General features: G+C 45.2%; 56 protein-coding genes and 7 pseudogenes. 51 read left to right on the top strand and 12 right to left on the bottom strand.

What is annotated here, in order from left to right:
* Window positions 1–722: 722 nt before the first annotated feature.
* Window positions 723–1,523 carry a helix-turn-helix domain-containing protein gene (locus tag G519_RS0115150; RefSeq protein ID WP_029195430.1) on the bottom strand — a complete coding sequence of 267 codons (801 nt, stop codon included), beginning with the start codon at window positions 1,521–1,523 and terminating at the stop codon, window positions 723–725.
* A 432-nt stretch (window positions 1,524–1,955) separates the two neighbouring features.
* On the opposite strand from G519_RS0115150, the gene G519_RS0115145 reads away from it, so the two are divergent.
* The 7 genes from G519_RS0115145 (at window position 1,956) to G519_RS0115115 (ending at window position 13,512) form a co-directional block, all read left to right on the top strand.
* Window positions 1,956–2,885, top strand: a complete 930-nt coding sequence (locus G519_RS0115145) for an ABC transporter permease (protein WP_029195429.1) — start codon at window positions 1,956–1,958, stop codon at window positions 2,883–2,885.
* Window positions 2,886–2,900: 15 nt separating this feature from the next.
* Window positions 2,901–3,773 (top strand): carbohydrate ABC transporter permease, encoded by an 873-nt coding sequence (locus G519_RS0115140; protein WP_029195428.1) that lies wholly within the window; start codon window positions 2,901–2,903, stop codon window positions 3,771–3,773.
* Between the two features lie 107 nt (window positions 3,774–3,880).
* Window positions 3,881–5,539, top strand: a complete 1,659-nt coding sequence (locus G519_RS0115135; protein ID WP_029195427.1) for an ABC transporter substrate-binding protein — start codon at window positions 3,881–3,883, stop codon at window positions 5,537–5,539.
* A 195-nt stretch (window positions 5,540–5,734) separates the two neighbouring features.
* Complete coding sequence (locus tag G519_RS0115130) at window positions 5,735–9,175, top strand: glycoside hydrolase family 2 TIM barrel-domain containing protein (protein WP_029195426.1); 3,441 nt, start codon at window positions 5,735–5,737, stop codon at window positions 9,173–9,175.
* Between the two features lie 28 nt (window positions 9,176–9,203).
* Window positions 9,204–11,264, top strand: a complete 2,061-nt coding sequence (locus G519_RS0115125; protein WP_029195425.1) for an alpha-glucuronidase family glycosyl hydrolase — start codon at window positions 9,204–9,206, stop codon at window positions 11,262–11,264.
* A gap of 98 nt (window positions 11,265–11,362) precedes the next feature.
* Entirely contained in the window at window positions 11,363–12,157 is a 795-nt protein-coding gene (locus G519_RS0115120; RefSeq protein ID WP_029195424.1) for a Nif3-like dinuclear metal center hexameric protein, read from the top strand.
* A 203-nt stretch (window positions 12,158–12,360) separates the two neighbouring features.
* Complete coding sequence (locus tag G519_RS0115115) at window positions 12,361–13,512, top strand: Gfo/Idh/MocA family protein (protein ID WP_029195423.1); 1,152 nt, start codon at window positions 12,361–12,363, stop codon at window positions 13,510–13,512.
* Between the two features lie 183 nt (window positions 13,513–13,695).
* Here G519_RS0115115 and G519_RS43115 read toward each other — a convergent pair whose 3' ends face one another.
* The 5 genes and pseudogenes from G519_RS43115 to G519_RS50200 all read right to left on the bottom strand — a co-directional run.
* Entirely contained in the window at window positions 13,696–14,526 is an 831-nt protein-coding gene (locus G519_RS43115; RefSeq protein ID WP_051253413.1) for an AraC family transcriptional regulator, read from the bottom strand.
* A 90-nt stretch (window positions 14,527–14,616) separates the two neighbouring features.
* On the bottom strand, window positions 14,617–15,471 hold the full coding sequence (locus G519_RS0115105; RefSeq protein ID WP_029195422.1) for an SDR family oxidoreductase: 855 nt from the start codon (window positions 15,469–15,471) through the stop codon (window positions 14,617–14,619).
* Window positions 15,468–16,556, bottom strand: coding sequence for a mannonate dehydratase (uxuA, locus tag G519_RS0115100; protein WP_029195421.1), 1,089 nt, complete (start codon window positions 16,554–16,556; stop codon window positions 15,468–15,470). Before uxuA ends, G519_RS0115105 begins: the two co-directional genes overlap by 4 nt.
* 18 nt (window positions 16,557–16,574) lie before the next feature.
* A complete protein-coding gene (locus tag G519_RS0115095) occupies window positions 16,575–17,252 on the bottom strand; it encodes a GntR family transcriptional regulator (protein WP_029195420.1) in 678 nt (225 codons plus the stop codon).
* A 262-nt stretch (window positions 17,253–17,514) separates the two neighbouring features.
* Window positions 17,515–17,790, bottom strand: a pseudogene (locus tag G519_RS50200) (DDE-type integrase/transposase/recombinase); the annotation flags it as partial.
* 215 nt (window positions 17,791–18,005) lie between these two features.
* Here G519_RS50200 and G519_RS0115085 point away from each other — a divergent pair.
* The 3 genes from G519_RS0115085 (at window position 18,006) to bshB2 (ending at window position 20,910) form a co-directional block, all read left to right on the top strand.
* Window positions 18,006–19,400, top strand: coding sequence for a PASTA domain-containing protein (locus tag G519_RS0115085; RefSeq protein WP_029195419.1), 1,395 nt, complete (start codon window positions 18,006–18,008; stop codon window positions 19,398–19,400).
* Between the two features lie 485 nt (window positions 19,401–19,885).
* A complete protein-coding gene (locus G519_RS0115080) occupies window positions 19,886–20,230 on the top strand; it encodes a YojF family protein (RefSeq protein ID WP_029195418.1) in 345 nt (114 codons plus the stop codon).
* Between the two features lie 23 nt (window positions 20,231–20,253).
* The gene (gene bshB2 / locus G519_RS0115075; RefSeq protein ID WP_029195417.1) at window positions 20,254–20,910 is read left to right on the top strand and encodes a bacillithiol biosynthesis deacetylase BshB2; all 657 of its coding nucleotides are present in this window, start codon (window positions 20,254–20,256) and stop codon (window positions 20,908–20,910) included.
* 342 nt (window positions 20,911–21,252) lie between these two features.
* On the opposite strand, the gene G519_RS0115070 is transcribed toward bshB2, so the two are convergent.
* Window positions 21,253–21,969, bottom strand: coding sequence for a VIT1/CCC1 transporter family protein (locus tag G519_RS0115070; protein ID WP_244280118.1), 717 nt, complete (start codon window positions 21,967–21,969; stop codon window positions 21,253–21,255).
* Between the two features lie 340 nt (window positions 21,970–22,309).
* Here G519_RS0115070 and G519_RS43105 point away from each other — a divergent pair, with 340 nt between their 5' ends.
* The 3 genes from G519_RS43105 to G519_RS0115055 all read left to right on the top strand — a co-directional run bounded on the left by G519_RS43105 (window position 22,310) and on the right by G519_RS0115055 (window position 24,397).
* A complete protein-coding gene (locus G519_RS43105; protein WP_064743463.1) occupies window positions 22,310–23,221 on the top strand; it encodes a DUF4822 domain-containing protein in 912 nt (303 codons plus the stop codon).
* 341 nt (window positions 23,222–23,562) lie between these two features.
* The gene (locus G519_RS0115060) at window positions 23,563–24,018 is read left to right on the top strand and encodes a GNAT family N-acetyltransferase (protein WP_029195415.1); all 456 of its coding nucleotides are present in this window, start codon (window positions 23,563–23,565) and stop codon (window positions 24,016–24,018) included.
* 196 nt (window positions 24,019–24,214) lie between these two features.
* The gene (locus G519_RS0115055) at window positions 24,215–24,397 is read left to right on the top strand and encodes a hypothetical protein (RefSeq protein ID WP_029195414.1); all 183 of its coding nucleotides are present in this window, start codon (window positions 24,215–24,217) and stop codon (window positions 24,395–24,397) included.
* 170 nt (window positions 24,398–24,567) lie between these two features.
* On the opposite strand, the gene G519_RS0115050 is transcribed toward G519_RS0115055, so the two are convergent.
* Entirely contained in the window at window positions 24,568–24,765 is a 198-nt protein-coding gene (locus tag G519_RS0115050; protein ID WP_029195413.1) for a hypothetical protein, read from the bottom strand.
* Window positions 24,766–25,081: 316 nt separating this feature from the next.
* On the opposite strand from G519_RS0115050, the gene G519_RS0115045 reads away from it, so the two are divergent.
* Entirely contained in the window at window positions 25,082–25,777 is a 696-nt protein-coding gene (locus G519_RS0115045; RefSeq protein WP_127527872.1) for an IS6 family transposase, read from the top strand.
* A gap of 176 nt (window positions 25,778–25,953) precedes the next feature.
* On the opposite strand, the gene G519_RS0115040 is transcribed toward G519_RS0115045, so the two are convergent.
* Complete coding sequence (locus G519_RS0115040) at window positions 25,954–28,215, bottom strand: AraC family transcriptional regulator (RefSeq protein ID WP_029195411.1); 2,262 nt, start codon at window positions 28,213–28,215, stop codon at window positions 25,954–25,956.
* A gap of 324 nt (window positions 28,216–28,539) precedes the next feature.
* Between G519_RS0115040 and G519_RS43100 the strand changes: the two are divergent.
* From G519_RS43100 to arfA, 9 genes and pseudogenes are all read left to right on the top strand, one after another.
* Window positions 28,540–29,249 (top strand): annotated as a pseudogene (locus G519_RS43100) (IS6 family transposase).
* 314 nt (window positions 29,250–29,563) lie between these two features.
* Window positions 29,564–32,722 (top strand): alpha-mannosidase, encoded by a 3,159-nt coding sequence (locus G519_RS0115030; protein WP_029195410.1) that lies wholly within the window; start codon window positions 29,564–29,566, stop codon window positions 32,720–32,722.
* Between the two features lie 187 nt (window positions 32,723–32,909).
* On the top strand, window positions 32,910–33,803 hold the full coding sequence (locus G519_RS0115025; protein ID WP_029195409.1) for a carbohydrate ABC transporter permease: 894 nt from the start codon (window positions 32,910–32,912) through the stop codon (window positions 33,801–33,803).
* 16 nt (window positions 33,804–33,819) lie between these two features.
* Window positions 33,820–34,683, top strand: coding sequence for a carbohydrate ABC transporter permease (locus tag G519_RS0115020; protein WP_051253411.1), 864 nt, complete (start codon window positions 33,820–33,822; stop codon window positions 34,681–34,683).
* Window positions 34,684–34,834: 151 nt separating this feature from the next.
* Window positions 34,835–36,238 carry an ABC transporter substrate-binding protein gene (locus G519_RS0115015; protein WP_029195407.1) on the top strand — a complete coding sequence of 468 codons (1,404 nt, stop codon included), beginning with the start codon at window positions 34,835–34,837 and terminating at the stop codon, window positions 36,236–36,238.
* 93 nt (window positions 36,239–36,331) lie between these two features.
* Complete coding sequence (locus tag G519_RS0115010; protein ID WP_029195406.1) at window positions 36,332–38,083, top strand: sensor histidine kinase; 1,752 nt, start codon at window positions 36,332–36,334, stop codon at window positions 38,081–38,083.
* 7 nt (window positions 38,084–38,090) lie between these two features.
* The gene (locus tag G519_RS0115005) at window positions 38,091–39,701 is read left to right on the top strand and encodes a response regulator (protein WP_029195405.1); all 1,611 of its coding nucleotides are present in this window, start codon (window positions 38,091–38,093) and stop codon (window positions 39,699–39,701) included.
* Between the two features lie 34 nt (window positions 39,702–39,735).
* Entirely contained in the window at window positions 39,736–42,837 is a 3,102-nt protein-coding gene (locus G519_RS0115000) for a glycoside hydrolase family 2 TIM barrel-domain containing protein (RefSeq protein WP_029195404.1), read from the top strand.
* A 23-nt stretch (window positions 42,838–42,860) separates the two neighbouring features.
* Entirely contained in the window at window positions 42,861–44,375 is a 1,515-nt protein-coding gene (arfA, locus tag G519_RS0114995) for an arabinosylfuranosidase ArfA (RefSeq protein WP_029195403.1), read from the top strand.
* Window positions 44,376–44,513: 138 nt separating this feature from the next.
* Here arfA and G519_RS0114990 read toward each other — a convergent pair whose 3' ends face one another.
* Complete coding sequence (locus tag G519_RS0114990; protein WP_029195402.1) at window positions 44,514–47,027, bottom strand: heparinase II/III domain-containing protein; 2,514 nt, start codon at window positions 47,025–47,027, stop codon at window positions 44,514–44,516.
* A 232-nt stretch (window positions 47,028–47,259) separates the two neighbouring features.
* On the opposite strand from G519_RS0114990, the gene sigK (G519_RS43095) reads away from it, so the two are divergent.
* Window positions 47,260–47,844, top strand: a complete 585-nt coding sequence (gene sigK / locus G519_RS43095) for an RNA polymerase sporulation sigma factor SigK (protein WP_084160172.1) — start codon at window positions 47,260–47,262, stop codon at window positions 47,842–47,844.
* Between the two features lie 114 nt (window positions 47,845–47,958).
* The gene (locus G519_RS0114980; RefSeq protein WP_127527868.1) at window positions 47,959–48,660 is read left to right on the top strand and encodes an ABC transporter ATP-binding protein; all 702 of its coding nucleotides are present in this window, start codon (window positions 47,959–47,961) and stop codon (window positions 48,658–48,660) included.
* Window positions 48,661–49,146: 486 nt separating this feature from the next.
* Here the strand turns inward: G519_RS0114980 and G519_RS43090 are convergent.
* A pseudogene (locus G519_RS43090) lies at window positions 49,147–49,853 on the bottom strand (IS6 family transposase).
* A gap of 368 nt (window positions 49,854–50,221) precedes the next feature.
* On the opposite strand from G519_RS43090, the gene G519_RS43085 reads away from it, so the two are divergent.
* From G519_RS43085 to G519_RS53525, 22 genes and pseudogenes are all read left to right on the top strand, one after another.
* The gene (locus G519_RS43085) at window positions 50,222–52,081 is read left to right on the top strand and encodes a GH32 C-terminal domain-containing protein (protein ID WP_051253410.1); all 1,860 of its coding nucleotides are present in this window, start codon (window positions 50,222–50,224) and stop codon (window positions 52,079–52,081) included.
* 117 nt (window positions 52,082–52,198) lie between these two features.
* Complete coding sequence (locus G519_RS0114955) at window positions 52,199–55,054, top strand: extracellular solute-binding protein (protein ID WP_029195400.1); 2,856 nt, start codon at window positions 52,199–52,201, stop codon at window positions 55,052–55,054.
* Entirely contained in the window at window positions 55,051–55,950 is a 900-nt protein-coding gene (locus G519_RS43080) for a carbohydrate ABC transporter permease (protein WP_051253409.1), read from the top strand. Before G519_RS0114955 ends, G519_RS43080 begins: the two co-directional genes overlap by 4 nt.
* A gap of 30 nt (window positions 55,951–55,980) precedes the next feature.
* A complete protein-coding gene (locus G519_RS0114945) occupies window positions 55,981–56,847 on the top strand; it encodes a carbohydrate ABC transporter permease (protein WP_244280120.1) in 867 nt (288 codons plus the stop codon).
* Window positions 56,848–56,858: 11 nt separating this feature from the next.
* Window positions 56,859–58,328 (top strand): hypothetical protein, encoded by a 1,470-nt coding sequence (locus G519_RS0114940; protein WP_029195398.1) that lies wholly within the window; start codon window positions 56,859–56,861, stop codon window positions 58,326–58,328.
* On the top strand, window positions 58,325–58,990 hold the full coding sequence (locus tag G519_RS0114935) for a Yip1 family protein (RefSeq protein ID WP_029195397.1): 666 nt from the start codon (window positions 58,325–58,327) through the stop codon (window positions 58,988–58,990). The genes G519_RS0114940 and G519_RS0114935 overlap by 4 nt, the downstream gene beginning before the upstream one ends.
* A 48-nt stretch (window positions 58,991–59,038) precedes the next feature.
* Complete coding sequence (locus G519_RS0114930) at window positions 59,039–61,306, top strand: DUF5696 domain-containing protein (RefSeq protein ID WP_029195396.1); 2,268 nt, start codon at window positions 59,039–59,041, stop codon at window positions 61,304–61,306.
* Between the two features lie 11 nt (window positions 61,307–61,317).
* A complete protein-coding gene (locus G519_RS0114925) occupies window positions 61,318–62,220 on the top strand; it encodes a carbohydrate ABC transporter permease (RefSeq protein ID WP_051253408.1) in 903 nt (300 codons plus the stop codon).
* Between the two features lie 20 nt (window positions 62,221–62,240).
* Window positions 62,241–63,200 (top strand): carbohydrate ABC transporter permease, encoded by a 960-nt coding sequence (locus G519_RS0114920; protein WP_029195394.1) that lies wholly within the window; start codon window positions 62,241–62,243, stop codon window positions 63,198–63,200.
* Window positions 63,201–63,326: 126 nt separating this feature from the next.
* Window positions 63,327–64,676, top strand: a complete 1,350-nt coding sequence (locus tag G519_RS0114915) for an ABC transporter substrate-binding protein (RefSeq protein WP_029195393.1) — start codon at window positions 63,327–63,329, stop codon at window positions 64,674–64,676.
* A 123-nt stretch (window positions 64,677–64,799) separates the two neighbouring features.
* A complete protein-coding gene (locus tag G519_RS0114910; RefSeq protein WP_029195392.1) occupies window positions 64,800–66,272 on the top strand; it encodes a glycoside hydrolase family 32 protein in 1,473 nt (490 codons plus the stop codon).
* Between the two features lie 20 nt (window positions 66,273–66,292).
* Window positions 66,293–66,514, top strand: a complete 222-nt coding sequence (locus G519_RS0114905; protein WP_029195391.1) for a hypothetical protein — start codon at window positions 66,293–66,295, stop codon at window positions 66,512–66,514.
* Window positions 66,511–66,600: a hypothetical protein gene (locus G519_RS53545; RefSeq protein ID WP_127527866.1), complete on the top strand. Its 90-nt coding sequence runs from the start codon at window positions 66,511–66,513 to the stop codon at window positions 66,598–66,600. Before G519_RS0114905 ends, G519_RS53545 begins: the two co-directional genes overlap by 4 nt.
* 39 nt (window positions 66,601–66,639) lie before the next feature.
* Complete coding sequence (locus tag G519_RS0114900; protein ID WP_029195390.1) at window positions 66,640–66,978, top strand: GH32 C-terminal domain-containing protein; 339 nt, start codon at window positions 66,640–66,642, stop codon at window positions 66,976–66,978.
* A complete protein-coding gene (locus tag G519_RS0114895; RefSeq protein WP_161632923.1) occupies window positions 66,948–67,286 on the top strand; it encodes an Ig-like domain-containing protein in 339 nt (112 codons plus the stop codon). Before G519_RS0114900 ends, G519_RS0114895 begins: the two co-directional genes overlap by 31 nt.
* Window positions 67,287–67,552: 266 nt before the next feature.
* Window positions 67,553–68,050, top strand: coding sequence for a hypothetical protein (locus G519_RS0114885; RefSeq protein WP_029195388.1), 498 nt, complete (start codon window positions 67,553–67,555; stop codon window positions 68,048–68,050).
* A 33-nt stretch (window positions 68,051–68,083) separates the two neighbouring features.
* Window positions 68,084–68,377, top strand: coding sequence for a hypothetical protein (locus tag G519_RS47485; protein ID WP_051253406.1), 294 nt, complete (start codon window positions 68,084–68,086; stop codon window positions 68,375–68,377).
* 581 nt (window positions 68,378–68,958) lie between these two features.
* A pseudogene (locus G519_RS53900) lies at window positions 68,959–70,332 on the top strand (glycoside hydrolase family 32 protein); the annotation flags it as partial.
* A gap of 227 nt (window positions 70,333–70,559) precedes the next feature.
* On the top strand, window positions 70,560–77,021 hold the full coding sequence (locus G519_RS48450; RefSeq protein WP_064743461.1) for a family 16 glycoside hydrolase: 6,462 nt from the start codon (window positions 70,560–70,562) through the stop codon (window positions 77,019–77,021).
* A gap of 131 nt (window positions 77,022–77,152) precedes the next feature.
* A pseudogene (locus G519_RS50190) lies at window positions 77,153–77,307 on the top strand (sigma factor); the annotation flags it as partial.
* Window positions 77,295–77,726 (top strand): annotated as a pseudogene (locus G519_RS53530) (IS66 family transposase); the annotation flags it as partial. The pseudogenes G519_RS50190 and G519_RS53530, both read left to right, overlap by 13 nt.
* A gap of 115 nt (window positions 77,727–77,841) precedes the next feature.
* Complete coding sequence (locus G519_RS53525; protein ID WP_084160174.1) at window positions 77,842–78,072, top strand: RICIN domain-containing protein; 231 nt, start codon at window positions 77,842–77,844, stop codon at window positions 78,070–78,072.
* A 359-nt stretch (window positions 78,073–78,431) separates the two neighbouring features.
* On the opposite strand, the pseudogene G519_RS43065 reads toward G519_RS53525, so the two are convergent.
* Window positions 78,432–78,713 (bottom strand): annotated as a pseudogene (locus G519_RS43065) (DDE-type integrase/transposase/recombinase); the annotation flags it as partial.
* Between the two features lie 253 nt (window positions 78,714–78,966).
* Between G519_RS43065 and sigK (G519_RS43060) the strand changes: the two are divergent.
* The 4 genes from sigK (G519_RS43060) to G519_RS43050 form a co-directional block, all read left to right on the top strand.
* On the top strand, window positions 78,967–79,491 hold the full coding sequence (gene sigK / locus G519_RS43060; RefSeq protein WP_127527862.1) for an RNA polymerase sporulation sigma factor SigK: 525 nt from the start codon (window positions 78,967–78,969) through the stop codon (window positions 79,489–79,491).
* 59 nt (window positions 79,492–79,550) lie between these two features.
* On the top strand, window positions 79,551–80,225 hold the full coding sequence (locus G519_RS0114855) for an ABC transporter ATP-binding protein (protein ID WP_036633000.1): 675 nt from the start codon (window positions 79,551–79,553) through the stop codon (window positions 80,223–80,225).
* A 671-nt stretch (window positions 80,226–80,896) separates the two neighbouring features.
* A complete protein-coding gene (locus G519_RS43055; RefSeq protein ID WP_244280117.1) occupies window positions 80,897–81,631 on the top strand; it encodes a prephenate dehydratase in 735 nt (244 codons plus the stop codon).
* A 522-nt stretch (window positions 81,632–82,153) separates the two neighbouring features.
* Window positions 82,154–82,383 (top strand): hypothetical protein (locus G519_RS43050; protein WP_036632998.1); only part of this gene is annotated, 230 nt, incomplete at its 3' end.

The following is an 82,383-nucleotide window of genomic DNA, read 5'->3' as shown; positions in this document are numbered from 1 at the left end:
AAAGTCTTCTTTGGCCATATACTTGCGGACGGTTTTCACATCCATCTTTAATTCCTTGGCGATCTGATAGGGCCCCTGTTGCTGCATTTGTAACACTTTGACTCGGTGGATCTGCTCCATGCTCTTCATCATCCTTTCTCCTCCTTGCATCTCTGCAAGAAGAATTGTACGTCAATTGGATGACCGAAAGGGGCTGAAATATCTCAAATACCACAGAAGAATTTCCAGCTCAGACCAGGGATTTTTCGATGATCATACCAGGGAATTCCTGATGATCACACCAGGGATTTTCTAATGATAAAACCATCCCTTTTCATTTGATCATAAACATAAATACAATTCAAATAACACGAAATTCAACAGCGGTCGGAACCCCATACCCAATTTCCTCCCCCACGCTCAAACGAATCACTCAGCACAGAAAAGGACCTAGCGGCGAACTTCCGCTAGGTTTTTCTTACGTACACTATTGGATCGTTTTGACTTCTCTTTATTTATGGACCAGTCAGGTGTGATGAAACGCAGCGGTACACCATCCAGGTTGATCTGTTTTCTTTATGTCGTTGGCATGGTTTCGGGCTGTTCTTCCGCCGTTCAAATGGCAGAATTGGCAAAAAGAGATGCCTTAGTGAGAGCTATGTTTCAGCCTTGGAAGCTCGCTCAGTACACAATGTGCCATAAAGCGACTGCTTCTGTTTATTATACTTTTCCACAACTCCGGTTCATTCTGAGATTCTTTTTTGCATGCTTGCCTTTGACGGAGGATAGCCTTTAATGGATCTGAATACATTGCTGAAATAGCTGATGTCTTTGTACCCGCAGCGTTCCGCCACTTCTGAGACGGAAAACCCGCCGCCGGACAGCATCATTTCCGCGTTGTTGACCCGAATGATGTTGGTGAAATGCTTGACGCTGAAGCTCGTGTTTGTTTTGAAGAGCTTGCCGAGATACACAGGGTGCAGATTGACCACCTTGGCGACGGTCGCCAAATCCAGCTCATTCGAGTAGTGGTCGATGATGAACTCCTTGACCTTGTCGATCCGGATATCGGAATGGGATGTCGGGGAATGGTGAAAGGAAATCGCCAGCAACCGGTGGAGAATCAAATGAAAGATGCCCCTCGCAAACATCCGATATCCGGGCTGCATGCCACTCCAAACGCGATTAAATTCAAGGATGTAGTTTAAGATTTCGCTTGAGATTCGATTTTTGGTTACGGTTTCGAACGGAAATCGGATTTTACCAGAGGGCTGCAACAGAGTAAAGTTGAAGGCATAGGAATGCATGGGATCATCTTTGAAGGTATGCGCCTCGCGGATGCTTCCATGGGGAATGTAAAGCATATCCCCCGCTTCCACCGTGATTTTCTCACCGTTAACAAAATAATTCGATTTTCCTCCGATGATGAACGTCAGGTCGTGAAAATCGATTTCCTGTCGGATGATTTCCCAATCGGGGAAACAACGGCGGTCGACGAATAAGAAAACCTCGGGGACAAATGATTCGAACTGCTCGAAGTCCATGGCAAAGATCAGCTCCAGGATTATTCAGGATCGCTTCCTTTCTCGGGAAAAGGAGGCACTATGTCCATCATAACATGCCCATATGGCTCTTAAAAGATCTTTAATAATTACAAGTATTCTTGTATTCTTCTATGGTAAAAAAAAGGCCCATTTTGTAAAATAATATTAAATAAATGGTGCTTATGCTACAATTGAAGCCGCGCCAGTTTGCGATGAGATTATTTAATAATTACAGGTTTTTATGATTCGAATAACGCGGGGAACGGCAATTGAGGACAACTTTAGGCAACGTAACCATTTTTTTAAAGCGTTTTGTATGCGGTTTCTGAAAACGCATACGAATCAAGGGGGATAGTGATGACGCACGATTTCGAAGATTTATTGGTGTGTGATTAGGGGACAATTTTCCGATAGAAAGTGGTGGGTGATTGTATGTCAGTTGCGAATAAGGCGGTTTTACAGACCCCTCTTCTGAGACACGTCAGGAAGGAGTGGAAGTTATATTCCTTTCTAATTATTCCCGTTATTTACTTTATCATTTTCAAGTACGTTCCTATGCTTGGTAATGTAATCGCTTTCCGAAAGTATAGAGGCGGAACCAACTTGTTCGGGACGGAATGGGTAGGATTATCTTACTTTACCATGTTCATGAAGGATCCCTCCTTTTGGAGAGCCTTCCGCAACGATTTGTATTTAAGTGTCTTGTATTTAGTCATTCGTTTCCCGCTCACTTTGATTTTTGCGCTGTTGCTGAATGAACTGCTGCGGATTCGCGTCAAGAAATTCGTCCAGACCGTATCGTATCTGCCTCACTTTATCTCCATGGTCATCGTCGCGGGCATGACCAAGGAATTGCTATCCATGTCCGGGCCGATTAACACACTGCTCGTCAATCTGGGGTTCGAGAAAATTGCATTCATTTCCTTACCGCAATGGTTCCCGACGATTTATGTGACGTCCGGCATTTGGCAAGGGCTCGGTTGGGGCACCATTCTCTACTTGGCGGCGATGACCGGTATCAATACCGATTTGTACGAAGCGGCCAAAGTGGATGGGGCTAATCGGTTACGGCTAGCATGGCACATTACGATTCCAGGTATTTTGCCGACGATCATGACGTTGCTCATTCTCGATATTGGCAGCATATTGGGAGCGAATTTCGAGAAAATCCTGCTCTTGTACAATCCATTAACCTATGAATCGGCAGATGTTATCTCCACTTACGTCTACCGGATGGGGATCACCGGCGGGAACTTCAGTTATGCCACTGCAGTTGGTCTGTTCGAAGGCATCATCGGTCTTATTCTGGTCACGTCGGCGAACTACATTTCCAAGAAAACAACGAATTCGGGCTTATGGTAGAAAGGAGTAGTTCAGGTGAAGGAGTCAGCATCCTACCGTGTGTTTCAGGTTTTTAACGGATTCATCATGGCCCTTGTCGTCGTCATGACTTTGTATCCGTTCCTATATCTAGTCGCCCAGTCGTTCAGCTCGGAGGCTGCCGTATATGCAGGGAAGGTCACCATATTCCCCGTTGACTTTACGGACCAAACGTACCGAGCCGTGCTAAGCAGGCCGGAATTCTTCCAATATTACGGCAATACGATCCTGTATGCCATTGTAGGAACGGTGATATCGGTAGCGGCGACGGCCGTTATGTCTTACCCGTTGTCGAAGGATAAGTTGCGCCTTAACAAATTTTTTATCCCTTTCGTCTTGTTCACGATGTATTTTGGCGGCGGGCTGATCCCGAACTATATCTTGGTCGCCAAAACGCTGCACATGAGGGATACCATCTGGGCCATTATCATACCCGGTGCCATCAGCGCTTTCAATGTCATCCTAGTGAAGACCTTCTTTGCAAGCTTGCCGAACGAATTGGAAGAATCGGCTAAGGTCGACGGCCTAGGCGTCTACCGCATCTTCCTAAGGATTACGCTTCCGCTCTCCAAACCGATCCTGGCCACGATGGTGTTGTTCAGCATGGTCTCCATCTGGAACAACTGGTTCGGCCCGTCTCTCTATCTGGAGTCGAAGGATAAATGGCCGATCGCCCTCTATTTGAGGCAGATCATCGACAGCGCGATTAATCCGACCGAAGCGGGACTCAGCAGCGATGCGACCGCTCAGATCGCGGCAACCATTAAATCCACTGCGATGGTGTTGACCTCTTTGCCGATTATTTGTCTCTATCCTTTCGTTCAAAAGTATTTTGTGCAAGGCATGATGATTGGTTCCGTAAAAGGGTAATCGCGTTATGTTTTGGAAAGGCTGCAATCGCGGGCTGTTATTAATAGGCTTCTACATGGCAGCGTTTCTGTTATATAAAATAAACACATTTGAAAGGGTGGCACTGAATGAAAAGATCTGCAAAAGTAGTAGGGGTCGCATTGGCGGTCATGATGGCCGTCGGCATGACAGCATGTACGAATAGCGACACGAAAGAATCGTCCAGCAGCGCTTCCCCAGGCACGAGCTCCGCAGCACCACAGAATTACACCTTTGGCGAAGGCCAAACATTCCGTTCGAATGAGCCTGTAAACTACTCGATCATGTTCAGCGATCAACCGACCTATCCGTATAAGAAGGAATGGCGGCTCTGGAGCGCGATCAAAGAGAAAACGAACGTATCGTTTGACGTAAACGTAGTAGCGGCTACCGAATACGAGAACAAGAAGTCGCTCTTAGTCAACAGCGGCGACGCTCCCTTCATTATTCCCAAAACTTATGACGAATCCGCTTACGTAGCCGGAGGCCAAATCGTACCTATCAGCGATTGGGTGCAGTACATGCCGAACTATCAGAAGGCTGTAAAAGCTTGGGGAATGGAAAGAGACCTGCAGCAGAAGCTGAAATCGGACGGGAAATATTACGTGCTGCCAGGGCTGTGGGAATCGCCGGGTGCAGGATACTCCTACATGATTCGGAAAGACATTTTCGAAAAAGCGGGAGTCGACGTAAAAGGTCAGGAAGGCAAATGGACTTATGAAGACTTCTACCAAGCCCTCAAGAAAGTGAAAGAGTTTACCGGCGGGAAATATGTAATGTCCGATGAATTCACCGGAAAATCGACACTGAATATTACGGCAGCTCAATACGGCGTAACCGCCGGTTGGGGAGTTGCCAACGGCACGCGTTTTAACGAACAGACGAAACAGTTCGAATTCGCCAATTCGACCAATGAGTTCAAGGATTATGTGACGTTCTTAAATAAGCTAGTCAAAGAGGGGCTGCTCGATCCGGAGTCCTTCACTCAAGACGATAAAACCGCGCAAGCCAAGTTCTATAAAGGCGATACTTATGTCATGAACGCCAACTACCAGATACTGGCCGATTCCAAGACCAAGATGCAGGTGCCGAACTCCGATCTGTATATGATCGTTCAACCGGGCGGTCCGAAAGGGATGCTTCAAATCGAAACGTCTCGTCTCGAGAACGGAGTTATGATCAGCCAGAATGCGCTCAAGAAGCTCGGCAAGGACAATTTTATCAAAATGCTTCGCTTTGTTGACTGGCTTTGGTATTCGGACGAAGGCCAAACGCTCAGTTTGTGGGGCGTCGAAGGCGAGACCTATACGAAGGATACGAGCGGCAACATCACGCTCAAACCGGATATCTCCTTTAACGGCATGAACCCGACAGCGACGAAGAAATTAAACGTCGACTTCGGCTTCGGCGGCGGCAACTTCGCGTATGGCGGTTCCACTAAACTGCGGATGTCCAAAATGACCGAAGGCGAGAAAGACTACCTCAGCCGCATTCAGACTCATCGTAAACCGAGAACAATTGCTCCGCCAATCATGGGTACCCCGGACGAAAGCGAACAAATGAACCTGATCTCGAAGCCTCTGATGGATTATGTAGATACGATGACCCTGAAGTTCGTCACCGGCCAAGCTAACATTGCAAACGATTGGAATGCCTATGTGGCTCAGGTCGAAGCACTCGGTGCTTCCCGTTATATCAAAATGGCAAATGATATTTTTAACAAGACGAAGAGCAAACTTGGATACTAATCATAACAATAGTGCCCTTATAGGATCTGCGACAGTGGACATTGTCGCAGATCCTGAATTTTAAAATATGACAATTACTCGTGGCGTTAGCCCGTGTCATCTATACATGAATCAGCGAAAGGATCAAAGCACTCTTAATGTATGGCAAGTCATTTTTTACATATTTCAGGATATCTTGGAGCGCGGGAGTAAACGATGAATAAAAAGACACTGTTTAATAGTGGATGGGAATTTGCCAAGAGCAGCCTGGATGTGACGGATGGCGCCGGTTTGACATTTGAGCCGGTAGATCTCCCTCATGATTGGCTGATCATCAATACATTAAATCTCTATGAAAATAGTATCGGCTGGTACCGGAAAAGATTTACATGGACTCAAGAAGCGGAACGGCAAATTTTATTATGCTTCGATGGGGTTTATATGGACTCATCCGTATATGTGAATCAGCGGTTAATTGGAGAATGGAAGTACGGATATTCTTCCTTCGAACACGAGATCACGGATGCAATTGTGGACGGGGAAAATGAAATCGTGGTGAAGGTCGTCCACCAAAGTCCGAATAGCCGGTGGTATTCGGGGGCCGGCATCTACCGCAATGTGTGGCTAAAGACGAGAACTCTCAATCACATTGTAACGGATGGAATTTATGCTGCTGCGAAAAGGGTCAACGATAGCTGGGAGGTAGAAGTCGAGACGGAATTAAACCTCCATGAGGACGAGGACGTCCGAATCTCGCATACGATCCTGTACAAGGGCGAACTTGCTGCGACTGCGACAGACAAGATTGTTGCAGGCGGTTTTCTTCATCGACAGACGCTATCGATAAATCGCCCGCATTTATGGAGCACGGCAGAGCCGCACCTGTATCAGCTTGTCACCCAATTGCAGCGTGCTGCAGAGGGCGAGGAAGTCATAGTTGTAGAGAGCATCACTCAAAATATCGGGCTTCGTGAGATCAAGCTGGACCCTCAGCGGGGCTTTTATTTGAACGGCACAAGAATGAAATTGAACGGGGTTTGCGAGCACCACGACTTAGGAGCCCTTGGAGCTGCCTTCTATAAAGAAGCACTGAGAAGAAGGCTTCGAATATTGAAAGAAATGGGCGTTAACGCCATTCGAACCGCTCACAATATGCCGGCAGTAGAACTTTTGGATCTAGCGGATGAGATGGGGCTCTTGGTCGTCTCGGAAGCGTTCGATATGTGGGAAAGAACCAAAACCCCTTACGATTATGCGAGATTTTTTAAGGATTGGGCTAAGGCCGATGTGAAAAGCTGGGTCAAGCGGGATCGGAATCATCCGAGCCTGATGATGTGGAGCATAGGAAATGAGATTTACGACACTCATGCAGATGCAAGAGGGCAAGAAATCACTCGAATGCTTAGGGATGAAGTGCTGAAATACGATCCGAAGCAGAACGGCCGAGTGACTATCGGTTCCAATTATATGCCTTGGGAGAATGCACAAAAGTGTGCGGATATCGTGAAGGTTGCCGGCTACAACTACGCGGAAAAGTATTACCATAAGCACCGTGAGGATCATCCCGATTGGATCATTTACGGCAGCGAGACGGCCTCTCTCGTTTCAAGCAGAGGCATTTATCGTTTCCCGTTCGAGAAGTCCATTCTTGCTGATGATGACGAGCAGTGCTCAGCTCTGGGAAATAGTGCGACGAGCTGGGGAGCCAAGTCAGTTGAGGCCTGTATTATCGCCGAAAGAGAAGCGCCTTTCTCTCTAGGGCAATTCATATGGACCGGCTTCGACTATATTGGGGAACCGACGCCATATCATACCAAGAACTCTTATCTCGGACAGATTGATACAGCTACTTTCAAGAAAGATTCGTATTACATCTACCAATCGGCATGGACTGATTACAGGACGAATCCGATGGTCCATATTTTTCCCTATTGGGACTTTAATCCGGGCCAATTGATCGATGTTCGAGTGTGCTCGAATGCGCCGAAAATCGAACTGCAATTGGGTGGTGCTATCGTGGGAACTTTTGATATCAATCATGAGCATGGAACCCAGCTGGTCGGCTGGTGGAAGCTTCCTTATGAAGCAGGAGAATTGAAAGCAATAGCCTATGATGAAATGGGCCGTGTAATTGCGACAGATATTAGAAGATCCTTTGGGGATACGAAGAAGATTTGTCTCCTGCCGGATAAAGATAGCCTGATGGCCGATGGTACGGACTTGATCTTCCTGGAAATCTACATGGAAGATTCAGATGGCAATCCGGTGGAGAATGCAAGCAATCGGGTTCGTGTCGAGGTGACTGGGGAAGGCCGTTTGCTTGGTTTGGATAATGGCGACAGCACGGACTATGATCCGTATAAAGGGGTCAGCAGAAGACTATTCAGTGGCAAACTTATGGCGATCATCGGGGCTACCCTGGAGCCCGGCAAGATTCGGGTTGAGGTTTCTTCAATCGGTTTGGAGAGTCAAACGGTGGAATTTGATGCTCTTCCAGTAAGGGGTGAAACATCCTTAGCTGGGGTTTCCACCCACACCAAGAATCAAGAGCTGCCGCTGGTCATGGGAACCGTAGACGAAATCCCTTTGCGCAAGCTTGAAATCGTAAGCCCGTCCGGTCAAATGTTCGACGGATCGAGAAAAGAGATGACGGTGCAAGCCTACCTGTATCCCGCTGATACTTCCTATCAAGAAGTCGAGTGGAGTGTAGTGAATGATTCGGGAATTGCCTCCAACCTTGCGAAGGTGGAAGCATTCGGTCATGAAGCGAGAATCACGGCGTGGGGCGATGGAGATTTCCGGCTTCGCTGTATGAGTAAGAACGGTACGAACAAGACGAAGCTCATCTCCCAGCTGGAATTTAAAGCATCGGGACTCGGCACAGCTTACAAGGATCCTTATGGATTTATCTCTGCCGGCCTTTTTGATTACAGTAAAGGGGAGGTTGGAAACGGGAACGAGAGAGGCGTAGCTACAAGCCGGGACGGTGAAACTGAAGTTGGGTTTCGTGATATTGATTTCGGAACGCACGGGTCCGATCTGCTTACGATTCCGATTTTCGCCTTGTCCAGTGAAAAGTATTCCCTGCAAATTTGGGAAGGCATGCCGGATGAAGAGTGCAGTGTACTCCTAGCGGATGTCATTTATCAGAAACCGTCCAAGTGGAATGTGTATCAAGAAGAAACCTATCGGTTATCCAAGCGTCTTTGCGGGATCACTTCCATTTGCTTCGTCCTACAGAAGAAGGTGCACATCAAGGGTTTTTCGTTCCAAAAGCAGAACAGAACCTTCGAGAAAAATTACGCTACGGAATGCGACCGCATTTATGGCGATACGTTTACGATTTCGGAAGCCAGCGTTGAAGGGATAGGAAATAATGTTTCTTTGGAATTCGACCAAATGGATTTTACAAGCCTAGGGGCAACGCAGCTTGTCGTCTATGGTCGATCACTTCTTGATAAAAATACCATTCATATTCGTTTCGCTAATCCGGAAGGTGAGGGAAATCAACTCATCGAGTTTACAAAGTCCGATGGTTACGAAGAGCGGGTATTTGAATTGGAAAAAATAACAGGCCTCCAAAAAGTAATCTTTCTATTTTTGCCGGGAAGCCATTTCGATTTCGGTTGGTTTCGATTTGAGAGGTCGTTTACCTGAATGAACATAAACTAGCGGAGGTATCACGATGAGTCACATCACGAACGCATATGCCTGCTGGTTGAGCAATGCGCCGATAAACGATGATAAGAGGGTAGAGGAATATCGGGAGTGGGCGCGGGAGCTCGCCGTTCCCAGTCCTGTATCAGAGGTGCTTCAGACTGCGGTCGCGGAGTTGATGGATGGTCTCGATGCCATGCTTGGAGTGAGGCCTCTCCGTTCAACGGCTTCCAATGGGAGCGCCTGCATTCTGATCGGCGTTCGCGGGCAGTTACAGGATCTTGATGCAAAGTTAAGTTGGCAGGATGGATCCGAGGACAGTTACGTGATCAGAAACGTATCGAAAGATGGACAATCAAGGATTGTGGTTGCCGGTCAATCGGCCAAAGGAGCCTTGTACGCGGTTTTCCATCTTCTGCGGCTAATGAAATGCGGCGAGAGTTTGGCAGATCTTGCGATAACGGAAACGCCTGCGAACGGATTAAGGATGCTAAACCAATGGGATAATATGGACGGTTCGATTGAACGAGGCTATGCGGGAAAATCCATATTCTACCAAAATAATGAGATTGTTCGAGACATGTCCCGAATCCGTGATTATGCCCGCTTGCTGGCATCGGTGGGGATCAATGCCGTTTCGATCAATAACGTGAACGTACACTCCGTAGAATCCTTGCTGATTACGGATAAGCTGCTGCCGGATGTCGCCCGGGTCGCCGGCGTATTCCGGCGCTATGGAATCTCAACATTCCTAAGCGTCAACTACGCCAGTCCGATGCAGCTTGGATGCCTGACCAGCGCTGACCCACTTGACGAAAGCGTCAGGCAGTGGTGGAAGGAGAAAGCTGAGGAGATTTACCGAGATATCCCGGACTTTGGCGGCTTCCTGGTAAAGGCAGATTCCGAAGGGCGACCTGGGCCGTTCACTTATGGGCGTGACCATGCAGATGGTTCGAATATGCTGGCGGAAGTGCTTCAGCCCTTCGGTGGGATCGTCATTTGGCGCTGCTTCGTATACAATTGTCAACAGGATTGGCGCGATAGCAAGACCGACCGGGCGAGAGCGGCATTCGATCATTTTACACCACTTGATGGAAAATTTCGCGATAACGTCATTCTGCAGATTAAGAACGGACCCATGGATTTCCAGGTTCGCGAGCCGTTTTCTCCGCTTCTCGGAGCGATGTCCGCTACGAATCAGTTGCTGGAGCTGCAGATTACGCAAGAGTACACGGGCCAGCAGAGACATCTGTGCTACCTGATCCCCCAGTGGAAAGAGGTTCTCGATTTCGATACGTTTGCCCATGGGAGCGGAAGTACGGTTGCGAAAGTAGCAAGCGGCCAGTTATTCGGGAGACGGCTTGGGGGCATTGCGGCGGTATCGAATATCGGAGACAACCCGAATTGGACCGGACACACGCTTGCACAAGCCAATTTATATGGGTTTGGAAGGCTTGCTTGGAATCCGCAGCTATCAGCTGAGCAAATCACGCTAGAATGGATCAACATGACATTCGGTTCTGACCCCGATGTAGTACGCAGTGTGTCGAAGATGCTTCTCGATTCGTGGAGAATCTATGAAAATTACACAGCTCCTCTTGGCGTAGGATGGATGGTCAATCCGGGTCACCATTATGGTCCGAACGTAGACGGTTACGAATATTCGAGATGGGGGACGTACCATTTTGCCGACCGCCACGGCATTGGCGTAGATCGAACCATCAAATCGGGAACAGGGTACACATCCCAATACTTTGCACCGCGTTCGGAATGGTACGAGTCGAGGGAGTTATGTCCAGATGAACTGCTTCTCTTTTTCCATCATGTGCCATATACGCACAAACTGAAGACGGGTAAGACGGTCATTCAGCACATCTACGATACTCACTTCGACGGCGTTCTTCAGGCGGAGGAATTGGCCCAGATCTGGAGTTTAATAGAGGGGAAAATAGATGCAGAGCGCTTCGAAGATGTGAGGAGCCGACTGCGAGAGCAAGCGGCACATTCGAAGGAGTGGCGCGACCAGATCAATTCCTACTTCTTCCGCAAATCGGGCATTCCTGACGAGTACGGCCGCATCATAAATTAAAAAATGGAAGACGGGACAAACGAGATGACTTGGTCACCGGAGTCTGTCTACAGTTCCGTCTTTATTTTGTTGATCAATTCATATAAGGGATGGTTTGGATGGCGATTACAATTGGACAGGTTATTGATCGATTGTTAGAGCAGGCTCCAGTAAACGAGCCCACTGTGGATTCATTGAGAGTCGGATCGGTGCAAACGGAAGTAACGGGAATTGTCGTTGTTTTTTTGGCCACGCAGGCTGTAATCGAGCAGGCTGCGGCTTTAGGAGCCAACTTGATCATTTCACATGAAGGGACGTTTTACCGCCACCAGGAGGATATGAAGGGGGAGCAGGATGATTCGGTTATCAACGAAAAGCGCGAATTGCTTGAGCGTACCGGAATTGCCATTTATCGTTATCACGATCATATTCACCGTTACAAAACGGACGGAATTATGATGGGGTTAATAAACGCACTGGGCTGGGCGCCCTACGTTGAAGAGCATTTGCCCGCCGCAACGGTTGTGCAAATTCCTTGTATGACCCTTGAACGAACGGTGCAATACTTGAAAGAAAAGCTTCAAATACCATTCGTGCGCGTTGTGGGGGAAATAGAGATGCCTTGCACGCGCATTGGACTATTGGCAGGCTACAGAGGGGGAGCAGCCTTGGTACTCCCATTGCTGAAAGATTATAATCTCGACCTAGTTATCGCCGGAGAAGGGCCGGAATGGGAAACGCCGGAATATATTCGCGACGCTGTTCATCAAGGCAAGAACAAGGCATTCATCGCATTGGGTCATGCGGAAAGCGAAGAGCCCGGCATGAAGGAATTGGCGGGACGATTGCGGGAACAGTTCCCCGGCCTTCCCGTTCATTTTATAAGGGAAAAACCTTTATTTCTTATTTTGTAGTTCAATTAGGAAGAATGAAGCGACTTCTCCACTTATTATAGTGGAGAAGTCGTTTGACATTGAGCTATAGATGGATTCTCCTAGAATAGTGATGTCGTTTTTACACACCCACAAAGTAGTGGTATTTTTGAACAAAGTAACGGCACATATGAAAGCGTGTTCTTGATATACTTAAATCAACTAAGAGTTGGAGAGTGAAGAGAATGTTGAAGGTAGCGATTATTGGAGCAGGCGCGATTTCAAGAGCGCACATTGAAGGGTACTTACAATTTCCGGAACGATGCCAGATTGTTGCGATTAGTGATATTTATGTGGAGAAAGCGAAGGAGCGCATTGACCAATTTCAGTTAGCTGCCAGGGCGGTTAAGGATTATAAAGAACTGCTACAGGAGGATATAGATCTCGTTTCCATCTGCACACCCCCATATACGCATTCAACCCTTGCAACTGAGTTTCTTGAGGCGGGCTCTCATGTTATGGTTGAGAAACCGATGGCCTCTTCACTCGAAGAGTGCGACCTGATGAACGACGTTGCCAAGCGGACAGGCAAGATTTTATCGGTAGTGGCGCAGAATCGTTTCAAAACGCCGATGATGAAAATGAAATCCGTTCTGGAAAGCGGACTAATGGGGAAAATTGGTCACGTACAAGTTGACTCCTTCTGGTGGCGTGGGCATTGCTATTATGATCTCTGGTGGCGCGGTACATGGGAGAAAGAAGGCGGCGGTCCAACACTGAATCACGCTGTTCATCATATCGATGCGCTGCTTTGGATGATGGGTAGTCCAACGGAAGTCCAAGCTTTCATGAGCAACGTTTCCCATGATAATGCGGAGGTCGAAGATCTGTCCATCGGCATGTTGCGCTTTGCGAACGGTTCTTTGGGGCAAGTAACTAGTTCAGTAGTTCATCATGGAGAGGAGCAGCAACTGATATTTCAGGGAGCGAGAGCGCGAGTTTCCACTCCATGGAAGGTGACGGCATCAAATTCAACAGCCAATGGCTTCCCTGAGCCGAATCATGAGCTAGAGGCTCAATTGCAAGCTTTCTATGATGAACTTCAGGAAGTTGTGCATGAAGGACATACTGGGCAAATCGATGATGTATTAACCGCTATTGAAACAGGAGTTCCTGTACTTATTGACGGCATCAGCGGACGTCAAACACTAGAGCTTATTACTGCTATATATAAATCAGCAAGTACTGGGGAACTCGTGAAACTCCCACTGACGAATGAAGATGCATTTTATACAAGAGAAGGCGTGCAAGCGAATGCGACCCAGTTCTATGAAAAGAAGACATCTATCGAAAATTTCGTTTCACAGACGATTACGACTGGCAGCAACTATAAATAGTAGATAAGGAGCCGTTTGACGATGCAGAAGAGTGATGGTATGAATTACACACCTAAATGAAATTTCAATAGAGTATGTCAGCCAGGAGAATTTATAAATCGATAACGATCACTGCTTCGGAGAAAAAGTGATGTCAAACTGACGCTGCCATTGTTTGCGGTATTGGTGCGGCGTGACCCCAATTTATGTTTTAAAAGTCTTACAAAAGTGTGAGCAATTGGGTATACCAATGGTTTCACCGATATGAGCTACAGATTGCTCTGTCGAGATTAATAACTTAACACCCTCCTGCATGCGTCTTGCAATCACGTAATCAGAAATGCTGGAGCCGGTGCACTCTTTAAATAAATGGGATAAATGGTGTGGAGAAAGGTGAAGCTCATTCGCAATTTTCTCCAAACGTAAAGATTCGGTGTAATGCCCCTCCAGCCATGCGAGAATTCGCTCTGCTTGGTGGGGCTTTCTTGCTGTACTTGTACTAATTTGGCCTGAACTTAGTTCCCAAATGTTCTTAAATTCGTGGAAAAAAGCAATTAAAAACAAAGAGTACTCTTCGAAGGCATCTATCTTACTTAAAGTGGATTGTTTATGATCCAACATTTGGAAAATAAGGTGAAATTGTTCTTTCTCACAAAGGTTATATAAGCAAGGGTAGGGTAGCTTGTTTGAATGAATATGTCTAAAAAAAGCCAATAAACTTGGCCATTTTTCGAAATAAGCTTCGTAAAGAGAAGGCTCGAACTGAACGATAGAACGAACGAAGGGGACTTCTGGACTTAGTTCCATCTGGATATGGTGCAGTTGGTAAGGCTGGAAAACACACAACATACCGGACTTAACTTCGTAACTTTTCTGATCAACTATAAGGGTTCCATTCCCTTCATGGACGATCAGAATTTCAATGCCTTGATGGGCATGGAAAGTTCCTTGAAATTGTTCTTTTCCTGTACTTTTTCGTTGATATGCAAAATACAGCATTATTTCGTTTAAACCAATAGGTTGAATATAAGACATCAGGCTCACATCCTTTAAATCATATTAGTTTACAGGAAGTAAGAAGAGAGGACCCCCAATTCCTATAAGGAGATGGAGGTCCATTTTTCATTAAACGCCTGAATATGCCATAAATCCGCCATCTACGGGAATTGTTGTGCCTGTTACGAAGCCAGACATATTTACATCGGTTAGCCAAAGTAGAGTACCAAGGAGATCTTCCGGTTTGCCGAAACGCCGCATGGGCGTGTGAGTAATAATTTTAAGCGATCGATCTGTAAGAGACCCATCTTCTTTAAGTAAAAGCTTCTCATTTTGCTGTGTCAGGAAAAATCCTGGAGCAATTGCGTTGACACGTATTCCGCTCTCAGCTAAATGTACAGCCAGCCATTGAGTGAAGTTGTTAATGGCTGCTTTGGCAGCACTGTAAGCAGGCACCTTGGTCATAGGTGAAGGTGCGCTCATAGATGAAATATTGATAACGCTTGTGCCTTGCTTGCCAAGCATCTGCTTTACAAATATTTGAGTTGGAATCAAGCTACCAACGAAGTTCAGATCAAGCACATTACGAAAGCCAGTAACGCTTAAATCGAAAAATGTTGTTAAGTTCGGATTGCTTAGATCTTCCGCATTAAAAATCTCATTTGTTGTATTTGCACTTGGATGGTTACCGCCGGCTCCGTTGATTAAGATATCGCAGGATCCGAGTTGCTGAAGGACGACTCCGGCTGCCTGCTGCATGCTGTCTACGTCTGTGACATCACAAGCAATAGTAATGGCATTACCGCCAATTGAATGGATTTCAGCCACAACCTCTTGACCCTTTTCAAGTGTACGATTCAAAATGGCTACTCGAGAGCCTTGACGAGCAAGTTCTAATGCCATGGAACGACATAACACACCTGCCCCGCCAGTAATGACGATTACTTTATCTTTCAGTGATGGATGATTAGTTAATGTACTCATTCGTTTTCTACCGCCTTTTGGGTTAGTGAATTTTTGGAATACGCATCCCAAAGTCCCCAGAGATACATAATGCCAAGAGCGCGATCGTATAGGCCATAGCCTGGACGACATTGTTCATTCCATATATGTCTGCCGTGATCTGGTCTGCAAAAACCATCAAAATTATTTTGATGCAGTGCTTGAACGATTCCAGACATATCAACAGTTCCGTCTTGCGTGCGGTGTGAGGTTTCGATGAAATCCCCATTATCGTAAACACGGACATTACGCAAATGTGCAAATGGAATGCGATCAGCAAATTCATGCACCATCGCAACTATATTATTGGAAAGGTTAGCTCCAAGAGATCCGCTGCAAAGTGTGAGTCCGTTATACGGACTAGCGTGTAGGTTTAAGAAACGTCGAATGTTTGTCTGGTTCGTCATTATTCGCGGGAGTCCGAATATCGGCCATGGCGGGTCATCCGGATGAATGGCCATTTGAATATCGTGTTCGGCAGCAACTGGAATAATAGCGTCCAAAAAATATTTGGCGTTATTGAACAAATCTTCTTCGGTCACATCGCGATAGGCATCAAACAACTCGGTTAAGCGACCCAGGCGTTCTGGCTCCCAACCAGGCATTGTAAAATTCGGGTTTGCATTTATTCGTTGAACTTGCTCGTCTAAATTTAGATTGGCTATTTTACTTTGTTCATAAAATAAGGCTGTAGACCCGTCTTCAAGGACTTTATGTAAATCTGTTCGTACCCAATCAAATATAGGCATGAAGTTATAGCAAATCACTTTGACGCCAACAGCTGCAAGTTTAACGATTGTTTTCTTATAATTTTCGATATATGTATCTCGAGTAGGAAGTCCTAGTTTAATATCCTCATGAATGTTTATACTTTCCACGACTCTCAAATGGAGACCTACATGATCGGCTTTTTCTTTTAACACCATGATTTTATCCATCGGCCATTCTTCGCCCACCGGGATGTCATGCAGTGCCCAGACGATGCCCTCTACGCCGGGAATTTGCTTAATTTGGTCAAGACTGACCGTGTCATTGCCTTCGCCAAACCATCGGAATACCATTTTCATACCCGTTGTCTCCTCCCGTTATTTGAAGTATGTAGGGAATTTTTGCTTGAGCAACGCTTGATCTAAAATGGTCAAATGCATATGCTCACTCATTATTTTTTCTGCCTTAACTTCGTTGCTTTCTTGAATGGCTTCCACCATTTGTTGATGCTGAGTAAAAAGATCATCCCAATGATGGTCAGCCGCAAGCCTTAGCATTCGGGTCCTGTTTAGGTGTACATTGATTTGTTGAATAACCGCCCATGTATTGAGTTTTCTACAGCCTTTAAAGAGAGTTCTATGGAAGGCTTCATCATATTCAAACATTTTTTTATAATCCTGATCGGCGACACATTTTCTCTGCAAAATAAGGTTGGTTTGAAGAGCATCTAATTCTTCAGAAGGAAAGCTGAGGCAAGCCAATCGAATGACAGCGCATTCTAGCTGTTCGCGCATGAATCGTGCTTCTTCCACAAGCTCTAAGTCGATGAGAGAGACAACCGTTCCGCGTTGCGGGTAGATATCCAACAATCCTTCCTGAGATAGTCGAACAAAACTTTCTCTTACTGGCGTTCGGCTAACACCAAACTGAATCGACATTTCTTTTTCTGAAATACTTGTACCAGGAAGTAGCTCGTTACTTAAAATTTGCCCCTTAAGTGTGTGGTAAACAGCTTCACGTGCGGAATGAATCGGTGGTGTGGTTGTATAGTTCATTGAGCAACTCCTTAGTATCATTACTACCATACTACCACACTTGTATGGTAGTATGGTAGTGAAATCTAATTGGTATTCAGTCTGTCAAAAGCAACTGAGTCGTTCAAAGGTTCTAGTAGATAAGCTATCTCTTCTTCCGATGACGGTTCTGGCGCAAGGATTTAAAAAGTTCGCAGTTACCCTACAAACTTTACTTTGTCTATGCCACTAAACCAAATATCTTATTTAGCCATTCAACAGCAGTGAGGACAGTCGAATTATCATCGGCCTGTCCTTTCCTTATCATATGTAAAGCCTCAATTCCCTTTAACGTCTGATCCGCTGTAAGAAACGATTTGAAACCAAGCATTGGTTTTGTGATTTTCTTTATGAACCGATGATCTTGCTCCACAATGTTGTTTAGATACTTTGTCTGTCTAATCAAGGTTTCTTTTGGTAGGGATTTCTCATTTATTAATTCTTGTATTGCTGGTGGATATGCTGGATTTTTATCCAAGGTGATTACACGTGGGATTTGAGTATGTGGAGAGGACAAAGCCCAACGAATGTCTATCGTTAAATTTATTCTAAAATACAAGGCGTTATAGTTCCAATATATAAAACATATTATGATTATAGGAAATTCCTATATGTGGTTCTGTGTTATCTCAAAGGTTACTCAACTAACGGATACGATAGCGGTTTGAGCGATACAGATAAAAAGACAGTGGAATTTAAAACAACAGATGGCGGAGAAACGTTGGGGGAACGTCCATGGATAACATCGGAAACCGCTATATGCTCGATCAACCGCTTAAGCGGATGACGAACGGGCTGTTGTTAAGAGGGATGGATCTGACCTGCAAACGTGATGTTCTTCTATATACATTTCAAGAGACCGACGAATCAGCGCATCAGGAAGCTTTGCGTTGGCTGAGAAAAGCGTCCCAGATGTCCGACGAGCATTTCATGCACATTCTGGACGCCGGTTCGGAAGACGGAACATTGTTCGCCGTTCTTCAGGCGGTAACTGGAAGTCCTATGTCCGATCGGCTGAGAGATTTGGAAATAACGGGGCACAAGGCACTCACGTATGTGCACGAACTGGCCAAGGGCATTCGAGAAACTCGCCGCAAACGGCTGTTGGAATGTTCCGTTGACGCGGAAAATCTGTGGATTGAAGATAACGGCCGGTTGCGGATCATGAACTTTTGGTCGGAAGGGAAGAACGGACGACGCGGTGTACCAGGGCTGGCTCTGCTTCTGTACCAGTTGGGTGCCAAAACGGATATTCCCACATCCTCTATTAGTGCCTACTCATTCGAGCTGAACCGGTTGTTTGCGGATTTGTCGGATGTTACTCGGGAACGTGCCATAGCTTTGGCCTGCAAGGCGTATGAAGGGATATGCACGCTTGCCGATTTTCAGCAGGAGCTGGAAGTACTGCTCGATTTCGGCGGCGATAGGAAGGAGCCACTTCTTACATCGGCTTTACCAGAAGTCTACGATATAATGGCGTCCAGAGGACGGGAGCGGAAAGCCGTCATACGTGAGTCTCATGCGTTTGTAGAACCTAAAACCGGGGAGAGAAAGGCCGAGGACCGAACGGCAGATGGGCGTAAGCCCGGGAAGCCTCAGGCGCGCATCAGTGCGGCTTCTGACCGCAAAATGGCTGAACTAAGCGAGCTGTTCCGCAAATCGTTCCAGCTGCGCAAATGGCATCTGTTTGCTTCCGTCGGCTTCTGTGTGCTCGTTCTGCTGCTCTGGCTATCACTTCGTCCGCACTCGGACCATGTGAATGGTTCTAAACCGCAGATAATTCCGACGCCCGAATCCACAGCGGTATCGGTGTATCGTACCGAACCGCCTTCCGCGTCGGCATCCGCGATGCCAGCTCGAACGGAAGCACCGACGGCTAAACCTCTAGACGCCGAAGTTCAGCCGGCAGACGATGGCGCGGTACAAGCCAAGGCGGGCGTTGTCCCGGATTTGGTCGCTCATACAAGGGAGGATGCCGAGAAGATGGCAATTGCCTCCGGGCTTCGATACCAGTTTTTACTGGAATCGAATGTCGCCGATAAAGGGGTCGTATTCAAGCAAGACCTCACTCCCGGAACTGCCGCCAAAAATGGCGACCGCATCACGTTCTGGGTGAGCAAAGGGAAGTAAATCGGCGACAAGAAACTGATCGGGTACCATTTGATGATATCTTATCAGTAGAATTGGTGGGATAGTTCTTTTGCTAGAACAATACTAAAGAAAGGCATGCTGGCAACTCAGCATGCCTCTTTCCTCTGAGAAGTGATTGCGAGGGAAGGGCAGTAGAGCGTGGTGGAACGACTATTCTTCATCGCTCCCTTTGTGATAAGGGTCACAGTAGTTATACCTAAACACAAAGTACATCTTGACCGGTTGTAATTCAAATGAAGATAAAGCTTCGACTACCATATTCACGCTTCGGGCCATATGGCCCTTGGTCCGGCAGAGGCATAGGCAAAGTCAGCCGGACTCCCTCTCAGCAGCCACGTAACGTTTATATTTGGTGGCTGCAGCACGTAAGAACGTGGATTCGATGTCCAGGTATGCTAAAATGATGTCATATCGGACAAGCCTATCTGAAGACCGATAGAATTAACGCGATTGGAGGAAAGAAAATGCAGCTCATCGACAAAACAAAAGTCCAGCAATCTATCGATATCCTTATCGATCGGGATTTATATATCCATCTCGAGATGACGACAGGAGCTTACGCCGCGCATCTGGATCGTACGAAACATCCGGCCGCGACCTTTATTTCGAACGCCGTTATTCGTTATTCCCACGGCGCGATTTCAGGGGACGGGCCTTATCGCGTAGGCTTGAAAACGGAGAAAGGCTGGGTTTATTCCGAGGGACTTACCCACTATGAAGAGACGGATTCCGAAAGGCTCATCCTTGCGGGTCACGATACGGCGGGAAAACTCGTCGTGGCGTTGCAATTGAGCCGGGAACCATTCTAAGGTAAAGGGGGATTCGAACAAATATGGAACGACACATCTTAGTTGTGCTACCGCATCCGGACGACGAAGCGTTCAGCGCGTCAGGGACGCTTGCCATGCATCTCGGCCAAGGATCGGAAGTTACTTACGCTTGTTTGACTTTAGGAGAAATGGGCCGCAACATGGGCATACCGCCTTTCGCCAACCGGGTCACTTTACCCGCCATACGCAAGCAGGAACTGGAAGCTTCTTGCCGTGCCATCGGCATCCAGGATATCAGAATGCTCGGATTTCACGATAAAATGATCGAATTCGAGGATAAAGCGCAGTTGGACGGAAGCATCGAAGCGCTCATGAAAGAGCTGAATCCTTCGTTGGTCATCACTTTCCACCCGACGCTAAGCGTTCATCCCGATCACAACGCATGCGGGGCGGCGGTAATCCGAACGATGGGCAGAATGCCTGCCGACCGAAGGCCGACCGTGCATTGCATGGCATTCGCTAACAATCACGAACAAGAGATCGGCAAGCCCGATATCATTAATGACGTTAAGGGTTTCCTGAAACAGAAGATGGCGTCTATTCAAGCCCATAAGTCCCAGTTCCAAGCCGCCGAATTGTTAGGCAACAAGAAATTATCGGATCCGGAAATCCAGGCGCGCTTCGGAACGGAACGATTTTGGACGTATCGATTCGCATAAAACATTATCATAATTCATGAAAGGCCATCCTCAATGCGGGATGGCTTTTTTTAGCATTCAGATTATTTACATGCATGAAAAACGAACGAAACATCTAATGCTCAATCTGATACATCTCCTTGTATACTTAGGTCATTATTAAAAGACGAGCTGGAGCAAAGGAGAGGGTTGGATGGATTCTTTATGGAAATAAAAGTGGGGAATGTCATTCATAATATAAGAAGCGTGCGTAAAATTTTACATTAAGAGCACAAGATTCGAGTCACAGGATTATGCACCGACAGGTCTAGAAATGGTTCAAAGCATCCCTCAGATACTTCCGTGATTGCTCCTTTATTAAAACTAAGAAATTAGTTTAGCTATTAGAAAAGCAAAGCCTGCCGCTACCCCCCCTACGAATGTTGTTTGCCAGGCACTTTTGATTGGTTTAGATCCGGTGAATTTTCCCTTAATAAAGCCAAATATAAAAAGAGCAATTAATGTGACAAAAACTGAAACGATCAGCGCAGATTGCGGCTTTTGAATGAATATATAAGGGGATAAAGGAATGATGCCGCCTACAATGTAAGACAATCCGATCGTTAATGAACTATTTCGAGCTCTTTTAGGTTCGGGTTCCTCCAGTCCCAGTTCGTGTTTCATCATGAAATTAACCCATACTTCCGAATCTTCGCTAATCGCTTTTACTACAGCGGTAACTGTTGGCTCAGGAAGGTTCCATTCGCGCAAGATGTCTGCTACCTCTTCCCGTTCCCGTTCGGGTAATTCAACAATTTCTCTTCGTTCACGTTCCAATTCGGATAAATAATGTTCCCGATCCGTACGCGCAGCAAGATACCCACCTAGTCCCATAGCAATAGATCCTGCCGAAATTTCTGCCACTCCCGCAATGACAACTAGACTTGTGTTAGAAATGGTTCCGGATAATCCGGCAGCAAGGGCAAATGGGACGGTCAATCCATCCGCCATTCCGATCACAATATCCCGAATAAGGTCTGAAGCCAAAAAGTGTTTTTCTTCATGCCTCTCTTTTTGCATAACATTTTCTTTTTGTTGCATGAAGTTTCTCCCTTCGTTTAGTTCGAGGCATTTGCAAGCTCGCTTTGTTATTATGTAAATAAAGGGATAATTTTATTTTTAAAGCTGATTACTGTCGTTCGAAAGGTGGATGAGGAGGTTTTCATTGGACAGATTTTGTTGTGCTAACGAAGAACGATAGCTCAATAATTAAATTAAAAAGGGCTTCCGGCGTGGATCGGTATCAGCGTTGTGCTAACTGACAGAATAGTTTAACCAACCAAAAAAAACATAGCGTAAAAATAATTAATGTATATTCGGAAGGAATTGGAGAAAGATATTCTTGGTTTTTCCAAAAAGTAAAATATATGGAGGAGTAAGCATGAGGAAACTAATGTTATTATTATGTATTGCAAGTGTGGCTCTAACTTTCGCTTTCCCATTAATATCAAATGCTATTGAACCAGAGTTAAAATTAACCGTAGGGCAGGAAATGACAAAGATTCTTGGCAGCACCAATTGGCAAGGTACTAAAGTTTATGATAAGAATAAAAATGACTTAACAAAGGAAAATGCAAATTTTATCGGTCTTGCGAAATATGATAATAAAACAGCCAGATACGAATTCTTCGATAAAGAAACAAAACTAAGCCGTGGAGACTATGGAACTTTTTTCATCACAAATGATGGGAAGCTAAGAGGATTAATCTCCGAATCGAAGGGGTCCCGGGTTATTGTTGAAATAACCAAACTGACAAAAGATATGTTCACCTATAAAAGAATGGGTAAGGATGCTAATGGCAATGACATCGAAGTGTTCGTGGATCACATACCATATACTATAACCGAACTTGCCTTTACTACTCCGGATAAGACATTGCAAACCTACACAGGTAAAGTAGTGACAGACGTTGATGGGGATCAAATTTTATCTAATACCTTATGGCAAGGTACAGTAGCATTAGATGAAAAAGGAAATAATGTCTCGAGCTATAATGGGAATTTCTTAGGACTAGCTAAATATGACTTTAAAACAAATAAGTATGAATTTTTCGATGCGAAAACAGGACAAAGCCGTGGAGACTATGGATATTACAATGTAGTTCATGGAAATAAGCTAAGAGCTCATATATCGGAAGGAATGAAGTACGGTGCAGTTCTTGAGCTTACAGAGTTGAATAATAATAAATTCACTTATAAAAGAAAAGGTAAAGATAAGGATGGAAATGAAATTTTCATCACCGTTGAGCATGTACCTTATAAAGGTCCTTTCAAGCTAAAATTCAGTCACTAAATTAATATTATGGAACTGACAGTGGAATTGGCGTACAAACTGACAAACAGTTTGATGCGCCTTTTTTATTCTTATAACAATATTTTTTCGTAGTCCTAACGGGAAACTAAACTTTCACGTCAAATTGGAAGGGCAAAGACGTGTTGCTGAAGCCGAGTTTATAGAAATTATCGGTTTATCACAAACCCTAGAACTGAGTAGAGGTAGATTAAATATTCCGCTAACGGAGAACGATAGTTGAAAAAACGTAAAAAGGATACCGCGTGCAGCCTATTGTGCTAATGGGCAGTCTTGCGAATGTGGAATGTCTTATTTCATAATATTTTTAGAGAGGGATAAAAATGATTACATTAGATTTAATGAATTCGACAGAATTCCAGGAGTACCTGAAGTCTGCAATTAATAGCTATGCAAAAAGCATCGTCCAATCTGGTAATTGGAACGAACAGGAATCTATTAGTAAGGCAACAGAACAATATGCACACCTTTTGCCTGATGGCGAGAATACCACTGATAACAAACTATTTACAATTCGTTCTGATGGACAAAAGGTTGGAACGATTTGGCTTGCAGTGAAACCAAACAACAAAGGGTTTATATACGATATAAAAATTAGTGAAGATTACCGAGGGCAAGGATTTGGTAAGCAAGCGATGGAAGATATAGAAAAGGTGGGAAGAGAATTTGGCATCAAGAATATAGGACTTCATGTCTTTGTTCATAACCAAATTGCTCGTGGTTTATATGAAAAGTTAGGCTATAAAGAAACGAGCATCGTAATGGCAAAAGAATTATAAACTCTATGTCTTGTTCAACTAACGAAAAACGATAGTCGAGGGGCTTGCTTTTCAGCAGCTCCTCTTTTATTTATTAAAGTAACGAGAGTTTAACTGAACAAACAGAAACCATTTCTACTTTCTCATATGTTTAAGACATAAAGGATTTGATCATGAGAGTCAGCTTTTAATCACTATAAGAAGGAGATGAAATAGGTTGGAACAAGTTCAAGAGGTGAATTTTCTTCAAAAGAAACTACAAAAATACATTGAGCGATATATGTACGATGCAGAATTATCAAGTCCAGAAGCATTAAAGGGAATCATTGAACTAGTTCGCTCGCATCCAGAGGATAAACCGAAACAAACAAAAACTCCCGATGAGCCATCGGAAGCATAAAGCGATTTTCAAATTAGTAAGAAAAAAGAAATCATAGCAGTTATTGTGCTAACGGATAACTATAATTGAATAATAAAAGGTCAGTTTGCTTCAGCAGACTGACCTTTTATTATTACGTTTATTCTTCTTAATGATAACTATATTCTATGACTATGAGTATGGTATTGGAATTATCTTTTACTAAGAAATTGACAATTTGCCTTAACGAACCTTTCTCCAATGGTGCTTAATACAATTTCTTCATCATGAGATTCAATTATTACATTCTCACCTATAAGTTCACCTTGTAAAAAGATCGAGATTGGCTGCTGAAATACACGCATTCGTTCAAAGTCTGAAGGTTCTTTTAGTTGACGTTGTTTTGGCATTGTTATGTCCCTTTATGAAATAATTATCTATTAAATAATTTCATAAATATGAAATTATTTAATTTGACAGTTGGCTGCTAGGAACTCGAGCGAATTATCCGACGAACGTTCAGCAGGTGATGAGCAACCATTTGGGCAATCATGACATTACGACTTCTAACAGCGCCGTTTCTTTGACACAGCAATTAATCAGTATTCGTAACCAATATCCCGCATTAAGGACGGGGTCATTTATGAGGTTGTGGTGCAAAGTTCTAATTTATGATAACGTAATTGAAAATATCATGGGATGGAGCAACTTTTTTTGGAAACGAAAATGGATTTATTTAAATGGAAGCAATATGAATCGGCGATCATTTTACTAACGGTGAGATGGTATTTGAAATATAGTTTAAGCTATCGAGATATAGTCGAAATGATGAGCGAGCGAGGATTAAAGATTTCCCATACGACGATCATGAGATGGGTCCATGAATTTGGACCCGAAATCGACAAACGAATCCGTCCCTTTTTGAAACCTACAAACGATTCTTGGCGGACCGACGAAACCTACGTCAAAGTCAAAGGTCAGTGGAAGTATCTATATCGGGCAGTAGATTCTATGGGGAAAACCATAGATTTCATGTTATCTGAAAATCGGGATATGCAGGCAGCTAAGCGTTTCTTTACAAAGGCTTTGTCCTCTCCACATAATCAAACCCCACGTGTAATCACCTTGGATAAAAATCCAGCATATCCACCAGCCATTCAAGAATTAATAATGGGGAAATCCCTACCAAAAGAAATCTTGATTAGACAGACAAAATATCTAAACAACATTGTGGAGCAAGATCACCGATTCATTAAGAAAATCACAAAACCAATGCTTGGTTTCAAATCGTTTCTTACAGCGGATCAGACGTTAAAGGGAATTGAGGCTTTACATATGATAAGGAAAGGGCAGGCCGATGATAATTCGACTGTCCTCACTGCGGTTGAATGGCTAAATAAGATATTTGATTTAGTGGCATAGTCAAAGTATAGTTTGTCGGGTAACTGCGAACTTTTTTAAATCCTTGCACCAGAACCAAAAATTGTATATCTTCAAAAAATGCATACTGTTGACAACTGATATCGCTTCGCGCATAACAGTTGCAACCTTTACGAAAAAAAACGGCTACCACGCTGTTTACAACGGGTAGCTTTCATTCATTTGTTTGAATCCCGGTATTGGCCCGGCGTAATACCGACCACTTTTTTGAAGGAGCGAATAAAGCTCGACGTATTTGAATAGCCGACTTGCTGCGCGATCAATTCCAGCGTTTCATCTGATCTTCGAAGTAATACGATGGATTTTTGAATACGAAGCTGATCGATATATTCCTTGAAATTTTGTCCCATCGTTTTCTTGAAGTGATAGCTGAAGCCCGAAATCGACATGCTAAAATGATCGGCAATGAGCTGCAGCGAAAATTCAGGATACATACCATTTCCTTCAATAAACGCAAGGATGTCATTCTGTGAGGCTGTTCTGGAAGTTGGCTGTGAGCTGCGAATGAGATCGCAAAGCTTGCAGCAGCTTTCACGCATAATATCGATCATTTGCTCGATCGTGTAACGATGAAGGTAAGAGACGCTGGTCAATTGCAGCAAGCTTTGGTCGCTCTGCCGGAAACGCTGCAGTCCGTTGAATATGACAATGACCGTGTTCAAATAAACAGCTCTGACCATATGCGGCGGCGTACCGTCGTGCCCGATATATGCGATGATGCGCTCCATAACCGATTCAACTGAGGGGACGTCGTTTTTTAAAATGAATAGCTCAAGCGATTGCAGTTGTTCTGCAAAATAGGAAACTGCACTAGTTTGCTGGACTTCGATTTCGTCGAAAACAAGAACCGAGTATTGATTCCGGACCCGAAGATGCTCGGCAGCGCGAATGGCCTGCAAATAAGATAGGTGAGCTCCTTCCGGGGATTGTCCCGGTGTTCCAATTCCGATCAGCGTACGTAGGCCAGTCCGTTCGAGCAGCTCCTGCTGAAGAACGCAGAGATACGCCTTTAATTGAAAGATCGTGTTGTGGGAGCCAACAAAGACGATCTCTTGATTATAAATGCTATTGAAGAAGTACCCTTGAAGTCCTTCTGGCAGTCTGTTCTCCTCCATCCGGCAATATTCAGCAACAGCTTCGATGCCGCCTTCTTTTGTTTCGCAAGAAAGGACAACAACCGTAATATGAGAATAGTTGAAGCAAACTCCGTACGGATCGGCCTCCTTTTGAAACGCGTCCCATGTCGGATAACGGTCGCATATCAGCTCGAACAACAGATTATCACGTATGACAGGCAGCGTGCTTTTTACACTCTCATCCAGCCTGCTGTTGGCGGAGGAAAGTTGATCCAGCGCATACCATATCGTATCGATTTCGTTCATTGTACTCGGCTCTCTTACCGTAAACAGGTTTTTAGCGAAATGGACCAAACCTTTAATCGGATGATAATTTTTACGGATGGACACATAGATGACGATCACTTCGAGTAATAAAATCAAAATAAAAAGAACGACGGTGTTGCGCTGGATCAATCGGATATCTTGCAACGTTTCAGACACAGCCATCAAAGTAACATATTTCCAGCCGTTTTTATCCGATACTTCGTGCGAAACGATAAAAGATTTGCCGTTGATCTGATAAATACCTGATCCGGACCGATGCTCACCCAAGCCGGACACCATATCTTTGAATTCACTCGAATGACTGTAGGAGGTTTCGTTTGAAGCGACCAAACGGTTTCCCTTTGGGTCGAAAATAAAGAAATCACCAGTAAAAGCTTCGGAAACCGACTTCATCAGCCGGATAATCGTTTCCTCTTTCACCATGATGAGCACTGTACCGGGCGAGTTGAGGCCGCCTAACGGTAACGGAGATAAGAACGTCAGCATTCGCGTCCGGTTATTACCGGATACGATGACGTTTTCCGCAGGCCGAACCGTCGATGAAGTCAAGTTGTTCAATTCCTCGAACATGGCTTTATGCGGCCAATTTTCATAATAATATCCGACGCCCGGACTCTCAAAGTCGTGAATACTGTAGGCACTTCCTGTCTTGGCAAACAGAAAGCCGATGCTTTTCACATACAAGAAGGTGTTGTCGATGAATGCATCCGTCGCATTGTATTTCCGCATTTCGTTTGCAATGACGATTCTTTGATAATCGTCGTCCCCAGCCAAGTACAACTTGATCTCCTGGTTGTTCACTAGCTCTGATGGAAGGTTGTACACATAACGGGTGAAAATATCCATCGAGTTCATGAATTGTGCGGTGACATGAGCGTTCCAGTCCATTTCCTTTTGCTTCACAACTTCCGTTGAATTCGGGTAATAGTAGAATAGAATAACGATGACGGGAAACAGCAGCACCAATATATAGGAAATCAACAATTTGGCTAACAGGTTGAACCTGTTTTTTTTCATAAGTGTCCCCCTTCTGGAATACGCCACAAAATAAATATTTAGAGTAAGCGGTTACATGATGAGGTGAACCAATTGTGAAGAAATCACCGACTTCCCATAGGCTCAGATATCCTTTGCTTTGAATTATAATAAAAAATGGAAATATGTAAATAGAGTGGAAACACAAATATTTTTTGAAAAAGAAAATATTGTTTCGATGGAAAATATGGGAACTATCATATTCAATATTTGCACAAGGGTGAGATACAAGGCGGGGTTGTGGTGCAAGAATTTCATTCTTGATATTATTGAAGGTATGGACAACTTGAGATGGTGCAAATTAATATGGAAAATAGTTCAAATATATTCAAGTGGAAACATTTCGAGTCGGAAATAATATTACTAACGGTAAGATGGTATCTTCAATATCGGTTCAGTTATCGAGATTTAGTAGAAATAATGTCTGAACGAGGAATATCCATTTCTCACACAACGATTATGAGATGGGTCCATGAATATTCTCCTGAAATAGCAAAGAGGGTTCGTCCTCATTTAAAGACTGTGAATGATTCATGGCGTTGCGATGAGACTTATATCAAAGTGAAAGGTCATTGGACCTATCTCTACCGTGCTGTGGATTCGACGGGTAAAACGATAGACTTTATGCTTAGCGAGAAAAGAGATGCGAAAGCTGCTGAACTCTTTTTTCAAAAAGCCTTAGCTTTGGATCACGTGCAAACACCAAGAGTGATTACCGTTGATAAAAACCCTTCCTATCCCGCGGCTATTGAAACTCTAAAGAAAACAAAGAACTACCTCAAGATATTTTGATGAGGCAGGTCAAGTATTTGAATAATATTATCGAACAAGATCATCGATTTATAAAGAAAAGGACATGTCCAATGCTTGGTTTTAAATCATTTGAAACGGCTAAGAAAACGATTCAAGGCATTGAAACGATGCATATAATCAAAAAGGGGCAGGTCAAATTGAAAAATTTGTCTGTCCCTAACAACGTTCAACTCTTCCAGCAGTTATTCGGTTCGATGGCGTAACAATCAATTTACAATACTAGAGGTTTGTGTTTATTCATTATTTGCACCACAACCATTTATATCATTACCCGATTTTGACAAGAACATTATCTCATTTTAACAAAGGCGAACAATTGGTGTGTGGGCTTATTGGATGTTTTATAAAAATGAATTTACCCCCTATGAATCATCGGTTTACCTATCACGTCTTAAGATTGTTATCCATTAAAATATTCATATCTATCCCTTAGAGATAGTAGAAGAATAATAAGTCTCATGATAATGGTTAATTCATATGACGGTAGCAACGTCAAAGGATTGAAGGGAGTATTTAGATGTTTTGGACAGTGGAGAAATTACATGCGCGAATCAATGAACTGGAACCGCTTCGCTATCGTGGTGAAAGGGCTATAGATACTTTTCGAATCAAACTCGATGCTGGTGGCGTCATTGGAGACTATCCTTCAGAAGACGGCGAGTGGGATAACATTCGTATAGGTGACCGTTGGAAAGGTCGCGATGTTTACTACTGGCTGGCAGCTGATTTAATTATTCCCGCCGAGTGGAAAGGAAGGAAGGTGCTGGGCCGGTTTAAGCTAGGACAAACCGGAGAAGGAACGAACAGCGGTTTCGAATCGCTTCTGTTTTTAAACGGTGTGCCATATCAAGGTGTGGACTCAAATCATGAGGAAGTATTTTTGCACGAAGAATTGATTGGTTCCAAGGTGCAGCTTCGCTTCCGCTTGTGGTCTGGGCTAGGCGGTTACCAAAGCTGCCGTGAAATGGAAAGCCAGCTGGAATTGGCAACCGTGTGCTGGCTGGATGAAGCATGCGACGATCTGTACTACACGGCCAAAGCTTTGCTGGAAACGGTTCGCATACTGGATGAAAATCGTCCGGAACGGCACGAGCTGCTGTCGATGCTGGATCAGGCCTTTCTGCTACTCGATTGGTCGAGGCCAGGGAGCGATACGTTTTACAGCTCAGTGGCCAGGGCTCAGGAACAGCTTCAAATGGCATTGTCATCGATGCCAAAGCTACACTCGGTTGTGGTTCAATGCATCGGGCACACGCATATAGACGTCGCTTGGCTTTGGCAGCTGAAGCATACACGGGAAAAGGCAGCGAGATCTTTTTCCACGGTGCTGCGTTTAATGGAGCAGTACCCGGAGTACATTTTCTTACAAACGCAACCACAGCTGTATGAGTATATCAAGTCGGATTATCCGCAAATTTATGAGCGCATCAAGGAACGTGTTCGGGAAGGACGATGGGAAGCGGGCGGTGCAATGTGGCTGGAGGCTGACTGCAACCTAGCATCCGGTGAATCGCTTGTGCGGCAGCTTTTGTATGGAACCCGATTTTTCCGTGAGGAATTCGGTGTTGAATGCAAGTATTTGTGGTTGCCGGACGTGTTCGGTTATAGCTGGGCGCTGCCGCAAATCTTGCGAAAATCCGGAATTGAGTCATTTATGACAACAAAAATCAGCTGGAATCAATATAATCGGATGCCTCATGACACTTTTATGTGGCGGGGGATTGATGGAACGGAAGTACTGACGCATTTCATAACGACGCCTGATCCTGGTTCAAGTGAAGGAGCCTTCTACTATACGTACAACGGGAAAGTTACGCCATCGTCAGTACAGGGGATTTGGGATGCCTACCGTGATAAGGCGCTGAATTCGTCTTTACTGCTTGCTTATGGATTCGGGGACGGCGGAGGCGGTGTAAATCGCGAAATGCTTGAGATGAGGCGCAGATTGGATAAAATACCCGGGATTCCTGCGGTGAAGACGGGGCGCGCCGACGAATACTTTAATGAGTTGCAGCAGCGGGTCTCTAACTCAAATTCCTACGTGCACACATGGGACGGCGAGTTGTACCTGGAGTTGCACCGTGGTACCTATACAAGCCAAGCCTACAACAAGCTTATGAATCGGAAGTTGGAGCTGTTGTTTCGGGAAACCGAATGGTTGCAAGCTATGAGCAGCATTTTGAATGTTAACGAGGCTGCCGCGAAGGGTGAGAGCTCCCTTCCTCTGCAAGAAGGCTGGAAAATTATTTTACGAAACCAGTTCCATGATATTATCCCTGGTTCGTCGATTCGCGAGGTCTATGAGGACAGCAGAGCCGAGTACAACGAAGCACTCGCAATTGGAGAAAAAGTGTGGAATCAATCCGTATCGTTTTTGGCAGAGGGGGAACATGAGCGTGAAGTGCTTGTGTTCAACAGTTCTCCGTGGGAGCAAACGGATATCGTATGCTTGCCCAAAGCGAAAGCGGCGGAAGTTGAAGAAGTTTGGTTGGATGCTCTAAATCGTCCGCTGGAGACTCAACTCGTAGATGGAAAACGGTGGGTTAAGGTGGAGCGAATTCCTTCGATGGGATACACTGCGATTCGTCCCGTGGAACACGTTGATACGCCTGTGCAAAAGTTTGAGGAGATTACTTTCATAAAGTTGGATCATGGCTTAATAACGCCTTTTTATGAAATCGAATGGAATGCCAGTGGTCAGATTGAACGGCTCTATGATCGCATTGAGAACCGGGAAATACTCGCTGAGGGCCAAAAAGGCAACCGATTTGACGTGTTCGAAGATAAGCCGAAAGGTCGGCACGAGGCGTGGGACATTGACATTTTTTATACGGAGAAAAAGCAGGAAGTGAACTGTCTGAACCGAATCGAAGTGACGGACAGCGGTCTTTTGGCTGCGGTCGTACGTTTTGAGTGGTCATATATGGAATCTACAATTGTACAGGATATGGTGGTCTATGCGCACAGCCGTCGAATAGATTTCCAGACCCATGTCAATTGGAACGAGCAGCGTAAACTGTTGAAAGTTGCATTTCCATTGCGAATTCGGGCAACGGAGGCAACATACGATATCCAATTCGGCAATGTAAAGCGTCCTACGCATTGGAATACAAGTTGGGACTATGCGCGGTTTGAGACGGTTGGCCATCAGTGGGCTGATTTGTCTGAACGAGGATATGGCGTCAGCCTCTTGAATGATTGCAAATACGGCTATGATATTAAAGACAATGTGATGAGACTTACGCTTATCAAGTCCGCGATGGTTCCTGACCCTACGGCTGATATAGGAGAGCATAAATTTACGTATTCGCTGTTTCCGCATCCTGGCGATTGGTATGAAGGGAAAACGGTGCAATCCGCATGGTCGCTTAATAATCCACTTACGTATGCGTATGGGAAGCCTGCTAAAGCCTCGTTCAGCTTGTTTCGCCTTTCCTGTGATCATGTCATGATTGATGCGGTTAAAAAAGCCGAGGATCAAGACGCGATCATTCTACGAATACACGAGTTTGCAGGCATAAGCGGACAAGTGGAAATTCTGAGCGACGCCCGGGTCGAGTCCTGGCAGGAATGTGATCTACTCGAACGCCCTCAAGGAGATCAGCAGTACAACGCTTTGATACATGTTCAGATGACGCCTTATGAGATCAAAACATTTATTGTCCATTTTAAATAATGATAAACGCAAACAAGGCCGCAAATCTCTTTGTGGCTTGTTTGCGTTAGTCCTATATCCATCAAGCTACGTACCGGGTGATGAAGACAGTTGATTTGTCCTACGGACACAGTTGGATTACCACTCCCGCATTTTAGCGCGGTTGTAATATGCTTAAACTACAAAAAGCTTAAGGAGTAGATGTAATATGCGCAAAAGGAATTCTCTCTTCAATTCCTATGTATTTATTTTTCCAAGTCTGTTTTTAACCTTGGCGCTAGGAATATACCCGCTTGTATGGGCGTTTCGTTATATGTTCTACGATTATCAGGGGTACGGACAAGAGAAATTTATCGGCATCGATAATTTTACGAGATTGCTGCGTGATACGGAGTTTTGGCACTCCGTGTACAACACGCTCATCTATGCAAGCGGAAAATTGATTATCGTCCTGCCGCTTTCACTTATACTTGCTGTTATTTTGAATCGCGGTATGAAAGGAAAAGTACTGTTGCGTGCTGTCTATTTTATGCCGACCATCATAAGTACCTCTGTCATGGCCATCGTATTCTTTACGATTTTCAATTCGTATAACGGATTGCTCAATCAATTTTTACTGAAGTATGGTGTAATCTCTAAATCGATCGATTGGCTGGGGCCGGATTATGCCATGCTAACCGTAATTATTATGGCTGTATGGGGTGCGATCGGTAACTACATGCTGCTATTCATTGCAGGATTGCAAGGAATTCCGGATGATTTGTACGAAAGCGCATCAATTGATGGAGCGAATGTGGTTCAAAAGTTTTGGTACATCACGATTCCGATGCTAGGACCTGTTCTGCAAATGATCGTTATGCTCGCCATCATTAATTCCTTGAAAGGGTATGAAAGCATTATGGTTATGACCGAGGGAGGCCCTTTCGGTAAAACCGATGTCATGTATCTCTATGTATTCAAGCTGTTTTTCCCAGTTTCGGCCGTATCTCCGACTGTACAGGAGGTTGGTTACGGCAGCGCAGCTGGTTTCGTAACGGCTTTAATTGTTGGTCTGGTTACGGTTGTTTATTTCTTTCTATCCAAACGTTTGAATCAGGATTAATTAGGGAGGATATAGGATGCTTACTAGTATGAATTCAGGTGGTTTCAGGAGTGGCCATTTTATCGGTCAAATCATCAAATGGATATTTTTGATAGCCATAGCCTTTTTTACGATATTTCCTATTATAATGGCCATTTTAGGATCATTAAAAACGAATGCAGAGTTGACAACGGGAGCAACTTTATTACCTTCCGTATGGAAGTTCTCCAATTACGCAACAGCCTGGAAACAGGCGAATTTTGCTCAGTTTACGTGGAACAGCCTCTTTATCAGCATAATCGTGACGATCGGAACGCTGCTCGTCGCTACGATGTCAGCTTATGCGGTTGACAGAACGAAGTTCCCAGGCAAACGATTGTATGTGGGTCTACAGGCCAGTACGATGTTTATTTCAATCGGTGCGGTTGTGTTGATGCCGCAGTTCAATCTAATGGTTAAACTTGGTTTGAACAAATCACTGTGGGGCGTCATCATCATCTTGATCAGCTCGCATGCTGTCATCTATTTTATGCTAATCGGCTTTTTCAAGGCGATTCCTAAGGATTTGGATGAGGCTGCCTATATCGACGGCTGCAATTTCTTTACGGTTTACTGGCGAATTATCCTCCCGCTGCTGCGTCCTGCTCTTGGAGTCACTGCCTTGTTCACGTTCCGCGGCGCATGGAACGAATATATCTTGCCGCTGGTTTTCACGATGACGAACCCGAAACTGCAAACACTTACGGTGGGGCTGGCTAATTTACGCTATGGTATAGGAGCAGCTGCAGAAGCACAACTCATGATGGCCGGAGCGTGCTTGTCTTTCCTGCCAATTCTGGTGGTGTATGTCTTGGCGAATAAGTCATTCATCCAGGTAACTGCAGGAAGCGTAAAAGGATAAAGGATGCAAAAACATACTAAAAGAGTGATTTTCCCACACATGGAAAGTTGAATTGTCCTTCACGGTTCAAGTTGATAAAGGTTTATCATGAAAACAGTTACATGATGCATGCATCGATTCTAGTTAGATAAAAACAGGAGGGTTTAACGACATGAGTAAAAAGATAATAATGAGCACGCTGCTTGGCGTTACGATGGTAGCTTCACTTGCGGCTTGCGGTGGACAAACCGATCAGCCCAATAGCAATAGTGCTAGCGCAACTACAGCACCAGCAGCAGGGCAGAAGACGAAACTTGCTTACTGGACCGTTGACCGTCACGACGCTGATTACATGAAGGAAGTTATCAAAAAGTTCAATGAAACGAACAAGGACAACATTGAAGTTGAGATGACGGTACTAGCTGATAACTTTAACCAGTCGGTCGACATTGCTTTTGCAAGCAAGCAAGCACCCGACATCTTTCGGACAAACGATTTCTCTGGCTTTGTGAAGAAAGGGTATCTATTGCCACTCAACGATATGATGACAGACGAAATGAAGAAGCGTTATAATAATTTACTGGTTGAAGAAAGTAATATGGTCGATGGTAAAATTTATTCGCTACCGAACACAGGGCAATATTGGAGATTGATTTATAACGTAGATCTATTCAAAAAAGCCGGAATCACAGAACCGCCAAAAACGATTCAGGAAATGGTTGAAGATGCCAAGAAAATTACCGAGGCTGGCAAAGATATCGGAGCTTACGGCTTTGCGGAAAACTTTAAAAATCCCGGTTCTGCCTTCTCGCGGATTGCCAATCCGATTGGATCACTTAGCGGAACTTCCGTACTGGATGGCTACAATTATAAAACGGGTCAGTACGATTATTCGGCATACAAGCCAATTGTAGAGGGACTTCGCCAGATGAAGCAAGATGGCAGCATGCTGCCGGGTGTTGAGTCACTTGACATCGATCCTCTTCGTGCACAGTTCGCAGCTGGGAAAATTGGTATGTATTTTAACCACTCCGGCGAACCGGCTGTATACCAAAGCCAATTCCCGACAAAAATTAACTGGAATGCGGCACTGCCTCCAACCATTGACGGGAAACAACAGGGAACTGTAGCCCTTGCCAATGCAGGTAATTATATTGGAATCAATAAAGGCACGCCAAACAAAGATAAAGCATGGAAATTTTTGGAGTACATCTATAATTTAGACTTCCAGAAGGAATACCACGAAAAAGGTTTTGGGATCTCGATTGTACCGGATGTTAATGCCGTCGCGAAAAAGCCTGTTATGCCAGGTATTGAAGGTTTCTTACCTAGTAAGTTCGACGCTCTATACGCTCCTACACCGACTGGTGTGGCGGAAACGAAGGTTGAGGGAGTAAAAACGGGTAACGTAATCATCAAATACATGCTCGAAGGCGGAGATTTGGACAAAATCCTAAATGATTTGACAACCCGCTACAATACAGCACTGGAGAAAGCAAGAACCGCGGGAGAAACGAAGATGAAGGCGGATCCGAATTTTGATCCGGGTAAACTGCAGGGCAGCCTCGCAAAATAGCCAGAAAGCTTAATGGATACAATAGGGTAAGGGGCGCGCGGCCGAAAGCAGCGCGTCTCTTCTCTATTATCGAATGAAGAAGGGGGAGACAGCTTGAAAAAATGGTTTTATCAGCTTTCGCTCCGCCGACGGTTATGGATTTCGGTTTTGATGCTGACAGTTATCTCCATTTCACTGACAGGCATGATGTCCTATTGGATTGCCTTTCGATCAACAGAAAGTGAAGCGTTTATATCCAGTCAGAATACGTTGAATAAATCTGCGCTCGTGCTTGACGAAAAACTTAGGCACATCATTGTCACGACCTCTTCGATGATGCTTAGCGATCCATTCAAGAACGCCATGGATGATGTTTTTTCAAATAATTCAGCATCCTACTATACACGGTTATCTTCTTTGCAAACGCCTCTTGGGCAAATGAAACTGATTGAGCCCTCAATTCAATCCGTTTTAATTTATACTCCTGTTGGCGAACTGTTTGCCACGAACGATCTTCGTAACGGTCAGATTCGTTTAAAGGATACGATTTTTTCGCGTTATTTGAACACCGCCGACCGTGTCGCGTGGGTGGAAAATCACGAAGATCCCCTTTTTTTGGGAAAACAGAGGGTTATTTCGTTGGTTATGAAGCCTATAACGGAGGCGGATGTTCATGATGTTTATGTGGTAGTTAATGTTAAGGAAGAGGCCATTAGCAAGGTCGTCACGGATGACCTGCTCGATCAATCTAAAAACTATTATCTGATAACAAGAAAAGGTGATACCGTACTCCCGTTAAGCAGTCATAAGGCTTTATTTGAAAGCGACCCTGATTTTTTAAACCAGTTGCAGAATCAAGACCGCGGATTTTTCAAATACGACATCGCTGGTAACAAGTATCTGGTCAATTATTCGCGGTTAACCATGGCGGACAATTGGATGATGGTCAGTGTGCAAAAACAATCGGATTTGCTTCATCAGGTTAATCGAATCAAAACGACTACTCTCTGGATCATGTTATGCTGCGCCATATTGGCCATCGTGATGTCTAATGTCATCTCGAGCTTTCTATTGAAGCCGCTGCACAAACTGCAGGGACTGATGAAGAAAGTGGAACAAAATAACCTCGATGTGCGTTTCACAAGCAAATATGAAGATGAGGTTACGCAGGTCGGGTTAAAATTTAACCGTATGCTCGAGGAGATTTCCTCCCTAATCGAAGAAGTCAAGGAAGCCGAGTCCGAGAAACGCAAGATGGAGATCAAAGCGCTTCAGGCGCAAATTGATCCGCATTTTTTGTATAACACACTAAATACGATGATTTGGAAGTCGGAAACCTCTCAGAACCGGGATGTCACGGAGATGATAACCTCGCTGTCTTTATTGTTCCAGTTTGGTCTTAATGGCGGGAACGAGATGACAACATTAGCTAGGGAGATTGATCACGTAAGGCAATATTTAATCCTTCAGCAAAAATGCTACGAGGATCTGTTTGAGTATTCGATTGAGTTGGAGGATGAGTCTCTGCTGGATGTACCCATTTTGAAAATTATCTTGCAGCCTTTGGTGGAAAACTCCATCCTGCATGGTTTTCAAGGGATTGAGGGTATGGGGAAAATTCGGATTTCTATTTCCAGATCCGAAGATCATCTGAATCTTCGAGTGGAGGATAACGGTGAAGGCATGGATGTCCAATCCGTTGACGCGGATATGCGGAGGGATCAAGCATCCAAAAAAAGCTACGCGCTTCGCAATGTTTATGGACGACTGCGACTATACTACGGCAATCAAGCAGATATCAGTTTGAACAGCGAACCTTATGTCTCCACCACGGTGAAACTAACTATACCATTGACAGGCGAGTGATAACGCAGTGACGATCGAACTTAGAATGTGTGTAATTGATGATATCAAAACCGTGGTGCAGGGCATTGCGAACCAAATTAATTGGGAGAATTACGGTATTTGTATTGCAGGCACCGCCAGCAACGGTGAGCAAGGCATCGATCTCATCAAAGAAACGGAGCCCCACATTGTGCTGACGGATATCCGAATGCCGAAAAAAGATGGGCTGGAGATGACCAGGCAGGTTTTGGACATGTTTCCACGAACGAAAATTGTCTTTTTAAGCGGCTTTACAGATTTTGATTATGCGCAGGAGGCACTTCGTCTAGGTGCGTTCGATTACATTGTAAAACCTTATACTCCTCAAAAAATTATCGAAGTGGTTTTAAAGGCGAAACAGTCGATTGAAGAGGAAATTTCAGAAACACAGCGTTACAGTGAGATGGAAAGAAAGCTGCGGGAAAGCTTGCCATATTTAAGACAAGAATATTTTCAACTGCTGCTGCAGTTCCGAACGACTCCTGAACAAGCGAAAAAACGTTGGGATTTCTTAAATATAGCACTTGAGCGAGAGCGTTTTATTGTCATGCTGACGGAAATCGATCAGTTCACCGAGCAAACGGAAACGCTCCCTATGCAGGAGGTAGAACTGATCCGGTTTACCGTGCACAATATTTTGGAAGAAAGCTTAAGGGAACACACGAAAGGATTTGTCTTCCGTGATCAAACGAACCGGTTTGTGGCCATTTTCAATCCGTCGGCTTTCTTAAATGCGGAAACAATTGCGGAAAGATGCCGTGAGAATGTCAATAAATATTCCAAATATACAATATCCATAGGACTTGGGGAAGAAGTGCAGGAGATACATCAAATATCTTACTCCTACTCCCAAGCGTTCGCAGCTCTTTCCTATAATTTTTATACGGGAGGCAACACCGTGTACAGTTACCGGAATATGAGCCCTGTTCCTCAAACATTGCCTCGATACTCCCCGGAAAAGGAAAAAGAGCTGTTTTATTGCTTAAGGTCGGGGAACTTGCAAAAAGCGAGCGGCATTGTGGACGAGCTATTTGAGGAAACCGTCAATGCGTCTATGCCTCCGGCTCCCGAAGTGGTCAAAGGGATGTGTGATGAGCTGGCCTTTCTAATCAACCGTGTATTCTCTGAAAAACTAACACTTGAGGAAATGGAAAAGATAGAACGTCAACAGTATTACATCAAAAATCTTTCATCATATAAGCTGAAGGAACTTCAAGACAACATCAAGGAAATGTGCCGGATCGGTTGTGCGTTCATTCAGAAACGTCATGTAGAAGATGTGAACCAGGTTGTAGAACAAGTCATTGCGCACATACGGCAAAACTTGTCTTCAAATATGACGGTCAATGATTATGCAAAACTGGTTTATTTGAGCGGCAGTTATTTTGCTAATCTGTTCAAGAAGGTAACCGGAATGACAGTAACCCAATTTGTAACATCAGAGCGGATGGAGCAAACGAAAGCCATGCTGCTTGAAGGCAAGCAAGTTCAAGAGATCGCCCAGGCTTTAGGATACGAAGACAGAAGACATTTTAGTGAACTGTTTAAAAAACATACAGGCATGACACCGTCCGAATTTAAACATCTGTATACAAAGTGAAAATAAAATCTAGCCAATGAGGTGCACATTAATTATGCATAAAAAGTTTCAATATATACTTCCGAAGAACGGTTACCCCGAGTGGAACAATAACCCGGAGATTTTCCAATTGAACAGAATGAAGGCTCATGCGACTTTAATGCCATACGCTTCGGTGGAAGAAGCGCTGAAGGGGGACAGAAGCGCATCGAGATACACTGTTTCACTGAATGGCATGTGGAAATTCAGCTTCGCCGAGAAGCCGGATATGCGCATTGTCAATTTCTATGAAGTGGGCTACGATACAAGCGGCTGGGACGATATCCAAGTTCCAGCACACTGGCAGCTGCATGGCTACGATTATCCGCAGTATACAAACGTTAAATACCCATGGGAAGGGAAAGAGGATATTAAGCCTCCTTTTGCACCGATACAATATAATCCCGTTGGCGCTTATGTGCGAACGTTCACAGTGCCTGAAGCTTGGAAAAAACAGCCTGTTTATATCAGTTTTCAGGGTGTGGAGTCAGCTTTTTACGTCTGGGTTAACGGTGAATTGGTCGGTTACAGCGAAGATTCGTTTACTCCTGCGGAGTTTGATCTGACTCCTTATTTGCAAGATGGTGAAAATAAACTGGCTGTAGAGGTCTACCGCTGGTGCGATGCCAGTTGGTTGGAGGATCAGGATTTTTGGCGGATGAGCGGGATTTTCCGCGATGTGTATTTATACAGCACGCCGAAGGCGCATGTTTACGATTTCAGTGTAGTCGCTGATTTAGACGACGAGAATCAACACGGTTTTTTGCAAGTAAAAGCAACGGTGACTAATGTGTTCGGTGAGCAGCTCGGTAAACATACACTGGAAGTCATGCTTTACGATACGACCGGAAATCCAGTATTGGTGCCATTGTCGGCGGACGTGGTGTTAGATGACGAGAATGAGCGGGAGCTGCAGCTATTTACAAAGGTAGAGAACCCAATGAAGTGGACCGCTGAGACGCCTTCTCTGTACAACTTGGTTTTGGTGCTAAAAAATGCTTCCGGGGAATTCGTTGAAGCGGTGAGTTGCCGCGTTGGGTTCCGAAGATTTGAGTTGATTGACGGTTTGATGAAGATCAACGGTAAGCGCATCCTATTTAAGGGCGTGAATCGTCATGAGTTTAACTGCGATACCGGCCGCGCCATTCGTTATGACGATATGGTGCGCGATATTCAACTGATGAAAGCCTATAACATTAATGCAGTTCGTACTTCGCATTATCCGAACCATCCCCTTTGGTATGAATTATGTGACGAATATGGCCTTTATGTGATTGACGAAACGAACCTTGAGACACACGGCAGTTGGTCAAACTTTCAAGAGGAGGAAGGATGGACAGTCCCAGCGAGTAAACCGGAATGGACAGCAAATGTATTAGATCGCGCTAATTCTATGCTGCAGCGGGATAAAAATCATCCGTCTATCATCATCTGGTCACTAGGCAACGAGTCTTGGGGCGGTGACAATTTTATTAAAATGCACGATTTCTTCCGATCCAATGATTCAACTCGGCTGGTTCATTATGAAGGCGTTACACGATGCCGCAAATCCGATGCAGCTACTGATATCGAAAGCCAAATGTACACACCACCGTATAAAGTTGAAGAGTATGCACGTTCTAACCCGAAGAAGCCTTTTATTTTGTGTGAATATAGCCATGCAATGGGGAATTCCAGTGGGAATCTTTTTAAATATACCGAGCTGTTTGACAAGTATCCCATTTTACAAGGTGGCTTTATCTGGGACTGGATCGACCAAGCCATTCGCACGAAAACCCCGGATGGCATCGAATATTTGGCATACGGCGGGGATTTCGGCGATACACCGAATGATGGCACCTTTTGCGGGAACGGACTCATTTTTGCAGATCGCCGTGTAACTCCAAAATTGTACGAAGTGAAGAAATGCTATCAGAATGTTAAGTTCGAGACAGTAGATTTGAAGCAAGGCCGTATCCGTGTAACGAACAACTATTTGTTTACGAACTTAAACGGTTATGATTTTAAATGGGAAATGGCGAAAAACGGAATAGTGGTGGAGGAAGGAATCGCTCCACTGATTGTGGATGCGGGTTTCACTTCAGAGTTTACGCTCCCCTATAAGCTGCCCACTGATGCGTTAGATGGAGATGAGTATACCTTGATAGTCCGGCTTCTGGAGAAAGGCGATACGCTATGGGCGCCCGCCGGCCACGAAGTGGCGTTTGAGCAGTTCCTGCTTCCAATTGAGACGCATGCTGTACAAGCTTCAGTTGCTATGCAACTGCAAACGGAAGAGTCGGATACAGCTTTTACGGCTTTTAATTCAGATTTCAATGCGACCGTCAGCAAGCTGACGGGCGATTTAACTTCCTATATGTACAAGGGAGTCGAGATAATGAAAGAAGCTCCGATACCTAACTTCTGGCGTGCTAGTATCGACAACGATAAGGGTAACAAGCTCCCTGAACGCTGTGCTACTTGGAAGGAAGCTGGACAGAAGCGTAAGCTGCATGCCATGAATATCCATTCTTACCACGAAAAGGTTGAGATTGCGGTAGAGTATACCTTACCAACGACAAATGTTTCGTTTTGTAAACTGCTGTATGTAGTAATGGGGAATGGTGAGATTCAGATTCGTGAGGAGCTGCAACCAGGGCAAAACCTCCCTGAAATTCCGGAGATCGGTGTGATGTTTCAGCTTAAAGCGAACTTCGAGAACCTTATGTGGTACGGTAAAGGCCCGCATGAAAATCATTGGGACCGTGCTGAAAGTGCTAGATTGGGCATTTACAACGGAAAGGTTGAAGAGCAGTATGTGCCGTATTTGCGTCCTCAGGAATGCGGAAACAAAACGGATGTCAGATGGGCCGAACTGACCCGCAGCGATGGCATTGGATTACGGATTGAAGGTGCTCCAACCGTGGAGCTGAATGCTCTGCCGTATACGCCGACCGAACTAGAAGCGCATGATCATATGTATAAGCTGCCTCCAAGCGACAAAGTGGCTCTGCGAGTTAACTACCGGCAGATGGGGGTCGGCGGCGATGACAGTTGGTTGTCAAAGACACATCCCGAGTTTACGCTATATGCAAACCGCAGCTATGCCTATAGCTTTACGATCAAGGGTATTTCTTAATTCATTCAATGGAGGAATCAGCAATGGCGCTACAAGCATTCATGGTCATCGACAAAGATTTTATTCTAGCAGAGGTTGATCCGAGAATTTACGGTTCATTTATTGAACACCTAGGTCGTGCGGTATATGGAGGGATTTATGAGCCCTCGCATCCAACCGCGGATGAACACGGTTTCCGCCGTGATGCATTGGAGGCTATCAGAAGATTGCAGGTCCCGATTATTCGTTATCCAGGTGGGAATTTTGTATCAGGTTACAATTGGGAGGATGGTGTTGGCCCCCAATCGGAGCGCAAACGTAAACTGGAGCTGGCTTGGTGGACAACGGAAACCAATCAGGTTGGAACCAATGAATTTGCAGAATGGGCTAAGCGTGTCGGTTCAGATGTGATGATGGCTGTTAATCTTGGTACCCGAGGCGTGGATGCTGCGCGGAATTTGGTTGAATACTGCAACCATCCATCCGGCTCATACTGGAGCGACCTCCGAATTTCCCATGGATACAAGGAGCCCCACCGGTTCAAAACATGGTGCTTAGGTAATGAAATGGACGGCCCCTGGCAAATCGGTGCAAAAACGGCAGTAGAGTACGGTCGGTTGGCCAATGAAACGGCTAAAGTTATGAAATGGGTTGATCCTAATCTGGAGCTTGTCGCTTGCGGGAGCTCCAGCAGCGGAATGTCGACCTTTGCAGATTGGGAAGCTACCGTTCTAGATCTGACTTATGATCAAGTAGATTTTCTGTCCTTGCATACTTACTACAACAATAACGAGAACGATTCGAAGAATTTTCTTGCCCGTTCGCTGGATATGGATCAATTCATCGGGAATGTAGCTTCCATCTGTGATTACGTCAAAGCCAAAAAACGGAGTAAAAAGAAACTATACCTTTCCATGGACGAATGGAACGTTTGGAATACGATTGGCTCCAGCCGTGCAACAGAACGCTGGCAGGTTGCGCCGCCTGAATTTGAGGATACATACACCCTCGAGGATGCCCTTGTTGTTGGCTGCTGTTTAATCACTTTGCTAAAGCATGCAGACCGGGTGAAAATGGCTTGTTTGGCACAGCTTATCAATGTAATTGCACCCATTATGACCGAAAACGGAGGACCTCTCTGGCTGCAAACCACTTATTATCCCTATCTTCATGCTTCCCTTTACGGTAGGGGAACAGTTCTGCATCCTGTCATCCGATCCCCCAAATATGACTCCAAAGACTTTACGGATGTACCGTATTTGGAAGCTATCAGTGTCTATAACGAGGAAAGGAGTCAAATTACGGTTTTTGCCGTCAACAGACATCTTAACGATACACTTGACCTGGATGTCAACCTTCGCAGCTTCGGCAAAGTTAGGTTACTCGAGCATCTGGTGCTCGAACATGACAATATTAAGGCAGCAAACACCAAGAGTCATCCGGAGGATGTTATTCCTCATAACCGTGGAACCGCACGAGCCGAAGACGGGCATGTTCATGCAAGACTTTCCAAGACTTCTTGGAATGTAATTCGATTGGAAGTTATTCCAGCTACTTAAATAAATATACAACAAGGTCAGTCGATGTAATTTCGATTGACCTTGTTTGTTATAATGAGATCATTACTTAATATGATTGAAGAGCTTCTATTTCATACCTTGGCATCTCGCAGAACTACCCTGCTATTTGGGTTGATCTCATAGGGTTTTGATAAGAATAGCAAGCCTGCCTCCGTTCACTTTAATGTGGCATTGCCCGTTCTGATCCGGGTTATGTGATGTCTTGTCTTGGAGCTTCAAAAGTGGTGCATTCGCTTGGAACGAGAATGTTTGTCCTTTTTCCGAACCGTTCACGAGCAGGAGGAACAAGGCTTGTTCATCTCGGAGCACCTTGTAAATCTGAAGTTCAGGGGAATCGGGACCGACTGGCAGAGAAAGTACGGTAAGCCCGGACGATTCACCGGATTTCGGATAGAGCAAGGTCAGATAATCGTTGCCGGAATTGTTGCTAATGCGGAAATGTTCCTGAACTGCTAATGGATAAGCACCGGATACAGCCCCATGGTCCACCGTTACAGAAATCCGGTTGGGCTCTAGGAATGTAACTTCCAGTTTCATTTCATTTAAGCAGTGTGCCGTGATCCGGTTCTTCTCTATATCGGAGGTGGAACTCAATGTATGTAGATTCCAGACGCTGTTCTTCTGACTCCGGATATGATCCCAAACAACATAAACTTCCACGCCTGCTTTCACATAGGCAAAGTGGCGATGGTAGGCTTCGGCATTGACATCTGGAATTACGCTTCGGACATAATCCAGTTGGTCCGAGAAGCAAACTTCCTCACAAATGCTCTTTAATGGGCCATTCTGAAAAAGTCCTGACTCGTCAATAAATTGAACCACGTTATGCGCATTTCCGTTCAGGTACCAGTGGCGGTCCCCGTTGTAATATCCTCCCGTCCCAGGATCCAGGGTAAGAGGGGTGGAATCCGCCCATATGGAGAAATGACCTTCATCGTGGTGTGCATGATAGGTCAACGGGGAAGACTCGAATACGGAATAGTTTTCCCGACCCCATAGACCGAAATGCTGTCGGAAGATAACATACCCAATCCCCTGATAGTGAACGGAAGTCAGAGTAGGTGCTTCCTGTGGAAGCTCCGGCTGCGGGTAGAGAAGGGCCAGCAGGGTACAGGGATAAGCCCCTGTATCCCGAATCACTCCGCCCCCGTGTTTCCAGACCCACATCATTTCCCGGCTAAGCTGTGGATCCGATTTCACATAGAAGGGCGCAGCATAGGAGAACATTCGGAACCACTGGTCATGGACATTGGAATCGCCAACAGCAGGAGACAGCAGTTTAGGTGCTGAATCCAGTCCACCTTGAACTGAATCCTTCGGGGTCACCGTGCCGATTAAGAACCGATACATCATCTTTACCTTGTCGTGGGACCAATAGTCTATACCCCTCAGACGCTGCAGTAGCGTGAAGAAAAGAAAGTACCGATGCAGCACGGCACCATGGTAACGGATATTCTCCGGCCACGCGCCATCCCGGTCTACCACATGCTCCAGCTGCCAATCCACGACGGAGCAGGCATGCTCCAGGTATTCCTCCGTTAGCTCCTCCTCCGAAAAGATCAGTGCATAGATCCCGAGACCGGTGGCGCGGTCCGCGTTCCAGTTGCTCCGTTTGCCTCCCTTTTCATCCGGAAACTGCTCCAGGTCGAACTGGTAATACTCGGTATCCATCATCAATCCGGCTATGTAGCGGAAGAGTGACTTGATGGCTACGTCCTCCTCAGGAAGGATGACTCCGGAGTCATCGATCTGGTCATATATGACCGATATCACCGCCATGCCCCGTCCGATATGGACCGCTCCGTAGGTATCATCCACATGCCAGCCGGTTGCCTTGAAAATATCCATGCCTTGGCACATATCAGGCAGCATGTACAGGATCTTCCGCTTAGCTCGCTCCGCGTACACCGCATCCCCCGTCACCATATAGACATCGGAATCCGCTCCAGCTGTCTCCAGCAGGGCGGCCCAAGTGGTCGGCGTCTTACGGTTAAAGGAGGGCGAAGTATATATCGTATCCATAGGCTGTCCGGCAGCGTCTAGGAACCTGATTTCGACGTATACGCCATCCGATAAGAGTTCATCCAATCGAAGGGTCGTTTGAATGCTGTAATGTTCTTGGGCACATACCGGAATCGGATCTGTAAAGGCCAAGCGCACCAGGTCGTCATCCGACGGGTTCATCACGTACAAGCACTGCCCGAGTCTGGGGACTTCGGAAGGCACAAGGAAGGCCGAACTTGAAGAGGACAGCGACGTAGCAGTCCACCCGGTTAACCCACGATCAAAGCTGCCGTTTACCAGTGGGATAGGCAATCCTCTCTCCGAATGGGTCAGCTGCAGCTGTCTGATCCAAACCTCACCCATTCCTCGGATGTGAAAAGCGAATTTCATATATCCAGCGTTCTCCGGTGTTCGGAACACAAAGGGGGCCGTTCGGAAAGCGTCTATCAGGTGAATAGGCAAAGACAATTCCTCATCAGCATAGGCATCAGACAATATTAACTGGCGCTCATATTCCTCTCGCAGTTCTGGTTGCATTAAAATCCGGATACGAATACCCTCCAGCTGCCCCGCATCATAGCAGGCGAAAGGACGTTTGGCCGTCTCTATCTTAGAGTGGCTTCTCATGCTCGTGTACCTCCGATAATGTTTTATTTATTATTTATACCACTTCTACCAATATAGCATCAGCTCTGATCGAGAGAGTGGGACAATTCACGTAAGGAAGTGGGGGAAATCAACTGAAAACTTAAGGGGAGAGAAGGGGGATGCACAATCCGGACGCGACAATGAGCTAAAAAGAATAATACTTCAATCTTTCAGATATTTAGTCCAACAACGGTTGGTGAAATTATAGAGAATGACAACTGGAAATGTATTTCGCATCCCGGTAACGGGCATCTGTAGAGGAAAGTTTACCTTGCTTTGTGTTCACAACCTCAAAAAATTCGATAATACAGGGGAAGATCTGGAAGATTTGATCTCCATCGGCACGATTGGCCTGATCAAAGCTATCGAATCTTTCTCACCGAATAAGGGCACAAAGCTGGCAACTTTTGCAGCACGTTGCATTGAGAATGAGATTTTGATGCATCTGCGCTCCTTGAAAAAAACACGTAAAGATGTATCCTTGCATGACCCGATCGGAACGGACAAAGAGGGGAACGAGATTACTTTGATTGACATCCTCGGCAGCGAGGCGGATGATGTGGTGGATGCGGTGCAGCTGAAGATTGAGAAGTCGAAGATATATAAAAATTTAGAGATTTTGGACGACCGCGAGAAGGAAGTTGTTGTCGGTCGGTTTGGTTTGGAGCTTGGCGGAGAAGAGCGGACGCAGCGGGAGATCGCGAAGGAACTGGGTATTAGCCGGTCCTATGTGTCGCGGATTGAGAAACGGGCACTCATGAAGCTATATCATGAGTTTTATAAGGCAAAGCGGTAAAACGGGGTAAGGCCTAATAAAGGCTAAGCAGTAAAGGCGACGGGAGAAAGAGTTTGAATGATTCGCATTCTTCATTGTTAGGGATCTTGGGATCGCAAAATGGAGGCGAAGGATATGAGCTTGATTCAAATCGATCATGTCTGTAAGCAATATGTGATTGGCGGGGAAACGATTCGTGCGCTAGATGATGTTTCCCTAGAGATTGAACAAGGTGAGTTTGTCGCCATTATGGGTCCTTCTGGCTCGGGGAAGTCCACGCTGATGAATATCATCGGATGTTTGGATGTATCTGATACAGGATCGTACGTTTTGGATGGCAAAGCGATTAACCAGATGAAGGATTCGCAACTCGCTGAGATTCGGAATCGGAAAATCGGTTTCGTGTTTCAGAGCTTTAATTTGCTGCCACGATTGAGTGCGTATGAGAATGTGGAACTGCCATTGATCTATCGGGGATTGTCAAGGAAAGAAAGAGAACCGCTTGTGATGAAGGCGTTGGAAGCGGTGGATTTAATAGATCGAAGGAAACATATGCCCTCGGAATTATCCGGCGGGCAGCAACAGCGGGTGGCGATCGCGCGAACGTTGGCGGGAGATCCTGCGATTATTTTGGCGGATGAACCGACTGGTGCGTTGGATTCGAAAACGGGCATCGAGATTATGGATATTTTTAAGAGGTTGTATGATCAGGGTAGAACGATAATTTTGATAACGCATGATCATGCGATTGCACAGCATGCGAAGCGGGTTGTGCGGTTTCGGGATGGTCGGTTGTTGGAGAATGTTAAGTTAAATGATGAGGCCGGGACTCCATAGGAAAAATGGGGTTCTGGTTTCTTTTAGTTGGATACATATGCTTCTTTCTCATGTCAGTATATTAGCTCTATTCCTATTAAAGGAATTGACGTTTCGTCCCAATAGGAGAGACCGATTGTGATAGCAAGCAATGGATTTACTAGTCAACAGAAGAATTTTGTTGACGAACTTTTAATAAAAGCCGAGTTCAGGAGCTGTATGTTACAAAGAAATAAGGGAAAAATCGAGTGGTTTTATTGATCAAGGAAAATAAAGATCGTTAGTGATGACTGATCAAGGAAAATAAAGATCGTTAGTGGAAAATAAAGTTCGTTAGTCGATTTTACAAAAGTAAACAAATTTTTAAGTATAATAAAAATATAGAACAGCCCTCAACTTCAAAAAAAAGTTGGGGGCTGTTTGAATTCGGAAAGGATAAAGGGACATTTATGGTTGTGGTGCAAGAATACAAAGGGGATAGAAATTACCCAACAAATTGAAATTTAACTACGCCAATATACCAAAAATTTTATTGAGCCATTCAACAGCTGATAGGACAGACGAATTATTTTTCGCCTGCCCTTTACTAATCATATGCATAGCCTCGATTCCCTTCAACGTCTGTTCTGCCGTGCGAAACGTTTTGAAACCAAGCATCGGTTTTGTGATTTTCTTTATGAACCGATGATCTTGTTCTACTATGTTGTTTAGGTATTTTGTCTGTCTTATCAAAGTTTCTTTTGGCAGGGCTTTTTCATTTATTAATTCTTGTATGGCTGGTGGATATGCTGGGTTTTTATCCAAAGTGATTACACGAGGTAATTGATTATGTGGCGAAGTCAAAGCTTTTGTAAAGAAACGCTTAGCAGCCGGCATATCTCGATTTTCAGATAGCATAAAATCAATCGTATTCCCCATAGAATCAACTGCTCTATATAAATACTTCCATTCACCTTTGACTTTGATGTACGTTTCGTCCGTTCTGTACGAATCATTTGTGGGTCTTAAATAGGGGCGGATTCGTTTGTCTATTTCGGGCCCAAATTCATGGACCCATCTCATGTCGTCGTATGGGAAATCTCTAATCCCCGCTCGCTCATTATTTCTACGATGTCTCTATAGCTTAAACTATATTTTAAATACCATCTCACAGTTAGTAAAATGATTGCTGATTCATACTGCTTCCATTTAAATATATTCAATTTGGTTTCCATAGTAACTTGCTCCATCCCATGAATTCATTATCAGTTATATTATCATGATCTAGAACTTTGCACCACAACCCGACATTTTATGTAGGATCTGTATCTTATCTGTTCACAGAAAAATCTGTAGTCAGTCACATAAGGGCTAACAACAACATATGCTTTCTACTTTTCTCTAAGTGTTGACAACAGCTCTTGCTATGCTTGGATGCATAGAGATTCCTTCGTTACAGGTATATTGAGATTCTTCAGTAGTTTCTATTTCTAGATAAAGTTGCAAAGAAATTGAAAGTCAGTGCACGAGCATTTTGAAATCTTTCTATTGTGGAATCGCTTACAATAGCACTACCAAATACAAGGAAGATAATGGAGGAAGTATGAGGAAGAGATTATTCATTTCTGCAGGATCGGTAGCAGTGGTGCTCGTTGGAGTCGGATTGGCGTTTTTGCTGACGAATCCGCAGCACAAAGAAGCAACGAATCCAGGCATGTCTATAAACTACAACAGTAATTCGAATTATTACACAGAAAAATTTCGTCCGCAGTATCATTTATCCCCGTTGTCGGGCAACATGAGCGATCCCAATGGTATGGTTTATTTTGAGGGAGAATATCACCAGTTTTATCAAAATAGCGGCCAATGGGGGCATGCTGTAAGTAAAGATCTGATTCATTGGGAGCACCTTCCTGTTGCGATGACTCGTGACTCTTTGGGTGACATTTGGTCGGGCAGCGCGGTTGTAGACGAGAAGGATACGAGTGGTTTCTTTGGCGGCAAGCCAGGTTTGGTAGCAATATTCACTCATTTTAAAAACGGACCCCTGTCGCAGTCGCAGAGCATTGCCTACAGTTCAGATAAGGGAAGGACATGGACCAAATATGCCGGTAATCCGGTCATTCCGAATCCTGGTCTAAAGGATTTCAGAGACCCGAAAGTGCTCTGGTATGAGCCTACCCACTCTTGGGTAATGATCGTTTCCGTAGATAATCGAGTACGCTTCTATACGTCACCAGATTTGAAAAATTGGGAGATGACAGGCGAATTCGGTCAGGATCAAGGATCTCATGCAGCAGTCTGGGAGTGTCCAGATTTATTCGAGCTTCCTGTTGAAGGAACAAACACCAAAAAGTGGATACTTACCGTCAGCATAGGCAGTAATGACAAGACAAAGGGTTCAACCGCTCAATATTTCGTCGGTTCCTTCGATGGGAAAACATTTAAGAACGACAATAAGCCATCAGATGTGCTGTGGACGGATTACGGCAAGGATTTCTACGCTGCGGTATCCTATTCGGATATTCCGGTCGAAGACGGTCGCAGAATCTGGGTGGGGTGGATGTCCAATTGGCGTTATCCGTTCGCCATGCCTACTGGTCAATGGAAGGGCAATATGTCCATCAACCGCGAGCTGAAGCTTAGAGAGATTTCGGGGCAGGGCTTGCGCATGGTCCAATTGCCGGTCAAAGAACTGGATGCTTTAAGAGGCAAGCCGACGATCGTATCGAAGAAGCAATTGACGCCAGGAGCGGGTAATCCATTTGTGGGAATAAGAGGTACTTCCTACGAGCTGGATAGCGAAATGACTTTACAAGCGGATGCTGCATTCAACTTGAAGCTAAGAACGGGAAACAAGCAGGAGACCGTTCTTCACTATGACGCCAAAACTTCACAGCTTTCTCTGGACAGGGAGGAATCCGGTATTACTTCTTTTGAGAAAGGATTTGCAGAGAAAATGACGGCTCCACTTCAGTTAAAGGACCACAAGATCAAGCTTCGTATCTATGTGGACGAATCCAGCGTTGAAGTGTTTGCTGGTGATGGTGAATCCGTTATTTCTTCGATTATCTTCCCTGACCCTACAAGTAATGGGCTGGAACTGGAGGCTACAGAAGGTACGGTCATCTTGAATCATGCTGATGTTTATCCGATGCGGACGATATGGCGCGATGAAGATCCGAACGGGCGTAAGCCGCTGCGCATTGCATTTAATAAAGGCATTCTCAACCTGCCTGTTGGGGGCACAGAGCAAATCGAAGCATCGGTGATTCCGTTAAGTTCTCCTCAGACATTGAAATGGGAGTCCAGTGATACTTCAGTTGCCACAGTGAAAGCCACCTCATCCGGTGCTGAGGTAACGGGCTTGAAGGATGGGGACGTCGAGATCAGAGCAACCAGTCAGGATGGCAGTATTGTATCTAGCATTAATGTTTATGTCACCCATAAGACCAAACCTTAGTATATTGCAAGTCATTACCTGAGCATATTGAAATTAGTTTGCGATGGTTTTTGATATATTCGATATGAAAACGCTTTCCATAAAGAATTCAAGATGTCGCACTGATGGGGGTCTACGGTGAAAAAGAGATGGATTGGATCTACGGTTATTATAACGATGGCATTACTGTTGGTTCCAACTGCAGCGATTCTTTCCTTTGCGGAGCAAGCACCAGCGTCAGCGAAATCGTATGCCTATACGGATGCTCCTAGACCTCAGGAAGGGATTCTCATTTCTGCGAAGGACTATGTGAAAGACAGCGGAACCGCGGTTCGCATACTTCCTGAATGGAAGGGGCGCAAGGACGTTCTGGAATGGAAAGAAGGCAGCGCTGCTTCATGGGAATTCTCGGTGCCTGAGGACCATACATATGAGTTAATGGTAGGTAATTATCCGATGGAAGGCAGCGGTCAAGACGTGGAATTTCAAATTACGCTTGACGGTAATGCGCTTATATCGAATGATACACCTCTGAAGCTGAATCGTGCATGGCGTGATGAGGAGGGACCACTGAAAACTAATAACGGCAACGACCTGCGGCCCAAGCAAGTGGAAGCTGGCATTTGGCTGAATACGAAGATTGAGAACCCGAATAACCTTGCCGCAACACCATTGCAGCTTGAATTGAAGGCAGGGAAGCATCTGCTGCGACTGGAGAACACGAGAGAAGGCGCTATGCTCGACTATTTGGTGCTACAGAAGCTGCAAGTGCCACAAGCCTATGAACAATACCGAGCTAGTCATGGTGCTGAGGCGGTAAACACCCAGACATCGCATGACATTATTGCCACCGTTCAAGCAGAACAAACCTATTTGAAATCGGAATCAAGTATTTTCCCAACAACCGATCGCACGAGCCCACTGACAACGCCATACCATCCGACCAAACTTAAAATGAACACGATTGGCGGAGAGGGTTGGGACATGACCGGCCAATGGGTTTCATGGAAGATGGATGTTCCCGAAGATGGTTGGTACAAAATTGGTATGCGGTACCATCAACAGAAGCTGAAAGGAGCGTTCGTCTCCCGGAACATTTACCTTGACGGTTCTATTCCTTTTCGTGAAATGGAGAACGTCCGGTTTCCTTATCAGTTGGATTGGGCAGTGAAGGAGCTAGGTGAAGAAACCGGCAAGCCCTACTTATTCCATCTGACGAAAGGCGTTCATGAACTCAAGATGGAAGTGACGCTCGGTGATTTGGCTCCCTCGTTGACTAAGGTCCAGAGCATCGTCTACGAGCTAAACAGTTTGTACCGGAAAATATTGATGATTACTGGTGGAAAGCCTGATGCTTACCGGGATTACGAGCTTCAAAAAAGCATTCCCGATTTATTGCCTACTTTGGAAGCGCTACAAAAAGAAATGAAATTGCAGTCTGATTTACTTGAGAAGCTAACTGGGCAGCAAAATACGGGTTCGCGCGCATTAAAAGTACTGCTGAGTCAAATGGTGAGCTTTCAGGATCGTCCGGATCAGATTCCGGTTCGACTTGAAAGTTTGAAGAACAATTCGACGGCGCTGGCCGACTGGATTCTGGAAGTGAGATATCAGCTGCTAGAGTTGGATTACCTCTATGCCGCCAGGTCAGACGCTGAGCGGCCGAAGGCTGAGGCTACTCTGTTGCAAAAAGGCATCCATGAAATCAGAGCATTCGCAGGATCATTCTTTGAAAATTATGACAACATTGATCAAGGCAAGAGCGGCAGCAGCGATCACACGATCAATGTATGGGTCGGCCTTGGCAGAGATCAAGCGTATGTTGTCAAGCGGCTGATCGATGAATCTTTTACACCAGAAACAGGTATACACGTTAATTTGAATCTGGTTAAAAAATCGCTGGTCGTTGCGACGATGGCGGGTCAAGGGCCTGACATCAACTTGTTCACCAGAAGGGGCGAAGCGATGGATTTGGCCATTCGTGGAGCGTTAGGTCCGCTAGATACGCTCGCTGGGTTCAACGATATCAAAAAACAATACATGCCGACAGCATTCGTACCTTATGAATACCAAGGACACACCTATGCAATTCCCGATGAGCAGGATTTCTTCATGATGTTTTACCGCAAGGATATATTGAAAGATCTCGGTCTGAATCCGCCTCAGACCTGGGATGAACTACTAAAAATCGCTCCAAAGTTGCAAAATAACAATCTGCAGGTCGGACTTCCCTATGAGAACTTGGATGCTCAGCAGCTTAAGGATCGTGGTATTGGCATGTTGAATCTGTTCCCCAGCTTACTGATGCAAAATGGGGTTAGCGTATACAACGCAGCACACGACGGAACCAATTTTGATCAACCAACAGCCTACCAAGCTTTCAAACAATGGACGGATTTCTATAAACTGTACAATTATCCGCTCTACAAGAATGATTTCTACCGATTCCGAACCGGTGAAATGCCGCTGCTTGTCTCTTCTTACAAGCTGTATAACCAGCTCAAGGTAGCTGCCCCTGAAATAGCGGGCCAGTGGCAAATGATGGAGATTCCAGGTATGAAGCAGCCAGATGGCACCATTAAGCATACGTCCGGAGCGACTGGAACGTCAGGTATCATCCTGAAAACTGCCAAGGATCAAGAAGCGGCATGGGTCTTCATGAAGTGGTGGAACAGAGCGGACATTCAAGGCAGCTTCTCCAGAGAACTAGAGAATGAAACCGGGATGTTCGAGCGCAGAACACCAGCGAATCAGGCAGCTTTGCGCTTAACGAACTGGAGCACGAAGGAACAGGCTCTACTAGCCGAGCAATGGAAGCAAGTCGAAGAAATTCCCGAACTGCCCGGAAGTTACTTCACGTCACGCAACATTGACAACGCATTCCGAAGGGTCATCCTGGAGTGGGAGAATGAACGGGAAAGCCTCTACTATTGGAATAAGCAAATCAATGAAGAAATTAAACGCAAGCGTTTCGAGTTTGGAGTGAAATCATGAAGATGAACCTGACGACGACTTTTAAGAAACATCGAGAAAGCTATCTGCTGATGCTGCCGTATATGCTCTTTTTCATCTTGTTCACGATTCTTCCCGTTATTCTGTCGATTGCTCTTGGCTTCACTTATTTCAATATGATTGAGCCTCCGAGATTTATTGGATGGTACAACTACATCCGCATGTTTCTGGACGATGATGTCTTCATCATTGCTGTAAAAAATACGCTCTTATTCGCTTTTGTTACTGGACCCATCGGCTATTTTCTTAGTTTTCTAGTGGCATGGATGATCAATGACATGTCCAGAACAATGAGATCTGTTGCTACGACCATTTTTTATTTGCCAGCTATCGCTGGTGCCTCCGTGTATCCGATGTGGTTTCTGATCTTTAGCCCTGATGAGTATGGGTATGTGAACTCGTTCTTAATTAAATATGGGTTTATCAACAACCCGATCGCTTGGCTCCTGGATCCTAAATATATGATAGCGGTGCTTATCTTTATTCAACTGTGGATGAGTCTTGGCATCAGTTTCCTTGCTTTCATAGCTGGATTGCAGACGATTGATAGAAGCTTGTACGAAGCTGGCATGATGGACGGAATCAAGAATCGATTTCAAGAGCTTTGGTATATTACACTACCATCCATGATCCCGCAGCTTGTGTTTGGTGTCGTGATGCAGATTATTACGGCATTCAGCGTCGGGGACGTGTCGATTAATCTAGCCGGGTTTCCAAGTACGGAATATAAAGCTGAAACGATGGTTACCCACCTGATGGATTACGGTTCCATACGCTACGAAATGGGCTATGCATCGGCCATCGCAGTCGTTCTGTTCCTTATGATGGTACTTTCGAACCGACTTGCTACGAAATTACTGGGTAAAGTGGGCACTTAACCACGATGATTGAAAGGAGGATCTACGTTGGTGATCAATTTAAAAAGTAAAACAGGCGACAAGGCTCGCCGTTCCATGATTGGCAATATGATGGTGTATGGATTGATCGGCTTGCTTGCTTGCATATCGATGCTCCCTTTGGTCTATGCGCTGGTCAACTCGTTGAAGCCGATTGACGAGCTGTTGCAATTCCCGCCTCGATTCATCGTTGTAAGACCGACGCTCGACAGCTATAAGGATCTGTTTCAGCTAGTCTCCAGTTTATGGGTGCCTTTATCTCGTTATATGTTTAATACCATGTTCGTGACAAGCCTGGGAACCTTAGGCCATGTGTTGTTCGCATCAATGGCTGCTTATCCGCTTGCTAAGCATGGGTTTCCCGGAAAAAAGCCGTTGTTTGCTGCCATTGTTATGGCGCTAATGTTCGTTCCTTCCGTAACGTTCATGCCGCTTTTTATTCTTATGACGAAGTTGAACTTGGTGAATACGTACTGGGCATTAATCTTCCCTTGGATCGGGTCATCACTGGGACTCTTCCTTATGAAGCAGTTTATCGAACAGATACCTGATCAAATCTTGGAAGCTGCGCGGATCGATGGGTCGAGCGAATTTCGGACATTTTTTACGATTATTATGCCGAATGCATTGCCGGCCATCATGACTGTGATCCTCTTCCAGTTTAACCAAATGTGGAACTACACGCAGTCCGATCTCGTCTTTAGCGAATCGCTGAAGATGGTGCGAACGGCCTTTGAACAAATCGCCCAGGAGAATTCGATCGTGAGAATGGGACCGGGTTCTGCTGCTTCAGTCATACTCATGCTGCCGCCGATTTTGTTATTCGTTTTGCTCCAGCGCAAAGTTGTGGAAACCATGACGTTCGCCGGGATCAAATGACAGGAGGAGCTATGAAAATTAGAAGCGTTATAGCCATAGCTGCTGTATTTCTCTTACTAGCACTGAATCCTATCCGCACCTATGCGGAAGGTCCTTATCAAGCTTATGTTTACGATGAGTGCGACCATGCCAAAGTTGCCCCCAACAGCTATTTGCCTAGTGGGGTCTTCTCAGGTCTTGACAGCGGTGCCGGCTCTTTCAATGATCCGCAGGATTTATTTGTAGACAGCAAAGGATTCATCTACGTTGCTGACACAGGCAACAACCGGATTGTAAAACTGAATGATCAGTTTCAGAAAGTGGACATTATCGACAAGCTGATGTGGAACGGTAAAGAGACTGCTTTGTCGGGTCCTACCGGTATATTCATGGGTGCAGACGGCCTTCTCGTTATTGCGGATAAGGGGAGTGGGCGGGTACTTCTTGTTAATAACAGCAAACAGGTTCAACTCGTGATTGAGAAACCAAGCCATCCGCTGATCCCCCAAGATTTCAAATTTAAACCTATCAAGGTTTCGGCTGATGAAGCAGGGCGCATCTATGTGTTGTCAGAAGGGCAATTCTTTGGGCTCATGCAATTTGACAGTACGGGACAATTTACAGGATATTTTGGCAGTAACAAAGTGGAGGTCACACCGGCGGTCGTTCTGGAAAAGTTCTGGAAAAGCATATTGACGAAGGACCAAAGGGACTCCATGGCCAAATTGCTGCCAATTGAATATTCGAACATGGACCTGGGACCCGATGGATTTGTTTACACGACGACGATTGTCTCTGAGAATTCAAGGGAAGAGATCAAGAAGTTAAACCCACTCGGTAACAATGTGTTGGTAGGGAAAAAGGGAGAGCTGGATTTCGGTGATAAGGAAATTCCCATCAAGAAATCCGTTAAGCAGGATACAGCTTTCGTTGATCTTGCTGTCGATCGTGATGGTATCATCGCTGGTCTGGACCGGACTCGCGGTCGTGTCTTTGAATATGATCAGGATGGCAATCTCCTTGCAGTCTTTGGCGCACTCGGCAACCAGCAAGGGACGTTCCTTCAACCGAATGCCGTCGCATTTCTGAACGATTCCATTCTGGTGCTGGATTCCGGCAAACGAAACATTACCCAATTCTCCCTGACTGAATATGGCAGTCAGGTTCGTAAGGCGGTCATTCTATACAACCAGGGTTTGTATGAAGAAGCAGCAAGCATCTGGCGAAATGTAGCCAAGCGGAATATACACAGCGATATAGCCAATGTTGGGATTGCTAAATCATTAGAAAAGAATGGTGATTACGAGAGCGCGCTTTATTACTATAAGCAGGGAGCAGACAGAGCGGGGTTTTCCAATAACTTTTCACAGATACGCATCGCAGCAGTACGTATGAATTTGCCAATTGTGATGTCTCTGCTCGCTGTGGCAGTTGTTGGATGGTATGGTTACCGAGCGTTCCGCTTGGTGTATGCCCATAGAGGAAGGAGGAAGCGAGTATGAATATCGCGACCCTATATCGTCAAGGCTTGAAGTTGAATCCCGCTAAGCAAGGCAGTAAATTAAATCCCTTTAGCGCTCTGTTGCATCCTTTCGATAGCTTCTACGCTGTCAAGGAAGAAGGGAAAGGTTCATTGCTTGCAGTCGCTACGATCGTACTTGTTTTCTTCCTTTCCTCCATATTTGAAAGACAAAACACGGGTTACGCATTCAATATGAATAACCTGGATGAGCTGAATGTTTGGCTGGTAGCCGCTAAGACCATTGCGCTTTATGCATTGTGGGTGCTTAGCAACTGGGTGGTCGCAACTTGGATGGACGGAGAGGGGAAAGCCTCCCACATCATGATCGTCAGTGCTTATGCCATCATGCCTTATGTCATCTCGCTCATCGTCACAACATTGCTAAGCAAAATCATGCTAGTTGAAGAAGGCGTCTTTCTCCATTATATAACGGTTCTGGCGATTCTATGGAGCAGCGTCCTGATGTTAATTGGCCTGTTGATCGTTCATGATTACGGATTTGTAAGAAACCTGCAATCAATTGCGCTTACGATTGCTGCTATGGGGATCATCGTATTCTTGATGATCTTGTTCTACACCTTGTATCAACAGGCTTACGTCTTTGTGACGACAATCTATAACGAAGTCTTGTTCCGTCTGTAATCAGACGAATGAAGGCTGATCAAAGTAATTAGAGAGGAAGGGCAAAGTATGAAATTAAGGTTATTGGTGACCGTCCTTACGGTTTGCGCTCTCGCCCTAACCTCTTCCCATACACTATATGGCGAGTCAAGCCTATCCAAGCAGACAACTCAGGGGTCTGCTCCGGACACTGAGCGATCCAGATCAGCTGTCACAGCGGGCTTCGTGCGTACAGCGCAGAATAGTCAGCTTGCACTCGACTTTAATTCGGAAACGGCTGAGATTGCCGTAACCGATTTGTCTTCCGGCTACGTCTGGCGAAGCAACCCGGAGGATCGGGCTAATGACACGATGGCCAAGGGTGTTAAAAAGATGGATCTGGGTGCCCAGTTGCTGGTCGACTACATCGATCAGCTTAATAAACCATTTCAGCTTAACAGCTTTGTCGGAAGTGTTCAGGACAAAACCTTCATCTGGAAGCAAATTCAAGGCGGGGTTGAGGTTGTCTACGATTTCAAGAAAGCAGGACTTACGATCCCTTTACGGTATACACTGCACGACGATGCTTTGGTAGCGACGATTGAGACTGAGCGAATAGAGCAGCGGGATAAGTACCGTATTGTAAATCTCAGTTTGCTTCCCTTCTTCGGTGCAGGCAGCATAAAGGATAGCGGGTATTTATTCGTACCTGACGGTAGTGGAGCATTAATTAACTTTAATAATAACAAGACCTTATACAAGAGCTATAACGAGCGTGTATACGGTAGGGATCAGGCACTCTCCACGAATGAGCAGACGAGTGTAAAAGAAGATATCCGCCTGCCTGTATTCGGTCTGAAAAACAATGACAGCGCTTTTCTTGCCGTCATTCATCAAGGGGCTTACCAAGCTGGTATTACGGCTGAGGTTAGCGGTAAGAACAATCAATACAATTCAGTGTTCAGTTATTTAAATATGACGGAATTTGAAACGAATGTATTGATGGAAGGCAGTCCTAATGAGAAGCAGGTTGTGAGAGCTTCTGCCTCAGATGCGGGAAATCAACCTTTCGAACTCAGATACTATTTCCTGAGTGGCGCCAAAGCGGATTACTCGGGCATGGCGGAACGCTATCGGAAGTATTTGGTCGAAGATCAAGGCGTAAAGCCAATGTCTTCGACAAATGTAAAGGGAATAAACACACAGACGGATCAAATCCCATTGCTGGTTGACTTCCTCGGTGGCATCAAAAAACGCACAACGTTTCTTGGAATTCCTTATCAAACTGTAGAACCGCTTACCTCCTTTGACGACGTTCGTACCGCTGTCAATCAATTAAAGGATAACGGTATGGATAACCTGCATATCCGCTATGAAGGTTGGTTAAGCGGTGGAATGAAGGACAAAATTCCGGTGAGTGTGGACGCAGAGAGCAAGCTAGGAGGTAATCAGGGCTTAAAATCGCTGATGAAGGATTTAGAGCAGAAGAACATCGCTTTCTACCCCACCATCGATCCTGTTTATTATTACAAAGGCGGCAATGGGTTCTACAAATTCTTCGATGTTAGCAAAAGCATTACAAGGGCGCCTGCGCTTATGTATAAGTACAGTACTAGCACCGGCGTGAAGAATACATTGGTGGAACCTTGGTACCTGCTAAAGCCGGAATCTGTGAAGCAAACTTTGGAACGATTCAGCGCTTCGGCGGCTAAAAACGGGGTGAAGAGAATTGCGATGCAAAGCATCGGTTCTACCCTATATTCAGACTTCAGACGCGACATGTTAGCAAAGAACGGCACCGGTCAACTGTGGCAGGAGGGGCTCAAGGCAGCATCTTCCCAAATAGGAGGCATGATGTTTGATCATGCGAATGCTTATGCATTTCCATTTGCAGAAAGCATAACCGATGTGCCACTGACTGCGAGCGATTTTGACAGCGAAGACGGATCCATTCCTTTTTACAGCATGGCGGTCAGCGGGTTGATTCCAGCGTTCTCTGAGCCGATTAATTTGTCTAGTAATCCTGAGAAATATTTGCTCAAGCTGATCGAGACGGGGACCTATCCTTCGTACCGATTTATCGGCGAGGACGGCAACAAGTTGAAGGGCACAGACGAAGACGACTTGTTCAGCGCAGAATTTCATCAATGGCAAGACGACGTACGCAAGCAATTTGAGCAAATCAACAAGGCACTCATGCCTGTCCGAGGGCAAGTGATCAGCCATCATGAACAAATATCAAAAGGGGTATACCGAACGACATATGCCAGCGGCAAGTCAGTTCTAATCAACTACACAGACAAAGCAGTTACCGTTGGTCAGGATCATGTAGAAGCGAATGGTTATTTACTGCAATAAGGAGGATACGTATGATCCGCAGTCTGAAAGCGATGCCTTATACGAGAAAAAAACAACTATACGGATTCCTATTCGTGCTCCCATGGATCATTGGATTTATTGTCTTCTTTGCGGATCCTCTGCTGACATCCTTCAAGTTTTCTTTCCAAAACCTGGAGATGACGCCAGTGGGACTGAGGGGAACCTTCATCGGACTCGATAATTTCCGGTATGCGATATTCAAGGATCCTGAATTTATCCGCAAAGCAGCAGACTCTTTTATCAATATCTTTTATGGCGTGCCGCTCATTCTCGTGTACAGTCTGTTCGTATCGGTGCTGCTGAAAAACAAATTTAGGGGAAGAGGCCTTATGCGAGCGATCTCATTTCTCCCGGTTATTATCGCCTCTGGCGTATTGATGGAGATTCTGAAAGAAGATGTCTTCTCTCAGGGAATGCGAGGCAATGTACAGAGCGTCTATCTATTCGGCGGTGGAGGTATAAACGGGATACTGACAGAGCTTGGTCTAGGTCCAAAGCTAATCGATATCATGAATAACGTCATCAGCCGTATTTTCGATCTTACTTGGCGTTCCGGTGTTCAGGTGCTGCTATTTCTAGCTGGTCTTCATGCGGTTCCAGGACATTTGTATGAAGCATCCTCCATCGAAGGAGCGAGATCATGGGAGCAATTCTGGAAAATCACGCTGCCGATGCTGACACCTATGATGCTCCTTAATGTGGTGTATACCATTATTGATACATTCACGGATTACGGCAACGCGGTTGTGCTGATGATATACAATACCGCATTTTCTCAGGTCCGTTTTGGTTACAGCAGTGCTCTTGCTTGGTTATATTGTCTGGGAATTGCGATTTTTCTTGGTGTTGTCTATACGCTACTAAAGAAAAGAATTGTTTATTTAGAGGATTAAACGGAAAGCGGTGAACGAACTTGAGTTTACGGAATCTTACACCTAGGACGAAACAATTGCGCAAGCTGACGGTTTCATTCCTGCGTTTCGCCGTCTTGGCTTTGCTTGCTTATCAGCTTCTTTACCCACTGCTTTATATGCTCAGCATGTCGCTGAGAGTGCCAGTAGAATCAATGGATCCCAGTGTCATCTGGATACCTAAGACACTTACGCTTAGCAACTTTAAAGATACGCTTCGTGTCATGGATTTCTGGGGTGCATTTAAGAACAGTTTATTCATTGGAGGTGGAAGCGGCCTGCTGGATGTGCTGGCCTGTGCATTCGTGGCGTACGGTTTCGCCCGGTTTCAGTTTCCTTTCTCTAACTTCTTGTTCTCCTTAGTGCTGCTGACGTTGATTGTACCTGTTCAAACCATCATTCTCCCTTTGTATGCAGACATGAAATATTTCGATGCTTTCGGAATCATGAAGCTGCTGCATGCGGTAACAGGAGGCCCTGAGCATATTAGCTTGGTAGGTAATTATTTTGCCTTCTACTTACCCTCCATGTTCGGCATGGGACTTCGCTCTGGACTGTATATCTTCATTTTCCGTCAGTTTTTCAAAGGGATGCCAGTAGAACTAGAAGATGCTGCTTATGTAGATGGCTATGGTCCATTCAAAACCTTCTTCCGCATCATGCTGCCGAACGCAAAAAATGCCATTATCACAGTTTTTCTGTTTTCCTTCGTCTGGCACTGGAACGAATTTTACTTATCCAATCTATTTCTTGGTAATTTAAAGAAGAATTTCGCGATCGCTCTATCTTCGTTACGGGTTGATCTACAATCCGTCGTCAATGTACAGACGATCAGCGATCCGCTTGTGATTATGACCCGCATTCAAGCAGGTGCGCTGCTCACTATTTTACCGTTGATTGTTCTGTTCTTAATCACGCAAAAGTATTTTACGGACAGTATTGAGCATGTAGGTATTAAGTAAGTCAGAGGGAAAAAGCCGTGTGAAAGGTGGCGATGCTTAGCAGGATACGACATTAATCAGTTGAGCGAAGTTGGTTGTGAATATTTCTCAAGGGTGTCATTACATTTTATTAGGAGGTTATTATCAATGAAGCAAACTCACAAATCTAAAGCGGTTGCATTAATGAGCGTATCCGTGCTGGCTATAATGGCAACGGGTTGCGGGGAAGCAAACACTCCGGTAAGTAAAGAAACAACGGTTCCATCTGCTCCTGCCGCAAGCGCAGCTACTACTGCCTCACCTGCTGCAAGCAAGGCGCCTAAAGACGGCAATATTACGATTTTGTATCATACAACGAAGGAAAAATATGCAGAAGACAAGAAAAATAACCCGAATGCTTATGATGCCGTTTGGGAAACTATTCCGCAGTTCGAGAAAGCTTACGGTGGTAAAGTAACGGTTGTAGCCGTTCCGTGGGGTGATCAGAAATCAACATTAATCTCCATGGTTAACGCCGGTGATCGTGTGGATGTGGCGCAAGCCAATGATCAGAACTTCCCGGTATACCCGCTCAAAAAGATTGTGCAGCCGATCAACAAGTACATTGATCTGAACGCGCCAATATGGAATAAGGCTGTAACCAAAACATTTACTTTCGGCGGAAATCCTTATGCGGCTGGGTCTACAGCGGCTCCAATTGTGATCTACTACAACAAGACCATGTTCAAGAACAACGGTGTAAAAACACCTACTGAATACCTGAACGAAGGCAACTGGACATGGGATACGTTCCGTAAAGTGGCCAAAGATTTAACTGCGGACACGAACGGTGACGGCAAGCCCGATCAATTCGGCTTCGGCTGGTGGGACGCTGGATATCCGCTATTCGTAGGATCCAACGGCAAAACGCTGCTTAACTTCAGCGATAACGGTAAAATTACAACAAATTACGATTCCGACAATGTAAAAGAAGCGATCCAATTCACGCAAGATGCGCTTCTCAAGGATAAATTCATCGATAAAGACAAAGAAGGCGACTATTTCATCGGTGAATTCAAGAACGGCAAGCTGGCAATGACCGCAGAGTATGGTTTGGCAGGCTTTACGGCTTTCAAAAGCGACTATGAGCTTGACTTCGTTCCAGTTCCTACAGGACCAAAAGGTACGAAGGATGTAGGACCAGGTGGATTGTCCGGTTGGGCCATTCCAACAGCCTCCAAAAATCCAGAAGGCGCAGTTGCTTTCATTACGATGGCGGCAGAAAATGAACTGAAAGTAGCGACAGATGCGAATGTAAAAGCATATGGCAAAGACAAGGTTGACCAAATCAACAAACTAGCAGACAAAGTTCTATTCACGCCGATCGGTGTGGAAAAATATTTTGATGCTAACGGGGCTGTATTGACTGGCATTAAAGATGGTTCTCCGGTAGGAACTTTCGCCGCCAATGCTAAGAACATCTTAGAAGAAGGTATTAAAATAACACTAACACAGTAATGGATTAATAATGAAGAAAGGGAATAGTCTCCTTTAGACGACGGCAGTTGCCTGATTATCGTTTAATAAAGAGGCTATTCCCTTTTATCTCAAGTACACACTTTCATTAAGGGAGAGGTAATAATGTCTGAAATAACTTTTAAAGAACGATATAGGCCGCAATTTCATCTTTCGGCACCAACCGGTCCGATGAGTGACCCGAACGGTATGGTTTACTTTGATGGGGAATATCACCAGTTCTATCAGTTCACGGGACGTTGGGGACATGCAATCAGCAGGGATCTGCTTCACTGGGAGCATCTGCCATTGGCTCTTGATAGAGACGATCTCGGTGATATTTGGTCGGGTAGCGCTGTTGTAGATTGGAAGGATACAAGCGGTTTCTTCAACGGCGAGGCCGGGCTTGTCGCTATTTTTACACATTTCAATGAAGGGTTGCAGTCACAAAGTATTGCATACAGCTGTGATAAAGGACGTACATGGATGAAGTATGAGGGAAATCCAGTGATTACTAATCCGGGTCTTAAGGATTTCCGTGATCCCAAAGTCATTTGGCACTCGGATACACAAAAATGGGTCATGGTTGTCTCTGTGGATAAACGCATTCACTTTTACAGTTCATCCAATCTAGTTGAATGGACATTTGAGAGTGAGTTTGGGGAGAATCAGGGGTCACATGCCGCCGTCTGGGAATGTCCAGATCTGTTTGCGCTTTCGGTTGATGGCGATAGTACGCGTCAGAAATGGGTACTTCACCTCAGCATTGGCGATAACGACCAGACGGATGGGTCATCTGCGCAATACTTTGTCGGAGACTTTGATGGCCGGACGTTCCTGAATGAAAGTTCCGGATCCTTGGTTAAATGGACGGATTATGGCCAAGATTTTTATGCGGCTGTATCGTTCTCAGATATACCGAAAGAAGATGGCCGTCGCATTTGGCTAGCTTGGATGTCTAACTGGAAATATCCATTTTCGGCGCCTACAGATCCATGGAAAGGAAATATGAGTATTCCCCGTGAACTCACGCTGCGCACGAATGAAACGAATGAAATTGTTCTGATTCAACAACCGATTGACGAGCTAAAGATGTTGCGTGGAGAAGGGACTCATTGGGATTCACTCGAAATTACTGACACATTCATACCGTTGGATGTTACAAGCATTTCTTATGAATTTGTGGCAGAGATTGCATGGCAGGACATTGAGGAATTCGGTTTCAGACTTAGATATTCAGAGAAGGAAGCTACACTCGCGGGCTATTCCGCCAAGGGAGGTCTCTTTTTTCTGGACCGAACTCACTCAGGATTCTCGGAGTTACTCGGCCGCAGCGGAGATATTGTAAGTCTAGCCAAAAGATTCACGTCAACGCGTAATCGTTCCCAGAATCATTTATCCATTCGTGGCTTCGTGGATGCCTCCAGTGTTGAATTATTTTTTGATGACGGAGAGTGTGTATTCTCCTCGTTAATCTTCCCGGATCCGACAAGTGATAAACTGGGGGTTTACGCCATCGGCGGAACAGCGATTTTCAAAACCCTAAGTGTGTATCCGCTTACTTCCATTGTCCATAAGCAAAAAGGACAAACATTATGATTATGAGGAGATGAGTAGATATGAAATTAGGTTTGAAATGGATGATGCGTATTGTCTTAACGCTTATTGTTGCAACTACATCATCGCTAGGTGTTACGACAGCTTACGCTGCAAGCTTTAACTCAAATATGCCTGGCTATACGCCGATATTCGGAGATTGGTCTATCCAGACTGGCAGTGGAATAAAGGGAGTAAGCGCAGCGAATACGAATGCATTCGTCGAATTGAGATTTGCTGGATGAGCAACTGGGATAACCCTTTCAGTGAACCTACGTTTCCATTTCGTGGTCAATTATCGATTCCACGTGAGCTTACACTGGTGACGTAGCCAGAGGGAGTGCGACTTACCGAGAAGCCAGTTACTGAGATGAACAACCTGCGTGACACAGCCACTACTTTTAACAACGTTACCATAACACCGACGAGTACGAATTTGTTGTCCGGCTTATCTGGCAACGCTTACGAAATCGATGCTGAATTCCTAATTCCTACATCTGGCGCAGCCTCTGAGTTTGGGCTTAGTCTTCGCGAGCTTGGCAGTCAAAAAATAGCTGTAGGTTATCAACCGCCTTCTTCTAAAATGTTCGTGGACCGCGTGAATGCGGGCCGGACCGATTTCACAGCCAATTTTGCTTCGCGAAATTTGGTTCGACACAGCAGTTGTACACTATTGTATTGCCGCGTACCGCGACGAACAAGAATTTGACTTGGAGCAGCAGCAATACGTCAATTGCGACTGTATCCAATGAGGATGCACGCAGTGCCAATATAAACGGTGTCAGTCCTGGACGCGACGTCATTACGACAACGACACAGTCCGTCTCAACTATGGGCACTACGGTCGTCCAAATAGGTCCTGCATTCAGCGCGAATTTGACAGGATGGACTTCGACGAACCAATCGCAATGGATTCCGACGGCTGATGGGATTGCAGGTTATTTTGATCTGGATAGCAACTATAGGAACCAGTTCTTCTGGTTAAACAACAAGGTAAAGACAATGCGAAATAAATAGGTTCAAGTGGACCTGAATTTTTTCTTGAAACCGTCACCATTTAAGTGTTTGAGCACATGGAGTTCCATAAATGCCGGTTTGATTTCTTTTGGTAGTTGATAGGGGGACTGCTTTTGTTCTATGTTGTCAAGATGACAATTCAACAGAGCACAACTCCAGGCTACTGATATGGTTAAGCTGATTTTCTAGGTGTGAAAGTTGAGTTTATTTATTATCATTTACACAATCCAATGAATGGGAGTGGATGGCTGATGTTGTAGAATCGAATGTTTTATGGGGTAAAGCTCATACTCGCGATGATGCTTGCCATACCGATTTTATGGATAGGTAACGCTACAAGAGCAGCAGCCGATACGAACCTAAGTGGATGGGTGACGTCGGGGGATTCGGGGACGTTAATGAACAATGCAGACGGGAAGCTGCTCACATCCACTGGCAATTTCTTTGCGTTGTCCACCACGGCCGCTGACAATTTCACGTATGAAGCGGATGTGACCATTCGCCGATTCCAAGGGGTAGGCGCATTGGTATTACGCTCCAATAACAGCGGCTGGGGCTCTTATATGCTGCAGATCGATCCGGTAGGCGGCTGGATTCGCTTGAAGGATGCGAACGGAGATCGGGAGCTGGGAGTGTACAGCGTTTCGCTTGCGGCTAACACAACCTATCATCTGAAAGTGAGAGCTGTTGGATCAGCGCTCCAGGTATACTGGGGGAGCAATGCTACACCTGTGATCAATGTGAATGATACCGCTTACAACTGAGGTTGCTTAGGTGTTCAAGATTGGAACAGCTCGATGCTTTTCCAGAACATCATAATGACGCCGGAATCAACCACTCCGAATACTCCAAACGTGAACACGAACTTAAGCGGCTGGGTGACGTCGGGGGATGCGGGGACATTAACGAACAGTGCAGACGGGAAGCTGCTCACGTCTGGCGGTAATTTCTTTGCGCTATCGACAACGACTGCCAACGATTTTACGTATGAATCGGATGTGACCATTCGCCAATTCCAAGGGAAAGGTGCATTGGTTTTCCCTTCCAACAGCAGCGGCTGGGCTCTTATATGCTGCAGATCAATCCAGTAGACAGTCGGATTCGCTTGAAGGATGCGAACGGAGATCGGGAGCTGGGCGTGTACAGCGTTTCGCTTGCGGCCAACACAACCTATCATATGAAAGTGAGAGCTGTTGGATCAACGCTCCAGGTATACTGGGGGAACAATGCTACCCCCGTGATTAACGTAAATGATACCGCTTACAACGTAGGTTACTTAGGTGTTCAAGTTTGGAACAGCTCGATGCTGTTCCAGAACATCATAATGACGCCAGAATCAACAACTCCGAATACTCCAACTCCAACCGTGAACACGAACCTAAGTGGCTGGGTAAATAGTAATCTGAAAGGATGGACGTCAAAGGGCGAGCGGACACTGAATCTGAACGGTGTTAAAGGAGTCGGATCTGCGAACGCGGAAGCGACTTGTATTGCCGACAGTGTGGCAAGCGATTTCGTGTTTGTAGGCGAAGAGACGGTGGATTCGAGGGCGCCGCAAGCGGTCGCAGGGTTGATGTTCCGTTCCGACAGGGAAGGTACGAACGGATATATTCTTCGGATACGGCCGAGCGATCATACCGTCACATTACTCAAAAAACACGGGGACACCGAAACGGTAATCCAATCGAAATCCAGCATTCCTTTGGTCACTGGGAATAAACACCATATTGAAATAACGGCGGAAGGTTCGAACCTTACGGTTTATGTCGATGGGTATTCAGCGGAAAAGATCGTAGCACAAGATGCCGACTTTTTGAGCGGATACGCCGGATTGACGGTGACGAATGGAGTCGCCTATTTTCAAAATGTGTATCTTACGCCATACAGCGATTATTATACTGAAAAGTACCGGCCGCAATACCTTTATTCGCCAGCGCGAGGAGCGGTCAGCGATCCGAACGGACTGGTGTATTTTGAAGGTGAATTTCATCTGTTCCATCAGGATGGAGGCCAATGGGCTCATGCCATAAGCACCGACCTTTTACATTGGAAGCAGATGCCGCTTGCGTTGACATGGAACAACTTGGGGCATTATTTGGTCGGGGTCCGCGGTTGCGGATGTAACCAACGCTTCAGGGTTGTTTGGGGATTCGGGCGGCAAAGGTTTGATTGCCTATTATACTTCATATTATCCGAATAAGCCGGGCGGCAATCAGAAGATCGGGCTTGCGTACAGCAAAGACAAGGGACGCACGTGGGTATATTACGGGGACGACGACGCCGTAGTGCCTAACCCGGGCCGCATAAACGGCAGTTGGGATTTCCGCGATCCGAAAGTCGTGCGTGACGACGTCAATATCCGATGGATTATGGTGGTAGCTGGCAGGGATCACATTCGCTTTTTTACATTACACCAGATAACTGGCGCATTACGCTGGGATGGATGTCAAATTGGGATTACCCATTTAGCTTCCCGACCGACGGTTGGAAAGGGCAATTGACAATTCCCCGCGAGTTGTCGTTAAAGACCGTGAAAGGGAACGTCATCCTTGCGCAGAATCCGGTAAGCGAACTGAGTTCATTGCGTGGAACCGATTTTTCAGTTAACAATGTTTCGGTAACACCGCAATCCGGCAATATTCTCGGAACGGTCAATGGAAATGCATACGAAATTGACGTGGAACTCCAACTCCCCAATTCCGGAGCGGCTACCGAATTCGGATTCCGATTGCGGGAAGGCGGAGGACAGAAGACGGTCGTCGGCTATCGGAGTACCGATAACAAGATGTTCGTCGATCGATCCGCTTCCAGCAGAACGGATTTTACTACCAATTTTACGACGTTGCATGAGGCGGTCGTGCAACCCGTCAATGGTGTCATCCATATGCATATCTTTGTGGATGAGTCTTCTTTAGAGGTATTCGGCAACGACGGGACAGTGGTCTTTTCCAACATCATCCTACCGGATTCCTCTAGCAGCGGGATGAGCTTTTATGTATCCGGTGGAACGGTTGTCGTGAAAACGTTACACGTGTATTCCTTGAAAATACATGGAGAAGTTCGATGTAGCTGGCAATACCGTACAATGAATAGTGCTGGATCGCCGATTGCTGGAACTCGGAGTCGGCGATCCAGCATGCATATGAAGATACCATGATTGCAGAAATGAATTCATTATAGGAAAAGAACTACCGGGAAAATCATCGAAAATTGTTCATATCGTTTTATTAATTATCATTTGTTCAATCTAAAATGAATGGGAAGGGATGACCGATGTTGAGGAATCAAATGTTCTATTGGGTAAAGGTGATATTCGTGATAATACTTGCCATACCGATTTTATGGACAGGTAACGCTACAAGAGCAGCGGCCGATGGTTCTGAGGCGAACTCGAACCTAAGCGGATGGACGACGTCGGGGGATACAGGGACGTTAACGAACAATGCAGACGGGATGCTGCTCACATCCACTGGAAATTACTTTGCGCTGTCGTCAACGACTGCCGAAGATTTTACGTACGAAGCGGATGTGACGATTCACCAATTCCAAGGGGTAGGCGCGTTGGTGTTCCGCTCCAATAATAGCGGTTGGGGTTCCTATATGCTGCAAATCGATCCCGGCTCCGGCAGGATTCGTTTGAAGGATGCGAACAATGATCGAGGACTGGGTGTATACAACGTTTCGCTTGCGGTGAACGAAACGTATCATGTGAAAGTGAAGGCGGTGGGATCGACTTTTCAGGTCTACTGGGGGAACAATGCTACACCGGTGATCAGTGCAAATGATACCGTCTACAGCGGAGGTTACTTAGGTCTCCAAGTTTGGAACAGCTCAATGATGTTCCAGAACATCATAATGACGCCAGAATCAAGCACTCCGAATACGCCAACCGTGAACACGAACTTGAGCGGATGGGCGACGTCGGGGGATGAGGGGAGGTCAACGAGCAGTGCAGACGGGATGCTGCTCACGTCCAGTGGCAATTTCTTTGCGATGTCCGCTACGGCCGCAGACAATTTTACGTATGAAGCGGATGTGACCATACGCCAATTCCAAGGGGAAGGCGCATTGGTGTTCCGTTCCAATAACAGCGGCTGGGGCTCATATATGCTGCAGATCGATCCGGTAAGCAGCCAGATTCGCTTGAAGGATGCGGACGGAGACCGAGAGTTAGGCGCGTACAGCGTTTCGCTTGCGGTCTACGATACCTATCATCTGAAAGTAAATGCGGCGGGATCGACGCTCGAAGTCTACTGGGGGAACAATGCTGCCCCGGTGATCGAGGCGAGTGACACCGCGTACAGCAATGGCTACTTGGGACTTCAAGTTTGGAATAGCTCGATGCTGTTTCAGAACATCACTGTCCACGATTTGAGTGCGGTTTTCCCTCATGTTATTACGAACCTAAGTGGCTGGGCGACGTCGGGGGATGCGGGGACGGTATCGAACAGTACATACGGGATGCTACTCACGTCTGGCGGTAATTTCTTTGATCTATCGACAACGACCGCCGACAATTTCACGTATGAATCGGATGTGACGATTCGCCAATTCCAAGGTGTAGGCACATTGGTGTTCCGTTCCAACAACAGTGGCTGGGGCTCTTATATGCTGCAGATCGATCCGGGAGGCAGCCGGATCCGCTTGAAGGATGCGAACGGAGACCGGGAGCTGGGCGTGTACAGCGTTTCACTTGCGACCAACACAACCTATCATATGAAAGTGAAAGCTGTTGGATCGACGCTTCAGGTTTACTGGGGGAACAATGCTACACCGGTGATTGAGTCAAATGATACCGTTTATAGCGGAGGTTACTTAGGTCTTCAAGTTTGGAACAGCTCGATGCTGTTTCAGAACATCATTGTCAATGATCTAAATCTAACGTTCCCTGGAGTAAACAGTAATCTGAGCGGGTGGCAAAAACGGGAGAGCGGTTCGGTGGCTTCGGATAAGGAAGGCATGCTGCTCTCGTCGGACGTGAATGTGATGGCCTTGTCAGAAACGATGAGCGATGACCTGAATTATGAGACAGATCTCATGCTGAAAAGCGAGAATGCCGTAGGCTCGCTTTTATTTCGATCCGACGACAGCGGCCGAGACGGATATTTGGTGCAGCTGGATCTAAAAGCACAGAAAATTCGATTGCTTGATACGAATGACCAGCATTCAAACAGACTATGGATCGAGAAGAACGTGACTCTTGCTGCGAATCAGATCTATCATTTGCGTGTCAAAGCGGAAAAATCGCATATCCAAGTGTATTTTGCCGGGAAATACGATCCGCTGATCGTTGCTGATGACGGAACATACAGTAGTGGTCGTCTCGGTCTTCATGTGTTTAACGGTTCCGTTCAGTTCCAAAATATCATGACCGGCGATTTGACGTCGAATCTGAAAGGTTGGACGTCAAGGGGCGAGTGGTCGCCGAATCTAAATGGTGTGAAGGGAGTCGGGCCTGCGAACGCGGAAGCGACTCGTCTCGCAGACAGTGTGGCAAGCGATTTCGTGTTTGAGGGCGACGTGACGGTGGATTCCTCAACGCCGCAAGCGGTCGCAGGGTTGATGTTCCGTTCCGACAGGGAAGGTATGAACGGATATATGCTTCGGATACATCCGAGCGATCATACTGTCACGTTACTCAAAAAACACGGGGACGCCGAAACGGAAATTCAATCGGTATCCGGCATTCCTATACCCGCTGGGAACAAGCACCATATTGAAATAACGGCGGAGGGTTCGAATCTTACGGTTTATGTCGATGGGTATTCGGCGGAGACGATCGCAGCAAATGATGCCGACTTTTCGAGCGGATACGCTGGCATGACGTTGACGAACGGGATCGCCTATTTTCAAAATGTGTACCTTACGCCATACAGCAATTATTACGATGAAACGTACCGACCGCAATACCATTATTCGCCGGAGCGAGGATCGGTCAGCGATCCGAACGGACTGGTGTATTTTGAAGGTGAATATCATCTGTTCCACCAGGACGGAGGCCAATGGGCTCATGCCATCAGCACCGATCTTGTACATTGGAAGCAGATGCCGATTGCGTTATCATGGAACAAATTAGGGCACATTTGGTCAGGATCCGCGGTTGCGGATGTAACCAACGCTTCAGGGTTGTTCGGGGATTCGGGCGGCAAAGGTTTGATTGCCTATTATACGTCATACAATCCGGACAAGAGGGGCGGAAATCAGAAGATTGGTTTAGCGTACAGCAAAGACAAGGGACGCACGTGGGAATATTACGGGGACGACGCGGTAGTGCCTAATCCTGGTGGCATAAACGGCGATTGGGATTTCCGCGATCCGAAAGTCGTGCGGGATGACGTCAATAACCGATGGATTATGGTGGTTTCAGGTGGGGATCACATTGAATTCTTTACATCGACGGATCTGCTTCATTGGACGTGGAGCGACAATTTCGGATATGGCCCGTACTTACGTGGCGGTGTATGGGAGTGCCCGGATTTGTTCCAACTCGCGGTGGACGGGAATGCGAACAATAAAAAATGGGTGCTGATGATCAGTACTGGCGGCAACCCGAATACGCAAGGCTCGTCGGCTGAATATTTCATTGGTCAGGTAACGGCTGAGGGGAAATTCGTCAATGACAACCCGGCGGGCAAAGTGTTGCTTACCGACATTGGGAAAGACAATTACGCTTCGACATCGTTCTACAACGCCCCAGATAACCGGCGCATTATGCTGGCATGGATGTCAAATTGGGATTACCCATTTAGCTTCCCTACTAATGGTTGGAAAGGGCAAATGACAATGCCCCGCGAGCTTTCGTTAAAGACCGTGAACGGGAACGTCATCCTTGCGCAGAATCCGATAAGCGAACTGAGTTCATTGCGTGGAACCGATTTTTCAGTTAATAATGTTTCGGTAAAACCGCAATCCGGCAACATCCTCGGAGCGGTCAAAGGAACAGCATACGAAATTAACGCGGAAATCCAGCTTCCCGATTCCGGAGCGGCTACCGAATTCGGATTCCGATTGCGAGAGGGCGGAGAACAGAAGACGGTCGTCGGCTATCGGAGTACCGATAACATGATGTTCGTGGATCGATCCGCTTCTGGCAGGACGGATTTTACCACTAATTTTACAACGTTGCATGAGGCGGTCGTGCAACCCGTCAACGGTGTCGTCCATATGCAAATCTTTGTGGATGAGTCTTCTTTAGAGGTATTTGGCAACGACGGGGCAGTGGTCTTTTCCGACATCATCCTACCGAATTCCTCACGCAGCGGGATGAGCTTTTATGCATCTGGTGGAACGGTTGTTGTGAAAGCGTTACACGTGTATTCATTGAAAAATACATCGAGAAGTTCGATACTAGATGGCAATACCGTACAGGGAATCGTGTTGGATCAACGATTGCTGGAGCTCGGAGTCGGCGATGAGCAGCGTGTTTATGCAGATGCAGAGCCCTATACGGCGCTCGACAAATCGTTGATGTGGGAAACGAGCAATCCGAACGTTGTACAGGTGCAGGGAGCGGACAACACAAGCGCGAGATTGAGGGCCGTGTCTTTGGGGACGGCAACCATTACGGTCAAAACAGCAAACGGTGCTGTTCGCCGATCCATGGATGTCAGTGTCGGCTCATTCTCGACGAATTTGAGCGGATGGAACGCTCACCCCGCATCGGAATGGCTACCTACATTGGACGGAATCCGCGGGTCGTTCGACACGGATTCGAATAACATGTCTACCAATCAAGCGACCGATTTCACCTATGAAGCCGACCTGATGTTATCGAAGAACGGCGGGGCTGGTTCGATCTTGTTTCGGGCGAGCGCGGATGGCACAAATGGCTATTATTTCAACGTGGATCCGAATTTGCATGTGCTTCGACTGTTCTATAAAGCGGGCGGACAATTCGACGATCGACAAATCTTAGCCAAAGTGCCGAAGTTTATTCAAAAAGGCTTGAATTATCATGCCAAAATCGTTGCTTCAGGGCCGCATATTCAAATTTATTTTGACAACCAGTTGGTGATTGATATTACCGATTATACGTATAGACAAGGATATTTTGGCCTAAACGTATTTGGTGGTAAAGCGTATTATCAAAATGTGAACGTAACGAACACGACACCCATTGATTTGAACGGTTATCATTTTGTAAATAGGAATAGTGGCCAAGTTCTGGGCGTGGATAATCAAAACAACTCTGCTAGAGTCAAAGTACAGCTACCAGATAACAAATCCATCAATCAGAATTGGACCTACTACAAGATCTCCGACGATGCGTATACGATAAGATCCGCTAGCAGCGACAAATCGCTGGATTGGGATATGGGGCAGAATGATGTTCAGTTGTATCCATTTCTAAATTTTGATAATCAACGGTGGCTCATGATCGAGCATGAAGACGGAACGGTTACGATCGTTTCAAAACGCGATCCGAGTAAAGCGCTGGAAGCTGAAGCCGACGGAGCGGTGCAGCTTGCCGACAGGAATGACCACGATAAGCAAAAATGGAAAATCGTGCTGGTGGAAAAGCCTATTAAATCAGATGATACACCCCCGCCTTCTAGTCCTTCAGTTAGTAATCAAGACGGACCTGTCAAGGGTGCTTCAGTGATTACTCAGCCTTCATTTGGTAGCGGAGGGGTACTGAATGCAGAGGTTAAGACAGAGGACCTGCAAAATGCCATTAATAATGCTGCAGCAACAGGAAATGAAACTGTGACGATTGAGATACCTGCTAACAACTCGGCACTGTCTGTGAATGTAGCCTTTCATACGGATGTTTTGAAGGAGGCGCATGACAAAGGTATTGACCGCATTGCAGTTAAGAGTCAATTTGGAACGGTAGCAATTATTCCTGATGCACTTGGAACAAACAGCGGTACAATTAATTTGACAATTACAAGGGTAGATCAAACCAATTTAGATGCAAAACAGCAAGAGAAAATTGGTAATAGACCTGTATTTGATTTCAACATCAGTGTAAACGGAACTCCAATAAGCAAATTTGGATCTAAAAAATCCATGATGATTACTATGCCATACACCATTACGCCAGGAGAGAATCCTAATACAATTGTTGTATATTATCTTGGTGACAATGGCAAGCTCGAAGTAATCAAGAATGGAAACTATGATGCCGCAACAGGTGGGATTACTTTCTTTACGAACCATTTCAGTAAATACACAATAGCCGAAGTGAAAGTTACATTTACTGATTTGGGTTCTGCGGAATGGGCCCGAGCAGCAATCGAATCCTTATCGGCAAAACAAGTGATCAATGGTTACAGTGTTGAGCAATTTAACCCCCAAGGAATAGTTACTCGTGCTGAATTCCTGAAAATGCTATTAGGAGCGTTAGATCTTGTGGATGCTTCCGCGGAAATCAGGTTCAAAGATGTCCAAGCTGATCAGTGGTATGCAGGATCGATTGCAACTGCTCAGAAGTTGGGTATTGTAAGTGGATACCAGGACGGTACATTTAGACCCGACCAGACGATTACTCGTGAAGAAATGAGTTTCATGGTATCTAAAGCATCTAAACTTGCTCAAGTTCCTTTGGCTGCTGTGGCAGCTAAGGTCATCTTTAAGGATGATGTTGTAATTAGTGGCTTTGCAGCAGAGGCAGTGTCTGAGCTTCAGCAATCAGGAGTTATCAACGGCTTTGAAGATGGAACTTTCAAGCCTAAGAACACCGCTTCTCGTGCTGAGGCTGCGCAAATAATTAATAAAGTGCTTCTAAAATAATAGTAATGGTTGGAAGCCCCTTACTCTGCAAATTAGAGATGGGGCTTCACTTTGTTTTTTATTAAATTCCAGGAGAAAGGGCTTTAGATAAGTTGCCCACATGACAGCAATACATTTAAGTTGCTTCGTGTCACAATGTCAAAAAATTCGACAATACGGGGGAAGATCTGGAGGATCTGATCCGATCGGGACGATTGGATTGATTAAGACAATTGAGTCGTTCTCGCCGAATAATGGCACGAAGTTGGCTACATTAGCCGCACAATGCATCGAGAACGAGATTCTAAACGTCTGGTGCAGGAAAAGCCTATACTCGATGCTTTTTGGTCATGGGTAGAAACGGCCAAAGGCAAGGTACTTCCCAGGCTAGGCGAAGTGTTGAAGTATGCACGTAATAATAGACAAGAGTTGATGAAGTACTTACAAGATGGGAACTGTGTGATCTCGAATAATTTAGCTGAGTACAGCATTCGTCCCTTTATAGTGGGACGTAAAAACTGATTATTCAGCGGCAGTCCGCGGGGGCAACTGCAAGTGCAGCGATCTACAGCATCGGTAGAGACCGCAAAAGCAAATGGATTGAACCTTTACAAAAATCTAGTCTATCTGTTGCAACAATTACCAGCGGCTGCATTTCGTCAGCAACCGGAATTGCTTGATGGGTACCCCCCATGGAGTCCGGCTGTTGGGCAACATTGTACATAACGTAGGGCTTGTGGATCATTATGAACCATGGTTTTTTTTTCAATACACTTGGTTATTAGACGCTTACACCTCTTCGGGTTGAAAAGGCAGTTTTGATAGTACCAAGTATTATTGAATTGTCAGTAAGAAGACTGGAAAGGTAATTAATATTTCTGGGAATTCGTACAGTAACGGAGCAAACGTAGATACCTGGAATTTCAATAACGGAGATAATCAAAAATTCAAATTAGAGTCTGTCGGAAATGGGGTTTATGTCATTCGAGCGAAGAGCAGTTCCGAAGTGCTGGATGTTGCCGGAAATTTTACTTCTAACGGTGCAAACGTGGATCAATGGGCCCCTCAATAACGGCAGCAATCAACAATGGAAATGGTTTTTATAAGATTATCGGTGTGCAGAGCGCCTTTCCAACAACAAAAAGCAGTCCATTGAGGAAAGAAGTTCATATACGGATTATTTATGTTTGCCAATGGGGATAATCTTAGATCTCCCACTAAGGGCTGTAAAATTAATATCCTAGGTTCGGTCAAACCGAAGAATCATATCCACTTTCGGTGAGAATTATTTACCATTAGTTTGGGGCCTTTTATGATCGCTTTTTTGCTAAACACAAATTAGTTTCTTTAGTCTATTCAAAATTAATTTATAAGACATTGTAATATTGGGCACTTATTCTTGTAAAATGATTCTTTATTATTTCAATTAATTTCATTTATTAAATCTTGTATGGCCGGTGGATATGCCGGGTTTTTATCCAAAGTGATCACAAGTGGTAATTGATTATGTGGCGAGGCCAATGCTTTTGTAAAGAAGCGCTTAGCCGCCGGCATATCTCGATTTTCAGATAACATAAAATCAATCGTTTTCCCCATCGAATCAACCGCTCTATATAAATACTTCCATTGACCTTTGACTTTGATGTACGATTCGTCCGTTCTGTACGAATCATTTGTGGGTTTTAAATAGGGGCGAATTCGTTTGTCTATTTCGGATGAGGGACAACTAAGAGCAATTCTCCGATTTTTGCGAATTGCTCTTCCTAGGGTTCAGTCATTTTATTAATGTTAATTCACGAAAGTATTTCCACCATTCACATCCCGGTTTAGAAAACTTGAGCCATTTTTATCATGTCTTCAAAAGATATTATCATCTACCTCCTGCGAAGTATCGCGGAGCGTATAAAAAGGTAATTGTCCCGCAATGACCAGATTATTCAACGCTCTTTTGATGTGAAGATTTACGTTGCTTTGTGTTCACAATGTCAAAAAATTCGACAATACAGGAGAAGATCTCGAAGATTTGATCTCGATTGGGACGATTGGATTGATCAAAGCGATCGAGTCGTTTTCGCCGAACAAAGGGACGAAGCTAGCGACATTCGCGGCTCGCTGTATAGAAAATGAAATACTTATGCATCTTCGCTCGTTGAAGAAAACGCGCAAAGATGTGTCCTTGCATGATCCCATCGGAACGGACAAAGAGGGGAACGAAATAACGTTGATCGACATCCTCGGGACGGAAGCGGATGATGTCGTGGATAAAGTTCAGCTCAAGATAGAAAAGAGCAAAATCTATCGCAATCTGGAGATATTGGATGATCGTGAGAAGGAAGTCGTTGTTGGGCGGTTTGGATTGGAATTAGGCGGGGAAGAGCGGACGCAGCGAGAGATTGCGAAGGAATTAGGGATTTCGCGGTCGTATGTGTCTCGGATTGAGAAAAGGGCACTCATGAAGCTGTATCATGAGTTTTATAAGGCGAAGCGGTAAGGTTACGAATCGGATACTTCATTTATTTGGACCCTGTGCAAGTAATGGAGGTGAAGGTTATGACGTTAATCCATATCGAGAATGCTAGTAAATACTATACGATGGGTGAGGAAACGATTAAAGCATTAGATGATGTCTCGTTAGATATCGATCATGGAGAGTTTGTGGCCATCATGGGTCCGTCAGGTTCCGGCAAATCGACACTGATGAACATCATCGGGTGTTTAGATATTGTAGATAAAGGTAACTATGACCTGGATGGTCAAGCAATAAACGTACTTAAGGATTCTGGGCTTGCTGAGATTCGTAATCGGAAGATTGGCTTTGTTTTTCAGAGTTTTAACCTGCTGCCGAGATTAAGTGCCTATGAGAATGTGGAGTTGCCTTTGATCTATAGGGGAATGAGCAAAAAGGAAAGGGAGTTACTCGTTATACACGCATTGGAATCGGTGGATTTATTGGATCGCAGGAAGCACTTTCCATCAGAGTTATCTGGCGGGCAGCAGCAGCGTGTTGCTATTGCGCGAGTGTTGGCAGGAGATCCAGCTATCATTTTGGCGGATGAACCTACGGGAGCGTTAGATTCGAAGACAGGCTTGGAGATTTTAAACATTTTAAAGAGATTAAATGCACAAGGTCGGACGATTATTTTGATTACACATGACTTATTGATTGCGCAGCAGGCGAAGCGGATTGTGAGGTTTCGGGATGGGCGATTATATAAAGACTTTTAGTAGTTATAAGACCGGAACTCCGAAAAATGGGTTCCGGTTTTTTTTATTTTCTTTGAGTTATTCAAAGAAAAATTTCAAAAAATGGGCAGACTTGCGAAAATGAACGTTCGGACGCCCATAAAACCAATATTTGAAATACAGAGGGCATTTGTTTTATTTCTAAAATTCAGCTTGCATAACCAATACGTCGCTGATATATAACAACACAAACAAATGTTCTTATATAGGGGATGATTATGTTGGCAAAGGAAAGGACGATTTTCCTATGTTTTTTTGTTAATGGAAGCTTTTTCTTACATCTCTATGTAGGTGCGGTAACCACATTTCGAGATTTGGGAGGTACTCCTTTTTCCACGTCTCAGAAACTCAAGTCCAGCAAGGCTGTTGAATTTCGAAATTCATTCAATTAATAAAATTAAGTAAAAAACGTGCTTCAATTCATGCAATGTTCAAAAAAATTATTGTACTTGTTGCATATGAAAGAACAGATATGTTGTAAGTAGAAAAAAATACTTTTATGATTGCCATAATATTTACACAAATTACGTTGGTTCACCAATTAAATTTTGGAAAGGGATACTTACTATGAAAATTTCCTGTCTAGGACCGAGAGGTACATTTTCGGACGAAGCGGCTCATCGATATTATAAAGGTTCACAGGTGGACTTCACATGTGCGGAACACTGATCGAAGTCATTGAGGCTGTTGCGGATAATCAAGCCGATCAAGGTTTTGTTCCTATTGAAAATTCAATCGAGGGATCAATTAATATTACTTTGGACGGGATTATTAAGCACAAGCTGATGATTCAAGCTGAGGTTATTTTTCCTGTATCCATGCACTTATTAGTCAATGAAGGAGTACAAGTTAAGGATGTAAAAGAAATATGGTCAATTCCTCCAGCCTTGGCTCAATGCAGAGAGTTTGTTCGTGAATTGAAAGTTCCGACGAAGGACTTTCCAAGTACTTCGATGGCTGCAGAGGCCATTAAGAAAACAACTCGCTGCGATGTTGCAGCAGTAGGGTCCGAATGGGCTGGTTCCTTGTTTGGGTTAGATATTGCGGTTAGAAATATCGAAGATTTTCAAGATAATCAGACACGTTTTTTCGTAGTAACCAAAGAAAGCGATTCCATGGATTTTACACAAAAGTCGTTGTTACTGATAAATCCGGAAAAAGAACAAGCAGGCGTATTATCCAGTATCTTGAACGTCTTATCTGCACTAGGTATAAACCTTACATGGATAGAATCCAGACCAACAAAGCGAAAACTGGGATCGTATCAGTTTTTTATGGAAGTAGAACTTGGAGGCCAACATCCTGCCTTGTCCAAAACGATGACCATACTTAGCACGCTCGGCCATGATGTTCGTTTGCTGGGAAGCTACAATAGTATTAAGCTCTAACACATTCAAATAAGGAATCATTAGGAACATATGATAAAAGGAATTGATCAAAAAAGGGGCAGATCGAATTTTTATTCGTTGCCCCTTTAACCTTTTTGAAATTTATTCATGAATGATTCGAAAAATGTCTATGAGATCTGCTATAACAGATTTTCCACTATAGCTCCCCCATTTCATTTGTTCATCACCCCTGTTTCAGGTAACCCTTTGAGAAAAATAATAAACTGACGCCGAGCAGTACCGACGCAGTTTGTAGCCTAGGCGTTTTTTCTACTGTCTTGTCCCAAATGTTATACTAAACGTTTTTCTTCTGTGCTATATAAAGGAACATAGTCTTGTTTGCATGCGTTATACGTATTAAAGTTGGGGTTATATCGAATCTTTGTAATTCAGTATTTAGGATGATCTCAAGGGAGGGAAGCGAATGGGGGGAAGAATAAATAGTCAAATCGTTCGTGTAATACCAGCCGCCAACGCGGCATTCATTCTCACAAATTATATTCTATTACGGGAGGTTTAACGATGAATTCATTAAAGCGCCGCCGACTATTGAAAGGGCTTTCAATCATTTTATCTGCTGTATGCATAATTAGTCTCCTGGGCTGTGCACAGAAAACGGATGTCAAGCCATCAGAAAATAAGGGAAGCAGTGAAGCCGTCAAAAAAAAGCCAGACACGCTGACGGAGGTTAAATTGGGGTTACCTTCAAAGAACATGAGCTATATACCCTTTTATGTGGCTATAAAGAAGGG

This window comes from Paenibacillus alginolyticus DSM 5050 = NBRC 15375 (assembly GCF_000422905.1).
GTDB lineage: Bacteria > Bacillota > Bacilli > Paenibacillales > NBRC-103111 > Paenibacillus_E > Paenibacillus_E alginolyticus.
This window is presented reverse-complemented; position numbering and strand designations above follow the sequence as displayed.

Excerpts from the sequence above, each read along its gene's own strand:
- G519_RS0114930 (WP_029195396.1), top strand. The coding sequence starts at position 59,039 with ATGAAATTAAGGTTATTGGTGACCGTCCTTACGGTTTGCGCTCTCGCC.
- G519_RS0114910 (WP_029195392.1), top strand. The coding sequence starts at position 64,800 with ATGTCTGAAATAACTTTTAAAGAACGATATAGGCCGCAATTTCATCTT.
- G519_RS43080 (WP_051253409.1), top strand. The coding sequence starts at position 55,051 with ATGAAGATGAACCTGACGACGACTTTTAAGAAACATCGAGAAAGCTAT.
- G519_RS0114900 (WP_029195390.1), top strand. The coding sequence starts at position 66,640 with ATGAACAACCTGCGTGACACAGCCACTACTTTTAACAACGTTACCATA.
- G519_RS47485 (WP_051253406.1), top strand. The coding sequence starts at position 68,084 with ATGCTTTTCCAGAACATCATAATGACGCCGGAATCAACCACTCCGAAT.
- G519_RS0115020 (WP_051253411.1), top strand. The coding sequence starts at position 33,820 with ATGCTTACTAGTATGAATTCAGGTGGTTTCAGGAGTGGCCATTTTATC.
- G519_RS0115095 (WP_029195420.1), bottom strand. The coding sequence starts at position 17,252 with ATGAACTATACAACCACACCACCGATTCATTCCGCACGTGAAGCTGTT.
- G519_RS0115030 (WP_029195410.1), top strand. The coding sequence starts at position 29,564 with ATGTTTTGGACAGTGGAGAAATTACATGCGCGAATCAATGAACTGGAA.
- G519_RS53545 (WP_127527866.1), top strand. The coding sequence starts at position 66,511 with ATGAGCAACTGGGATAACCCTTTCAGTGAACCTACGTTTCCATTTCGT.
- G519_RS0115015 (WP_029195407.1), top strand. The coding sequence starts at position 34,835 with ATGAGTAAAAAGATAATAATGAGCACGCTGCTTGGCGTTACGATGGTA.
- G519_RS43085 (WP_051253410.1), top strand. The coding sequence starts at position 50,222 with ATGAGGAAGAGATTATTCATTTCTGCAGGATCGGTAGCAGTGGTGCTC.
- G519_RS43105 (WP_064743463.1), top strand. The coding sequence starts at position 22,310 with ATGAGGAAACTAATGTTATTATTATGTATTGCAAGTGTGGCTCTAACT.
- G519_RS0115070 (WP_244280118.1), bottom strand. The coding sequence starts at position 21,969 with ATGCAACAAAAAGAAAATGTTATGCAAAAAGAGAGGCATGAAGAAAAA.
- G519_RS43115 (WP_051253413.1), bottom strand. The coding sequence starts at position 14,526 with ATGTCTTATATTCAACCTATTGGTTTAAACGAAATAATGCTGTATTTT.
- G519_RS0115060 (WP_029195415.1), top strand. The coding sequence starts at position 23,563 with ATGATTACATTAGATTTAATGAATTCGACAGAATTCCAGGAGTACCTG.
- G519_RS0115120 (WP_029195424.1), top strand. The coding sequence starts at position 11,363 with ATGGCGATTACAATTGGACAGGTTATTGATCGATTGTTAGAGCAGGCT.
- G519_RS48450 (WP_064743461.1), top strand. The coding sequence starts at position 70,560 with ATGTTGAGGAATCAAATGTTCTATTGGGTAAAGGTGATATTCGTGATA.
- G519_RS0114855 (WP_036633000.1), top strand. The coding sequence starts at position 79,551 with ATGACGTTAATCCATATCGAGAATGCTAGTAAATACTATACGATGGGT.
- G519_RS0114940 (WP_029195398.1), top strand. The coding sequence starts at position 56,859 with ATGAAAATTAGAAGCGTTATAGCCATAGCTGCTGTATTTCTCTTACTA.
- G519_RS0114990 (WP_029195402.1), bottom strand. The coding sequence starts at position 47,027 with ATGAGAAGCCACTCTAAGATAGAGACGGCCAAACGTCCTTTCGCCTGC.
- G519_RS43055 (WP_244280117.1), top strand. The coding sequence starts at position 80,897 with ATGTGCGGAACACTGATCGAAGTCATTGAGGCTGTTGCGGATAATCAA.
- G519_RS0115050 (WP_029195413.1), bottom strand. The coding sequence starts at position 24,765 with ATGCCAAAACAACGTCAACTAAAAGAACCTTCAGACTTTGAACGAATG.
- G519_RS0115150 (WP_029195430.1), bottom strand. The coding sequence starts at position 1,523 with ATGGACTTCGAGCAGTTCGAATCATTTGTCCCCGAGGTTTTCTTATTC.
- G519_RS0114885 (WP_029195388.1), top strand. The coding sequence starts at position 67,553 with ATGTTTTATGGGGTAAAGCTCATACTCGCGATGATGCTTGCCATACCG.
- G519_RS0115045 (WP_127527872.1), top strand. The coding sequence starts at position 25,082 with ATGGATTTATTTAAATGGAAGCAATATGAATCGGCGATCATTTTACTA.
- G519_RS0115105 (WP_029195422.1), bottom strand. The coding sequence starts at position 15,471 with ATGAGTACATTAACTAATCATCCATCACTGAAAGATAAAGTAATCGTC.
- G519_RS0114925 (WP_051253408.1), top strand. The coding sequence starts at position 61,318 with ATGATCCGCAGTCTGAAAGCGATGCCTTATACGAGAAAAAAACAACTA.
- G519_RS0115085 (WP_029195419.1), top strand. The coding sequence starts at position 18,006 with ATGGATAACATCGGAAACCGCTATATGCTCGATCAACCGCTTAAGCGG.
- G519_RS0115040 (WP_029195411.1), bottom strand. The coding sequence starts at position 28,215 with ATGAAAAAAAACAGGTTCAACCTGTTAGCCAAATTGTTGATTTCCTAT.
- G519_RS0115145 (WP_029195429.1), top strand. The coding sequence starts at position 1,956 with ATGTCAGTTGCGAATAAGGCGGTTTTACAGACCCCTCTTCTGAGACAC.
- G519_RS0114980 (WP_127527868.1), top strand. The coding sequence starts at position 47,959 with ATGAGCTTGATTCAAATCGATCATGTCTGTAAGCAATATGTGATTGGC.
- G519_RS0115000 (WP_029195404.1), top strand. The coding sequence starts at position 39,736 with ATGCATAAAAAGTTTCAATATATACTTCCGAAGAACGGTTACCCCGAG.
- G519_RS0114905 (WP_029195391.1), top strand. The coding sequence starts at position 66,293 with ATGAAATTAGGTTTGAAATGGATGATGCGTATTGTCTTAACGCTTATT.
- bshB2 (WP_029195417.1), top strand. The coding sequence starts at position 20,254 with ATGGAACGACACATCTTAGTTGTGCTACCGCATCCGGACGACGAAGCG.
- uxuA (WP_029195421.1), bottom strand. The coding sequence starts at position 16,556 with ATGAAAATGGTATTCCGATGGTTTGGCGAAGGCAATGACACGGTCAGT.
- arfA (WP_029195403.1), top strand. The coding sequence starts at position 42,861 with ATGGCGCTACAAGCATTCATGGTCATCGACAAAGATTTTATTCTAGCA.
- G519_RS0115135 (WP_029195427.1), top strand. The coding sequence starts at position 3,881 with ATGAAAAGATCTGCAAAAGTAGTAGGGGTCGCATTGGCGGTCATGATG.
- G519_RS0114935 (WP_029195397.1), top strand. The coding sequence starts at position 58,325 with ATGAATATCGCGACCCTATATCGTCAAGGCTTGAAGTTGAATCCCGCT.
- G519_RS0115115 (WP_029195423.1), top strand. The coding sequence starts at position 12,361 with ATGTTGAAGGTAGCGATTATTGGAGCAGGCGCGATTTCAAGAGCGCAC.
- G519_RS0115130 (WP_029195426.1), top strand. The coding sequence starts at position 5,735 with ATGAATAAAAAGACACTGTTTAATAGTGGATGGGAATTTGCCAAGAGC.
- G519_RS0114915 (WP_029195393.1), top strand. The coding sequence starts at position 63,327 with ATGAAGCAAACTCACAAATCTAAAGCGGTTGCATTAATGAGCGTATCC.
- G519_RS0115080 (WP_029195418.1), top strand. The coding sequence starts at position 19,886 with ATGCAGCTCATCGACAAAACAAAAGTCCAGCAATCTATCGATATCCTT.
- sigK (WP_084160172.1), top strand. The coding sequence starts at position 47,260 with ATGACAACTGGAAATGTATTTCGCATCCCGGTAACGGGCATCTGTAGA.
- G519_RS0115125 (WP_029195425.1), top strand. The coding sequence starts at position 9,204 with ATGAGTCACATCACGAACGCATATGCCTGCTGGTTGAGCAATGCGCCG.
- G519_RS0115025 (WP_029195409.1), top strand. The coding sequence starts at position 32,910 with ATGCGCAAAAGGAATTCTCTCTTCAATTCCTATGTATTTATTTTTCCA.